This window comes from Micromonospora sp. WMMD737 (genome assembly GCF_049179055.1).
Lineage (GTDB): Bacteria > Actinomycetota > Actinomycetes > Mycobacteriales > Micromonosporaceae > Micromonospora > Micromonospora reichwaldensis.
Genome location: NZ_JBMHMH010000001.1, coordinates 3,375,172 through 3,490,514, shown reverse-complemented (window position 1 = coordinate 3,490,514; position 115,343 = coordinate 3,375,172). Strand labels below are relative to the sequence as shown.

Below are 115,343 nucleotides of genomic sequence, written 5' to 3'. Positions count from 1 at the left end.
AGAAGCTGATGACGGCTTGCCGTGCACTGCTGGGCGAACCGCCGTGGGTGCGACCGGCGCCGGGTTCCGCAACGCCACGTTGAGACCGAAGCCGATGTAGTGACATCGGCACGACCGGTCGCCTGACGGTGTCGGTCTCGCAGGTACGGCCCCCTGACGCCCGCGCGGCGGCAGATGAGAGCACCTGGACGTCACCGTGACGAAGTCTTCAGGATCTCGGTGGTTCGTCTTGGAAGCGCGCCGTACGCTGACCGCTGTCCTCGCCCAAGGTGCGCTGGCTCCGGATGACCGCACCCGCAATCGGAGAGGGTGGCAGCCCGTTCAAGCCGGGCCGAGTCCGGGGGTCGCTCAGCGCACCGGAGCGACCTCAAGCCCTCGTCGCGGCATGAGAGTGCACCGAGTGGGCCGCCGCGTCGACCGCGTCGACCGCGTCGCTTGATGGTTCCGGCTTCCGTGTGTGCTTCAGCAGGCCGACTGGCTCTGGCGGGCATAATGCCTGGGTGGAGTGGCCCTTGAGGGTGCGGACCCCGATGGTTGACGGTGACGTGGTGTTGCGCCCGTACAACGCTGAGCGGGACTCTCCAAACCTGTTCCGGGTGCTGGATGACCCGATCGTCTGGCTACACATCCCCGGAGGGGCCCCGGACTCAGCCGCCACGCTGGCTACCCGGTTTGCGAGGCGCCTGGCTGACGGCCTGCGTTCGACATGGGTCATCGAAGTCGCCGGTGACGTGGTAGGCACTAGCTCCTTCCTCCTCGACCCCGACGACGATGCCGGTGTGGAGATCGGGTCGACGTACCTGTCGCCACGACTGTGGGGTAGCGGCGTCAATCGCCGGACGAAGCGGTTGATGGCGTCTGCGGCGTTTGACGATGGCGCGGCATGGGTGCAGTTTCGCACCGATGAACGCAACCTACGCTCGGCTGCGGCCATCCTCAAGCTCGGCGCAGTAGAGCTTCTCGCTCGCGAAGACCGGTGGATCCGAACCGACGGCACGCGGCGAGTAAGCCGCTTCTTCAGGCTCTTTTCAGGCGTTTGACGCCTCCGCCATCCCGTCGTCTGACGAGAAGCCGGCGCTACTCATCGGCACGCCCTGATGCACCCGTGGGCTGGGGTACCTTGCGTGACGAGCGCTTCGCGGCAGTTGAGTGAGCCGGCGGTTCGTAAGGCCGATGCGTAGTATCCGCGCATGGAGCTTGCGGAGTTCGAGGCGCTGGCGGAACCACTTCGTCGAAAGTCGGCTGCGGAACAAGCCGAGTATGGGTGGGCACTTATCGAAGGCCATACCGCCACCCCGGAGGAAATTACGAGCGTCGAGCGGGAGATGGCGGTAGCTCTGCCGGACAAGTACAAGGCGTTCATGATGCGCTACGGCGGGGGCGCGTTCGGCTTCGTCGAGTTATTCCCGATTGTGCCGGTGCCCTCGTCGTGGGACGACCTCCATACCCTCAACGACCGGGAGTTTCCCGACCGCAGCTTCGTCGCGGTCGCCCCGGTCGGCACCGGCGACCACTGGGGCTTCCCGGTGAGCGACGGCCACTGCCACGAGCAGGTCTGGTTCCGCTTTCACGACGCCGGCGATGACGAGCTCGTCGCCCGGGACTTCCTTGAGTTCATTGCAAGCTACGGGCTCAAGGCCTGACGAGCCGGTGTGCGGCGATTGTCTCCGTACACCGTCGTCGGGTGGCGCGCGACCTGCGGTAGATCAAGCGCGTCTCTCGTCTCCTATGCTGGCGCTCGGCGTCGGCCGGGTGTCGTCATCTCAAATCGCGGCGGCCCAGACGAAGGCGAGAGACTGGGACGAGGACGTTGACCAGCTTGGCAAGGGCGAGTCAGGACGCATGCGCTGCGGCGCTTCACCGCTACGGATTCGCCGCCAAGCGCAGAGGTCTTCTGCTTCAGACGAGTGGTTCCAGAGCAACGTCGGGATGGCTGGGACTCAATCTCGCCACGTGGTCGCTACCTCAGGTCCTGCATATCAACCCCGTAGTCGGCATCAGGCACGACTCCCTAGAAGCCATCCTGGTTCCCACTGCCGGTTGGCCGGCACCCGTAGCGTCGGTCAGCAGGCCCCTGGGCTACTTGATGCCGCAGAACACCTTCGTCCAGTGGGACTTCTCCGCGACTGGCGATCTGGCGGCGGTAGCGGAGGACCTTGCTGATGCAGTCGCGACCTACGGCCAGCCCTTCATCGACCACTGGTCGGACTGGAACACGTTCTCCCGTGAGATCGCCAGCTCTGATCTCCTCCTTGACAACGTCCGCTTCGCCATGTTGCCGGCCGTAGCCGCAGTCAACGGCAACTACGAGCTTGCGGACCGGCTGATCCGACAGGAACTCGAACGCACGGCAGGCGAGCAGGACGCCTACTCGAATGGGTATCGCGACTTCGCCGAGAAGTTCCGCAGGGCTGTTTTGACGCACTGATCTCGGCAGTTCCGGGTGCGTGCCGGGGCGCCGTCCCGCTCACGTTTAGCGACGCGCGGATCGCCGCAGATGAGCGCATCTCCGCTTGATGCTGGGCGGTCACAGTTCTATGTGTCGTCGGCGCGTGAAATCGGACCCTGCTCAGGCGCGTGGGTGCCCGATCCGGGGTCCGATTTCACGCGTCGCCGAGTGCGCCGTGAGGTGCTGTTGATTCGAGTGGAGGTGAGAGACCTTCACCGCCTGCCCTGTCGCAGCAGGGAGGTGGAGCTGAGGGCAGCTCGACCCGGGCGACGCCTGAGCGCGGCCCAGCGGCAGTGAGGGCTCGTTCGCCGGTTGCGGTCAGGCTGACGGTTATCGCTCGCTGATGCGGGATCAGGACAACCAGTCGCAGGCTCAGCAGCAGGTTGATCATGTCGCGGACGGCTGTTTCTTTGACGCTGGCGTGCGTCGCCAGTGCATTGGTCAGTGTGCGAACCGTCCAGTGCCTCCCGGGCTGTTGCACGAGGATCTGATAGATCCGGTGCCGTGCCGAGGTTGGCCGCCTCAATGGGGTAGACATCACAGCGTTCCGAATCGTGTGATGAAAGCAGGGCGTGACGCGGATGCTGTGCCGTACTCGGGTCCGCCCATTTCTCTCAACTTCCGACGGAGCATGTCAGGGCATCGCTCGCGATTTGCACTGCTTCGCGGAGAGTCCGCAGGGTTGCCTCGGACATTGAGCCGGCCCTGAGACCGGCTGTTGTCATGATGTGGGCGAGAGCGTGCTCATGTGGCTCTTTGAGGTGCAGGGCGGTGCGGTGGCCGAGGACTTCCCGGGCGGCGTATCCGTCGGGTTCTTCGAGGACCTCAGTGGCCACGTGGCGCAGGAGTTGTTGAGCGGTGGCCTCGTCGTACTTGCTGGACAGCGTGGCGACCGTGAGGCCCCATCGGACGCGATAGACGGCGTAATCGGTGACGGGTCCCTGTGCGAGGAACTGCTCGACCATGGCGGACACTTCAGAGCCGGCTGTCGCGGGCGTTGCACACATCGTTGTCAGGCATGAGCCGACCTGTTGTTCCCATGGTTGGGTGATGGCGCTGTCATCGAGGATGACGCGGGCGGTGTCGGTGTCTCCGCGCAGGAGGTGAGCGATGATCGTGGCTTGTCGTCCTTCCATGAGGTGACCGCCGATGCCGTTGAGTGTGTGGGCGTGTGCGACGGCGTCGTCCCACCGGCCGGCGAGGGCGAGGATGCGGATGCCTTCGCTGAGGTGTTGCAGCCAGGTCCACTGGCGCAGCTTGCCGAGCTCGTCGCGCGTGCCGGTCAGGTTGGTCAGTGGCAGTGTCCGGCCGTCGACGACCAGGTTGGTGCCTGTGGTGACGGCCTGGTACATCGCCTGGAGCAGGTGCAGTGCGGGCTGGCCGTTGTCGGCGCGGATCTGTAGGCGGGCGAGGTTGAGGACGGGTTCGAGCAGGTAGCTGGCTTGCAGGGCGGTGAGGATGCCGCGTTGCCGGTAGATGTTGATGTGGTCCCAGCACCATTGGTAGGCGAGGTCCGGCAGGCCGCAGTCGCTGGCGATCAGCGCGGCTTTGTTCAGGGCGTGGGCCGCTTCGGCGATGCCGTTGTCGTTGTGCGTGGCAGCTATTTCGGCGAGTTCGGCGACTTCGGTGACGCGGTCGGTCAGGGCGGGGCATGCGGGTCGGGGTCGGCCGAGCAGTGGGAAACGGCGGACGGCGGCGCGGATGGTGGCGGGGTCGAGGGCGGTGTTCATGGTCAGCTCCGCGGCAGGAACGCTTCGAGTGCGGCGCGGGCGAGGATGCCTTGGGTGTGGGCGGGTAGCCCGAGTCGGTTCCAGTGGAAGATCACGACGTGGCTGGTGACGGCGCGGAGGCCGCGGTGGAGGGTGCCGGCTGCCGCGGCGGCGGCGAGTGCGCGTCCGGCGTCTGTGTGCGCGCGGTGCCATGGGGCGGCGAAGGGGACTACCCCGTCGGCTGCGAACAGGGCGTTGTCCGTGTCGGGTGCTACCGCGAGGAGGCCGCGTACGTTGGCGGTGAGCGCGTCGAGGTGGCTGTCGGTGATGTGGTCGATCGGGCGCATCTGGGCGACCCGGGCGAAGACGTCGCCGCGTTCGAACCAGTCGAGGCCGGCGGCATGCAAGAGGCCGCCGAGCAGGAGGAGGGACAGTTCGCGGCGGCCGAGGACTGGTTGTGGTTGGCGGAGGTAGGTGAGGACGCCGTGGCTGTCGGCGCAGAACAGGTCGTGCATGATGCGGATGCCGGCTGTGCCGCCGAAGGCGGCGGTTTCCGGTTCGTACAGGCTGGGCCACCACCTGGTGAGTTCGCCGGTGGTGGTGAGGTCGTCGAGGACGTGGTTCACGGCGTCGACGTGGGCGTGGGTGAAGCGCAGGCGCCAGCAGGGATGTTTGCGCAGGAACCACCACCCGCCGCAGGCGCCTCCGTTCGCAAGGTGGTCGAGGCGGGGGCCGAGTGAGGTGACCGCGGTCGTCTCTGCGGTGTTCCAGTCGGGAAACTCGACGCGTACTTGGTACCAGTGGCCGTCAGCGTGTTCGGCGTCGGCGAGGGCGGCGCGGCCGGCGCGGTGGTAGGTGTCGACGGCGTCGGCGAGGTCGGTGGGATCGATGGCTGCGGTCGCCGCGACTGTCTGCAGGGGGGTGCCGGCGAGGACGGTGAGCACGCTGGCGGCCAGTGGGGTGGTCAGGTGATCAGCAGGCATGTGTCCCATCCGGTGTGGGTGGTGCCGTGTCGTGCGGTTTCGGCGGCCAAGTGGATGCCGGCGTGGCCGGTCAGCAGCCCGGCATTACTGTCCTGGTCGTGGTGGTGGGCGGCTGTCTGTATGGCGGTGGCCAGGGCGGGTAGTTGGTGGTGGAGGGCGGGGTCCAAAGCGTCGGCGGTGGCGTGGTGGGCGGTGGCGTAGAGACCGGCGAGGCCGTGGCACAGGCCGAGGTCGGTGAGCCGGCTTCGGTGACGGTCGGTGAGGCAGTCGGCGAGGGCGTGTTCGGCGTCGGCGCGGCGGGCCGGGTCGTTCGTGGCGATCGCGGAGAGTTGGAGTGCGCGGGCGATGCCGGGGGTGCCGTAGCACCAGGACGGCCGGCCTGGTGTGGGCTGGCTGACGCGACCGGTGTGTAGGTCGTCGAGGGTGAGCCACTGCGGCCACCAACTGCCGCCGTCGACGTCGTGCTGGCGCCATCGGTCGAAGTGTTGGGTGAGCTGGTCGATGGCCTCCGCGTGGTGGTCCACGATGTGGCCGTGACGCATTGCGAGGGCCAGCAGGGCGAGGATGCCCGCCGCCCCGTGCGCCATACCGAGGTTGGCGTGCCCACCGGGTGTCGGCAGGGTCGGGTCGGGGTCGTGGGCGGCCCACCAGCCGGGCAGTAGGCGATTGTCCTGCTTACGCGGGCGCACCAGCACCGTCAGGTAGCGCAGCACGTCGGCGAAGGTGTCGCTGTGGGGCATGCGTTGCATCAGCAGTGCGCCGATGCCGGTGAGGCCGTAGAAGAGGTCGTATTCCCCGAGTGAGCCGGCGCCACCGTGCCGCAAACGGGCGGTGGCAGCGGTGAGGCGGCGGCGCGCCAGCCGTGCCACGTGTTCATCGAGGGTCGCCGCCGCGGTCTGGTAGCGATCGTCGGCCGCGGCGGCGCGGTGCAGGAGGAACGCGATGGCGGGGGTGCCGTAGTACAGGCCGGTGTGTTGGCCGCCGTCGAGCGGTCCGGTCGCCGCTGCCCGGATCTGCGCGTGCGCGTCTGCCCAGGATCCGGTGCCGGCGAGGGCCCGTTCGAGGTGCAGCAGAGCGATGCCTGCCGCTCCGGTGGCCAGCGACTGGCGGACGGCGTCCGGACCCTCCATCGTCGGCGTCCCGGCTTCGGCACTGGCGGTGGTGGTGGTCGCTGGCCTGTTCATTGCTGGGTGGTTCGGGCCAGGGCGCGCAGTGCGGCGGCGCGAGCCAGACGGTTGGTGCTCTGCTCGAAGGTGGGATCGACGCCGAGCGCACGGATGTGGTGGTCACGCAGCAGGGTCGGCAGGACACCGGACGGGTCACGCTGCGCGGCGAGAGCGTCGAAGTACCGACGCAGGGCGGTGCTGCGGGCCTGCCACGCGTCGACGACAGCCTTCCCGGCGGTGTGTGACTGTGGCTGCCGCCCGTCGACAGGTAGGTCGACCAGTCGTAGCGTTTGCTCGCACAGTGCACGGTCCAGCGGCCCGGTCTGCTGCGGCAGGCATTGGAGCAGGGCCTGATATCCCGAAGTCCCGTCGGTGGCGAACGCGGCGGCGAGCCGGGCCATGGACGCGGCAGCCAGCGCCTGCGCCGGCACGTTGAGGTCGGCGGCGGCTGCTATCTGGGCGATGACGCAGGTGGTATCGGCGCCGAACACGTCCTCGGCGGCGACGAGCGCCTCGTCGCAGCCGTAGCGGCCGGGATGGTCCTGGTACGGCACGAGCGACAACTGGCCGGGCAGACCACGGGCGGCGAGGTCAGCGGCGAACGCGGCCAAAGCTGCGATGACAGTCGGGTGGTGCTCGCGCCCGGTCAGCCGGAGCACGACGATGAGGTGCTGGTCGGCGTCCATGCGGACCAGGTCGCGCTGTCGCCGAATCCACCACCGGTACACCTCGCCGTGCAGCGTCGCGGTGAACGACGCGAGGTGCCGGATGATGTCGTCGAAACGCGCAGGGTTGCCGGCCAGCCGCGCCTGTACCACGCCCGCGCCGCCGGGCACCTGAAGCCGGCCGGGCGGCGCGAGGTACGGCAGCGGCCGGCGCGCAGGCGTGACGGCGAGCATCGGGATCAGCAGCTCCGCGGCACGGCCGATCCACCCGTGATCATCGGGCTGGGCGTCCTCCCGCAGCTCCACCCGTTCGGCCTGTGCCAGACGATGGCGCAGCAACGCACGGTCGAGCCGGTCATCGAGGTTCAACGGCTGGCGGAACTCGCCGTGACAGAGCACGACACGGGCGGGAACCCGCCAGTGCCGTCGCCACGCCTGCAGCGCGGAGTCCCAGCCGTGGCCGTCTCGCGACGGCAGATGATCGGAGGTGAGGAGCCATCGTGCGGCGGCGAGAATCGTGCGGCGATAGCGAACGCGCGGCAGGTACGGCAGCGTGCGGGCGGCACCGACGTCGAGGGGGCCGAACACTGCGATGCGCGCGTCGGCGACCTCGGCGAGGAAGCGTGCCAGCGGAGGGCTTTGCACGATGGTGTCGAGTGCGTGGGGAATGTGGGGGATGACTCGGCGGCCGGTGGATATCTGCACCAGGTACATCTGGTCGGCGTCGGCGGTGACGGCCAGGTCGTCGAGGCGGATCGGATTACCGGTGGGGTGTTCGGCGAGCGCGACGACGTCGGGCAGGAGCTGGGGGACCCGGGTGACGTTCTCGTTGTGCGGGCGACGCGGCGGAAACGACAGCTGCACCGCCACCGCGTCGCCGTACGGCGAGCCCGGCGCGCAGGCGGCCTGAAGCTGACTCTGCTGGTGGTCGTCGAAGAGGTGGATGAAGCGGCCGACCATACTCGTCGGCGCGCCCGGCGCCGCGGCGAAGCGGAGCCGGAAGTCTCCCCGGTCGAGGGCGTCGATCGATGCGGCGTGAACCGTCACGCCGAGCTCGATACGTGCCGGTGGTATCACGTCTGCCGGCTCGCCCACGGTTAACGCTTCGACATCCGCGTCGGTCAAGACGATCTCGTCGCGTCCGTCGAGCGCGGCCCGCTGCATAAGGGCAAGGAACGTCGCGTCGCGTTCGTTGACGCTGCGCCAGCTCGGGTGCGCGCGGGGTGCACCGAGGTAGCCGGTCGGGTAGCCGAGCCCGGAGTCGGCCAGCAGGTCTCGCACCGTCACGAGCGCTCCCTGGCCGTAGCGGGCCCGGAACCGGGACCGGTAGTCCTGCCAGGCGGTCGACCCGAACGGCTTGGTGCTGACCCGCAGCAGGACATGCGCCGCCTCGACCGCTTCCGTCAGCACCTGCTCGGGAATGCGGACCTGGGCGTCGAGGCGGGTGTCGACCGCCAGCGTGTGTTGGCTGGCGGCAACGACTCCGCGCATCCGCTGCGCGAGCGAGGCTCGGCGCGCGGTCGCCTGCCGTGGGTCGTCGTGGGTGTTGTGTTCCTCGATCAGGTGCCGCACCATCTCCAGGTCGCGCAGCACGGCGGCGATGTCGCCGAACTGCTCGCCGCCAGCGGCTGTCGCTGTCTCGATCACGTGAGTCAGACCGTCGACGGCCGTCATCGGCGGGCGCAGAGCGCTGATGAGAGCGCCCTGCCGCAACAGGTTGTCTAGGACGGTGGTGATCTGTTCGGGCCGGGCCGTGGGGAACCGCTCGGCCAACTCGGCGGCGAGATCGTCGTACCGGACGCCATCGGCGGCGCTGGCGAGTGCCGCTCTCACCGGCGCCGTGTAACGTACGGACGCGTCGCGCAGCGGGACCGCCTTGCCACCGCCCGGGTCGGCCCGGCGGGCGGTGATAAACCGGCCGTCACGAACAACACCGGTGTTGTCGGTAATCACTCGCAGGTGACGACGCAGCTGCGGGTGCTGCTCCAGCCGATCGATCACGGCCGCCAGCCACTCGCTGTCGACCCGCGCCACCGCACGGTGACGCCGTCCTACCTGCACACCGCTTGGTCCGGTGGTGGCGATCGTGACGCCGGCGAACAGACCGAACGGTGTCGCCCGCCGCTGCCAGCGCAGCAGGTAGCCGGCGACGGAGATGACGGCCCGCCGAACCACTTTGGCCGTCACCGTGTCGGGACCCGCGCTGACGCGGTCAAGCTGTTGCGCGAGGGCGGGGCTCGCCAGTGTGAGGGCATCACGGACGTCAGCACGAGCCCACGTCTTCATCAGCCACGGCAGGCCCTCGCCCAGCACAGCGGCGTCGCTGGCAAGGTCCAGCTGCGAAGGCACATCAAGATCGCCGGGATCCGTGGAGGCGCGCACCATGATCACACCGGCGCTACGGAAGATGGGCGGAGCTGGCACGAACGTCGTCCCCTCAACGAAGAAACCGCGCCGTCGGCGCCCAGGCGGGCGCCGACGGCATCGTCGGGATCAGGCGGCCTGGATCAGACCGGGTCGCAGGACTTGGTCGTGCAGGCGCTCGTGCTGCAGCTGCTGCCGCAACCGTCGCTCGTGCTGCACATCATGACCACCAGCGGGGTCGTGGACTCCACGACCCGCATGTCGAGCACGAAGTCGTCGTCGGTGGCGGCGGTAGGGACGTCCGTGCGATCGAGTTCCAGCAACGGGGCCATGTCTTCACGCTCCTCGGGTAGGTCGAACAGGGGTGGGGCGCACCCGGCCGAGGGCGGCTAGCTCGCCGCCGGCCAGGAGATCATGAGCAGGCCGTACGTCTTCGCCAACACCGCCACGTTGGCCGGCGCACTGCCGGCGTTGGTGCCGGACGGCCAGTAGGCGAACGTCGGTGCCGGCCTGCGATGGGCCAGCTGATACCAGGCCTGAATCTGTTCCGTCATCGCCGCCGCGGCGTCCTTACCGTGTGCCCCGAAGGCACGGGCCCCGAGCTCGGCACCCGCGTCACCCTCAGCCGGACGCCAGGCCAGGTAGGCAAACGAGTCACCGCGCACGACACCGAACGGAAACCAACGACGCTCGGCAGCCAGGTCGGTACCGTCGTCCGCCGCGAGCAGGCAGAAACCCGGCAGGAATCCGGCCAGCCACAGGTGAAGATCCGCGAAGGACTCGCTGTGTCCGACCGTGACTCCCGACCAGACCTCGCTGCGTTCGGTGTCCAGCACACCATCCAGCTGACGAACGTCGTCCGGGGCGCCGACGTCGAAGCGCAGGCTGACGAACCGACCCTGCCGGTCAGGTAGCCGGAAGATCCGCTCGGGCCGCGCACCATCGCCCTGCAGGGGCACGAACCCCGCCACCTCACTAGAGGTACTGATCAGATGGTCGCCGTCGCGGCGCAACGCGATCGTCCGGGTCACGCCGTTCATCCGCAGCGGCACCACGATCACCCCGTCCGAGGCGAGGTGCTCCAGCCAGGCCGGAGGAATGTCCCACACACCGACCGTGACCAGGATCCGGTCGAACACACCCTCACCGGGCACGCCGTGCACCGCGTCGGCCTGCACCACCCGTACCCGGTGCTCGTAGCCCGCCTCGCGTAACAGGACCTCGGCGCGGTCAGTGATGTCCGCGTCGATATCCACGCTAACGACGTGCCCGTCCACCCCCACGACCTCAGCCAGCAGTGCGGCGTTGTAACCACCCGAACCGATCTCCAGAACCCGCATCCCGGGCCCGACACCGGCTTGTTCGATCATGCGCGCCTGGATGTACGCGGCGCTGACCGAGGACAGGTGCACCCCGTGCTCATCCGTCTTGGTGATCACCGACTGATCGATGTCGTAGACGACCGCGAGTGGAGTGCCAGCAGGCACGAACGCATGCCGCGGCACCGCCCGGAACGCCGCCTCCACGACCGAGGAGGTGATCATGCCGTCAGCGATGAGCCGATCCACGAGGGCGTCTCGGATTCTGTCAACCTGATCCGAGGAACTCGGTACGTCAGCTGTGTGCGTCACTCGGCGCTCCAATCTCATGTTTCTCGTGCCGTCTGGTACTGGCAGTGCCAAGTGCAGGTACCGCGTCACGCAGGGCCGACGGAACCTGCCGTCTGCAGGCCGGTGGGGCACGAGCGGCCCACCTGCCGCATGAATCCCTACCGAGTACGCTTCACACGATCACTTATGGTGACCAGCGCGGGAATACCGACTTGCGGTCCGACTTTGCTGCAACCCATGTCCGCTTCCGTCCGTGACATCATGGAAGCGTGTGATCTAGACAGTCGCTGGCATAGTCGGTATGGCCGCAAGCTGGTCGAGGGGAGAGACAGTGCCTCGCCAACCGAACATCATGACCAGCCCGAACACTCGAACACCGTCTTCAGCGGTGCCCGGCGATGCCTCCCCTCGCCGACACGTCCTGGCCAGTGCATGTCCCGCAGCGAACAGGCCGACGCAGTCAACGCAGCGCTTGACGCGATCTACCGGGCCGCGACGGAGTCAGGTCGGCGCAGAGCCCGACGGGTCCAGGTAGCCACGATCGCTCAGCGGGGAGCCGTGCTTCGGCAGTGCTGTCAACTCGTCGTACCGAGAGTCCCTCGCGTCATCTTGGAGTGCCCTGCCGAACAGTGGATTGCTGCCCGGCCCGTCGGCCAAAAGAGCGACGGAAGCCTGGACATGATCGGCTCACTCCGCGACACTACGCGTCGTGTCGTCGTCGTTGCACAACGCCGCACCATCTGCACTTGGCTACCTGTACCAGTCACAGTGGCCGTTGCTTGAGCTGCTGCGGCGGTCCGAAGAGAGGCCGGACTGTGCTATCACCCTGGAGTTGCACGACGATGTCGCTTGGGAGCGAGACGGAACACCTACTGAGTTGTTACAGCTGAAGCATCACCTCCGTGCCGGCCGAGGGTTGGGTGACAAGGACGTCGACATATGGCGCACGCTCAGAGCGTGGATGGAAACCCAGGACGTCGGTGATCCGGAGGGCCCGACGCTGACCATGGTGACGACGCAGACCGCGGGACCGCACAGCGCCGCAGCGGCGCTACGACCGCTGGAACGAGACGTCACGCGGGCGCTGGCGTTGCTGGAGGCCGCGGCAGCGGATTCGACCGCCGAGGTGAGCGCTAGTTGGCGTCGCCAGTTCCTCGACCTTGACCCCGCAGTGCGCGCAGTCTTCGTCGCCCGTATCTATCTGCTGGATGCCGCACCTCTGATTCGCGATCTGGACGATGCGGTGCGTCGGGTCCTGCGCTGGGCGCTGCCACGCGGGCACGAAGACACCTTCATGGGGTTGCTGTGGTCGTGGTGGCACGCCAAGGTCGTCGACCTGCTGCAGGGGCGTCGACGACGGGTCAACGCCGTCGATGTCGCGGTGAAGATTGATGAGCTGCGTGACCAGTTCACTCGCGACAACCTTCCGACGCTGGTGCAGCCGGAGCACTTCGATCCTGCCGAAGAAGTGACCTACCTGGACCGGCGCTTCGTGCAGCAACTGCGCTGGGTCGGCACACCGGCACGGCTGATACAGAAGGCGATCATCGATTACTACCGGGCGTATGCGCAGACAGCTCGTTGGATCGATGACGACCTCATCGGCCTCGATGAGTTGGAAGCGTTTGAGGCACGGTTACGCGACGAGTGGGAACGCGAGTACGAGTGGATGGTGGCCGAGCTACCTGCCGACGCGGACGAGGATGCCAAGCGGCGGGCCGGGCTGCGGCTGCTGCGCGAGACTCTCGATCGCACCGGCATCCGGGTTCGCGACCGCTACGACGAGTCGTTCTTCTGCCGGGGCAAGCACCACGAACTCGCCGATGCGGGTCGGGTGGGTTGGCATCCCGAGTTCGCCGACAGGGTTGGGTCGTTGCTGCTGGCGGCCAGCCAGTGACAGCTTGGCAGGATCGACCGCAGGTGGCGGCGGCGTACCTCAACCCAGCGATGGTGGCGACTGTGTTGGCCGCTGCCGCAGCTGGTTACCGTACTGAACGGCAGCGGACGATGATTTGGCCCCTGGCGTTTGTCGTCGCACCTCTGGTACTGCACCGCAGCACCCGCCAGGCGTTGCCCCGCAGCACCACGACGCACCTCGCTTCGTGGGTGTCCCGCAACGCTCTGCTGCACACTGGCTTCGCGGCGCGGGCGCGGGCACTTACGCCGACGGTCCGGGAGGGCCTCCGGTTCGGGCTGCGCCATGGAGTCTTGACCGTTGAGGCTGGCGGGCTCAGCGGCGCGGTCGGGAAGAGCCGCGACCCTGAGCTTCGGCAACTGCTGCGCAGTGCACAACTAGTGGGCCGCTGGCTGGCCAAGGCTGACGAGCCCGGCACCGCCTTCGCGATTCTCGGTGTGGAGCCCTGACGACATGAATCTGCTAGCGATCGTGCTGTACAACCGAGCCGGTGACCGGCGCGTGGTCGACTTCCGGCCCGGTGAGCTGAATATCGTCACCGGCTGGTCGGCCACCGGCAAGAGTGCCTTGCTCGACATCACCGAGTTCTGCTTGGGCCGTGACACCGTCACCATGCCAGTTGGGCCGATTACCAACACCGTCTCGTGGTACGCGGTGCTTGTCCAGCTACCCACCACCCGCGCGTTCGTCGCCCGCCCAGCCCCACGGGCCGGTCGCGCCTCCACCCAACAAGCAATGCTGGAACTCGGCGCGGATCTGCAGCCGCTGGATCACGCCGACCTGATGGTCAACGTCGACTCCGACACCGTCCGCCAGCAGCTCGGCCGGCTTATCGGGATCGGCGAGAACCTGCACCTCCCCGAGGCCGGTGCCCTACGTGCCCCTCTGGAGGCCCACCTCGGCCACGCACTGCTCTTATGCCTGCAACGCCAGGGCGAAATTGGTAACCGCGACCTGCTGTTCCATCGGCAAGGCGACCGCGGGATCCACCAGGCGATCACCGACACACTGCCGTACTTCCTTGGCGCCGTGCCGGGCGACCAAGCCGCCAGGCGCCAGCAGTTGCAGACCGCTCGCCGCCAGCTTCGCCGCCTTGAGGCCGACCTGGCCGCTGCCGAGAGACTCAACCGCGACGTAGAGGTCGAGCTCCGAGCGTTGCTGAACGAAGCCCACGCCAAAGGGCTCATCGTCAGCACGGACGTCGACGGCCGTGACGCTGCCGTGGAAGCGCTGACACAGGCCCTCGGTACCCCCACCGTCGACCTAGCCATCGACCACAACAACGACACCCGACGCCGGGAACTCGAACAGCGCCGCGACAACCTGCGCCGACAGTTGCGGGTCATCGGCGAGCAACGCGCACTACTGGATGACCAAGCTCGTGGCGAGCGCGACTACCAGACAGCCGTCCGCGTCGGTGCCGGCCGGCTGCAAAGCCTGGAGTTAGTGCAACCCAACGGTCACGTCGACGCCGACATCTGCCCGATATGCGGCAACGGCCTGGGCGAGCCCGATCCCCAGATCAGCGAGTTGCAGCAGACCCTTGATGATCTTCGGAGCCAGCTCCGGGCCGTCGAGAGCGCCCAGCCGCGACGTGTAGCTGCCCTCCACGAACTCGAGCGCCACGCCGACAGCGTCCGCCAAGAGCTACGCGGAGCCGACGCTGCCCTGGCCGGAATCCGCGCCGCTGACGCCGCCCTCGATGCGGCCCGCAGCCGTGGAGAAGACCGAGCCTTCACCAAGGGACGCATCGACCTATACCTAACCCGCCTACGCCAAGCCGGAGATGAAAACACCCTCGACGATCTACGCACCCGCGTCGAAATAGCCCGTCGCAACGTCGACCGTCTAGCCGCCGACCTCGACCCCGACGAAGAACGTGAGCAGGTAACCTCACGGCTCGGCGTCGTCGGCGCCGACATGACCCGTTGGGCGGACCGACTTGAACTCGAGCACCGCGGCGGCAACATCCGTCTCGACCTGCACCGCCTCACGGTCGTCATCGACACCGACAGCGGGCCAGCACCGCTGTTTCGCATCGGCAGCGCCGAGAACTGGATCGGCTACCACCTCATCGCCCACCTCGCACTGCACCGCTACTTTGTTCGCCAGCGCCGACCGGTGCCCCACCTGCTCATGCTCGACCAGCCCACTCAGGCGTACTACCCGTCCGAGGTCGACCAGCACCGCGGCATCCCCAGCCGTGACGATGACCGTGCCGCCGTACGTCGCCTGTTCGAGTTCATGCGAGACGTCGCCAATGAGCTGGCACCCGACATGCAAATCATCGTGTGCGATCACGCTGACCTCCCCGAACCCTGGTTCCAGCGGGCCGTACGCCACAACTGGCGCGGCGATGCTCTGATCCCCGACGAGTGGATCGGAAGCAACTCCGACGCTCGCTGAAGCCTGGCGCCTGTCCGCGTACGTGAAATAGCGGGCTGGCTCCTCATACCAGAGCCGTCTTGCCAACGGCCCTGTCTCACAACGGTGGTTGCAGATGAAACAGTTTGACGAGGCGGAGACCAGCGAGCGCCGTCGAAATGCCCTCGGACGTCTGGTCGCACACGAGAACACTGCCAGCGACCTGCTTGCCTTCCTCTTCGAAATAGACCCGCGGCCCCTGCTGCGCCTACTGAACCTGCACGGTGGGCCCTACACCTGTCAGCGCGAGGTCCAAGCCGGCAAGGGAAAAGGCCGCCTTGACCTGGTCCTACGGCGGCAGGACAGCGGAAAGCCGGTCGCCGTGCTGGAGATGAAGGGCGCATCCGACGTTCACGGCGACCAACTCGACCGGTACAACGTATGGGCCGAGAACGTCGAGCCAACCGCCCCACGACGGTTCTACTGCACCCTCCACGGCGACGAAGCAACCCCGCCGGCACCGTGGCAGCCCTTGAGTCTGACCGCCCTCTTCGACGCCTGGCAGTCCTGCGATGACGCCCATGCCGCGTGGCTGGCACGCGAGATAGCCTCTGTTCTACGTACCTGGGACGCCGAGGCCGACGGTCTCATCGGGCAAGCCACCGGCTGGTATGTCCCAGACCTCGTAAGCCGGCGAACCGCCGCGGCCGTCAACGCCGACCTGCGGCGCGCCCACGATGCCAGCGGGGCCCGCGCCTCACGCACCAGCGGCGGCAACCCCATGTTCATGGCATGGCGCCGGCACCCCCGCGGATCCGGCGACGCCCGGATCGGCGTGGACGTACGCTGCGAAGGCCGTGGCGCTCCGCAGCGCCCGTGGCTGCTCCGCCCATGCGTGGAAGTCCTAGCCGACGGGCAGGCCGCACTCCTCGAAGCACATGATCTAGCCGTGAAGCTGCAGCCAGCGATGGTACTAACAGCCATCCGGGACGCGCTGAACGCGCAGGGGTGCAGTCCGGTTGCGGCGGCCCTGCACGCCAACCAGCACGATGGTCTGGCTTATCCCGCCGACCCCGGTGTTCTGGCCGACTGGCGCGCACGGATCACCAACGGTGATCAGCCACGCCGGCGGCACCCGGTCTTCTTCCACGACCGAGGTCTGCGGTTGGCTACCCAGATTCGTGTCCAGACCGCTGGTCTCACCCGCCACGATCTCGCGGCAATGACGACGGTTGCTCTCGATCACCTAGCAACACACGCGTTGCCCTGACGGCAGGGCCCCGGCAAAGTCGTGAGGGTGTCCGGCTTGATCCGCTTGGTGTAGACGCGCCCTTGCTGGTGGTAGCAGGGCGGGCATGACCCGTTCAGATGATCATCGAGGTTCTCTACGCCTTGTTGATCGTCCGAAGTGAGTCATGCCCGCCCTGCCATCATCGCTGATCTCGTCTGTGTCCAGCACACCGGATGTCACCGTGCCCGAGGCCGCTGCTGGACTGCCCGCAGCGCTGGCCGACCTGCCGGATCCCCGCGCCCGCCGCGGTGTCCGGCACCGGCTGGCAGTCGTGGTGACCGCGGCGGTCTGTGCCGTGGCGGCCGGCTACCGCTCCTACACCGCGATCGCCGAGTGGGTCGCCGACGTCCCGGCTGCGACCGCGCTCGCGCTGGGCATCGCCCCGGACCGGCGCCCGTCGGAGGCGATGATCCGCCGGTTGTTACAGGCCCTGGACCCGGACCTGCTCACCGCGGCCGTCAGCGGCTGGCTCGCCAGCCGGACCACAGCCACACCGTCAGCGGATAGGCGGGCGATCGCGGTCGACGGCAAGGCCCTGCGCGGCTCCCGCACCACCAGCACTGCGGCCCGGCACGTCCTGGCCGCCTGCGACCAGTCCACCGGAGTGGTACTGGCCAGCACCGACGTCGACGGCAAGACCAACGAGATCACCCGCTTCGCACCGCTACTGGACCAGATCGGCGACCTCCGCGACACCGTGATCACCGTCGACGCCCTGCACTGCCAACGCGACCACGTCGCCTACCTGGCCGAACGCGACGCCCACTGGATCCTCACCGTCAAAGGCAACCAGCCCAGCCTGCACGCCCAACTCGCCAGCCTGCCCTGGCGAGCCGTCCCGGATGCCACCCGCGACACCGACCGCGGCCACGGCCGCCGCGAGATCCGCACCTGCAAGATCCTGACGATCTCCACCGGGATCGAGTTCCCGCACGCCGCCCAGGCCCTGCAGATCCGCCGCCGCAGACGCCGCCTCGACCAGCCAAAACGCTTCACCACCGAGACCGTCTACGCCATCACCGACCTGCGCGTGCACCAAGCCAGCCCCGCCCAACTGGCCGGATGGATCCGTGGTCACTGGTCAATAGAGAACAAGGTCCACTGGGTGCGAGACGTCACCTACGACGAAGACCGATCCCAGATCCGCACCGGCAGCGGACCACAAGTCATGGCCGCCCTCCGCAACGCCGCCATCGGCGCACTCCGCACCGCCGGCATCACCAACATCGCCGCCGCGAACCGGCATCACGCCCGCGACAGCACCCGCCCGCTGGCACTACTCGGCATCACCTGACGACTTTGCCGGGGCCCTGGCCCTGACGGTGCCATCGCCGCTGCAGTTATCCAAGGCGTGCCCGAAGGGACTCGAACCCCTAACCTTCTGATCCGTAGGCGGGGGCGGTGACGACGAGGGCGAGGCAGCCGCTGGGGCACAGTAGCCGCGGGCACGCAGTAGTTGCCGCGCAGTACTAAGGTGTTTGGACTGGGTAATCATGGTCGACCGCCCTTAAGGCCGGCCACACTACTGATTCGTCGCTTTGGGAGGTTCGGGTGGGTAGGCGGCGCTGGATCAGGTCAGGCATTGCGTTCATGCTGCCAATCGCAGTTCTGCTCGTCGCCAACCTGTCAGGCTTCGCCATCAATATTCTCTCGTCCGGCGACAAGCAACTACCCAATGTCTTGGATTTCATTGTCCAAGAGCCGTTGATCTCTATTGCCGCATTGACGATCGCGGGTTCGCTCCTCGCTGTCGTCTCCGTGCGATCGCAGGGGCCGGCGATCGAAGGGCAGGGAGATCCACCACCACCTGCGATGCACGACCCGCCTGGATGGGTGGTGGGGCGGCCGAAAGAAGTGGAAGAGATTGTGCGGGGCCTTACTCGAAGCGATGGTCGCGCAGTTGGAATTACGACTGCGCTCCACGGAGCCGGAGGTTTCGGTAAGACCACTCTGGCCACGGTGGTTTGTTCGGACAGGCGAATAAAGAAACGGTTCAAGAATCGCATTTATCAAATAACATTAGGGCGTGACCTCCGCTCGTCAGAAGCAATCGCTGGACGAGTGAATGACGCCATTCATTTGATCACAGGTGAGAGAACAACTTATGCGGATCCGAGGCTTGCTGGACAACACCTCGGCAGGGCGTTAGATGCTCGCCCAAAGATGCTGCTTCTCATTGACGATGTCTGGAACGACGACCAGGTTGCTCCCTTCCTGGTAAACGGATCAAAGTGTGCACGACTGATCACCACACGCCTGCCAGCCGTTCTTCCGTCGCAGGCGATCGCCATCAGGGTCGACCAGATGTCTCCAGCGCAAGCTCGCCAGCTTCTGACATGGGAGCTTCCTCCTATGGAGCCAAGGACCTTGCGCGGGTTGCTGTCGGCAACCGGGCGCTGGCCGCTACTTCTTCGGTTGGTAAACCGTGTCCTCGCAGATGAGTTGACCCATCGTCGGGATCCATCGGAGGTCGCTGCCGAGGTTCTATGTCTCCTACAAGATGGCGGGCCTGCTCAGGTTGACCTTATTGCCAAGGATGTCGTGGAACTTGACCTGAACGTGCCTGAGCAGCGATCAAGAGCAGTGCGCGCGACGATCGAGGCGAGCACTAAACTCCTTACTAAAGATGGTGCTCGACGATTGGCAGAGTTGAGCATATTTGCCGAGGATGAAGTGATCCCGATTGAGGTCATTGGCAAATTGTGGGCCAGCACGGCAGGGCTCTCGGCACTTCAGACGCGATCACTATGTCGCCGTATGATGAACTTGGCACTTCTGAACGTGGCATCTCAAGGCGACGATGCGCTTTCCATGCACGATGTTGTGCGGGACTTCCTTCGTGCGGAGTTGGGTGCATCGGAGCTGCGCGCACTTAATGGTAAGTTCGTAGACGCAATTGCCGAAGGACTCCCCATCGTCAGCACGCCTGGTGAAGGCCCTGCGCAGACGCAGTGGTGGGATCTCAGTAATCGAGACCACTATTTGTGGGAGCACATAATTAGCCACTTGGTAGCAGCTAACCGCTCGTCAGACGCAGCTGCAATAGCCACTAACCTTCGGTGGGTTGGAGAACGGCTCATACGCTTTGGGCCAGCCGCGCCGTACAGTGACTTATCGCTAATAGATTCGAAGCATTTCTGGCCCGGCGCGGTCGCCCAGGCGTACGGCGGTGCTAGCCAACTTCGCGCAGATTTGGCTCGTGCGTCGCATCTCTTGCAACCTACTGAACCCCGAGAAGCGTTAGTCGACGTTCTCCACAGCAGACTCGGCGATAGCTCTGGCTGGAAAAAGCAAGTCCAATCTCTCCGACATGCTCTCGACCGACCTCGCCTCGTGAACGCATTGCCCCTGCCAGACCTCCCGCACCCGGCGATGCGACGGACACTTGTTGACCATGTTGGGGCCGTGTTGGGAGTGGTGACTTCGTCGGATGGCGACTGGTTTGTGACGGCTGGTGAAGATGGAAAGGTTCGCCTATGGGATAGCTCATCAGGTCAGGCGAAAGTTCTCTTCAACGGAGAGGCGCGCTCGATATCCACCGTTTCGGTAGCGGCTAGCGGCATGTGGATAGCTATTGCCGGATCAGATAGCGTGCAGCTGCGCGATGTGGAAGGTGGTCAACTTCTGGCACAACTTCGAGCACAGCCAGGGGCATTTAGGCTTGTCGCCTGTTCTCCTGATAGCCGATGGCTCCTGACGGCTGGGAGCCACCCGGAGGCACTCGTATGGGACGCCACGCAAGGGAGTCTTATCCACAAACTGTCAGGCCATGCTGCCACAGTTAGCGCAATAGCGGTCTCGCCCGACGGATCGTGGGTGGCAACAAGCAGTGGCTGTACGGCCCGCATTTGGAACGCTCAAGATGGAAGCCTCGTTACTACCCTGAGCGCCCACCGAGGCGAAGTCACCTGCTTAGCCTTCTCGGCCGACGGGAGGTTATTTGCGAGCGGTGGGCGGGCCGAGGCTGTCAAAGTTTGGCACACGCGGTCCTGGGAACCTCATCTCAGCCTCTCTCCGCACTCGGGCTGGGTAACGATGATCAGATTTGCCGCGGACGGAACCTGGATCGCGACTGCCGATCAGGAGCACGTGAGGCTGTGGGACCTTACAGAAGAAGGTAGGAAGGTTCCCTTAGAGAAGGCTGACAGTAGGGCGGTTGCCCTTCACTCGTCTTCTGACTCTCGCTTTCTGGCAGCAGCGGGACAGGATGCGGTGATACGGGTATGGGACACGCAGAAGCGGAACCTCTTAGCTAGCCTCCAGGGCCATTCAGACGACATAACAGCAGTTCGGTTTGCCCCCGATGCCACGTGGATGGTGTCGGCTAGCCGCGATGGCACTGTTCGCACCTGGGATATGGAAGCTGCCGAAGAACGAGCGCCAATCGCTGCTGAGGCGGGACTTGCGACCATCAGTCCCGCGCCAGAGGAGATGTGGGTTGTCACCACAGGTCAACATGGCGGCGCTCAAATTTGGAATACCTCCAGCGGCCGGAGCCTCGGCACCATCATCCACGAAAAGGAGTTACCAGGAGAGAGACTGCGACCGGCTAAACTTCGCCCGACGGGGCCCACCCGGGATGCGGTTGTGGTCAATGGCATGATTGCCACAATTGGGCGAGGGCAAATTGTGCGGTTATGGAACAAATCTACCCGCCTCCAAGCGGAGTTCAGTTTTAACAAGGACAGTAGCCCTGAAATCAGATCTCTGGCAGCAGACCCAAACGGTGTATGGCTCGCGGCGGTTGACTCTGAGCGAAGCCTCCGGGTCTGGGATATTAGCGCGGACCGATCTGCAGTGAAGAACCTCGATCAGGCTCTGGGTCTCAAGAGGACGACTGACGGCAAGATACTATTAGCTGTGGCTTCCTCCCGTCTTATCGTCAGTGACAGCAAAAACTCGCTCCAAGTCTGGGATCTGGTCGCTGAATCCATGCTTGAAAAAATCGACATACCAGGCCAACCTGACTCGATTTCAGTATCCTCAGATGCGGCGTGGGCGGCTACGACATACGGAACGGAGTCGGTTGGTCTGCACAAAATCGATCAGCCTTCGGCCGAGGTTACACTTCGCTGTGCTGGCCCGGTGACATCTACCTCTTTCTCGCCTACCGGTTCTTATCTTGCGGCCGTTACAAGCAAAGGGACGCTCGAAGTGTTTGCTACGGACAACGGGGCAAAGCGTGCTTTTATGAGAGTTGACGGAAGTCTTTCTTGTGCTGCGTGGCTTCCCCGATCTAGCGCAATTGCTGTCGGGGGTTTGCGAGGGCTCTACTTGTTCGAGTACCAGGACAACAAACTGCCTAGCAGTACGACGGCCATGAGCGAATGACGGGGCCGTGACTGCCGCATCTGAGAGAGCGTTTCGCATGTCTGTTAGTCGGGTGTGTTGAAGGTTCGGCGTTGTTGGCGGGTGGCGGGTCCGCCTCGGGTGAGATGGCTGAGCATGCCGGCGACGGCGGCCCAGCGGATCATGGCTTCGGAGGTGGCGGGGCGGGTTTCGTAGTCGCGGGCCAGCCGTCGGTGGGCGGTCAGCCAGGCCAGGGTCCTCTCCACCACCCAGCGGCGGCGGTGCACGACGAACCCTTGCTGGTCGGCGGGTTTCTGCACGATTTCCAGAGTGGTGCGCAGGATGTCGCGGGTCCATTCAACCAGACGGCCGGCGAACCCGGAGTCGGCGAACACGTGCCGGATCAGGTCGCCGCGTACGTGGCGAGTAGGGCTCCCTTCGCGCCGTCGCGGTCCTGCCAGGCGGCGGCCAGGATCCACACGGTGACCAGCAGGCCCAGTGTGTCGGTGACGATGAACCGCTTGCGGCCGTTGATCTTTTTCCCGCTGTCGTAGCCACGAGTGTCGTGGTGCACGGTGTCCGCGGCCTGCACGCTCTGGGAGTCGATGATCATCGCTTTCGGCACGGACTGCCGGTCGTGAGCCAGGCGGACATCTTCCCGCAGCTCGGTGAGGATCCGCTCGGTCACCCCCCGGTTCCACTGCGGCGACGGCAGCATCGGCTCGACGAACTTTACTCGGCATCGGTCAGGTCAGACGGATACCGCCGCACTTGATACATGTCCGTCTATCGAGTAGGTCCGGCCCATCGATCGCGCCCACTGTGCGAAACACCCGACCAACACATATCCCACACGCGCTCTAGCTGGTAGTGATTCCACTATTTCGCCGCGGCCCGAGCGGACCTCGCCGCCCGGTGGCACCGGCATTTTCACGCCCTTGTCTCGCCCGCCACCAGCAACCCTTGGTTCTCCACAAACGAGTAGATGGCTGCCGCATCCGCGCATCTGTAGCTGGCCCACTTATCCGGAGCCTTAACGGAAGTCGCAGTAGACGACCGTGGCATCGTCATGGATCTTTCCCCTTGGCCATCGAAGACCACGAGGGTCGCCATTTTCGGCATCACGGACCTTGTGCAGCAAGGCTGGGCAACCGGCGGTGCGCACCAACTCGGCCAGCTCGTCCCAGGTCATTAGTCCGAATCTGTCTGCAGGACGGCTGGCGCCGTCACTCAGGAGTAGAAGCGATTCGACTCGACTTCTATCTACCTCTCCGGTTAGCGCCTCAGATGCTGCCTGCGGATCTGCGGCAGCGACCCAGAATCCGCCTGGATGGTTCCGGTACGCACGAAGGGTCTCGACGTATGTACGACGGGCGTCATCGTGGGCGGCCGTGTCAGCGGGAACCGCATCCATGGCGCTGCGGTGGCGACGTCCAGTGTCCGCTTCCCGTCCATCACTGATGACATGTCGCTTGCCCAGTTCGTTGATGACGAGCACCGAGTCCGCCAGCACGAGGTATCGCAGGCGGGGCCCATCGATGTCGACCATGACGACGGTCGATGATGGGGTACCTGGGTGATTTAGGTCGCAAGTTTTGTTGTGAGCCGCAGCGACGTGGTCTATAGCGTCGGCTAGGACCTGCACGAGGCCCGACGAGTGTTGGTGCGCCAATCCGGCGATGAGTTCAGCGCCAAGTCGGCGTACATACCAGGCAACTCCGTGAATGCAGCCGCCATCGTCGACGCCAGACAGTCCAGCGCCGTCGAGCAGGACGACAGCGTTTCCGGTCGCTGCGGCGAAGTCTTCGTTCTGGTGGCCGGGGGCGGGTTCGGTTGCGATCGTTACGCGCATGGTGCTGGGGCTCCCTCATGCCAGTACACGGGAGTTAGTCGGTCTACGCGCACCGGTTCTCCTGTGTCTGGGGAAAATTGCGTGCCGACGAGCATCGAGAAGCAGTGCTCCGCTGTCTCCCGATGCAGCTCGTGGATTGTGGTAGTTATCAGATGGACGACGCCGAGAGAGCCTTGCGGATGTATGCCGGTGAATATTATGAGTGTTCCTTTGCCGTCGAGGCGGGGAAGGCGGCCGAGGTATGCGACGTCCCAATTCCTGGCGGGTGTTTCATCCAGGCCGGAACGATGCACAAGACCGGTCTCGTTGTCACGCAGGGTCCAGATTCCGCTCGGGGTCGGCTCGAACCGTATGCGTGGGTCTTGGTCGAGGATGGCGGCGGTCCGTCGAGACAGCCTAGGCCCGCAGATGACGACTAGGTTCCCTCGATTGAGATCGACCTCGCCGCCAATTGGAACGGTTTCGAATCGCGTGTCGAGCGCGAGCGTCTTGGCGAGATCGCCGAGACGTTGCGCGCCGACGACGTCCTCTAGAGCTACAACTGGCCGGGCGCGGACGGCCTCTTGCTTCAAGGGGGTGATTATGGTTACCGAGCCGTAGCCGAGGAGCGTAGAAGCCGAAAATTCGTTGATCCTGCTCTGGGGCGCGGCCAGCTGCGGCGCGCGCATGGCTGCACTCCAAGTCGTGCGTCGTGCAATGTACAAGCCGAGGTCGACGTCGTGCGTGACGCCCAAGACATGTCGCAGGGCGGCACGGCGCTCGGGGCTGGGCCAGCGATGTTCCCCACGTTCCAGCTTGCCTACCCAGCGGCGGTCGACGTAGTGGGCGCTGAGGTCTCGTTCGGGGTAGAGCTGCGAGAGGGCGGAGTTGATGAGATCAGCCAACTCGGCCCGAGACATGGGCTGCTCGGGTCGCCGTGGTGATGGAAGCCGTTCACGGGCCTCAGAGAGCAGCGTGTTGGGCGTGATGACGGTGTCGGGATGGCGGGCCACCTTGTACCTCCCTCCGAAGCCCGGTCCGGGGGCGCTTAGTTGAGATGTAGTTGTGGAACGTCGTGAAGGCCAGGGTTTGGTAGTCGACGCATGGCGGGTGAAGCGACCTCGATGATGAGCATTTCGGTGAGAAATTGGACGGTGGCGTCCAGTAGGTGGCTGGTGTGAGCGGTAGCGCTGTGTTCCTTGAGTCCTGCGGTGATGTGGATGTGCGGGAGGATCTTCTGGTTGGTGTCGTCCCAGGCGATGGTGCCGCCGCCGAGTGCTTCTACGTTGGTGAGGTCGACGTGGGTCCAGACGGGGGCGTCGGGATTGTCGAGGCGTTGACAGGTGCCGACGATCTTGGCGGTTGACAGGCCGGCGATGAACATCGGGATGTAGCCCTGTTTGATGTCGTGGGCGCGGCAGGCGTCGCCGAGGGCTGTGAAGAAGTCGTCGCCGTGATCGAAGACCACGCCAATCATGCGTCCTGGGGTGAGGTTGTGGCTACGCATGCGCTGCTGGGGCCTCCGGTCGATCGGCGGTCTGGAATGGGCTGGGCCAGGGCCACGAGGACGGTTCGGCGCGGTTGCCGGCGACGGCGAATGCGGTGGCGATCTCCTGCGGGTTGGTCTGTGCGGCGAGAAGGGCACGGAGCAGGATGCGGGCCTTGTAGGGGTGCAGCCAGCCGGCGGGGATGAGTCCGCGGGTGAGGAGGTCTCGTTCGGATCCGGGGAAGCCGTAGGTGTGGGTGAGTGTTGGGCCGGCCGGGGTGCGGGAGGTGAGGACGATCGGGATGTGCGCGGCGAGGGTGGTGAGCGGGTCGACGAGGGGTTCGGGTACGTGGCCGACTCCGAAGCCTGCAATGACGAGGCCGTCGCAGCGGTCGGCGATGGCGTTGAGGAGGGCCGGGTCGTCGTCGAGGCTGACCGTGTAGAGGCCGACGCGGGGGCGCTCGTCTTGGTGCGGGGTGGGGATGGTGAGTCGGTACGACACGTGGGTCAGTAGCTGCGCGGTGCCTTCCACCACGTAGCCGATGGGGCCGGTGTCCGGTGAGCGGAAGGTGCCGCCGTGGGTGGAGTGGGTCTTGGCGACCCGGCGGGCAGCGTGGATTTCGTCGGCGAGGACGACGAGGCAGCCCTGGTCGCGCGTGGTGGGGGAGGCGGCGGTCTGGATCGCGGCGAGGAGGTTGGCGGGTCCGTCCGCGCCGGCGAGGGTGGGGTTGCGCATCGCACCGGTGACGACCAGGGGTTCGGGGCGGTGGTGCAGCAGGTCGAGCAGGTAGGCGGTTTCCTCGATGGTGTCGGTGCCTTGGGTGACGACGACGCCGGTGGCGCCGGCGGCGAGTTCGCGGGTCGCCGCTGCAGCGAGCGCGGTGATGTCAGCGAAGGTGAGGGAGGCGCCGGGGCGGCGGCGGAAGTCGACCACCTTGATGTCGATTCCGGTCGTGGCCAGTCCGGGTACGGCGTCGACCAGGTCGCGAGCGGACAGAGTGGGGCTGACGCCGTCGCCGGTGCCGCTGGTCATGGCGATCGTGCCGCCAAGACCGAACACGACGACGTTCGGCACGAGTTCTGGCGGGGTCGGGGACACGATCGTTCCTTCCGGCGGTCGCGGCGGGTGCGGGAAGCCTATTACGGCATGGTGCCGATGAAGCGGCATGCCTGGTCGACGCCGTCGAGGGAGAGTAGTCGGCTGCGGGGCTCGGCGAGTCCGGCGAAACCGTATTGGCCGAGGTCGGCGCAGCGGCCTTGCAGCCAGTGCCAGTCGAGGCTCAGATGGTCGGCCAGGTGGCGGAGCCGTCCGCCGGGGGTGTCGCTAGCGGTCACGGAGTGAGCTAGCACGTCGCCGAGAGCGTCACGGTAGGTGGCGATGGTGTGGGAGTCGTCGGTGACATCGACGTGCCAGACGTCATCGGCGCGAATCCAGGTGGCCATGATTGCGCGTCTCTTGTCCATGACAAGGCCGGGCAGCGTGGTGTACTCCGGGTCATCGGTGACCGCGGTGTGGATTCCGACGGATTCCATCAATGCCATGGCGAGCAGCAGCAGGATCCGTTCGGACATCGAGGACGCGGCTACCGCGTGCGGGGGTAGGCAGAACATCCTCGTCATCGGTTGGGAGCTGCTTTGGAACCGTTCGGCGGTGTCGCGCAGGTAGCGCAGTTTGTGGCGGAACAGCAGCCACGTGCTGGCTTCCTCCCCGCGTTGCTCCCGGGTCCAGTAGACGGGCACGTCGGACAGGACATGGCTGTGGCGGCGGATGTGGTCGGCGCAGAACGCTGATCCCATCCACAGCCGCGACACTGATTCCAGGTCCTCGGCGATGTCGTGGCTGGCGGCGGACCGGGTCAGGTGTCTGTACGGCGACGCTGCGGCTCGGGCGGCGTCCAAACGGGCGTCGTCCAGCAGCAGCGACAGGTCGAGGTTCGTTACCGCCCATATGACGCCGGTGGTGATCGCGTCGAGCTGGTACGCGCGAGGGATGAGCAAGTGGGCGTCCCGACCGGCTTCGATCAGGTGCCGATCCGCCTGTCGAGAGTCGAGCGCGAACACACCAGGACGATCCAGTGTGTCTACGTGCCCCAAGATCAGCCGCCGCTGAACCGACCGGCGCCACCCCCGGTGCGCGCCGCAAGGGGGGATGGTGGCGAGGACGCGGCCGTCGTCGACCGCTGGGTATACCTCGACGTCGATGAGCGCTCCAGGGAAGTGCTGTCCTGTCGGGACGGGGATTGTTCGGTGCACGTCACCGCTGGACAGCGCAGGCGCGCAGTGTTCGAGCTGCAGCAGACTGCCTGCGGGAAGCAGGTCGGGATGTGAACCTGACTGGGCGACCTGTTGGCGGTCCACGGCGTCCGGTATTCCGCTGCTGGAGCGCCGAGGGCTGTAGAGGTCGAGATCGGCATCACTTGCGGCGTCAAGGGCGAGTCGTAGCGCGGCACGCCGCTCTTCGCTGGGCCATCGGCTCTCTCCGCGTTCCAGCTTGCCAACCCATCGGTGGTCAACATACTGGGCGGTGAGGTCGTGGCCCGGGTAGAGCCGATCGAGGGCGATGTTCACGGCGTCGGCCAGCTCTGTCCGGGACATGCGCTGTCCGGGTCGCCGCGGCGACGACAAGCCCGCGCGTCTCGTCGCGAGCTGTGCGTTCGGCGTGATCACCGTCTCCGGATGACGAGGCACCGACAGACCTTCCCCGTGAACTTCGTCGGACTGCAGCAGATGGGCGCCCTAGCCGGGCGTTCTCAGTCGAGGCCGGTGACGTCCCGCGACCCACTGCTGCCATCGTGGCGACAGGGTAACGCAGCGTCAGCGCGGGCTTGGGTGGGCGTCGCCGAGACCGCAAGGCCGGCCTCGGCCGCCACGTGCCAGGAGCGGTGCCATGGAACGCTGGGGCTCTCCTACTGCTCCCGCGCGGGCACAGACGAGAAGCCGCGTCCACACACGTCCTGCGTGAAAACGCGCCACTGCTTGGGACCGAATCGCAGCACCGGTCCGGCGCTGTCCTTCGAGTCGCGTACCAGGATCGATCCGAGGGTGCTGGCGACCTCGACGCAGTTGCCGTCGTCACTGCGACTGGACTTGCGCCAGACAACCTGATCATTGAACTGGGTGGTCATACCAAGGCTCCTTTGGTGGGTGCCAGACTCTCCGCCGCGGCGCGGAGGAGACGAATGCTCGATTCGGCAGACAGTGCTGCGGCCTTGAGCCGGCCGTGCAGGCTCACATAGGGGTCCAGCTCATCAGGATCGGTGTGAATCATGTCGCGGGTCAGGGTGTCGACCGCTACAGCTTGTGAGCCGTGCGCGTCGCGATAGCGGTAGATCGAGTACGCCGATCGTGGCGCGCTGTGTCCTCGGATCGAGGTGTCGGCCGGCAGCACCTGGACGACCACGGATGGATTGTTGGTGCACACGGCGACGACATGTCGAAGTTGCTCAGCGACGACCACGGGGTCAGCGGCGCGCCGTCGGATGGCGCTTTCATCGATGACGGCGGCGTATTGCGGCCCGCCGACGGCGAGCACCAGGCTCTGGCGGCGAGCGCGGGCGGCGACTGCGGCGGCAGGGTCGAACCTGTCGCCATGACGGCCGGGTTCGCTGCGTAGCCGGGCATTGGCGAACGCTGGTGTCTGCAGTAAGCCGGGGATCAGTGAAATGGCGTACTCGGTGATTGTCTCGGTGCCGCTTTCCAGATCGGCATAGGTGGCCTGCCGGATTCCCATCCGTTCTGCGTCCGCCACCCACCATCCACGCGCCCAACCGTCGGCGGCGGCGTCCACGATCGCGGCTCGTCGGTTCACACCTACCGCGAGGTAGTCACAGATTCCGCTGACGAGATCAATATCAGGGCCGAGACGTCCGTTCTCCAACGCACTGATCTGTTGCCGTGGAAATCCCAGCGCGCGGGCGATCGACTCGCCCGTCACGCCATGCTCCTCACGCAGTCGACGGATCTCGCGTCCGAGCCATCGTCGGCGGACATACGGACTAGAGCGATTCACCGGCAGCCTCCAGGGACCACGCACGCCCGGTCGACAGTGGAGCTGACCGGGTGCGCTCACTGTAACCCCATCAATCCCTTGGTGGTGACCGGGCCGGCGGGCGGTCCGCCACTGTTTACGCAGGCCATGCACTGGTCGAACCGCAAGTCGGTACGCGAAGTCGGACCGGAGGTAGGTATTCCCAGCGTCAACCTCTGGCGGGCATGATCTTTTTGGATGGCGATTGGTTCAGCTTGGCGCTCCACTGCTGATCGGTATTGACGGTCATTCAGACGGGCGGTGCCTGCGTGTTGCTATTGATGATTGCCATTCTGGTGAGTCTGGCTGTCGGCTGGATGGCCGGAATGGTTACGTATCGAGCTTCCCGACGGTGGTGTGGCCGGTGCGGTGGTTCTCTTCGCTGCGCTGCCTGCGAACCGGCCACGATGACGGCCACCTGATTCAACAATTTCAGCAGCAAGTTTGATCACCAGCAGAACCAGGGCAGAGGTGACGGGGTTGGAGAGCGCTGCGAGACGAGGAATCGTCGCGAGGACGCGTCCGTTGGCGGACCTTCCTGTTCGGCTCAAGGCAGCACTGATTGTCGTGCCGACGGTATTGGCCGCGGTGCTCTCGACAGGGTTCGGCCTCTGGGCATCTGTTCGGGAGGCTGGGGCTACGCGGCGCGCCGGGGACATGTTCATCGCGGGTGGAGCCGCTGGCGAGGTGACGCAGCGGCTTCAGGTCGAGCGGAACGCCGCGGTGGGCCTGCTGCTGCCCGGCTCGACGGTTACTCCAGCCGCTTTCGAGCGTGCGGTTCAGGACACGGATCGTGCGGTATCGCGGTTTCACGAGCAGCGTGACCGGCTTGATGACGTCCCGGAGTCCGTGCGACTGGTGTTGACCAGGGTGGACGCCGGCTTGGTGGACGTGGGGGCGCAGCGGCAGCGGGTGCGAGGCGATGGGCTGGTGTCGTTGTCGGCGGTGGCCTTCGGTTACCGCGGGGTAATCGCTGATCTTGATGACTTGCTGCCCGCGGTGGCGCAGAGCGGCGTTACTCCTCAGCTCGCTGACGAGATGCGCGCGGCGGTGGCGTTGTCGCGGGCTCGGGAGTCGGTGGGTCAGCAGCAGGTGGCGGTGTTGCAGGCGCTGGCGGCTAGGCGGTTGACCCCGGCGCTGCATGCCGAGATCGTGGCCGCGCGTTCTGCCCAGGACGAGGCGTTGCGTGAGTTTGACGCGTTGGCGCGGCCGTCGTGGCAGGCGCTGCTGGGTCGAACGCTGACTGGCCCGGACGTGCTGGCCGCCGTGCGGTTGGACGGGGCGGTGTCCGGCACGGGCGTGTATGAGCCGGTGCGGTTGGCGGGCGGTGCTGCTCAGTGGAGCCGGGTGATGACCACCCGGGCGGACCTGCTGGCCCAGGTGCAGTCGGCGGTGAACGGTGACATCGGGGCTGGCGCTGATGACCTGTGGATGGAGCAGGTTCGGTCTGCCGCGCTACAGGCCGCCGTGCTGATAGTGATGCTGGTCGTTGCTGTGGTCACCGCGGTGCGGGTGGCGCGGTCGCTGGTCGGCCAGTTGTCGTTGTTGGAACAGGGCGCGCGGCGGGTCGCGGACGTTGAGCTGCCGGGTCTGGTCCGGCGGTTGCGGGCGGCTTCGGATCCGGCGGCGGCGCAGCGGTTGGCCGAGGGTGCTGGTGGGGTGGCGGTGCCCGTCGTCGGTCGCGACGAGGTGGGACAGGTCGCTGACGCGTTCAACCTGGTGCTGCGTTCCGCAGTGGACGCGACGGTAGATCAGGCGCGGGGCCGTGCCCTGGTCAGTGCGATGATCACCTCGGTTGGGCGGCGGGTGCAAGCTCTGACGGAGCAGCTCCTAGGCAGCATTGATCTCCTTGAACGTGATGAGGAAGATCCGGATCGGCTGGGGATGGTGTTCGCCGCTGATCAGCAGGCGACTCGCCTGCGCCGCTTTGGGGCGAACCTGCTGATTGTCGCCGGTGGCGGTCCGGGTCAGTCGCAGCGGATGCCGGTTGAGTTGGGCGACCTGGTGAACGCGGCTTTGTCGGAGACCGAAGGTTTCGCCCGGATCAGTGTCGAGCGGCTGGTTGGGGTCGAGATCGACGCTCGCGCTGTCAACGCCGTCAAATCCATCCTGGCGGAGCTGCTGGACAACGCGACCCGGTTTTCCGCCAATCAGGTACGGGTGTCGGCAGCATGGTCCGGGCGCGACGTGCAGATCCTCGTGGTCGACTCCGGTCTCGGGCTGGGTGCGGAGCAGTTGAAGCGTGCCAACGCGTTGCTGGCGAGCCCGGAGGTGGAAGTCACGGTCACCGACCAGATGGGCCTGGTCGTGATCTCGCGCCTCGCCCGCGAGTTCGGGGTCCGCGTGCGCCTGAACATGACCAGACCGACTGGTATCACGGCCGAGGTGACCGTGCCGGCCGAGTACGTCACCCGAGTTCATGTGCGCGAGATTATGGTGCCCAGCCAGGTCCAGCGACGAGCCCGTCCCGAACTCGCGCCAGCACCCCAACCGGTTGCCCCGGTACAGCCTGTCGCCCCGGCGGTGCCCCGGACTGGCGACGGCTGGGCCGGTCCGACCCGGCCGTCCACGGCGGTGCCGGCGCCACCGCCGGACGCGACCATGGAATTGCCGCAGGTGCGCCGCGATCGGGCACCGCTGCTGTTGCCGGCTGGCGACTCCCGTCCGGCTGACACTCCGGTGTTCCGTGAGGTCGTGGCGCGCTCACCGTGGTTGTGGCCGCAGACCGACGACGCAGGCGGGTTTCGCACCGCAGCCGATGCGGGCTGGCAGGCGGCGGCGTCCACTGCCGAGCCGGCCACGGATGGGCGTACCGCGTCCGGTCTTCCTCGACGCCGCCCCCACGCACACGTGGTGCCCGGTGGGCTGCCGACGCAGCGCACCCGCGCCGAGCCTTCCGCACCGATCGATCCTGCGGCGATCAGAGCACAGGTCGCCGGAACGCTACGTGGCCTGCGGGCCGCGTCTGTCACCCCTCCCCTCGCGACAGGAGATCACTGATGGCCCCCACCACTACCGCCACACCCCGTAATCCGCAGCTATCGACTGTGCTGGACGGGTTGGCGCAGCAGATGCCGGCCGTGGCGCACGTCGTCGCGGTGTCTGCGGATGGGCTGCTGCTGGCCAGCACCTCCGGCCTGGAGATTGACCGGGGCGACCAGCTCGCCGCGATCGTGTCCGGTCTGGTCAGTCTGGCCCGCGGTGCCACCGATCTACTGCTGACCGGGGGTGTGCAGTTCCAACTGCTGATGATGGCCGACGGGATCCTCGTCGTGCAGCAGGTGCCCGACGGCACGTCGCTGGCCGCGCTGGCCCGCGTCGACTGCGACCCGTCGCTCGTCGCCTACCAGCTGGCGGCGCTCGCGGCACGCATCGGCGAGCAGGCAAGACCGGGACCACGCGTGGCGGGCTGACCCAGGTGCCGGTGGCGACGAGCATGGGCTTGGACCCGAGCGTGATTGACGGTCATGCCTCGACGGTCACGGTTCTGGTGACCGGCGGCCCGGGGACGGGCAAGACCTGCTTCCTGCGGGCCGCGAGCCACGGCCACGCGGTGCTGGCTGGCCAACCGGGCAGCGTGTGGGAGGCCGGCTCCGCCACCCTGCCCACCGGCGTCACCGTCGCCTTGCGTACCACCCCCGGGCAGCGGCGCTGGTGGTGGATGTGGGACCAGCTCGCCACAGGCGTCTTCGGGGCTGTGGTGCTGGTCGACTCCACTCGCCTGGCGGCCTCGTTTCCGGCGCTGGATTACCTCGACGCCCGTCGTCTGCCGTACCTGGTGGCGATCAACCGGCCCCTCGGTGGCTCGCGTAACCGCCGCGAGATCCGCGAGGCCCTGCGGGTCACCGCGCAGGTGCCAGTCCTGACCTGTGACGCCACTGAGCCCGCCTCCGTGTTGGCCGTCCTGCACCACCTCACCACCACCTCACCACCGCCGTACCCGCCACCCATGACCCGTCTTCCACGCCCCTTCCTTGCTGATCAGCGCACTCGCACGAAAGGACTCCGACTCCCGTGATCCCTCAAAACACCGCCCGCCGATCTCGGTGGCGCCTGGCTTTGGCCGCCGCCATCGCTGCCGTGCTCATCGCCGTCTCCGGATGCTCCGGGTCGAGCCTCGGCGGCTCGGACACCGCCGGTGGCGAGATCCGCATCGGCCTGATCGTGCCGAAGTCCGGCCCGTACAAGGCGATCGGCGACGATCAGGCGGCCGGGTGGCGGCTGGCCCTGGACAAGCTGGGCCGCAAACTCGGCGGCCGACCGGTCAAGGTGATCGAGGCCGACGAGGGCGACGGTAAAGCCACCGCACTCGCGTCGGCGCGCAAGCTCATCGAGCAGGACAAGGTCCTCGCCCTGGTCGGCGGCGGCACCGCGGACACGGTGCAGACCTTGTATCCGTTGTTGAAGGAGTCCGGGGTGCCGCTGATCGGCACCGGTGGTCGGCCCTCCACGGTCGCCGATCCGACGTATCTGTGGTCGACGTCGTGGCTGAGTCAGGAGACCGGTGCGTCGATCGCCGGCTACCTGCGGCAGAAGGTCGGCGACGGCCGGGTGTGGGTGATCGGCCCCGACTACATCGGCGGACGCGACCAGATCGGCGGGTTCGTCGACGCGTTCCGTAAGGCGGGCGGGAAGCTGGCCAACCCGGGCGGTGAGCCGACGTGGACGCCGTGGGCGCCGGCGCCGACGACCGAGTTCTCCCCGTACCTGACGAAGATCAAGAACTCTGGGGCGGCGGCGGTCTACACGTTCTACGCCGGCGCGTCCGCGATCGAGTTCGTCAAGCAGTACCGGCAGTACGGCGTCGATGTGCCGCTGTACGCCTCGGGATTCCTGACCGAGGGCGCTCCGCTCGCGGCTCTGGGGCAGCAGGCCAAGGGCGTCTACACCGCGCTGAACTACTCGACGACGCTGGACAACGCGGCCAACCGGGACTTCGTGCGCCGCTACATGGCGGCCAACGACGGCAAGCTGCCGAACCTTTTCCACGTCTGTTCCTGGGATGCGGCCTTCGTGCTGGACAAGGCCATCGCCGAAGCGCTCGCCCGCCCGGACGCCCCGGCGGCCACTCCCGCCGCCACGACGTCACCGGTTTCCGGTAGCCCTGTGGCGGCCAGCTCCGCCGCCCCGTCCACCGCAGCCGACGAGGCGGGCGGTGAGTTGACCTCGCGGTCGCTGCTGGCGGCGCTGTCGCGGGTCGGGTCGATCGACTCACCCCGGGGTGCCTGGCAGTTCGGGCCGACGAACCACACCCCTGTGCAGGCGTACTACCTGCGCGAGGTCGCCCAGGACGGGCAGGTGTGGGTCAACCGCACCGTGCAGACGCTCACCACCCTCGGCTCCTGATTCGGAAGGACAGACACGATGACGACGACCGCGGGCCAGCAGGCCGCCGGGTACATGTTCGACAACGCCACCGACGAAGCCAAGAATCAGCTTCGCCACCTCGGGGAGATCCTCGACGCCGGTACCCGCCGGATCCTGGTCGAGGCCGGTTTGGCGTCGGGCTGGAAGGTCACCGACGTCGGCGCCGGGGCGGGCACGCTGACCGCCTGGTTGTCCGACCAGGTCGCCCCGGGCGGGCACGTCACCGCCGTGGACCTCGATCCCCGCCACATCCCCACCGGCCCCAACATCACCGTGCGGGCTGGAGACATCCGGCACCTCAAGCTGGAGGGCTCGCAGCAGGCAGTCGTGGCACGGCTGGTGCTGATGCACCTACCCGAACGGGAGCAGGTCCTCGCCCACCTCGCCGAAGCCCTCGCTCCGGGTGGGGCGCTCGTGGTGGCCGACTGGGACTGCACCTGGCGGGACATGATCCGCCGCAGCCCCAGCCCTCGTGCCACCGAACTGCTCGAACAGTTCCAGACCGCTCTGCTCGCCTTCGGCGAGTCGCGTGGGGCAGACATGGGCTGGGCCAAACGCGCACCGGAGGCGATGCTGCGCGCCGGCCTGCACGACGTCGCCAGCCACATTGAGTCCCGGTCGTGGCGCGGCGGCACCGGCATCTGCCTGCTGCACCGCTCCAACTCCATCCAGCGCGAGGCCGAGTTGCTCGACGCCGGCATGACCCGCGAGGACCTGACCGAGCTGCGGGAGGTGCTGATGGACCCGGAGCTGGTGCTGTCGGGCTACCTCATGCACACCACCGTCGGCTACCGCACCACGCGGGCCTGACCGGCGAAACCACGAGAGGAAGGGGGAGTGCCGTGGGCTTGAGCGGGCTCGTCAACGCCTACACGATCACCGCGTTGGATGGTGTCGCGTACGGGTTGCTGCTGTTCACCATCTCAGCCGGCCTGACGTTGATCTTCGGCGTGGCCGGAGTCTTCTCCATGGCTCACGGCACCCTCTACCTCGCCGGTGCCTACCTCGCCTGGCACCTCGCCGACGGCGGCTGGACCGGGCTCGCCCTCGCCCTCGCCGCCGCCGTCCTGCTCGGCACCCTCGGGGGAGCGGGTCTCGCCGTGGCGGTGCGCCCGCTGACCGATCGGCCCCTCGATCAGGTACTGGCGACCCTCGGCATCGCCCACATCGCCGCCGACCAGTTCAGCACGATCTTCGGCGCCGAACCGCGCTCGGTCGACCCGCCCCGGGCGGTCGCCGGCTCGCTGAGCCTCGGCGCTTTCCAGTATCCGATCTACCGGCTGCTGTTCATCGCGGTCGGCCTCGCGGTGGTGGCGGCGCTGTTCTGGATCGTCGAGCGGTCCCGCGTCGGAGCGGTCGTGCGGGCGGTGGTCGCCGATGCGGGCATGGCCGCCGCCACCGGCCTGCGCACGAGCGCCGTCCGGACCGGGGTGTTGGTGGGTGGGGGAGTCCTTGCCGTGACCGCCGGGGTTCTCGGCGCGCCGGTCATCGGCCCCTCGCCGGGGGTGGACACCACCATCCTGGTCTACTCGCTGATCGTCTGCGTCGTCGGCGGACTCGGCAGCATCCGCGGCGCACTGCTCGCCGCCCTCGGCGTCGGGCAGATCCTCACCCTCGGCGTCGCCCTCGTCCCTGGGGCTGCCGCGTTCATCCTCGCCGCCGCGATGCTCGCCGCACTCACCATCCGCCAGCGCACCGCACTGCCGGGACGGCCCGCATGACCACCACCCTCACCTCCATCCCTGCCCCCGCGCCCCCTGGCACCTCGACCCGCCGGCCATTTGGTTTGCCGTCCTGGGCCATGCCGGCGATCGGGGCCCTGGGCCTGGCGGCGGCGGTGGGGCTGCCGTGGCTGGTCAACGCCTACTTGATCTCCCTTGCCGCCACCGCCCTGGTCATGGCCGTGCTCGCGATGAGTACCCAACTCCTGGCCGGGCTCGCCGGGCTCGCGCCGTTGGGACAGGCCGCCTACCTGACCGTCGGCGCCTACACCGCCGCGAGCATCGCGACGCTGACCAGCCTCGGCCCGGTCCACCTGCTCGCGGCTGCCGCGGCTGGGGCACTCATTGCCGCCGTCACCGGGTGCCTCGCCGTGCGGGCCCGGGGCACCACCTTCCTCATGGTCACCTTCGGTCTCGGCGAGCTCATCCACGCCGTCGCGAGCCAGTGGGCCCCCGGCGGCAGCGAAGGCGTCCACATCCCACCCGTCATCGCGCTGCCCGGCCTGACCGGAATGGTGCGGCCCGGCTGGGTGTACCTGTACGTGCTCGCCGGCACCCTACTTATCGGCGTCGTCGTCGCCATCCTCGTCCGGACCCGCTTCGCGCTGCTGCTGCGCGGCATCGCCGCCCACGAACCCCGCCTACAGGCGGCAGGGCACCACACCAGCCGACTCCTCCTAGCCGCCTACACCCTCGCCGGTGGGATCGCCGGCGCCGCCGGAGCCCTACTGATCGCGGTCACCCGGTACGTCTCACCCGCCGACGCGGCCATGGGCATCTCCGCCCTCGCCCTGGCCGCCGCGCTCATCGGCTCCGGCAGCATGACCGGCGCCTGCGCCGCCGCGATCCTCCTCGTCGCCGCCCGCGACTGGGTCGGCGGCCTGCTCGGCGGCCACGGCCCCACCCTTCTCGGCCTGGCATTCCTACTCCTGGCCTACCTGCCCCGGCACCGTCTCACCGGCCTCACCACCCGACTCCCCGGGAGGCGGACATGAGCATTCCACTGCTGCGTCTGGATGCTGTCAGCCGCTCCTACGGGGCCCGCCGCGCTGTCGACGAGGTCAGCGTCGACCTGCGGGCCGGGGCCCGGCACGCGCTCATCGGTCCCAACGGCGCCGGCAAGTCCACGCTGCTGCATCTCGTCGCCGGCACCCTGCGCCCCACTACGGGCCGCATCCACTACGCCGGCCACGACATCAGCCGCTGGCCTGCCCACCGTCGGGCCCGCGCCGGCATCGCCCGCACCTGGCAACACCCCGCCCTCGCCCGCCCACTCACCGCCGTGCAGAACGTGCTGCTTGCCGTCCCCGGACAGCGCCTCGCCGCGCTGCGCCCGCAGCCGCGCGCCGTGATGGCCGCTCACACGGCGCTGGCGCAGGTCGGCCTTACCGCGCACGCTGACCGGCCCGCCGGACAGCTCGCCTACGGCGACCAACGCCGCCTGGAGATCGCCGTCGCGCTCGCCGCCGGGCCCCGGCTGCTGCTGCTCGACGAACCCTCCGCCGGCCTGGCTACCGACGAGATCACCCGCCTCGCTGAGCTGATTCGCGCGCTGCCAGGTGACATCGCCGTGTTGCTGGTCGACCACAACCTCGACTTCGTTTCGGCGGTCGCCGACGCCGTCACCGTGCTGCACCATGGCCAGCACATCGCCACGGGCACCCCCACCATGATCCGCGAACACCCCGACGTACGCCGGGCCTACCTTGGCGCCGACGCTCCCACCGGCCCTGCCCCGGCCGCGGCCACTGCTGCGGCGGTAGGGACCTCGGTCCTGCGCGTACGCAGCCTGAGCGCCCGCTACACCGGGGCGCCGGTGCTCACCGACATCACCCTCGACGTGCGGGCCGGGCGGGTGACCGCAGTCGTCGGCCGCAACGGCGCCGGCAAGACCACCCTGATCAACACCATCGCCGGCCTACACCCCGCCGACCCTGGCACCGAACTCCTCCTGCACGGCCAGCCCCTGACCGGGTACGGCACCCGCGCCCGCGTCCGCGCCGGTCTCGGCATGGTCCCGCAAGGACGCCGCCTGTTCGCCGGACTCACCGTCGACGAACACCTCGCGCTACCCCGACCGCACCCCAACCGCCCCAGGACCATCGACGTCCGCCAGGTGCTCGACCTGTTCCCCGCGCTCGCGCAACGACGCCATCACCAACCCCACCAGCTCTCCGGCGGCGAGCAACAGATGCTCGCCCTGGCCCGCGCGCTCATCGCCGCTCCCGACGTGCTGCTGCTCGACGAGCCGTCCGAAGGACTCGCTCCCGCCGTCGTCGGCCAACTCGCGACGATCATCACCGGGCTCGCCGCCGAAGGCACCGCGGTCCTGCTCGCCGAGCAGAACCTCGCCCTGGCCTGCCAGGTCGCGCACGACATCACCGTCCTGGACCGGGCCCGCATCATTCGCCAACTCGCCACGGCCGACATCCGCGAGTACCCCACCAAGCTGCGCGACCTACTCACCGTCCCGACCACCACACCGACCCCGTCATGACCGCGACCCACGATCATCACCGAACCGGCGAGGCCACCCCCGTGCCTCGCCGCCGTCCACCCGGCGCGACGGCCCGGCCGCGCCGGGTGGACACCGCCGCCCGCACAGCACAACCCGTAGCGGACGGCGGCGGGTGGTTGGCGACGCTGGCCCGGACACCGTCGCCAACCACCCCACCCACCACCAACCACACGCTGGTGGCGTCGTGACCGACGACGACACCAACCTGTGGCTGCTCACCGACCTGACCACCTGTGTCACCTGCTGGCAGGCACTCCAGCCCTACGACGCCACCCCACGACGCCGTTTCTACGTCTGCTTCTGCTTCACCCTCTACGACGCCGAATACCTAGAAGCTCTCGTCGTCGGGCACGCCGCTGCCCACGACCGGCGTACCGCCACCGAACGACCCCTCATCACCTACTACCGGTGGCACCAGGCCACCCGGGCGGACATGCGCCAGTACCTCGTCCGCATGGTCGATGAGGTCCTCGTCCGCGCACCACACGCCGTTGACCTGCGCTGGCACTCCCACATACCCACCGCCACCGCGGCCTTCCAACCATGACCGGAAAGAAGTCCCACCCTCGCTGCCGCGCTGGACCGGCACGTCCCGGCGAAGACCACCTGAGCACCTGATGCCGCCGGCATCACCCACCACGCCGACACCGAAGGGAACACCATGACAACCACACTGCCGGCCCACCCCGGGTCGATACATCACCTGCTCAACCCGAGCATCCACAACGTCCTGGACCGACTCGACATCAGGACCAACCAGCGGGTACTGGAGATCGGCGCCGGTACCGGCGAGATCACCGCCCGCCTGGCACAGCTCGTCGGCCGCTACGGCGCCGTCACCGCCGTCGACACCGACACCAACCACCTGACCGGCACCCCCGTCATCGACGTCCAGCAGCGCGACCCGAACCGCGACCTCCTGCCCGGCCAGGCCGACAGCTACGACCACGTCGTTGCCCGCTGGCCGCACGGCACCCTGCGCGATCCCGCCGACGTGGTCGAGCAGATGATCGCCCGGCTGCGTCCGGGTGGCTGGCTCGTCCTCGCCGACATCACACCGAACGCGCCCCGGGTCTACCGCAGCCCCGACGATGAATCCCTCACCCTGATCTCCACCGTCATGCACCAGGTTCAACGCGCCGTCACCGGCTCGTACAGCGGAACCTGGACCGCCGCACCCGAAGCCCTGCTCCTGCAGCACGGCCTGGTGCAGCACTGCATCCACACCGGCACCGAGACCTGGACCGGAGGCGGCCCCGGATGTGGGCTGCTCGCCGACATCGTCACCCACCTGTATCCCAATCTGATCGGCATCAGGCACGCGGACGCGGACCGATTCGCCAGCCTCATGGCCGACCCCCGCGTACTCCTGGGCAGCTACGAACGCCGGGTCATCCACGCCCGCGAGCGCACCTAGGAGCGCGTGAACCATGACTTACCTAGCCATACCGGCACGCCGCCTCCTGGGCGCACTACTCGGCGGCAGCCTCGTCCTCGCGGCGCTCACCGCGTGCCAAAGCGACGGCACTGCCACTGCCGACCCAGGCGAGCTGGCCAAACAGTTGGCGCCGCCCGAGCTGATCAACGAGCCCGCCTACCCGAGGCTGCTGGCCGGCGGCGTCGTCGGCCTAGCCACCAGCCAGTACCTCGACCAGCAGCAACGCGCGACAATCCTGCGCGTCCTGGCGACGGTCCCCGGAATCACGTACCGGGGCGCGACGAGTGACCTCGCCGGCCGATCCGGACTGCTCTTCTGCGTCGTCGCCGCAGGATCCACCTCGACGTTGGTGATCGACCCGGCCACCGGCGAACTGCTCGCCGCTCAGGAGCGGCTCGACGGCGGGCGCCGGCCAGGGCTGTTCTCCCACATCCTGCTGCTGGAGCGAGGCCGTGCCGGCACCGACACCACCGCGGCACCACTGCGGAGTACGAGGTGAGGCATGACGTCCGGGCCGCCCGGTGGACGGAGCAGGATCGCGTCGCCGCGGTGATCGCCGAGGCCCTTCAGCCCACTCGTCTCGCCGAATGGCTGGTGCCCGACGAGGAACAGCGCGGACGAGTCCTGACCGACGTCACCAAAGTCTGGGTCGAACACGCCCTCTTCTTCGGTGACGTCTATGTCACCACCGACCTTGCCGCCGCCGCGGTCTGCTTCCACCGGCTAGGGCCAATTCCCCCACCACCCAAATACACCACCCGCCTCTTTGCCGCCGCCGGCCCGCACGCGGAGCGCTTTCTCACCTTGGACGACATCCTCGCCAGCAAGCATCCGACTCACGCCTACTACCACCTCGCGTGCCTCGCTGTACGACCCACAACCCAGAAGGCGGGCCGGGGCCGAGCGCTGCTAGCCCACCTGACCACCCGGGCCGACCGTCTCGAACTACCGTCGTGGACTGTCACCCTCCCAGCCGGGCAGCACCTCTTCGCCCAAGTCGGCTACCACACCACTCAGGCGACCGTGCAGACGAGCACCGGCATAGCCATGCGCCCGATGAGTCGCAACCCAAATCAGCGCAGCGGGAGTCCCTCATCAAGGGCCCGGCTCGCGGACACCCCGACTCCGCTGCCGTGACCAGCCCCGCCCTGAACACCGCGATGCGCAGGGCTACGCCCCGCGATGTCGCGGCCATCACGGTACTGCTGGCCGGTGCCCTGGACGCCGACCCCGTCGTGCGGTGGCTGCTGCCCGACTCGACGCAGCGCGTCACCGTCCTACACCGCCTGCTTGCCGTTGACGTCGACCATGCCGTCGAGACCGGGACCGTCGACGTGACGGTGAACCTGTCGGCGGTCGCGGTGTGGCGCCTCCACGACCCGGACGCCTCTGCCTGGCCGCTCGGCGATTATCACCTGGCCACCTTCGCCGGCACCGCGGCCCGCCGATTTAGGCAGCTGACCTCGGTCGTCGACGGCTACCGGTCCTGGGCGCCGCATCACTGGCTGTCATGGTTGGCCGTGCACCCCGCCTACCGCCGGCAGGGCCTCGTCAGCGAGCTACTACGACGGCAGCTCGCCGTTGTTGACGGCTCCGGATGGCCGGTCTACACCGTGGTCACCACCGAGGCGGTCCGCGACCTGCTGCGCAGGCAGGGCTACCACGCCGCCCTGCCGCTGGCCCTACCCGACGGACCGAAACTCTGGCCGCTGAGCAGGGAAGCCCGACCGGTACATCCCGCAGCCTCTCTCCTGCCTGACCGCCGAAGCCCGAGCCGTCCGCCACGATCCGAGGGCCCTTGATGCCCCAGAACATGACCCGGCGCCCGACCGCGTGGACCCCCGCCTTCGTCGCGGACGTGGTAGCCGACGTCCTTGGCAGCGGCGAGAGCGCCGGCCTCTACCGAGCCGCCACACTGGCGGCGCAGATCCACCGGATCCCGGCAGCCACCGTATGGCGGTGGGTGGCCAGCGCTACCGGGATCGAAACGGTGTCACTGCCGCCAGGGTTGGTCGTCTGCCGACTGTGCGCGCATCCGATGGTGCTCGTCGATCTGCCTGAGCAAGAGCCGTGCTACACCTGCCGCTCGGCCTGCCCACGCCGACCGCTGCCCGCCGCGCAGCTCAGCACTCTGATCGCCGAGGCCATGCTGCAACGCGTCCCCCACCTCGTTCCCCGCGGTCGGACCCACGACGCCGCCCTCTACGCACCCGGCATCATCCGCCGCATCACCGTCGGCGCGACGCCCACCGACCTGTACATCACCTGGCATCCCGCACCACGACGGCTATACCGACCCGACCTGACCACACGCCAGCGGCTCGACCTCGCCCGCCAGCGAATGGACGCCGGCGACGTGACTGACGCACTCGGACTACTGGAGACCGGCCTCCTTCAGGTCGATCCCCGCCGTGCCGGCGCCACCGCAAGTGACGAGACGACCGCCACCGCCGCCGTCCTTTACGCGCAACTTCTCCTCACCACCCACCATGCTTCTACCGCTATCACCTGGGCCGCCTACGGCCACCGTTCCCTGCGCAACCTCCTTGGTAAGCGTCAGCCGGCCACGTGCCACGCGCTGAAAGTCCTCGCCTCCGCCCACCGCCACGCCGGTTACACCTCCCAAGCCGCCGACCTGTACGCCGAGCTCGCCACCCACCTTCACCACATGCTGGGCCCTCGGGCGCTTCCCACCATCGCGGCTTACGCCACCCACGCACTACTGCTGTTCGACAGCGGCGACTGCTTTACCGCACGGCAATTGCTCGCAGACACCCTCGCCAACCACAAAGCTCAGCGACCCGGCCACCCTGACGGGCCTCGGATGCAACACGAACTCGACCGCATGCGCCGCCACTGCGTCACCAACAAGCACCGACACGCCATCAACGCCGATGCCTAACGCCCATTGGCTCCTATCCGCCAGTCCGATAGGGGAGTGTGGATCTAACGGTGTTTCCGGCCTGACCCATCGGGCGTTGTGCCTGGTGAGGAGGGTGCCGTGATGACCGCGACACTGAACGACCAGACCGGACGTAGGAAGCGGCCTGAGCCGTCGGCGGAGGCGAAGGCTGCCGCCGAGCTAGTCCGGGCCGCGAAGGAACAAGGGTTGTCGTTGACTGGCCCGGACGGGCTGCTCAAGCAGTTGACCAAGACGGTCCTGGAGACTGCGCTGAACGAGGAGATGACCGATCACCTCGGCTACGAAAAACACGACCAGGCCAGCGCCGGTTCAGGCAACATCCGCAACGGGACCCGGTCGAAGACGGTCCTGACCGACGCCAACGGCCCGGTGCAGATCGACGTGCCGCGGGACCGGGCTGGAACGTTCGAGCCGCAGATCGTCCGCAAGCGGCAGCGGCGCCTGTCCGGGGTCGACGAGGTCGTGTTGTCGCTGTATGCCAAGGGCCTCACGACCGGGGAGATCTCGGCGCATTTCGCCGAGATCTACGGGGCTTCGGTGTCGAAGGAGACGATCTCGCGGATCACCGACAAGGTGATCGAGGAGATGGTCGACTGGTCGCACCGGCCCCTGGATGAGATCTACGCGGCGGTGTTCATCGACGCGATCGTGGTGAAGGTTCGCGACGGGCAGGTCATGAACCGGCCGTTCTACGCGGCGATCGGCGTCACCCTCGACGGCGACAAGGACATCCTCGGGCTGTGGGCCGGCTCGGGTGGTGAGGGTGCGAAGTTCTGGATGAGTGTGCTGACCGACCTGCGCAACCGAGGTGTCAAGGACGTGTTCTTCCTCGTCTGCGACGGGTTGAAGGGCCTGCCCGAGGTGGTCACGAACGTGTGGCCCCAGACGGTGGTGCAGACCTGCGTGATCCACCTGATCCGCAACACGTTCCGGCTCACGTCCCGCAAATACTGGGACGAGATCAAGCGGGACATCAAACCGATCTACACCGCCGTCAACGCGCAGGCGGCCAGGGCCGCGTTCGACGACCTGGCCGACAAGTGGCGCAGCCGGTATCCGGCGGTGATCCGCCTGTGGGACAACGCCTGGGCAGAGTTCATCCCGTTCCTCGACTACGACCTCGAGATCCGCACCGTCATCTGCTCCACCAACGCGATCGAGTCGCTCAACGCCCGCTACCGGCGGGCCGTGAAGGCCCGCGGCCACTTCCCCAACGAGCAGGCCGCGTTGAAGTGTCTGTACCTCGTGACCCGGTCCCTGGACCCCACCGGAACAGGCAGGACCCGATGGACGATGCGCTGGAAACCCGCGTTGAACGCCTTCGCCATCACCTTCAGCGACCGCTTCCCCACCGCTGAAACCTACTAACCAAGATCGCCGGAAACACCGTTACCGAGACGCCCCCGTCCGATAGCGGCGAGGCGCACCCACTTGGCGGAGACGGCCGCTGTGTCGCGCATGGTGCCCGTCGGTGCCGAAACGACCTGGCGAAATCCGCTACTTCACGCTCCCCCTCATTCGCCAGCGGCGGGTGCCGCAGTGCGCGAGTAGTGACCAAAAAGACGGCTTGATGTTGATTAAGGACCATCTGATCACTTAAGTTCCCGCTGATCTCGATACAAGTTGGGAGGTGTCGCCATGCGCAAGGGCGTTGAGTGGGGCTGAAGGGTTCGGAGTGGACTGCTACTGTGGACGACTCGCATGAGGGCTGGGTTCATGATCACGGGGGTCTGATTGATGCCGAACCAGCGTGGAAAATGGGCGCTGGTCACATTGACATGCATGGTTGTCATTATGGCAGTCGCGTGCCTCGCGTGGGCGGTGACCCGCGCGGGGCGACCGTCGTCTTACTATTTGATTTATCCGATCATGGGGGCGGCGTTGATGGCGGTGGGTGCGATGTGTTCGGCACCACTGCCGCAAAGAATGCCGATCCGAATTACTTTGACGCCAACAGCGTCGCTGGTGTGTGCCGCAGCGCTACCAGTGCCGTGGGTGATCTTGTGTGCGGCGGTCGGCGTGGTGGTAGCGCGGATCGTGACGCGGTACCCCCGGGCATCAGGTCTGCACAAGGCGGTCCACAACACCGGCATGGACATCGTTGCTGCTACGGCGGCAGCGCTGGTCATATACCTCTTCGGTGTGCGTCCAGGATTCGCCGAGGCCGAGACGGACGCGAACGGGCTCCTTCAGCTTGGGGCAGGGCTCCTAGTGGCAGCGGTCGCGGTGTTTGCCATCCAGGAGCTGATCACGGGCACCGCAGTGATGTTGGCGACCAGTAGGCCTTTTGCGCTAGTGATGCGAAACCTGTGGCGAACCCGTCTGATAGTCGCGGTCGGTGAGATCGTCACCGCCGGCGTGTTCGCGGTCGTCATCGGCGTCGACAAGCGGGCGTTGATAGCCCTGCCTGCGGCGATGCTCGTTCTGCACCTTGCCGTGACGTACCGGCTGCGCATCCGTGAGGAGCGGCGCGCATGGGAGCACCTAGCAGCGTTGACCGACGCGCTCTCGGCCCGTGACCTCGACACTGTCCTGCACACCGCCGCAGCCGGAGCGGTCGGATTGTTCGGAGTTCGGGCAGCGGACATCGAGGTTTCTGGCGGTGAGCGGCTGGTGCGCGCCGACAGCGAGACGGGGGAGGCAGGTGTGGTCTACGACGGCCCTGCGGCCGAAGCCCCGGATTTGGCCGACGATCGAGCGGTGGTGCGGCATGAGATCAGCCGCGACGCGACCGGTTCGCAGGGCGTGGTGCGGCTGTACCTGACGGGCCGGCGTGACGTGTTGTCGGTGCGCGAGCGGTCAACGTTGCAGGCTTTCGCGGCGAACCTGTCGACGAGCTTGGACAGCGTCCACGCCTATGGGCTGCTAGCGCAGGATGCGCGTCGGCACGAGTTGGCAGCTACCCAGGACCCCGACACCCGCCTGCCGAATCGGGCGGCGTTGCTGTCTTGCGTGGCGGCAATTGCGACCGCGGCGTGCCACGTGGTTGTCGTTCGCCTAGAAAATTACCAGTTCCTGGCTGACGCGATCGGCAGGGAACGCGCCCTGGCTCTGCTGAACGAACTCGCGGGTCGACTGTCTTACGCGGCCCGCGACTCGGCGTCCGCCGTCGGTCGCGTCGGCGACGCGGAGTTCGCACTGGTCATGTGGAACTTGTCGAAGGACACCGCCTATCAGCGGGCATGCTGGGCGGTGGCCCTGCTCCGTCGACCGGTCGTAAACGAACAGGGCGGGTTGAGCGTGCGGGCAAGCGCCGGGATGACCTCGGGCCCGCCGACTCAGGCGCACCATCTGCTCGATGCCGCGGAGCGGGTGATGTGGCGAGCGATCCGCGCAGGCCAGGACCGGCTAGTCGCCTACCAAGCCGCCCCCGTGCCTGCCGCCTCACTGACCCGAGAGTTGTTGGACGCACGGATGGCGATTTCGTGCGAGCCAGTCGTGGACCTCAACACCGGTCACATCGTGATGGTGCAGTCGATGCCGCGTTTCCTCTACTCCAGGCACGACGTGTTCGCCGCCGACGAGGACATCTACCAACTCATCGACGACGAGAACGGCTTGCAGGACCTCGCGCGCAAGGTGATCGCACGCTCGTTGTCGGCGGCGACCACCTGGCGCGAGGCCCTGCCTCGGGCTGCGTTGATCGTGCCGGTACCGGCACGTGCACTGACGCCCAAGTTCACTGAATCTCTGCGCGAAATGCTGAGCGGCTCCGGCGTTGCCGCGTCATCACTGGTCTTGGAGGTAGCGGAACCACACGCACTGCGTGACCGCGACATCGTTGAGCAGCTTCGGCACTACGGGATACGGCTCCTGCTAGGCAACTACGGCAGCATCGAGGGCAGCATCGAGGCCCTTAACGCCGTCACCTGGAGCTACCTACGCCTGCACCCGGCTTATGCATTGGACGCGGGCTGGCGCCCGGCCCGCTCCGTGACCCGGGCGGCGGTCGACCTCTCCATCGATCTTGACCTCGCAGTCATCGCACCGGGAATCGCCAACGAGAACGAGCGAGAAGAGTTGGCCATTCTCGGCTGTGCGCTGGGCAGCGGCTCACTGTTCGGCGGCGAGATGTTCCCCAGCCAGCTCAGAAACCACGCGCAGCTTTGGCAACCACAGGCTCTACCCGGACGGGCGAGAGTTCTGCGCCTGCACCGCTTCGGATGACCGGTCGCGCCGGACGATGCCCTCGGGCAACGGTGACACGGGCAGCATCTGCGCAAGAGACGGACGAAGTAGATCACTGCGCGCGCTGGCAGACGCGACCACCGGCACCCAGCGAGCAACCTCGGCGGCCACAACGGGCGAATCGAGCCACGCGCACGAAATGCGAGCGAGACGCCGGGTCTCCCCACGCACATCGAACACATCGACAGACGGTGTCGTGTCGAGCGGGTCCTCGACGACAGGCAACGCAGCTTGGCGCCGTCGCAACGCCACGGCGAGCATGGCGGCGTCCGCGACCGCTTCGACGAGTGCGGGGTCCAGTCGGTATCGGTGCGCCCGCCGTCGCGCGCTGGCATGCACCTGCCTACTGCACCACGGACGCAGCAGCCGAAGCGCGTCATGGACCTCGATGACTCGACGGTGGCGGTGACGGCTACCGCCGACCTCCACCGGAACCTGCACGCCCGTGGTCGTACTGACGATCGTCGCGTCAGGCATACCGGCACGCAGCTTGATCCACAACTGGTTGACACGCCAATCCGCGCGGCGGTCCGCCCACCACGCCGAGGGCCGCCAAGACGGCACCCGTGCCAGCGAGTCGCCTCGACGGCGGCCGGACTTGGCAGCGGCACGCGTCATCTGCTGGTACAGAAGGTCAGCGGCGAGCTCCGCTTCGGCCTCCAGGGCGGGGTCGATGGTGGAGTGCATAGCGTCGCCGTCATGGCCAAGCACCAGATGTGCGACCTCGTGCAGGACGGTTTGTGCCCGCGCAAGCGTCGGTAGGCTCGCGTCGACAAGGATGTAATCGGCGCGGTCCAGCGGAACAAGTACCCCGGAGGGGACCTCCGCTTCGAACTCGAATGGCTCGTCGCGGATGCGTACGGGCCGACCTCGTTGACGTCCGATGGCCTCGCACCAGGCATCCACCGTGTAAGGCTCAGGCGGCGGCGGCATCTTCGCTCTGCGCAGACGCCGCCGTAGACGCGCACGAGCCCAGAGCACCACAGCCTCCCGAAACTACGAGCAGTAGTGATCGAAAGGTCAGAGTGTAGCGCCCAAAGGGCCACCTGGGGGTATCCGATCATCGTGTCCCGCTAGAGCAGACGAAGTCGGCTACGCTCCCTCCTGGTCGAACGGCGCCCAGTGCGAACGCCGCGCCAAAGTGTCGTAGGTGCATGGCACACTCCAGGCATGTCGATCGGGTCGCCTTGCCTCCGCTGCGGAGCTCGGGATGCAGCGCGCACCCTACCTGCGGTGCACGCCACAGGGGCACGCATGGCGCGCACGTCCACCATGACCATGGTCGGGGGCATGCTTGCCGCTCGCAGCCGCAGCGTCACCGTGTCGTCGAGCCTGCTGGCGACGCAACTGCGTCCTCCGGTACGGCAGCGCTCCGCCTCATGGCTAGCCGCAGCGGCAGCAGGCTGCGCGGCGCTGTCCCTCTTTACTCTTTACGGGCTGCTGGCCGCGCCGGCGATCTCTACGCAAGACACCTCGGCGGCGCTGTTCATGGTGGCGGTCTTTATCGTGGCAGCCGCCTTGCTATCAGTCGTCGCGGCTGCTCGCTGGCTACGCACGCGGCAGTCGAGTGTGAGGACGGCGCGAGCGTTCAGTGTGTGGCGCGAAGGCACATGGTGCACCAGCTGCCACTACGTGACCTTGGCAGTTCCGGGCACCGGCCGTTCGACCCTGGTGAGCGCCGATAACGCCCACCGAGCAATTCACAGCCTCGCCAGCATCAGCGCCTCGACCCTGTAGCCGGCTGACGGTATCCAAGCTCAGGATGTCGGCCCAAGAGGTCGCATGGAGGCGGAAGTCAGCGGGTGCCTCGTCGACGATCGAGGGGCATGGTGCCGACGAATCACCGAGGTGGTTTCTGCACAAGGTGCCGACACACCCGCTTCAAGGTGGCGCCCGTCACTGAGTCGGTTCGCCCCTGAACGATGACGATCCGACTGTTGACGGGACTGCTCTCGCCATGATCCGGGCGAGGGCGCGCGCAGGAGACGGTCAATCATCTCTTGGGCTCCCCGGGGGAGTCGAAATCGAAGCTCAGCACTCTTCCAGTTTCGCCGTCACCGGCGCGGGCGACGACCTTCCGGCGGGTCTGCTGAACGAGCCATACGTCGCGACGCGCGAGGCGCCCCCACAGGCCATTCCACCACCGTCGAGCCACCACATCCACGATGAGATCGTACGCATGTTCGAGCAGGTGTCGAGGAGGCTACGGGGGGGGGGGGGGGGGGGGGGGGGAGTCGGCCTATTCGCAGCGGTCCTCAGCCCCCGGCCGTGCGCCTCGCAGCAGTCGGGCTGGTGCCGATAGATCCGCAGCTCGCGGCCCTGCCGCTCGGCCCGCTCCGGCGTTGCCTCGTACAAACACGCACGCCACAAGGTGCTCGGCCCGACGGCAGGCACCACCTGGCCGTCGCCTGGTCCGCCGCGCAGCAACACCTCCATGCCTCGACGCTACGCAGCCTGCCCTGCCAGCGGCTACAGATTGCGCTAAGCATGTACTGGCATCTGGTGGTGATCGGGACGCAGGGCCTTGGCGCGCCGAACTCGGCGACCCGGACGTCTACGACATGGCCGCGGCGCCGTCACTGATGCGGGGAGCAGTAGCTTCCCTACCTGAAGATCGATAACATCGATCCGCCATCGGCGGGTAACCACACCGCTAGGGGCAGACAAGCGGGGCCGTCGAAGTAGCAGCTATCCCGTAGGCTGCGAGATCCACAAGTGACTGGACCTCCGACGGGAGACAGTGATGAGCAGCCCGCCGACGAGTACATCGAGCCACGACCAAGGCCGTGCGACCGTCGCTCGGATATACGACTACCTTCTCGGTGGCAAGCAGAACTTTGAAGCCGACCGCGAAGCCGCGCGGCGGCTCCTGCAAGCCATACCCGACTCGGCGGACATCGCACGCTCCAACCGGCTCTTCATGCAGCGGGCGGTCCGCACCCTCGCCGAGGACGGCATCAAGCAGTTCCTCGATCTCGGTTCCGGTATCCCCACACAGGGCAACGTGCACGAGATCGCGCAAGCGATCGATCCCAGCATCCGCGTGCTGTACCTGGATATTGATCCCGTCGCGGTCGTCGTCTCCAACCAGATCCTTAGGGACAACCCCACCTGCCGTGCCATCGAGGGCGATTTCACCCGCCCCGATCTGATCCTCGACGCGCTCGCCGACGGCGATCTCGCCAGCGTTATCGACCTCGATCAGCCGACGGCAGTGCTGTACTGCTCCGTGCTGCAGCAGGTCCCCGACGATCGTATCGATGCCGTCGTCACCCCGATCCGCGAGCGGCTTGCCCCCGGTAGCGCGATGGTCATGTCCCACATCAGCGCCGTCGTGGCCGATCGCTATGACAACACGACCGTGTCCGAGGGCAAGGCCGTCTTCCGCGCCCGCGCCGCCACCGAGATCACCCTGCGCACCAACGCACAACTCACCGCTCTCTTCGGCGATCTAACGCTGATCGAACCGGGCCTGGTGCCGCTCAACGAATGGCGCCCCGAACTCGGCGAGCCGGACCCCTACGCCGACCGCCCCACGCCTTCGCCGATGCGGGGAGCCGTCGCCATCGATCTCTGATCGTGGCGGCGAGAGGCACAGGTCCCTTTGATCATCCGATAGCCGGCCCTGGCCACCGCCGGTGCCCGTACCCGCGCCCGGTCTGATCAACCTGCCTACCGGCGAGCGGACACCTGTTTCCTCCGCGGCTCGGTTGCGGCGCGCGGTGGCGTCGCGTGAGAGACCGCGTTCGGTGCCGAGGTGCAGTTTCTCTCCTCTACCCCACTGCGCGCCACCGGCCGATGGTGCGGGGCCGTCGGTCCGCGCCGTAGCCGAGGCAGCAGCGGCGCGGACCGGCGGCCCCGGTCGTTCATCGCTAGTGGTCAGCCTGGCAGGGCCACCTGTGCCGGGGCCGACCGGTGGGTGATGGTGCCGTCGCCGAGCTGCCTCAAAGGAGTTGTCGCTCAAGCATCACAGGCTGCCATCGGTGCGTGGTCTACATGCTCGCGCGTCTGTTCGTTATGAGAAGACGCTGGCGTCCGGTCAGCAACGCGAGCTGGTCAAGCTTGCGGAAGTAAGTCATCCCGCCATCGGCTCGGTGTTCAACGGCGATCGTTAGGCCGACCTCCGGATCCTTCCAAACCTGGAGTCGTCCTCGGAGTCGAGCAGGGTTGCGCCGTGGCGCCCGGTTTCCGAGCAGGACGAATCGCACTCGAAAGGTGCATCCTTCGATCGTGCGGCTGGTGAGCGCTCCTTCCCTGCTCAGGTGTTGTGCGAGCGTGTCGCAGCAGGGCAGTAAATGTGGCTAGGGGTAGCTGAAACTGTGGACATTTAGCTCGGGGCTGTGCTGAATTTGCTGCGTTAACGGTGCGGTCCCGATGACTGGGGAGCGGGTCTGCGTCAAAACATGCCCGGTTGATTAGCGTGGGCAACTACCCTACATCCCCAGGAATAGGTGGATCCTGTGAGCCTGCCCGCCTTGTCTGCCCTTAATCAATACCGTGACCGCCGCAAGGCGTACCCGTTCTTTGTGCGGCGTCGCACAGCGGCGGCGATGGCCTTTCTTGTCGCCCTGGTGTTGGCGGCAATGGGCTGTACTGAAAAATCCGGAGATCGAGACGCTTCGGGCACGACCACGGCGACCACCGCCTCCGACACCGTTGGCACTACGAGGACGACTGAGGCAACGACGCCCAAAGCAGGCGCGTCGACCGGAGTGCCGTATCACCCGGTAGACGCGCTGTGCTCGAAAGTGGCCCTCACGCCGATCGCCGAGATCGTCGGTCCGGTAGGAACCCAACAGAACGACTCCCGCTCGGCCGGCAGCACCGTCAGCACAGCCTGCACTGCCACGGTGGGCCGCCTACCCGACGGCATCGTGGTGACTACACGCGCCGACATCGGGGCACCCGGCTCCGGAAAACTCATGTATGAGGGCCTGCGCCAGGCCCAGCAGCCTGATGGCCCGAGCACGGACGTCATCGGCCTTGGGTCCGCCGCCTACGCCTACGCAGACCGGGCCAGTGGCTTCACCATCTGCGCCTATGACGCGAATCTCTACCTGACTGTCACCGCCGCACCGCTGCGTCCCGGGACGGTCCTGCGCGGCGACCTGCCCGCCCGAGTGCGCGCCGTAGCGGCCTCCACGCTCACCGCCCTGCGCACCTGACCTGCATGCGCCGCCAGCACGCCTCGACCGACGCGAATCGCCACCCGGGCAGTTGCCCGAACGCCCTTGGAGACTTCCATGCCTACGTCCCCTCTGCCCGCTGTGCTGCCGGGAACCGGTGACACCGACTATGCCCGCTACATGCGCACCGAAGACCTGCTGTCCCTGCAACGAGGGCCGGGGGAGTGGGTTCACGCCGACGAGCTGCTGTTCCAGATCGTGCACCAGAGCACCGAGCTGTGGCTGAAACTCACCCGCTCCCACCTCTTGCGGGCCCTGGCGCACCTCGACGCCGACCGGCCGTCCGCAGCCGAATTGCTGCTGCATCGCGCCGCGGAAGCGCTGCGCCTGATCACCGAGCAGCTCCACATGCTGCGGTCTCTTCCGCCGGCCCGGTTCGCCGTCATCCGCACTGCACTGGGCAACGGCTCCGGCTTCGAGTCTCCCGGGTGGTCGCTTCTGCGTTCAGCGACCACTGAGCTGGACATCGCGTTCGCCCGCCTGCTGTCATCGCTGGACCTCACCGCCGTCGACGTGTACCGGGGCGAGGCGTCGGACCCGCTGTACCGGCTCGCCGAAGCGCTCGTGGGGCTGGACGAGCGGATCGCCTTGTGGCGCACCGAGCACTACACCGTCGCCACCCGCATCATCGGCCACGGCGTGCTCGGCACCCGCCACACCCCGGTCGACAGCCTGACCAAACTCATCGCCCACCGCCGCTTCCCGGCGCTCTGGGACGCCCGCACCGTCCTCACCCAAGAAGCCACACAGCCGGTCTGCCCCGAGCAGGTGCAGCCGTGACCGCCACGACCGAAACCCTGCCCTCGCTGCTACGGCCCAAGCTGCGTCTGCCCTATGGCAGCGCTCACGTGGCGGCGTGCAGCATCGCGCCACGCACCGTCGACGTCGACGAGGCCATCGCGCGGATGCTCGATGACCTGTCCCGCCCAGGCTTCTGGCAGGCATGCGAACAGCAGGTCACCGAAGCCCGCATCTTGTTCGCGCGGCTCATCGGCGCCGACGTCGAGCAGATCGCTGTCCTGCCCAACGCCAGCGTCGCCGCCCACCAGGCGGCAGCCGGCCGTCGCTGGCGCCGACGCAGCGACATCCTGACCAGCCACGCCGAGTTCCCCGGAATCGCCCACACCTGGCTGGCCCAACCCGGCGCGCGAGTTCGGTGGTGCGGCACCCTCGCGACGGTCCGCACCGGCGACTACCTGTCGCACATCACCCCGCGCACCGCCCTGGTTTCGGTGCCCGCCGTCACCTACCGAGACTCCCGGCGCCTCGACGTGGCCCGTATCGCCGACGCCGCCCACGCCGCCGGCGCCGCCGTGTTCGTCGACGCCTACCAGGCCGCCGGCGTGATGCCCCTCGACGTCAACGCCCTGCACTGCGACTACCTCGTCACCGGCACCGGCAAATACCTGCTCGGGCTCCCCGGGCTGGCCTTCCTCTACGTCCGCAACCCCGACGGACCACGACCAACCCTCACCGGCTGGCTCGGCCGCGCCAACCCCCACGCTTACCAAGCCACCGTCCTGGATTTCCCACCACACGCCCGCCGCTACGAGACCGGCACACCCGCCGTCGCCGCCGTCTACGCCGCCGTAGCCGGCCTGTCCATGGTGCACAGCCTCGACCTGCGGCAGGTGCGCCGCCACACCCAACGCATGGTCTTCGGACTGGCGACACGCCTGGCCACCCAAGGCGAGATTGTCCGCTTGGCCGCCGACGTCGACACGCAAGGCGCGCACTTGGCGCTCGTCGAGCCACACGCGGAGGCCATGGCGGCCTGGCTCGGACACCGCGGCGTTATCGCCGCGCCCCGCTCCGGCGTGCTGCGCCTGGCCGCGCACGCCTACACCACCACCGACGACCTCGACGCCATATCCGAGGCAGTCGCCTCCTACCGCTGCCGCAGCCGTACCCGCCGAGGAGCAGCCCGATGAACCTAGCGCCCCTACAGCGATGGCTAGCCCAGCGACGACCCACCACACGTCGCTTCCCGTACGACTGCGTCGTGGACGCCTACCAGCACCACGGCAAGCAATGTGTGCCCGAGACGTGGACCACGCTGCTGCAAGCTGCCCGCGAACGTGTGCCGCAGGTCTCTGGGCCGCACCGTCAACTGAGTACCTTCCTAAACATCGCCCTCGACAAAGCCGACGACCGGTACGACTACCGCAGCTACCTCGCCCTGCCCCTGCTGCCGATACCTGACCCGGAACGGGACACCGAACGAGCAGACCGGCTGCTAGCCCGCCGCGACCGCCTCCACCTCCTGCTCCTATCCGACCTCATCGCCTTCGAGATACACGCCCTCGACACCACGAAGGCACCGCTGCCACAGCTGCGCCCCGACCCCCTACTGGTGCGCAAACGCCTCCGACACGCCACTCGCTCCGCAGCCCCGGCCCTGCGCCGCCTCAGCTTCGACCTTCACGCCGTCGGCGACCCGGTGACGCTCGCCCGACGACTGATCGCCATGACTTCCATCGACCGCAGCAGCGACGAACGGCTGACAATGCGCACGACAATGCTGCCCGTCTCGACCGTGCACGACGAATACCTGTTCATCCGGGTCCTACAAACGTTCGAGCTGACCTTCGGGCTCTTGGCCGTCGACCTCACCGCAGTCACCACCGCCGTAGCCGAAGCGCGCCTGCCCGCAGCCGGCACCCGGCTCACCCTCGCCGCCACACTCTTGCGTGAGACCGCACCACTGTGGTCCCTGCTGGCGACCATGCAACCGAGGGCCTTTCACACCTTCCGCACCCACACTGACGGCGCCAGCGCGATCCAGTCCCGCGCCTACAAACTGGTCGAATCGCTGTGCCGGGCACCCAGCCATCAGCGTCTCGATTCGGCTGCGTACCTGTCCGTACCCGATGTTCGCGCCCGCCTTATCGACGGACAACTGAGCGTCGACAACGCCCTCGACATCATTCGCGCCGACCATCACGTGCTCGCTGAGATGCCTGTCCTTGCTGATGGACTACGACACTTCGCTGCCGCCGTCCATCAGTGGCGCCGCACCCATTACAGCCTTGCGATCCGAATGCTCGGCACTGATCAGCCGGGCACTGGTGACACACCCGGAACCCCCTACCTGTTACACGGTCGCGACCAGCCAGTATTTTCACACAGCAGCAAAGCGAGCGGCCGCGAAGAGGGCACCATGTAGGATCTCGATCAATCCTAGGACGATCTGGCGGATTAGAGCGATATCACGGCTCTGGTAAGCGGCAACTGTGGAACGCGTCCAGTCTCTTGGCGTTGTTACCAATGTCGTGACGGCCGGAGCCGCCCTCGGTATCGGTCGAACAAAAGCTTACGAGTTGGCTAAGATGAACGAGTTTCCAGTGCGAATTCTGAAGTTCGGACGCCGCTACCTGGTGCCGGTCGCTGACCTCATCGATCTGCTGTTGGGAGAGACGGTGTCGAACCACGCGGAAACGAGCCGAGCCAGCCCGTGGAGTGCGGGGGCAGAAACGGGGATCCGGAGCGGGGCTACCGCGACGAAGTGAGCTCGCGTCATCAAAATCGTCGTCGGCCTTCGCCGCTGGCTGCCACATGGACGATCATGGAAATTCTGTGCAATAGGATGGGGTGGACGGGGATGCGGACGATCACAGATGCTACGCATATGGAATTCGTGAAGGCAATCGGCGCACTGACCGCGCGACTCGCCGCTGGCAACGACGACCTTGCCGCCTCCGGTGCCATCTACCTGGCTGTCGCGGCATGGAAACACCAAGCCGGCGAGGACACCGCGTGGGACCGGTTCGGTCTGGAGGTCCTCGACGTACGGAGCAGGTTCTATACCCACTACGACGTCGTCGTTGACACAACCGTCCCCACTGCCGCCAACACTCACATCAGAAACGCCGTGAGGGAGCTCGTCGCTCAACTCGCGCGTTACCACGATCAGCGAGCCCTCGACGCCGACCGCACGCTGTCTGAGCGACTCGACCACGATGCCGCCGCCCAGAAACTGCGCCGTGCGGTCGCAGCCCTGGCATGACGGTCGGCTTCTGGCTTGAGGAGGCGCAGCGGGCGCTGCGGGCCGCAACTTCGGCGGTGACTGGTCGCCGCGCCTCTGACGCTGGCGAGATCAACGCCTTGGTGCATGCCCGAGCGGACGTGTATCACCAGATGGCCAGGATCACCGAACTACTGGTCGGGGGTCGGCCAGTAACGGAGGAAGCCAACAAAGCGACTGCAACGCTGATCCTCGGGCGGCGCGGGCAGAACCTGACCCGCCTCTACGTCGGCCTGCGCGCCGCCGCAAGGAAGGACGAACATCTTCCGCCGGCACCCGCTATCACTGCCGGCCCGGCGCGGTCTCTTCGCCGTGCTGCTGATGCTCTTGGCATCATCGGCGACATCATCGCCGGGCACGTCCCGTTCAAGCGGCGCCCTGGGACGCCCGAGGGGAGGGCGATCCGCGCCGGAGGCGGTGTCCAAGGAACACTCGCGGATGTTGCACGGCTTACTATCGAGGCCGTCCGACTCGATAGCCGGCTTCCGCCCTGGCTAAACCGGGGCGGGCCCTTGGCGCACACATACCGGTCGGCTGCGGAGGCAGCCGAATGGACGAGCAACAGCCGACTGGGCCTCGCCGCCGCGCAGCTCGTAGCAACCGCGAAGTTCGAGCCCGGCCTGCGCGACCTTGATACCGCCCGGTCGCCCCTACACCCAGCGCCGACGGTCGACACCGTCGAAACGGCGATTACCGCAATCCGGGCCGCCCGGATGTGGCTCTGGCTCCACCCCGCCCAAGTCACCGGCGTGCACCTGCAAACCGGTACCCAACTGGGCCTAGCCGTGCATATCCTCACCGCGAGAGGAAAACCCGACATGATCGGCGGCTGGCGACAAGCTGCAATCGCCGCTGCCGACCTACAAGCCACCCCCGCAAGCGGCCCCGCCCAGAACGCCGCCGCCGAAATCAGCGAAGCGCTGCGGTGGGCCCGCTCGATGCTGGTCATCACCGCTCAGGAAGATGCCCGCCGGCAGGCGAGAAACCCAGAACGGCTCGTCAGCGAGATGCGGCTCATGGCCGCGACCCTGCACCGAGGACTGCGCGCCGCCGTACGGCACTGCAACCTGTTCGTCCGAGCAGACGCCATCCTTCACCGTCCCGCCGGCTCGTTGGTCTACCGCACCGTCCCCCGCTGGCGTCCCGCAACCAGCAACGATGACTTGGTGCGCGATCTGAGCGGCGCGCTGTGGCAGACAGTTGGCCAGAACGACCATGGCGACGGGACGCTCATGATCGCTCGGTTGCTCGCCACACCGCCCCACCCGCACCCAGTGAGCCGGACAACCGCTGTTACCGCACCGAGTCGGAACTCGAACCAGGCGTCTGACGATCCCGCAGGCCCAGACTGGCGCCACACAGGCAACGGTCACCTATCCAAACAAGCAACGCAGCCCTCTACCCGGGTCGCAAGAAGCGAGGCCGTCGAAGACAGCGAGAAGCTGATGTCCGGCGGCATCTCGATCGACTGACAATACTGCCCGTGAACGCATTTCGTCCGGCTGGTCATCGCGATGTCTGTCCTGCGGCTTCCACCGCCGCCCGACGACGTGCCCGGGTCGACTGGCCCTCGGCCGGCGGTGTTTCGATTTCCCTTGCAGGTTTCTTTACTTGCAGCCCAGCCCGGCGCGCGTTGAGCCCCATCCCTGTATCCATGGTGACGAGCTGGACCTTCTTGCCGGCAAGGGTCTCTACTGCCGCAGCTCGGTCGATGATCTCTACGTCCGGGTCCGGGTGCGGTTGGTGGGCAGGGTCGTCGTAGAACACCCGCAGCTCGACTGCGCCGCGCGGTATCTCTCCGCGCGCGGCCACTGCATCCCAATCGCTGTCCTTGGCCCGGATCGGTACCGTGGCGTACGGGTTGACCAGCAGCTTGTCGACGACGGCTAGCGTCACCGAGGCGCGATAGCGGGTTTTCTGGTTCCCTGATTCCTTGAGCCGGTCGAACTCCCGAATCACCACCTCGGGAAGCACGATCAGGACATCCTCGAAGCCGACGCCGAGTTCCTCGGCGCACGGGATGCTCGCGATAACCGCGGTGGGGTCGTCGTCCTGGGTCCACGCGGGATGGGACAGGAACACGCTGCTGTCCACCACCGCCAACTCCTTGCGGGCAGCGGCGCTCCACGTGTGGATTTGCTCTTGGAGGGTCTCGAAGGCCGAGGTGAGAACGGCTTGGCGTTCAGACATCTCAGCTTCGAGAAGTTGACGACCCTGCGGCGTCCCCATGAGCACCGGATCGATGAGCCGGTAGAAGCCGGGCGTGAACAGCAGCTTGTCCAGGTCGGAGCGAGCGATCTGACCGCGCAGCATTCGGCCGACGTCCAGCACCCACCACACCTAGGCGTCCTGCTGGCCGTGATTGTTGCCAATCATCACGGCGGCGGAGCGGAGAAGTTCCACGACGCGATCACGGTCGACGCCAGGGGTCAGAGTGACGAGCATGGCGGAATCCTGCCAGGGCCGCCCAGCCACCGGGATCCCCGAATCGGCGGTGTCATACCCGTCCGGTAGATGGTTGCCTTGTCGTTCCGGAGACAGGAGAAGACATGAATGGTTTTGTTGATCGCCTTGTAGCGGCGGTCGGCGAGGACCGGCGCGATGCGGGGATCGCGTTCAGCGGGGTGTATCAGCCGGTGGGTGGGCAGGGCGGGAAGATCATGCCGCCGACGTTTCCTATTCCTGATCATGAGGTGCGGGCTGCCCAGCGTGAAGGGCGGCTGCCGAGGCCGTACCTGTTCGAGAGGCGCCTTGTCGATGGGGAGCAGCAGGACACGGTGGTGGTGGACCAGGTTCCGTCGCAGGCGAACCGGGTCGAAGAGGCGCTGCTGACCGCCCGGGATGGTGGTCGGGTTGATCTGCCGTTGTTCGAGATGGTGATGAAGGACGAGGGTGTGCGGCTGACGTCGCTGAACTTTCCGCACCGTTACGCGGACGCGTACCTGCGCGACAGCGAGGTCGCTGGGGTTCGCTTCGACCGCAGTGAGATCGGGAAGGCGTTGCGTTCGGCGACTGCCGGAGACGTGCGGCCGTTGTATCGGCGGGAGCCGTACTCGTTGCTGTTCGGCGCGTGGGACTCGCACCGTAAGGGTCGGTGGCCGAAGTTCGCCCGGATCTACACGTCGTCGATGTTCGGCGTCGAGTATGTGCAGGGGGACCGGCGGGCTGGCCGGTACGACCCGACGAACCTGACCGGCGCCATCGACGACAAGGGCAAAGCCGAGAGTGACTGGCGTTTCCTGCCGGAGGGAACGAAGGCCAAGGGCGGCAAGCTGAGCGAGATCGGTCATGGGCACATCGCCCCGAACCCAGCCCACGGTGGGGTGTCGGTGCGTGAAGTCCGCCGGACGGGTTGGATCTCCTTGGCCGGGCTGGAGCGGCTGCGGTTCGGTGACGCCTCGGCGGAGGCGGCGACGTTGGCGCGGGCGACGTTGGCCGCGTTGGCGCTGGCAGGGGACCGGTTGACGTTCGGTCGGCCGTCGCTGTGGCTGCGTTCCGGGTGTGACCTGACTCGGATGAACGAGACGGTCTTCTTCGAGCGTGACGGCGGTGAGCGGGAGCCGGTCGAGGTGAGCGCGGCCGAGGCGATAGCCGCTTTCGTGACGTTGCGCGACCGGGCTGCGGCGGCGGGCGTGGCCATGGAGGGCGACGTGGTGCCGATCGCGCCGACGCGGCAGCTCGCTGACGCGATCCGCTTCGCGATCACGTCGTCGGTGAGGGATGGGGAGTAGCCGGGTGGCACTGAGCATCACCGTGCGGCTGCGTGAGGGCCGCTATGACGCCGCGGAGGACGCGGCCAGGGTGGAGTGGCCGCCGCACCCGGCGCGACTGTTCTGCGCACTGGTTGCCTCAGCTGAGCACGACGCCGTGGCGGACGCCCGCGCGTACGCCGCTGACGATGCAGCGTTGCGCTGGTTGGAGACGGCCGGCCCACCGCTGGTGTTGGCGGTGCCGCCCAACCTGGTCGATACGTCAGTACGCAGCGGGTACGTGGTGACGAACGCGACCGAGGCGAAGTCCGGCAGCACCACCTGGCCGGGACGGACCAACCGGGCCAGCGCCCGCGTCGGGGCGCTGCCGAGCGACGAGCACGTTGCCTACGTGTGGCCGGATGCCCAGGCCGACGACGGGGTTCTGTGGCGGCTGGCCAAGCTCGCCCGCCGGGTGCCGTACTTCGGCCGGTCCACCTCGTCTGCCGAGGTCGCCGTCCTCGACGAGGTGGTTGCCGCGCGGGAGTCGTGGGTGACCTATCGGCCGACGCGCCTCGGCACACCGGGGGCCGTGTCGCTGCGGGTGCCGTACCCGGGCTACACGGATCAACTCCGCGCCGCGTACGCCGAGGGGCAGCGGTCCTGGGAGGTGGCCCAGTCGATCGAGTACACGTGCGGCGCCAATACGACGCCGCCGACACCGGAGGCGCAAGCGGCGACCGGCCCCTACCAGGAGCTACTGATCTGGCCCGCGCAGCGCGGCGGCGTGCCGGTGCGCGGGGACCGGCTGCTGACGGTCACCGACATCCTGCGCCGTGCGGTGATCGACCGGATCGCCGACCCGGTGCCGCCACAGGCGAGCGGACACGGCGCCGACGACCTGCCGCATTTGGCCTACCTGCCGCTGTTGGACGTCGGTCACCGGCACGCTGACGGACGCCTGCTCGGGGTAGCGGTCGCGTTGCCCGAGATGGCACGCCACGATCGTCTCGCCGTGCTGCGTGGCCTGCTCGGCTCGGACGGTGAGGACCCGATCCGGGTCCTGCGCGGTGGCCCCGACGGCATCGTGCGGTTGGGTGACCCGGCGGAGCCGCCGCCGACGTGGGGGCTGCGGCCTGACCGCTGGACCGGTCAGGCCGACGGCACCCGATGCTGGGTGTCGGTGTCGCCGGTGATGCTGGACCGCTATCCCGGGCGCCGTGACCCGTCGGGGATGCTCGCCGACGTGTTCGTCAGGGCCGGCTATCCGCGTCCGGAGTCGGCGACCGTGCTGGAAGCCCCGCTGGTGCAGGGCGCGGTGCGGGCACCCCGGCGGGGCAGCATTCCAGCGAACCGTCCCATCCGGCCCTTCGTGCACTGCCGGGTGGAGTTCCCTGTCCCTGTGCGCGGGCCGGTGCTGGCGGGCGCGTTGCGCTACCTCGGTTGCGGCATGTTCGTCCCGGAGGTGCCCCGTGGCAGCCGCTGACCACACGCTCACACCCGACGACTTCGCGAGCTTCGTCAACGAAGTCCACGGGGATCCGACGCCTGGCAGCCGCTCCCGTCAGCCGTTCCCGTGGCAGCAGGCACTGCTGGACCGCATCCTCGCTGAGGGACGCTGGCCCGACGTCATCGACGTGCCCACAGGACTGGGTAAGACGTCCGTGCTCGACGTGTCCGTCTTCGTCGCCGCCCTGCGACCGGACCTGGCGAAACGCCGCACGTTCTTCGTGGTCGACCGGCGTCTCGTCGTCGACGAAGCACACGAACACGCCGTCAGGCTCCGCCGAGCCTTGCAGACAGCCACCACCCCGATCTGCGCGAGCGTGGCACGGGCGCTGCGAGCCGAGAGCGACCAGGACGGCGACGTCCTCACGGTGACCCGGATGCGCGGCGGGGTCACCTGGGACCGGATCTGGCTGGAGCGCCCCGACCGGTACGCGATCGTCACCGGCACCGTCGACCAGGTCGGCAGTCGCCTGCTCTTCCGCGGCTACGGCGTCACCGAGTACGGCCGCAGCATCGACGCGGCCCTCGTCGGAACCGACAGCCTCATCGTGGTCGACGAGGCCCACCTCGCGGAGGCGTTCCGTGCCACCGTCACCGCCGCACTCGACCTCGACGCGTGGCCGCTAGGGATGAAACCGGCCCTGGTCACCATGTCCGCGACCACACCCGACGACACCGGCCGCCAGCTCATCGTCCACAGCATCACCGACCGCGACCGCAACCACCCCGTCGCCGGCGGCCGGCTCGCCGCCCCGAAACGCCTGCGCCTGGTCGAGGTGCCGACCAACCCCAAGAAGGCCAGCGCCGACGTGCCGCGGGCGTTGGCCGACCTGACGCTGCGCCTGACTCCAGACGGCGTCGTGGCGGTGGTGGTCAACACCGTCTCCCGAGCCCGCGCCGTCTTCGAACTCCTCAACGGCCAGGTCGAAGCAATCCTGCTGACCGGCCGCAGCCGGGCAATCGACCGGGAACTGCTCCTCGCCAGCTACTACGACCGGATCCGCGTCGGCCGCAACTACGACGACCGCCGCCCCTTCGTCATTGTCGCGACCCAGACCATCGAAGTCGGTGCGAACATCGACTTAGACGCACTGGTCACCGAGTCAGCATCGCTGCCGGCACTGATCCAACGCCTCGGACGGCTCAACCGACTGGGGCTCCGCGACACCGCGACCCCCGCCTGGGTCGTGCACGACAGCAGCACCACCGACGAGGACCCCGTCTACGGACAGGCAAGACTGGCCACCTGGCGGTGGCTGACCGACCACGCGCCCGCCGGCACGCTCAAAAACCTCGACGCGGCGGCGAACGGACTACCAGGTTCACCCGCCGCCCTGCGTGCCCTGGCTGCCACCGCACCAGCCGAGGCGAGCATCGCGCGCCCCGTACACGTACCCGTGCTCCTACCACCGACGCTCGACGCGTGGACCCGCACCTCACCCACCCCGCACCCCGACCCGCCGATCGCCCCCTACCTGCACGGCATCACCGACGAAGTACCACCGGTCACCATCGCCTGGCGGACCGGCCTACCACTGGACGCACCCGAACGATGGGCAGTCGTCACCGACTTCGCCCCGATCGCCAGCACCGAAACCATCGACGTTCCGGGGCGAGAGGTACGCCGCTGGCTGCTGCATTACGACGACCCGGAACCCGTCGCCGACATCGACATCCCCGAACCCGCCGCAGACGACCCGCCCTCGACACCACTCGACCACCACGGGCGCGAGCGGGCACCCCGCTCCTGCGACAACCGCGGGCGCCCACAGGTCCTGCGCTACCGCCGCCACGGCGAACCCGAAATCATCCCGGCGCACCGCATCCAACCCGGCGACACCATCGTCGTACCGGTCGAGTACGGCGGCTGCGACCGCTACGGCTGGCACCCCGACAGCGACGCTCCCGCCGTCGACGTCGCGGACCTGGCCGCACGCAAACGCGGCCCGAGCCTGCGGATCGGACCCCATCTACGACACCTCGCCGCCTACCTCGTCGCCGCGACTCCCACCACGGGCACCGCGCTCGACCAGCCCACCACGTCCGGCGCCGACCGTGAACTGCAAGACGCCATCAACGCCCTGCTGCACGTCGTACGCCACGACCCCGAGGCCGACCAGCCACACGTCTACCAGGACCGCCTGAAGACACTCCTCGCCGCCCTAACCAGCGGCAACCCACTCGGGCAGGTCGTAGAGACACTGCTCGGCCAGCCCAGCCAACCGACCCGCCAGCGGCGACGCCTACCGCTGACAGTGACACCCACCCGCCAGATCGACCCCCTGACCGGCGCCGTCTGGACACCCGAGTTCCCCATCCTGCTGTCCGCGGCACGCCCACGGCAGGCCGACGACGAATCGGAGACCGGCAGCTCCAGCACCGCCTACCCCGGCAAACGCATCGGCCTCGACCCACACCAGAAAGCGGTAGCCGCACGCGCCGCACACATGGCCCACAACCTCGGCCTCAACCTACAGCTCATCGCCAGCGTCCGGGCCGCAGGACGGTGGCACGACGAAGGCAAACGAGACATCCGCTTCCAGACCATGCTCTTCGCCGGCCGACGAGCCGCCGCCGAACTGGCACCCGAACCCCTGGCCAAGTCCGGCATCGACCCCGCCAACAAGACCGAAGCACGCCGAGCCCGCGACGCCGCCAAATACCCGCCAAAGATGAGACACGAGGCCCTGTCCGCCAGGATCGCCGCGCTCCACCTCACCGCCCAACCCCAAGACGTCGACACCGCGCTCGTGCTGCACCTCATCGCCAGTCACCACGGACGCAGCCGCTGCCTGCTCCCACCAGTCCTCGACCCAGACCCAGTCAAGGTCACCGTGCCCGGCCTACCAACCCTCACCACCGAGGACACCGTCGACTGGCAATCACCAGCCCGCTTCCACCACCTCAACCACACCTACGGCCGCTGGGGACTCGCCCTACTCGAAACCATCGTGCGACTCGCCGACATCTGGTGCTCCGCACGAGACGAGGAAACCCACGAATGACCCATACAGTCGAACTACCGGCACTCGACGGACGCGACATCCTCGGCTTCCTCGCCGCACTCGGCGTCGTACGACTCCTGCACGACGAAGCCAACCTCGACGTACGACTGTCCTACGACGAGACCACCGCCCACGCCCTACTACACAGCCCTCTCGCCACCACAGAAGCCGTCGTAGACGCGCTGGTCGCAATCATCGACACGATCCCACCCGACGCGGTGATCCCCGGCATACCCGCAAGCTTCCCCCTCGCCAAGGTCGGCACCACACCCGACCCGATGCGTATGCCCCGCGACCGGCTCCCCGCCCTCGTAGGTGACCTCACCAGCACACACACTGAGCCGGGGCTACGCCGGTGGATAGCCACACTGATAACAGACCTGACCGCCGACGCAAAGGGCAGAGCGACACTCACCCCCTACACCGCACCAGCCGGACAGCAAAGCCTGCGATCCTTCTTCACCAAGCCACTACAAGAAATCCGAAAAGCCCCGACCCAGCTCATCCAGCAAGCACTGACCAACTGGCGACGCGTGGACGGCTACACCGGCGAATACCTCGACCACCGAGTACTCCGCAGCGCCGCCGACCACCCCAGCGGCCAATCGACCGAAGCCGGCATACCCGGAGCCACCTGGCTCGCCATCATGGCCCTACCCCTGCTGCGACTCACCGGCACCAACAACCTGACCCAAGCCACACTCTGGCACCACCTACCCCGCCAGCGGCAACCCATCATGACCTGGCCACTATGGCGACAACCACTCGACCCTCACGCGATAACAGCCCTACTGGAACACCCCGAACTCCACCCACAAACCAGCCCCACCAACGACATCACCATCAACCCAAGCTTCTGGCCCCCGCTCGGTGTCTTCACCGTCGCCGCAGCCAAACGCCAACCCATCGAAGGCCGTAAGTCAGCCGGAGTCCTCGCGCCGGCCCAGATCCGCGCCGTCACGCACCGCTGAACCACCTCACGACTACGGTCCACACCATCACGCAGCAATATGCGACGTAAATTGATAACTAAAGAAGTTTGCCCTACTTGTCGCCCCTGCTCCGAACCCTCAGTGCGGAGGTCTCAAGCGCTAGGTTCCGAACCATGAAACTCAACCAAAAGGCTCAACTCGGACATGATGGCGAGTGTTAGTCTGAGCGCTCCGTGAGTACGCGCAGCTAGATTGCCCTTGCGTCGCTCGTCTGCGGGCGACCCTCATTGCGACACGGTCCACTGCTGGGTGACGCCGGCGGTGTTGTTGCTTGCGTCGCTCGTCTGCGGGCGACCCTCATTGCGACGCCTGCGGTACGCCGATGGAAGCTCAGAGATGCACGACTTGCGTCGCTCGTCTGCGGGCGGCCCTCATTGCGACATCCGGGCGTCGTCGCCGATGCCCAGGGCGTCCTCACCTTGCGTCGCTCGTCTGCGGGCGACCCTCATTGCGACACCGGGCACGCCACCGTGGCGTACCTGCCCAAGCCTGGCTTGCGTCGCTCGTCTGCGGGCGACCCTCATTGCGACTCGGCGTTCACCCAGGGCACCCCCATCAAGATGCCCGACTTGCGTCGCTCGTCTGCGGGCGACCCTCATTGCGACTCGCCCTGGCAGTCGTTCGTCGCTGAGGCGTGGCCGTACTTGCGTCGCTCGTCTGCGGGCGACCCTCATTGCGACACCTTCGAGGGTCGCGTCCCGCCGCACGAGCTGCGGCCTTGCGTCGCTCGTCTGCGGGCGACCCTCATTGCGACCTATGGACTTTCGTCCACTGCGCGTATAGACTGCCCGCCTTGCGTCGCTCGTCTGCGGGTGACCCTCATTGCGACGGCACGACGTCGCCGGGCGGGTTCGCCGACTGCACGCTTGCGTCGCTCGTCTGCGGGCGACCCTCATTGCGACGGAAGTGGCGGCGGGCCGGTCGTCCACGCCTCGCGGGGCTTGCGTCGCTCGTCTGCGGGCGACCCTCATTGCGACCCCGTGACCAGGCTGGCGGTCACGTAGTCGCCTGGCCTTGCGTCGCCCGTCTGCGGGCGACCCTCATTGCGACGCTCGGCACGTCGACGCCGTACGCGACGGCGAACCCGGCCTTGCGTCGCTCGTCTGCGGGCGGCCCTCATTGCGACGCCTCCGTGCCGGTCGAGCACAGAAGCGCGCGATCGGCCTTGCGTCGCTCGTCTGCGGGCGACCCTAATTGCGACGGCAGGTTGGGCTTCGCGATCTGAAGCTCGCCCGTGGTCTTGCGTCGCTCGTCAGCGGGCGACCCTTATTGCGACTCTATGCGCATGACGGCCTGACGGCTCCGACCGATGGCCCTGCGTCGCTCGTCAGCGGGCGACCCCCATTGCGACGATGGAGCCGAGTCGGACTGCACCGAGCAGATGTTGGGCTTGCGCGTTCGTCCACGGGCGACCCTCATTGCGACATCCAGTAGGCATCAGGGAGGGTTTCAGTAAGGTTGACTCGCGTCGCTTGTCTGCGGGCGACCCTCATTGCGACTGGGGCTACTGGCGGCTGGAGCGTGTCGCCATCGCGTTGCGTCGTTCGTCCGCGGGCGACGCCCATTGTGACCCGCGCGGCGGCCCGAACGCACTGTTCCCGTGGTCGTCCTGCGTCGCTCCCACAGTGGGCGACCCTTATTGCGACAAGGTCGGCGCGCAGTCGGTCGATGGCGAGCCGTGGGTGCCTGCGTCGCTCGTTTGCGAGTGACCCTCATTGCAGCATTTGGCCACCAGGGAATCAGCAGAACCGGGTTGGAGGGGCTGGTTGGGATCACATGTTCTTCATGAAGGGCCTCAACTGTAGCTACCTGTAGCCACAAGCCCGGAATTATTGTTGACGTTGCTGCCTTGTGTGTGTTTAACTCGCTAGAACGCTCATCAAGTGCACTTCACATCCCAGGAAGTGTGCTGACGGGGCGGGGTGGGGGTGTGCGATGACAGCCGCGACTGGTGGTCCTTGGACTGCCGAAGCCGTCCGCGCTCTTGGTCTTACGACGGATGTCGAGACGGCCGGAGCGATCTTGGGAATTGGTCGTAGCAGGGCGTACACCCTCGCAAAAAGTGGACAATTTCCTGTGAGGGTGCTCCGGGTGGGGCGAAGGTATGTCGTGCCGGTTCCGGCAATCCTTGAGTTGCTCGGAATAGATGCTGGCCTTTGAGGGTGACTGCCCGATGCGTGGCGCACCGACTGGGCGGTGCGCCATGCGCCAGGAGTCAACGGTGTTGGCAGCGTTGACGTCGGGATGCATTCGCGTGAGCGTCTCAACTTCGCTGCTGGGCGGCTTGGTGAGAATTGGATGGTCACAGTTCTATTCGCCGGGAATCGACGGCAGGATATAAGCCTTCTCAGCTACCTGGCGTCATCGCACAACTACCCTTTCGCCAATGACCGGGAGAAACGGTACCGTATTAGGTGCCGTTTCTCCTCGTCGCACTTAAGGAGTAATTTTGCGAGGATCAGTATTTCGTCGGTGCGCCTGCCGAAACACCCAGACTGGCAAACAGTACGGGCAATCGTGCCCGAAGCTCAGCCAGCGCCGACACGGCACCTGGGGTGTGCGGCAGGAGCTCCCGCCCAGTGCCAGCGACGAACGCCGTACGTTCCGCCGCTCCGGCTACTCGTCAGCATCCGAGGCGCAGGCGGACCTGGACACCCTTCGCTCGCTCCTGGCCGTGCCTGACAGCGATGACGTCGACGGTCGCCAGCGAATCGGGGACCTGCTAGAGCAGGTGGCGGCCAAGCGCGAGCCGTTTCCAGACCTGGAGGAGGTTCGCCGGAAGTTCCGACGTGGCCACTCCCTGGCGACTCAAGTAACCGTCGGTGAATGGCTCGACACCTGGATTGCTGGCCGGAAGATCCGTAACAGCACGATCGCCCGCTACAAAAGAGATATCCGGCTCCACCTCAGCCCGCACCTCGGCGCCATCCGCCTTGACAGGCTGCGCGTGCCACACCTAACCCAGATGTTCGACGCGATCGTTGAACGGAACATCGAGATTGGGGAGGCTAACGCCCTGCGGCGGGCGGCAATCGAGGAACTGAAGACGCTCAAGGGGCGGGAGCGCCGCCGCATCGCTCGTGCTGCCATCGCCGAGATGCCGCCTTTCCGTCGCCCGGTCGGACCGACCACCCGCCGGCACATCCGTGCAACGCTACGCGCTGCCCTCAATGATGCGATCGCGCAAGAGTTGATCTCATTCAACCCGGCCGCGCACGTAGAACTCGATCCGGTGCGGCGGCCCAAGGCCCGCGTTTGGACCGAAGAGCGAGTTGAGCAGTGGAAAGTTACTGGGGAACGGCCATCGCCGGTCATGGTGTGGACGCCCCTCCAAACCGGAGCCTTCCTCGACGCGATCGCTGGCGATGATCTGTACGCCCTCTTCCACCTGATCGCCTACCGAGGGCTGCGCCGGGGCGAGGCGTGCGGACTGAGGCCCGAAGACCTGGATCTGAAGGGGCGATCGCTGACGGTAGCTACCCAACTCGTGGACATCAGCGGAGAAATCGAGGAGAACGAGCCCAAGAGTGAAGCGGGAAACCGGATCATCGCCCTCGACGCTGACACCGTCGCTGTCATCAAGCGACACATCAAGCGACAGCGGAAAGTTCGGGAGGAGGCCGGCTCGTTGTGGGTCGACAGCGGCCGACTCTTCACCCGGCCCGATGGGCAATGGGTGGAACCGACGTGGCTGTCCGACTACTTCGAACGGCTGGTGAGACGCGTCGATCTTCCGCCGATTCGCCTGCACGACCTGCGGCACGGAGCAGCCACGATGGCACTCATGGCCGGTGCCGACAAGAAGGTGGTCCAGGCGCTGCTTGGGCACGCCTCCTACTCGTTGACGGCGGACACGTACACGTCTGTCCTGCCGGAGCTTGCTATGGAGGCAGCCGAGGCTACGGCCCGGCTTGTTCCTCGTCGGGCCACTAAGGGCACCTCCGGGCTCACCTCGGGCTCACATGGGGCCGATCCATCGAAGGATGATGCTAAGAAAGATCGCAAGAAGGGCAAGAAGCAGCAGGTCAAGCCTGCTGTGTGAGGTGCGCCCGGCAGGATTCGAACCTGCGGCCTTGGGATTAGAAGTCCCCTGCTCTATCCGCTGAGCTACGGGCGCGCGCGTGCGTGTCGCGCGAGAAGGGTACCGCCGTCCACCGGGTGACCGGTGGAACGGGTGGTCGCGTCTCACGTCGCACAAGAGGGTCGCATGCGACTCCGGTGCCGGTCACCCCTGTTCCGGCGCCCGCGCGGCCCGGGACGGTCGGGTCGTACCCTCGGCTGGTGCTGCTTGACCCGGAGACCGAGAACGACGTCGCGTACGAGTTGTGCCAACTCCTCGGCCGCGCGATCCTGCCCATCCGCCGGACCGACGCCGGGGCGGAGGACGGCGACCGGGGCGAGGGCACCGCGTTCCTCTTCACCGGGCAGGGGCGCGAGTACCTGCTGACCGCCGATGCGCTCACCCGGTCCGGGGCGGGTGAGATCGGGCTGCGGGCGAGCGTGACCGAGCCGGCCGGGGTGGCCGCCGATGCCGTGGCCCTGCCCGACCTCGCCGACGGGTGGCGGCACCACGAGGACGTCGGCGTCGCCGTCCTGCCTACCGGCGGCCTGCACGAGTACGCCGCCGGGGAGGGCTGGCGGTGGCGTACCCAGCAGGTGCCGGATCCGATCGCGGCCGATCGGGACGCGATCGCCCGGATCGGCGTGGAGCCGGGTTCCGCCGTGGTGCTCGCCCACGGCGTCGGCGCGGGCGGCGTCCGGCCGATGGAGGTGGCGATCGAGCGGGTGGCGCGCGTGGGCGGCGCCGTCCGGCTCATGGCGGAGCTGCCGACCGGCTACGTGGGGGCGCCGGTGTTCGGCGTGCAGGCCGGCGGCGGCGACGGCGAGGTGGGGCTGTGCTGCCTGGGCCTGGTGCTGCCGGCCCGCGACGGCGGCCACCCGCTCGCCACCTTCGACCGCATCCGGGCGGCCGTCGACGCGGCGTGAGGCCGGCGACGCGCGGCGGGTGGGCGACCTGTGCTCAGCGGCCCTGCGTGGGGGCACCAGCCGGGTCGGCGTCGTCCGCCGGCAGCCGGCTCGCCGGTGGGCGCTCCCCGGTGCGGACCGTCGGCCCGGCGTCGAAGAACGCGTCGGCCCAGCGTCCGACCTCCTGGAAGACCTTCTCCCGTACGGCGGTGCCGGAGAGCGTGAGGTCGTGCATCCCGCCGTCGAAGCGCGCCACGGTGACGTGCCGGCCGAGGCGGGGCGCCCAGCGGACCATGTGCTCGACGTCCAGGACGGCGTCGGCGAGGGCCGCCGACTCGTGCCACTTCTTTCCCCTGAACGAGCGGGTCGAGCAGGCGAGCAGCACCGGCACCTGGATGTCCAGGCCGGCGCGGAGCTGCCGCTGGGCGCTGCGGATGGCGTTCAGCCAGCCGGCCCGGACGGGGAACCCGGCCAGCGGCTTCCAGGTCAGGTCGTAGTTCCACTCGCCGTGGTGCTCCGCGTGGATGCTCTCGCTGTAGACCGTGCCCAGCCCGAACGGCAGCACCCGGCGGGGCGCCCGGCGGCCCAGCCGGCTCACGGCGGCGGCGAGCGGTCGGCGCACCAGCCAGGGGGCGTTGATGTCGAAGAAGGGGCTGTTCAGGAAGAGCCCGTCGATGATCCCGGCGTCGCGGCGGGCGTGCGCCCACAGCGGCAGGACCAGCCCGCCGGTGGAGTGGCCCATCGCGAGCAGCGTGTCGTGCCCGTCGTCCTCGCGGATGATGCGCGCGGCGGCGTCCAGCTCGGGGAAGTAGTCGCTGAGGTCGCGGCAGAAGTTCGGCGTCTGGTGGGGCCGCAGGCTGCGTCCGTACTTGCGCAGGTCGAGGGCGTAGAAGTCCCAGCCCCGCTCGGCGAAGAAGTCACCGAGGTGGCCCTGGAAGAAGTAGTCGGTGAAGCCGTGCACGTAGAGCACGGCCCGCCCCGTCGGGCGGTCGGCCCGGCGACGGACCAGGGTGGCGACCACCGGTCCCTCGTCGTCGGTGCCCAGGTCGATCGTCTGCCGCTCGTACGGCGGGCCCAGCACGTCCGGTTCCACGACCGCGACGGTACGCCGGGAAGCTACCGGACGGTAGCCCCGGGTGCCGCCCGGCCCCGCCCGCCCGCACCCGGCGGACGGGGCCTCGGCGTACGCGTCAGACGGTCTCGGCCTCGGCGCGGGCCGGGTCGGTGTCGGGCTCGACCTCGGCGACCGGCGGGGGCACGTCGCGCAGGTGCTTGTTGTGCCGCGGCTCCTGCTTCGTCTTCGAGTCGTTGAGCCGCCGCCGCAGGTCGTCCCGGACGTCGTTGAGCGCGGCGTGCAGGTCCTCCTCGGCGGAGGTGGTGACGATCTTCTGGCGACCGGCGATCCAGCACTCCAGGGTGACCTTCTGGCCCCTGGCCTCCCGGTCCTTGACCGACACCTCCAGCTCGGTGGCGTCGGCGTGGAACCCGGCCAGCCGGGAGTCGAGCGTGGCGAACTGCTCCGCGATCCAGTTCCGGTCGCCCTGGGAGAACCCCGCGCCGACCCGCAGGCACTCCGCCACGGTGGCCGGGTTGGCGACGGCGCTCATCGCCGCACCTCGCCGGAGACGATGGCGGCTGCGGTGCTGGTCATCTTCATGATCGCTGACCTCTCGTTCGTCGTGCTGTCGGCGGTGCGGTTGATCGAATCCATACCCCGCCGGGCTCCGTCCGGAACGTGACATGTCGCCCCGCCCGTGGCGGTGCCGGAAACGTGGCCCCGCCTCCCGATCATCGAGCCGGTCGGGCGGGCTCCCCAGGGTCGCCCGGCCTTAGCACACCGGGACCTTGATCAGGTCTTTGTCCACAGGCAGTCCGGTCGTCCACAGGCCGGGGCGGGGTGCTGGCGGCGCCCGCGCCGAGGGCCCAGGCTCGGCACCGAGTCGACTCGCGATGGCAAGCCCGATCTCCCCCTGGAGGGACGATGTTCGACACCTACGTCACGATCGTGGGCAACGTGCTGACCGCGCCGGAGTGGCGGCGCACCACCCAGAGCAACACCCTGGTGGCCAACTTCAAGGTCGCCTCGACCGCCCGCCGGCTCGACCGCGACAGCGGGCGCTGGGTCGACGGCAACAGCCTGCGCGTCCGGGTCAACTGCTGGCGCAAGCTCGCCGAGGGGGTGGCCGCCTCGGTGATGGTCGGCGACCCGGTGGTGGTCTGCGGCCGGCTCTACACCCGCGACTGGACGGACGACGCCGGCAACCACCGCTCGCTCTACGAGCTGGAGGCGGTCGCCGTCGGCCACGACCTGTCGCGGGGCCGTGGTCGGTTCCAGCGCAACCGGCCGACGATGACGACCAGCACCGTCGAGGACACCGAGGCCGAGCACCGGGTGCACGGCGAGGCGACCGAGCCGGTGCCCGACGAGGAGGCCCCGGTCCTGCCGGACCGCCGTCCGCTCGACGACGACTTCGAGCCCGACTTCGGCACGTACCCCGCCGGCCGCGGCCTGCCGGCCGACTCCGCCGTCGACGGCTCGCTCGACCCCTTCGACGACCCGGCGGACGGCCCCCACGGCGGGGAGCCCGACGGGCCGGAGCCGGAGGCCGACGGCCCGGCGCCGGTGACCGACCCGCCGGAGGACGCCCCGGATGCCCGGGGTGGTCGGGGCGACGTGGCCGTGGGGGAGTCGGGCCCGTCGTCCGAGGAGGCCGAGGCGGGCGTCGCGCCGGCCGGCCGGGGCCGCCGGGGCCGGGGGCGGGTGCCGCAGCCCGCGTGAGCACCGGTCGCGGGCGGCACGAACGGGGGCGGGATGGCGTCGGCAGCACGGCGTCACCCCGCGTGCCGCCCGGCGACGCGCGGGTCACCCCGCCGGCGGCACGGGTCGCGGACGTGCCGGAGGGCGGCCGGGTGCTCGGCTAGGCTGGCCGGCCGGAGGTGGTGACGGGTGCGACAGGCGACGCCGGTGGCGACCGCGGCGGGACTGGTCGCGGGGTACGCCCTCGACGCGCTCCTCGGAGACCCCCGCCGGTACCACCCCGTGGCCGGCTTCGGTCGCGCCGCCGGGGCGCTGGAGCGGCGGACGTACCGCCCGGACCGGCTTGCCGGAACGGCGTTCACCGCGCTGGCGGTCGGCGCGCCGGTGCTGCTCGGCGTGGCGGCCACGGTCGCCACCCGGCGCCGGCCGGTGGCCCGCGCCGTCCTGGTCGCCGCCGGCACCTGGACGGTGCTGGGCGGGCGTACGCTGCGGCACGAGGCCACCGTCATGGGGCGTGCGCTGCGCGCCGGGGACCTCCCGGCGGCCCGGCAGCGGCTCGGCCACCTCTGCGGCCGGGACCCGTCCGCGCTCGACGAGCCCGAGCTGGCCCGCGCCACCGTGGAGTCGCTCGCCGAGAACACCTCGGACGCGGTCGTCGCTCCGCTGCTGTGGGGTGCCGTCGCGGGGCTGCCCGGCCTGCTCGGGTACCGCGCGGCCAACACCCTCGACGCGATGGTGGGCCACCGCTCGCCGCGGTACGCCCGGTTCGGCACCCCCGCCGCCCGCCTCGACGACCTGCTCAATCTGGTGCCCGCGCGGCTGACCGGCCTGCTCACCGTCGCGGTCGCGCCGACCGCGCACGGCGACCGGGAGCGGGCGTGGCGCGTGTGGCGCCGGGACCGCAACGACCACCCCAGCCCGAACGCCGGGCAGTGCGAGGCGGCGATGGCCGGCGCCCTCGGCGTACGGCTGGGCGGGCGCAACGTCTACTTCGGGCGCTCCGAGGTGCGCCCGTTCCTCGGCGACGGCCCCCGACCGGAGGCGCGGCACCTCAAGCGGGCCGCCCGGATCTCGGGTGCGGTCGGGCTGGCCGCGCTCGGGCTGGCCGCCACGTACCCGCTGACCCTCGGCCGGCTGGTGGGCGCCGTCGGCCGCCAGGTCGCGCAGCGGAGCGTCGCCGCCGGGCGGGAGGGGCGCCGGTGAGCGGTGGCCTGCTGGTCGCCGGCACCACCTCCGACGCCGGCAAGAGCGTGCTCACCGCCGGCATCTGCCGCTGGCTGCACCGCCGGGGCGTGAAGGTGGCGCCGTTCAAGGCGCAGAACATGTCCAACAACTCCGCCGTCGTCGTCGGCCCGGACGGCCGGGGCGGCGAGATCGGGCGGGCGCAGGCGATGCAGGCCGCCGCCTGCGGTCTCGCCCCCGACCTGCGGTTCAACCCGGTGCTGCTCAAGCCCGGCAGCGACCTGGCCAGTCAGGTGGTGCTGCTCGGCGAGGCCGTCGACACGGTCACCGCGGGCAACTTCCGCGAGCTGCGTCCCCGGCTCGCCGAGACCGCGTACGCGGCGCTCGCCGAGCTGCGGTCCGCGTACGACGTGGTGATCTGCGAGGGCGCCGGCAGCCCCGCGGAGATCAACCTGCGGGCCGGCGACTACGTGAACATGGGCCTGGCACGGCAGGCCGGCCTGCCCACGATCGTGATCGGCGACATCGACCGGGGCGGGGTCTTCGCCTCGATGTTCGGCACCCTCGCCCTGCTGGACCCGGCCGACCAGGCGCTGATCGCCGGCTTCGTGATCAACAAGTTCCGGGGCGACCTCGGGCTCCTCCGGCCGGGGCTGGACATGCTGCGCCAGGTCACCGGCCGGCCGACGTACGGGGTGCTGCCCTGGGCGCTCGACCTCTGGCTCGACGCGGAGGACTCGCTCGCGTACGGCCGGGTGCTCGGCCGACCGGCGGCCCCGCGCGGCACCGACTGGCTGGACGTGGCCGTGGTCCGGCTGCCCCGGATCAGCAACGCCACCGACGTCGAGGCGCTCGCCACCGAGCCGGGCGTGCGGGTCCGGCTGACCGTCGAGCCGGCCGAACTGGCCGCCGCCGACCTCGTCGTGCTGCCCGGCTCGAAGTCGACCGTGGCCGACCTGGCCTGGCTGCGGCAGACCGGCCTGGCCGACGCCGTCCTGGCGCACGCGGCGGCCGGCAAGCCGCTGCTCGGCATCTGCGGCGGCTTCCAGATGCTGGCCCGGGCGATCCACGACCCGGTGGAGAGCCGGCAGGGCAGCGTACCGGGGCTGGGCCTGCTGCCGATCGAGGTCACCTTCGACCCGCGCAAGACCGTCCGGCAGTCGACCGGCACCGTCGGCGGGGAGGTCCCGGTCCACGGCTACGAGATCCACCACGGGTACGTCTCACACGCCGACCCGGCCCTGACCCCGCTGCTGACCTGCGCGGACGGCAGCGGCGAGGGGGCCGTGGTCGGCGCCGTGCACGGCACCCACTGGCACGGTGCCTTCGAGTCCGACGGGTTCCGCCGCCGGTTCCTGACCGAGGTGGCCCGGCTCGCCAGCCGGAGAGGCTTCACGGTGGCACCCGACACCGCCTTCGCCGCCGCCCGCGAGCGCTCCCTGGACCTGCTCGGCGACCTGGTCGAGGAGCACCTCGACACCGACGCCCTCTGGCGCCTCGTCGAGTCCGGCCCGCCCGCCGGCGTCCCCTTCATCCCACCCGGAGCCCCGAAGCTCCCCTGACACCCGCGACCCGCCCCAACCGAACCATGGACGGAACGGTGGCGCGCAGGCCCTCGGTCAGGGGCGGATGTCGGCGGGGCGGTCGGACATGGGCAGCCCCGCCTCGCGCCAGGCCTGCACGCCGCCGATCATGTCGGTCGCGAGGTGCAGCCCGAGCGCCCGCAGGCTCGCGACCGCGAGGCTGGAGCTGTAGCCCTGGCGGCACACCACCACGATCCGCTGGTCGTACGCCGTGGCCTCCGGGATCCGCCACGCGCTGGCCGGGTCGAGCCGCCACTCCAGCACCGTCCGGTCGATCACGATGGCGCCGGGCAGGTCGCCCTGCTCCTGCCGCTGCGTGTCGGTGCGGGTGTCGATCAGTAACGCCCCGGTACGGACCGCCTCGACGGTCTGGTGCGGGGTCAGCCGGCGTACCCCGGCGCGGGCCTGTTCCAGGAGGGCGTCGACGCCCGGACTCATCACGCTGTGGGACACCAGCAGATCATCCCGCCCCGTCGCGGAGTCCGCCCGCCGAACGCCCCGCCGCACCCGACGAACGCTCGTTCGGGCGACCCCCGATCGGAGCGTCCCGCGCGATCCGCCGACGCTGGAGCCTCCCGCCACCGCAGGCCCGCTCTGTGGCGGGGGGACCGGCCTGGTTACCGTCGGGCACGTGGCGGTGGCGGTGGTCGAGGCGTACGACCGGCTGGCCCGGCGGGTGCTCGCCGGGCCGGCGCGGTTGGGGCGGACCCGGCTGGTGGCGGTGGACGGGCCGAGCGGCGCGGGCAAGAGCGCGTTCGCGGCGCGGCTCGCGGACGCCCTCGCCGCCCTGCCCGGCGGCAGCCCGCCGCCGGTGGTGCACACCGACGACCTGCTCGACGGCTGGGACGACCAGCTCACCTTCTGGCCCCGGCTGGAGGAGTGGGTGCTCGGGCCACTGCGCGCCGGTCGGCCGGGGGCGTACCGCCGGTTCAGCTGGGTCCGGCGGGCCTTCCTGCCGCGCCCGGTGCCGGTCCCGGTCGCGCCCGTGCTCCTCGTCGAGGGGGTGAGCGCGGCGCGGGCCGCCGCCACCGCGGACCTGACCCTGGCCGTCTTCGTCACCGCCCCGGCGCCGCTGCGGCTGGCCCGGGCGATCGAGCGCGACGGCCCGGAGATCCTGCCGGAGCTGCGTCGCTGGCACCTCGGGGAGCGGTTGCACTTCGCCGCCGACGGCACCGAGGCGCGCGCGGACCTGGTGGTCGACGGCGCCCCGGGCCTGCCGCACGACGCCGACCGCTACTACGTGCGCCGCCGCTGAGCGGTCGGGCCGGCCGGGACCGAACCGTCACTCCGACCTCGGGCGGGATGGGGCGGTCGGTAAGGCCGGCATACGATGCCGGTCATGACCACACCCCTCATGTCCGAGTCCGAGGTCCGGGCCGCCGTCGAGCGGGAGCTGCCCGGCGTCCGCGCCGACCTGGAACGCCTCGTCCGCATTCCCGGCATCGCGTTCGAGGGCTTCGACCACTCGCACGTGGAGCGTTCCGCCGAGGCGGTGGCCGAGCTGGTGCGCGGCTGCGGCCTCGACGTCAAGATCGTGCGCTCCGGCGGCCAGCCGGCCGTGATCGGGCGGAAGGCGGCCCCGCCCGGGGCGCCGACGGTGCTGCTCTACGCCCACCACGACGTGCAGCCGGTCGGCGACCTGACGCTGTGGGAGTCGGACCCGTTCGAGCCGGTGGAGCGCGACGGCCGGCTCTACGGCCGGGGCGCCGCCGACGACAAGGCCGGCATCATGGCGCACGTGGCGGCGCTGCGCGCGTACGGTGACGCGCTGCCGGTCGGCGTGGTGCTCTTCGTCGAGGGCGAGGAGGAGTACGGCTCCGACTCGTTGGAGCGGCTGCTCGCCGAGCACCGCGACGAGATCGCCTCGGACGTCATCGTGATCGCCGACTCCACCAACTGGGACATCGGCGTACCGGCGCTGACCACGTCCCTGCGCGGCATCGTCAACTGCTTCGTGGAGGTGCGCACCCTCGACCACGCCGTGCACAGCGGCGTCTACGGCGGCCCCGTGCCGGACGCGCTGACCGCCCTGGCGCGGCTGCTGGCCACCCTGCACACCGAGGCCGGGGACGTGGCCGTCGACGGGCTGGTCGCCCGGGAGGGCGCGAGCGTCGACTACCCGGAGGACCGGTTCCGCGCCGAGGCGGGGCTGGCCGAGGGCGTCAGCCTCATCGGCACCGGACGGATCACCGAGCGGCTCTGGACCAAGCCGGCCCTCGCGGTGCTCGGCATCGACGCCCCGTCCACCGCCGAGGCGCCGAACGCCCTGGTGCCGGCGGCCAAGGCCAAGCTGAGCGTACGGCTGGCGCCGGGCGACGACCCGAAGCGGGCGTACGCGGCCCTGCGCGCCCACCTGGAGAAGCACGCCCCGTGGGGCGCGCGGGTGAGCGTCACCTTCGAGCACGACGGCGCGCCGTGCGTCATCGACGCGTCCGGGCCGATGTTCGACGCGGCCCGCTCGGCGTTCCGGACCGCCTGGGACGGCACCGACCCGGTGGACCTCGGCATCGGCGGTTCGATCCCGTTCATCGCCACCTTCCAGGAGATGTTCCCGCGCGCGGCGATCCTGGTGACCGGCGTGGAGGACCCGCAGGCCCGGGCGCACGGCCCGAACGAGAGCCTGCACCTCGGGGAGTTCGCCCGGGTCTGCCTGGCCGAGGCGCTGCTGCTGAAGAAGGTCGCCGAGGCGGGCGTCGACGGGCGTTAGGTGTCGGAACCGTAACTTCCGGGTGGATGTGGGAGTTTGCGGTGTGTCGCCGGTCGGGTTGTTATAGCCTCTCGAACATGCGTACGAATGAGGTGATGGGCCGGCTCGAGGCCGCCGTCAGCGCCCTGGGGGACGTCGACGTCTCCGCGTGGTCCGAGGACACGCTCAAGGAACAGCTCGGCGACCTGTCCGCCGCGCTTGTCGCTCTCGACACGGTGCTCTCCCGGGTCGCCGAGGAGATCCGCGCCCGCGGCCTGCGCATCGAGGAACCCGTCTCGGCCTGACCCGCCACCCGGTGGGCGGAGTTTTCCGGCGCCCGGGCACGGCAATGCCCGGGTCGTGTCGGGGGTGGCTGGCAGGATGGAGCCGTGCGGTTCCTCGACCTGGCAGCCACCTCCGCCGCCGTCGGCGCCACCCGGGCCCGGCGGACCAAGGTGGAACTGCTCGCCGCCGCGTTGCGGGCGCTCGACCCGTCCGAGGTCCCGGCGGGCGCCGGCTGGCTGGCCGGCGAGCTGCGCCAGCGGCAGACCGGGGTCGGCTGGGCGAGCCTGCGTGACCTGCCGCCGCCGGCCGCCGAGCCGACCCTGACCGTGGCCGCCGTCGACGCGGCCATCGACGAGATCGCGTCCGTGCACGGGCCGGGTTCCCAGGCCCGCCGCCGGGCGCTGCTGGGCGCGCTCTACTCCGCCGCCACCGCCGAGGAGCAGCGGCTGCTGACCGGCCTGTTCAGCGGTGAGCTGCGCCAGGGCGCGCAGGCGGGGCTGCTCGCCGACGCGGTGGCCCGGGCGGCCGGCGTGCCGCTCGTCGCCGTACGCCGGGCGCTGCTGCTGGCCGGCGACCTGCGCGCGGTCGCGGTCGCCGCGCTCGACGGGGGCGCGGCGGCGCTGGGCGCCTTCGGCCTCCAGGTCGGCCGCCCGCTCGCGCCGATGCTGGCCCAGAGCGCGCCCTCGGTGGACGAGGCGCTCGCGGCCACGGGCACCCCCGCCGTGGTCGACGTCAAGCTCGACGGCATCCGGATCCAGGTGCACCGCTCCGGCGACGACATCGCCGTGTTCACCCGCAGCCTGGACGACATCACCGCCCGGGTGCCGGAGGTGGTCGCCGCCGTGCGGGCGCTGCCCGCCCGCGAGCTGGTGCTCGACGGGGAGGCGATCGGGCTCGACGAGACGGGCCGCCCGCTGCCCTTCCAGCAGACGTCGAGCCGGGCGGCGCGGCGCACCACGCCGAGCAGCACCGGCGCCGCCCCGGTCGCTCCCGCCGTGGCCGCCGCCGGGGCGACGGGCGCGACCGTGCTGACGCCGTACTTCTTCGACCTGCTGCACCTCGACGGCGACGACCTCATCGACCTGCCCGGCCGGGAACGCTGGGCCGCGCTCGACGCCGCGGTCGACGCCTCGCTCGTCGTCGGCCGGGTGGAGGTCGACGGCCCGGAGCGGGCCGGCGAGGCGTTCGCCGCCGCCATCGACGCCGGCCAGGAGGGGGTGGTGGTGAAGGCGCCCGACGCCCCCTACGACGCCGGCCGGCGAGGATCCGCCTGGGTGAAGGTGAAGCCCCGGCACACCCTCGACCTGGTGGTGATCGCGGTCGAGTGGGGCAGCGGCCGGCGGGAGGGCTGGCTGTCCAACCTGCACCTCGGCGCCCGCGACCCGCGCACCGGCGACTTCGTCATGCTCGGCAAGACGTTCAAGGGCCTCACCGACGAGCTGCTGCGCTGGCAGACCGAGCGCTTCCTCGCCCTCGCCGTCGAGCACGGCGACTGGGAGGTGCGGGTCCGCCCCGAGCAGGTGGTCGAGATCGCCTTCGACGGGGTGCAGACCAGCTCCCGCTACCCGGGCGGGATGGCGCTGCGCTTCGCCCGGGTGGTGCGCTACCGCGACGACAAGACGGCGGCGGAGGCCGACACCATCGACGCCGTACGCGCCATCCACGCCGGCCGCGTCACCGGCTGAGGGGGGCTGGCGGGGCGGGTCAGGCGGCGCCCTGCGGCGCGGGCTCGGCGGCCCGGTCGACGGGCTGTCGCGGTCCCACGCCCGCCAGCCGACGGGCCTCCCGGCGGGCCACCCAGCCGTAGCCGAACAGGGTCATCGCGGCGAAGATCCACCACTGCACGACGTAGCCGAAGTTCTGCCAGTTGTTGTTGTATCCGACCGGCACGTCCTTGAACGCGGGGTCGGGCGCCGGGGTCTGCTCGTCGAGCAGCAGGTACGCGCCGTGCACGGGGTAGGGCAGCTCCCGGGCCAGCCGGGGCACGCCGATCCGCCGGGTCTCCAACTTGCCGTCACGCCGGGTCACGGCGACCGAGCCGCTCTCGCTCAGGTGCACCCGCCCCGTCACGGTGACCTCGCCGGGCGGGAGGGCCGGCACCTCCGGCTGGACGGTCGCGTCGCCGCCCCGGGCCGGCGGGATCCAGCCCTGGTCCACCAGCACGGCCGTGCCGTCGGCCAGCACGAGCGGGGTGACCACCTCGAAGCCGACCGTGCGGTCCACCGAGCGGCCCCGGACCAGGACCACGTTCGCCGGGTCGTAGCGGCCGGTCACGGTGACCTTGGTCCAGGCCTTCTCCGCGGCGGGGGCGGGGCCGGCCGTGCCGTTGCCGCCCGTCGGGGCGGGCAGCACGTCCCGCAGCGGCACCGGGGCCATCCGCAGGCCGGCGTCGATCCGCTCGTTGGCCTCCGTGCGGCCGTGGTAGCGGTCCAGCTGCCAGTTGCCGAGCAGCACCATCACCGCCGAGGCGACCAGGGTCAGTGCGAGAATGCCCAGCCAGCGCGGCGTCAGCAGGAACCGGTACACGCCCACGAGGCTACCCCTGTGACCGGAGGCACTCGCTTCGACAGCCCCCATCGCGGCCCCGGGCGGGGTGCCGGCGACTCCGCCCGGCGACGTCCGACACCGCCGGCGGGCCCGTTCGGCGGCGACCGCGCGGCGGCCGCTTCGGCTATCGTCACGCGGGCGGACCGCGCGGTCGGCCCGCCGCAGGTCCCCCCGCCGCCCCGCAAGGGAGTCGATGATGACCGTCGTGCCGCGCCTGGTGCTCAGCGCGCCGTCCTCCGGCCACGGCAAGAGCGCGCTGGCGATCGGGCTGCTCGCCGCGTTCGCCGACCGGGGCGTCGACGTCGCCGGATTCAAGGTCGGCCCCGACCGCGTGGACGCCGCGTACCTCGGGCTGGCCGCCGGCCGCCCCGGTCGGATCCTCGATCCCCGGCTGGTCGGCGCCGACCGGATCGCCCCCCTCGTCGGCCACGGCGCGGCCGGCGCCGGGCTTGCCGTGGTGCAGGGCAGCATGGGCCTGTACGACAGTCTCGCCGGCCGCCCGGAGAGCGAGTCGACGGCCGCCGTGGCCACCGCGCTGCTCAGCCCGGTCGTGCTGGTGGTCGACGTCGCGGCGACGGGGCAGTCGGTGGCCGCCCTGGTGCACGGCTTCCGGTCGTACGACGAGCAGCTCTGGCTCGGCGGGGTGATCCTCAACCGGGTGGCGTCCTCCCGGCACGAGAAGCTGCTGCGCGCGGCGCTGGACGACATCGGCGTGCCCGTCTACGGCGCGCTGCGCCGCCAGGACCTGCCGTCCGTGCTGCCCGCCCGCCGCTACGGGGCGGTGCCCGCGCTCGCCCGCACCGACGAGGCCACCCGAGCGGTCCGCCGCCTCGGCGAGGCGGTCGCCGCCACCGTCGAGCTGGACCGGCTGCTGGCCCTGGCCCGCTCCGCGCCGCCCCTGCCCGCGCCGCCCTGGACGCCGCAGCCCGGGCGGGAGGACGGCGGGCCGCGCCCGGTCGTCGCGGTCGCCGGTACGCCGGGCGGCAGCTACAGCGATCCCGAGACCGTCGAGCTGCTCCGGGCGGCCGGCGCCGAGGTGGTGACGGTCGACCCGCTGCACGACGAGGCGCTGCCCGCCGGCACCGGCGCGCTTGTCGTCGGCGGCGGGCTGCCCGAGTCGTACGCCGAGCTGCTCTCCGCCAACCGCCGGCTCTGCATCGCGGTCGCCGAGCTGGCCCGCACCGGGCGGCCGGTCGTCGCCGAGGGGGCCGGCCTGCTCTGGCTGGCCCGGGAACTGGACGGGCTGCCCATGTGCGGCGTACTCGACGCGGTGGGGACGCGCCGCGACGGCCTGGTGGTGGGCTACCGGCAGGCGACCGCGTTGACCGACAGCCTCATGGGGCCGGCGGGCACGGTGGTGGCGGGGCACAAGGAGCACCGCGGCGTGCTCACCCCGCGCGCCGGGGCACGGCCTGCGTGGAGTTGGGACGGCGGGGCGCCCGAGGGCTTCGTCTGGCGGGGCGTGCACGCCTCGCAGCTCACCCTGCACTGGGCGGCGTACCCGCAGCTGGCGGCCCGCCTCGTGGACGCGGCGGTGGCGGCGGCGGCCGACCCCGAGACCGCCCGGCCCGACGGGGTGCCCGCGTGATCGGTCAGGTGGCGGTCCGCCGCTTCCCGGTGCTGACCGTCTCCACGCCCCGCACCGAGGTACGCGCGCTGACCGGGGCCGACGCGGCGGCGGCCGACGAGGTCTTCGCCGACCGGCAGACCCGGCGGTGGCTGCCGCTGGCCGACACCTCCGGTCAGATCGACGGGCTGGCCTGGTGCACCGACCTGGCGCGGCAGCGGCGCGACAGCGGCGACGGCGACCACTACGCGGTGGTACGCCGGGAGGACGACCTGGTGGTGGGCTGCCTGTGGACGCGGCGCACCGACTGGGGCGCCCGGTGCACCGAGGTCTCCTACGCGATGGCGGCGCACGCGCGGGGCTTCGGCCTGGCGGCCGAGGCGGTCGACGCGCTCGCCATCGCGCTGATCCTCGAACACGGCTTCCAGCGCGTCGAGCTGCGGGTCGCTCCCGGCAACCTGGCCTCCCGCCGGGTCGCCGAGAAGGCCGGGTTCAGCTACGAGGGCCTGCTGCGCAACGCCGGCTTCGTCCGGGGCGGCCGGGTCGACCTGGAGGTCTGGTCCCTCGTCTCCGCCGACCTGCGCTGACCCGCCCCCGGCCCCCGGCGGCGCCGCGACCGGGCGGGGGCCGCGCGGCCCGGCTCAGCCGACGATGCGGTCCGACGGTGGGGTGAACTGGCGGGTGGGCTGGCCCTTGAGGCCGTCGCGGAGGGTCTGCGCCACCGCCTTGATCGGGATCTGCGACTGGCCGTCGCCTACCGCGTTGAACGGGTTGTCCGGGTCGGAGATGAAGCTCGCCGCCGCCAGCTCCGGGGTGTAGCCGACGAACCAGGCCGACCGGGTGCTGTCGGTGGTGCCCGTCTTGCCGGCCACCGGGCGGCCGACGGTGCCCCGCACGCTGTCCGCGGTCGACCAGCCGCCGCAGCTCCCGCGGGCCGGGGTGTCGCCGGTCGGGCAGCGGGCGGCGTCGGTGGCGGCGCGGGCGGCGTCGGCGTCCACCACCTGCCGGCAGCGCGGCTTGGCGACCTCGCGTTCGATCCCGGAGGCGGTCTTCCAGGTGGTCGGCGTGCCGTCCCGGTTGTAGATCGCCTGCACCGGGATCGCCTCGCAGTAGCGGCCGTCCGCGGCGATCGCGGCGTACGCGTTGGCCATCTCCAGTGGCGTGGCGTCGGAGACGCCGAGGGTGAACGCGCCCCACTGTTTCGCCTTGGCCGGGGAGGCGTGCTCCCGGTCGACGTCGGTGCGCCAACGCAGCCCGAGCTGCTCGGCCAAGCGGACCGCCTTGTCGGCGCCGACCTGTTCCTCCAGCCACACGAAGTACGTGTTCACCGACTTGCCGAAGCCGGACCACATGGTCTGGTTGCCGCTCATCGCGCCGCTGGCGTTGGACGGCGACCAACCGTCGTAGACCTCGGAGCGGTACCGGTGCGGTGCGTTGAACGAGGTGGACAGCGGCATGCCCGCGTCGAGCGCGGCCAGCATGGGGAACATCTTGAACGTCGACCCGGCCTGGTAGCCCGCCAGGTCGCCGCCGCCGAGCAGGGGCGCCACGGTGTTCGGGTAGTTCGCCTTGACCTTCGGCCCGGCCTCGGGGTTGGAGCTCTGCCCGTTCTCGCTCAGGTCCAGCGAGTACGTCCGGTTCACCGCCATGGCCTTGACCCGCCCGGTGCCGGGCTCGGAGACCACGATGCCGTTGGCGAAGGGGCTGCCGGTGTTCTCCTTGGTGCCGACGTTCTGCTCCGCCGCCGCCTGGATCTTGGGGTCGAGGCTGAGCACGATCCGGTAGCCGCCCCGACGCAGCTTGTCCAACCGCTCCAGCCGGTTCTCGCCGAACGCGGGCTGCGTGCTCCACCAGTTCTTCAGGTAGTCGCAGGCGAAGCCCCAGCTGTTCCACTTCTCGGGCACGGAGGCGCAGTCGTTCGGCGGGTACGTCAGCTTCAGCCGGATCGGCTCGGTCTTCGCCTGCGTGACGGCGTCCGGCGAGAGGTAGCCGAGCTGGGCCATCCGGTCGAGCACGTAGTTGCGCCGGCCGGTGGCGTCCTTCTGGTCGGAGCTGGCCGGGTCGTACTCGGACGGGGACTTGACCAGGCCGGCGAGGGTGGCCGCCTCGACGGGGCTGAGGTCCCTGGGGGCCTTGGAGAAGAAGATCTCGCTGGCCGCGTAGATGCCGTACGCGCGGTGCCCGAAGTACGCGGAGTTGAGGTAGCGCTCCAGGATGTCGTCCTTGCTGAGTTCCTTCTCCAGGTCCATCGCCATCCGCATCTCGCGGACCTTGCGCAGGCTGGTCTGCTGGGTGGCCTCCTGCACCTCCTTCGGCGTCTTCGCGCTGTCCCGCAGCGCCATCCGCACGTACTGCATGGTGAGCGTGGAGGCGCCCTGGGAGACGCCGCTGGAGCGGGCGTTGGCTACGAAGGCGCGGGCGACGCCCTTCGGGTCGACGCCCCGGTGCTGGTAGAAGCGGTTGTCCTCGGCGGCGACGATCGCCTGCTGCATGTTCGGGGAGATGTCGGCCAGCTTCGTGTACTGCCGGTACTCCTCGTAGAACATCGTCAGCACCGTCTTGCCGTCCGGCGCGTAGACGTACGACGTCTCGGCCGGCAGCGCGGTGGTGAGGATCTGGGTCTTGTGTTCCATGGCGTGCGCCGTGACCTTGGCGCCGAGGCCGGTGGCGGCGGCCACGGGGTACGCCACGGCGGCGACCACGATCCCGGCGATCAGTCCGGCGCGGAGGAGGGGAACGAGACGACCAGCGGCAGCAAGGGGTCGATTGCTCACACGCTCAAGTTATGACATTTCCGATTCGTACCTGAGAAATATTCATAAACGCCCGCGTGGTGACGCGGCCCACGCCGGGATCCGCTGTCCCGCGCGGCACCTTCCCGGCAGGATCGCGAACATGCGTGGTCAGCCGACCGGGACCCTCCCCGAACCCGACCTCACCCACCACGGCGACGCCGAGGTGGGGCCGGGACTCGTCGACCTCGCCGTCAACGTGCGGCGCGACGCGATGCCCGACTGGCTGGCCGACCCGATCACCGCCGCGCTCGGCGACCTCGCCGCGTACCCCGACCCGGGGCCGGCGCGCGCCGCCGTCGCGGCCCGGCACGGCCGCCCGCCGGCCGAGGTGCTGCTGACCGCCGGCGCGGCCGAGGGCTTCGTGCTGCTCGCCCGGGCGCTGGCCGGCGTACGCCGACCGGTGGTGGTGCACCCGCAGTTCACCGAGCCCGAGGCGGCGTTGCGCGCCGCCGGGCACCAGGTCGAGCGGGTGCTGCTCGACGCCGACGACGACTTCCGGCTCGACCCGGCCCGGGTGCCCGCCGACGCCGACCTCGTGATGATCGGCAACCCGACCAACCCGACGTCGGTGCTGCACCCCGCCGGCGACCTGGCCGCCCTGGCCCGACCCGGCCGGGTGCTGGTCGTCGACGAGGCGTTCGCCGACACCACCGTCGCCCCCGGCGTGACCGGCGAACCGGAGTCGCTGGCCGCGAGGCGGGACCTGCCCGGCCTGCTGGTGGTCCGCAGCCTCACCAAGACCTGGGGCCTGGCCGGCCTGCGCATCGGCTACCTGCTCGGCGAGGCGGACCTGCTGGCGCGGCTGGCCGCCGCCCAGCCGCTCTGGGCCGTCTCCACCCCTGCCCTGGCCGCCGCGTCGGCCTGCGCCACGCCCGTCGCGATCGAGGCCGAGCGCGCCATCGCCGCCCGGCTCGCCGCCGACCGCGACCACCTGGTCGCCCGCCTGTCGGCCCTGCCCGGCGTACGCGTCGCCGGCCGCCCGGCCAGCGCGTTCGTGCTGGTGCACGTCCCCGGGGCCGCCGACGTGCGGGTCGCCCTGCGGCAGCGCGGCTGGGCGGTACGCCGGGGCGACACGTTCCCCGGCCTCGGCCCGGACTGGCTACGCATCGCCGTGCGCGACACGGCCACCACCGACGCGTTCACCGAGGTACTGGCGGAGATCCTGGAGGCATGATGCTGGAGACCACGATCGCGGCGATCCGGCCGCCGGACGAGTCGGCGATGGCCGCCGCGCGCGAGTTGCAGGGGCGGCTGACCAAGCCCGCCGGCTCGCTCGGCGCCCTGGAGGAACTCTCCGTACGCCTGGCCGGCCTGGCCGGGCACTGCCCGCCGCCGCTGCCGGAGCCGGCCGCCGTCGCGATCTTCGCCGGTGACCACGGCGTGCACGCCCAGGGGGTGACGCCCTGGCCGCGGGAGGTCACCGCGCAGATGATCGGCAACTTCCTGGCCGGCGGCGCGGTGGTCAACGCGTTCGCCCGGCAGGCCGGCGCCTCGGTCACCGTGGTCGACGTCGGCGTGGCCACCCCGCTCCCGGCCACCGGCACCCCGGCGGGTGCCCCGCTCGCCGACGCCCCGGCGGGTGCCCCGCTCGCCGACGCCCCGGGGGGTGCCTCGGCCGCCGATGGCGCGCCGGCCGTTCCGCTCACCCGCTCCCCGGCGGAGAGCCTGCCGGCCCGCGACGCGCCCCGGCTGGTGGCGGCGAACGTCCGCCCCGGCACCCGGGACCTGGCGGTGACCGCCGCGCTCACCCGCGACGAGGCCCGCGCGGCCGTCGAGACCGGCATCCGGGTGGCCGACGAGCTGATCGACGCGGGCGCCGGCATCCTGCTCACCGGGGACATGGGCATCGGCAACACCACGCCGGCCGCCGCCCTGATCGCCGCGTTCACCGGCATCGACCCGGCGGAGACGACGGGTCGGGGCACCGGGGTCGACGACCCGACGTACGCCCGCAAGGTCGACGTGGTGCGGGCCGCGCTGCGCCGGCACGACCCTGACCCCGCCGACCCGCTGGGCGTGCTGGCCGCCGTCGGCGGGCTGGAGCACGCCGCGCTGGCCGGGCTGATCCTGGGCGCCGCCGCCCGCCGCACGCCGGTGCTGCTGGACGGGGTGATCGCGGTCGCCGCTGCCCTCGCTGCGGCGGCCCTGGCGCCGCACGCCGTGGCTGCCATGGTGGCCGGGCACCGCTCCGCCGAGCCGGGAGCCACGGTCGCGCTGCGCCGGCTGGGCCTGGAGCCGCTGATCGACCTCGGGCTGCGCCTCGGCGAGGGCACCGGCGCGCTGCTCGCGCTGCCGGTGGTCACCGGCGCGGTCCGGGTGCTGCACGAGGTGGCCACGTTCGACTCGGCGGGGGTGGCCGAGAAGTGAGCGACCGGAGCGAGCCAACCGACCGGCCCGCAGGCGTGTCGCGTTCCGCCGCTGCCACCGGCGTGCAGGGCGGGGCGGCGGCGTGAGCGGCAACCCGTACCCGCTCGGCCTGCGGCTCGCCGGCCGCCGGGTGGTCGTGGTGGGCGGGGGAGCGGTGGCCACCCGGCGGGTGCCGGCCCTGCTCGACGCCGGCGCGCACGTCTTCCTCGTCGCGCCCGAGCTGACCCCGGCGCTGCGCGCGCACGTGGACGCCGGACGGCTGCACTGGGCGCCGCGCCGGTTCGCCCCCGACGACCTGGACGGCGCGTGGCTGGTCCAGGTCGCGGTCGACGACCCGCTCGCCGCCGCGTCGGTCAGCGCCGCCGCCGCCGAGCGGCGCATCTTCTGCGTACGCGCCGACGACCGCGCCGCCGCCACCGCCTGGACGCCGGCGGTGACCCGGCACGGGCCGGTGACCGTGGCGGTGCTCGGCGGAGGCGACCCGCGCCGGGCGATGGCCGTCCGCGACGCCGTCCGCGCCCTCCTGGATGCAAAGAAGGGCCCCTTGTTGACGCCTGCGGTGGAGGAAGGGTCCCTTCCTTATCCGCAGGGTGGGCGGGTTGCGTTGGTGGGGGCCGGTCCGGGGGACCCGGAGCTGATCACCGTCAAGGGCTGGCGGCTGCTCACCGAGGCGGACGTGGTGGTCGCCGACCGGCTCGTCCCGGGGCTGCTCCTCGACGAGCTGCGCCCCGACGTCGAACTCGTGGACGCCTCCAAGATCCCGTACGGGCCGTCCCGGGGCCAGGAGGAGATCAACCGGATCCTCGTGGACCGCGCCCTGGCCGGGAAGTTCGTGGTACGGCTCAAGGGCGGCGACCCGTACGTCTTCGGCCGGGGCGGCGAGGAGCTGCTGGCCTGTGCGGCGGCCGGCGTGCCGGTGACCGTGGTGCCCGGCGTGACCAGCTCGATCGCGGCTCCGGCCGCGGCGGGCGTCCCGGTCACCCACCGGGGGGTGGCCCACGAGTTCACCGTGGTCTCCGGGCACGTCGCACCCGACTCGCCGGCCTCCCTGGTCCGGTGGGAGGCGCTGGCCGGGCTGCGCGGCACGCTGGTCGTGCTCATGGGGCTGAAGAACCTCACGGCGATCACCGCGACGCTGATCGCGCACGGCAAGCCGGCGGAGACACCGGCCGCCGTGGTGCAGGAGGCGACGACCGGGGCGCAGCGGGCGCTCCGCTCCACGCTCGGCGCGGTGGCCGCCGACGTGGCGGCCGCCGGGCTGCGCCCGCCCGCGGTGGTGGTGCTGGGGGATGTGGTCGACGCCCTCGCCGACGGGGCTGGTGTTGAGGGATTTCCGGGGAGCCCGCTCGCTCCGGGCGGTCAGGCTTGATCCCTCCGCGAGCGGGCTGCCCGGAAATCCCCGGTGGGCGTTGCCCGTAAGGCGGCTCGGGTTCGACCGGGTTGGGGTCTGATCCCGTGGGCCCAGCGACGGCGGCCGGAGACTCTGGGGAGTCTCCGGCCGCCGTTTTCGCTGGTCAGGTCACTGCTTGAGCATGTTGTCCAGCAGCAGGGCGCAGCGGATCAGGCCGAGGTGGCTGTAGGCCTGCGGGTGGTTGCCCAGCCCGCGCTCGGCCATCGGGTCGTACTGCTCGGGCAGCAGGCCGGTCGGGCCGGCGGTGTCCACCATCTGCGAGAACAGCTCCTCGGCGTCGGTACGCCGCCCGGTGCGCAGGTACGCCTCGATGAGCCACGCCGTGCAGATGTGGAAGCCGCCCTCCCGCCCGGGCAGGCCGTCGTCCCAGTGGTAGCGGTAGACGACCGGGCCGCTGCGCAGGTCCGCCTCGATCCGCAGGACGGTGGAGAGGAAGCGCGGGTCGTCGCCGGGGAGCAGGCCGGAGAGCCCGATCCACAGCGACGAGGCGTCCATCTCCTCGTCCCCGTACGCCACGCTGTAGGCCTCGACGGTCTCGTGCCAGCCGTACTCCAGCACGTTGGCGCCGATGCGGTCGCGCAGCTCCACCCACTCCGGCCGGTCCTCGCCGCCGTGCTGGCGCATGACGTGCAGCGCCCGGTCGACGGTCATCCAGCACATCACCTTCGAGAAGATGTGGTGCCGAGGGGGGAGGCGGGCCTCCCAGATGCCGTGGTCGGGCTCGTGCCAGCGGCGGCGGACCGCCTCGACCATGTTGTCGAGCACCCGCCACTCGTCCTCGCGGACGGAGCCGCGGGCGTCGGCCACGGCCGCGATCAGGTCCGCGATCGGGCCGAAGACGTCGAGCTGGAGCTGGTGGTTGGCGAGGTTGCCGACCCGGACGGGCCGGGAGCCGGCGTAACCGGGCAGGGTGTCGATGACCGCCTCGGCGCCCAGCTCGTAGCCGTCCACCGTGTAGAGCGGGTGCAGCCGCTCCGGGTGCCCGCCGGTGCGCTCGATGCACCCGTCGACCCAGCGCAGCAGCGCCTCGGCCTCCTCGATCGAGCCCAGGTCGACCAGGGACCGCGCGGTCATCGCCGCGTCCCGCAGCCAGCAGTAGCGGTAGTCCCAGTTGCGGACGCCGCCCAGCTCCTCCGGCAGCGAGGTGGTCGCGGCGGCCAGGATCGAGCCGGTGGCCTCGTGACAGAGCCCGCGCAGGGTCAGCGCGCTGCGGACCACCAGGTCCCGGGCGGTGCTCGGCAGCCGCAGGGTGGCCACCCAGTCCTTCCAGGGCTGCTCGGCCAGGGCCTGCCGCTCGTGGACCGGCAGCCGGTGGTGTTCCAGGCTGTGCGTGCCGAAGCGTAGCTCCAGCACGACCTGCCCACCGGAGGCGGAGAGGTCGACGACCGCCTTGGCCGTCTCGTAGCCACCGTCGTTGGTGACCTGCCACTCGACCCCGGGCGAGTAGAGCGCGACGGGCTCGTTGGAGCCGAGCACCAGCAGGCCGTCGCCGACCGGCTGCAACTGCACCGCGACCTGGCCGAACTCGGGCCGGGGCGCGAACTCCAGCCGGGCCCGGCCGGAGCCGGTGAGCACCCGGACCATCGTCGAGTCGCCGGTCACGACGGCCGGGCCGTCCGGCGTGGTCTCCCGGGCCGGCTTGTCGAGCCAGTCGGTGACGGTCAGGCCCGACCAGCGGGTCTCGACGGTCATCGTCCCCGAGCGGTAGCGCTGCCCGAGCGGGATGCCCCCGCGTTCCGGGGCCACGCTGAAGTGCCCGGCGGGGCTGCCGCCGACCAGGTCGGCGAAGATCGCCGCCGAGTCCGGCTTGGGGTGGCAGAGCCAGGTGACCTTGGCCTCGGGGGTGAGCAGGGCCACGGTCCGCCCGTTTGCCAGCATCGAGTGCCGCTCGATGGGGACCGCGCGCTCGCCGAAGAGCCAGTGCCGACGGGTCTCCAGCAGCAGGCCGAGGGCGCGGGCGGCCTCGATCGGCTCGGCGACCCGGTAGCCGGCCCGGGTGTCGCCGGGGCCGATCTTGATGCCGACGTCCGGGCCGTGCAGGTTGCCGAACGCGTTCTCGTCGGTGACGTCGTCGCCGATGAAGAGCACCGCGCTGGCCGAGAGCTGGGTGCGCAGCTGGTCGACGGCCGTGCCCTTGTGCGTGGCGACCACCGACAGCTCGATGACCTCCTTGCCCTGGGTGACCGTGACGTCGTCCCAGGTGGCGGGGCCGCTGCGGACCGCCTCGACGGCGGCAGCCGCGATCTCGGGCGCCACCCCGCGGGTGTGCACCGCGACGCTCGCCGGCTTGCGCTCCAGCCGGATGCCCGGGTGGGCCGAGGCGATCTCGCGCAGGGCGTCGCGCAGCCGGGTGCGGACCGCGATCAGCTCGGGGGAGAGCCGCTCGACGAAGCCGATGTCGAACTCGGAGCCGTGGCTGCCGACGAGGTGGACCTCGCTGGGCAGCCGGGAGAGGGCGGCCAGGTCGCGCAGGGCCCGCCCGGAGACCACCGCCACGGTGGTCTGGGGCAGGGCGGCCAGCGCCCGGACCGCCGCCACCGACTCCGGCAGCGGTACGGCCTTGCTCGGGTCCTCCACGATCGGCGCCAGGGTGCCGTCGTAGTCGCAGGCGATCAGAAGCTGGGGCACCCGGGCGATGCGGCCGATGGCCGCCCGCAGTTCCGGGTCCATCGTGCCGGCCGCCGGGGTGATGATCTCGCTGGCGGCGTTCACTCGTCCTCCGGTTGAGGCACACCGAGCTCGGTGAGGAAGGACTTCGCCCAGTGCCCCACGTCGTGGGTGCGAAGATGGCGTTGCATTGTCCGCATTCTGCGGCGTGCCTCCGGCTTCTCGACGTGCACGGCCCTCAGCAGGGCGTCCTTGACCGCGTCAGGGTCGTGCGGGTTACACAGGAACGCCTGACGCAGCTCGGTGGCGGCGCCGGCGAACTCGCTGAGCACGAGTGCACCGCCCTGGTCGGCGCGCGATGCGACGTACTCCTTGGCTACCAGGTTCATTCCGTCTCGCAGCGGGGTCACCATCATCACGTCGGCGGCGGCGTACATCGCGGCGAGTTCAGTGCGACTGTACGACTGATGCAGATAATGCACCGCCGGCACGCCGACCCTGCCGAATTCGCCATTAATCCGGCCGACCTCGCGCTCCACCTTCACGCGTAGTGCCTGGTAGTGCTCCACGCGCTCACGGCTGGGCGTGGCGACCTGCACCATGACCGCGTCGGGAACTGTCAACTTTCCGTCAGCCAGCAGTTCGCGGAAGGCCTTGAGCCGCAACTCGATGCCCTTGGTGTAGTCGAGCCGGTCGACGCCCAGGATGATCGTCTTCGGGTTGCCGAGCTCCTCGCGGATCTCCTTCGCCCGGGCCTGGATCGCCGGGTCGGCGGCCAGCCGCTCCATCTCCTTCGTGTCGATGGAGATCGGGAAGGCGCCGGCCTTCACCTGGCGCCCGTCGACCTGGATCATCTGCCCCTCGTAGCGCAGCCCGAGCAGGTGCCGGGCCAGCCGGACGAAGTTCTGCGCGGCGAGGCGCTGCTGGAACCCGACCAGGTCGGCGCCGAGCAGGCCGCGCAGGATCTCGGTGCGGAACGGCATCTGCATGAACAGCTCGATGGGCGGGAACGGGATGTGCAGGAAGAAGCCGATCCGCAGGTCGGGCCGCAGCTCGCGGAGCATCGCCGGGACGAGCTGGAGCTGGTAGTCCTGCACCCAGACCGTCGCCCCCTCGGCCGCGACCTCGGCCGCGGCCTCCGCGAAGCGGGCGTTGACCAGGCGGTACGCCTCACGCCAGCGGCGCTTGTAGGCGGGCGTCTCCACCGCGTCGTGGTAGAGCGGCCAGATCGTCGCGTTGGACTGGCCCTCGTAGTAGCGCTCCAGCTCCTCCGCGCTCAGCGGCACCGGGTGCAGCCGGATGCCCTCCAGGTCGAAGGGCTCGGGGGCGGCGCCGGTGCCGCCGGCCCAGCCGACCCAGGTGCCCTGGTGCTCGGCGAGGACGGGATGCAGTGCGGTCACCAGCCCTCCGGGGCTGCGACGCCACTGCCGTCCTTCGGGGGTGCTCACCTCGTCGACGGGTAGCCGGTTCGCCACTACGACAAAGGAGCTGCGGACGGTCACGTTCGGCCACCTCCGGGTGCTGACGGGTCAACCGCGAATGAGCGTACTGAGCGTAGCTGCGGCTTCTGGGGCCCCGTGCCGGAGTCACCTACCCTTCCCACGATGGTCCAACCCTTGGCGTGATCTTGTCGATACCCCTGCTCGGAAGCAGGGGTGGCGGGACGCGTCCGGGGCGTCGGGGGCGGGGTGATGTGGGCGCGACGCCGCGTACCTGTCAGGATTGACGATGGCGTGCGTGCGGCCGGGCCACCGGCCGGCGGCGGCGGGCGGAGGTCGGAGCCCGCGCCCGCGCCCGCCGAACCCAGTCGCAACCTACGGAGGTAGCCCGCACCGTGGCCCAGTACATCTACGTCCTGGAAAAGGCGCGCAAGGCGCACGGCGACAAGGTCGTGCTCGACAACGTGACGCTGAGCTTCCTCCCGGGGGCCAAGATCGGTGTGGTCGGCCCCAACGGCGCCGGCAAGTCCAGCCTCCTCAAGATCATGGCAGGCCTGGACCGGCCGAGCAACGGCGAGGCCCGGCTGATGCCCGGCTACACCGTCGGCCTGCTCGCCCAGGAGCCCCCGCTCAACGACGCCAAGACCGTGCTCGGCAACGTCGAGGAGGCGGTCGCCGAGACCAAGGCCAAGCTGGAGCGGTTCAACAAGATCGCCGAGCAGATGGCCACCGACTACTCCGACGAGCTGATGGAGGAGATGGGCAAGCTCCAGGAGGAGCTCGACCACGCCGACGCGTGGGACATCGACTCCAAGCTCGAACTGGCCATGGACGCGCTGCGCTGCCCGCCGCCGGACGCCGACGTCACCCAGCTCTCCGGGGGCGAGCGGCGCCGGGTGGCGCTGTGCAAGCTGCTGCTGGAGGCCCCCGACCTGCTGCTGCTCGACGAGCCCACCAACCACCTGGACGCGGAGAGCGTCTCCTGGCTGGAGCAGCACCTGGCCAAGTACGCGGGCACCGTCATGGCGATCACCCACGACCGGTACTTCCTGGACAACGTGGCCGGCTGGATCCTGGAGCTGGACCGCGGCCGGGCCGTCGGCTACGAGGGCAACTACTCCACCTACCTGGAGAAGAAGGCCGCCCGGCTGGCCGTCGAGGGCCGCCGCGACGCCAAGATGAAGAAGCGCCTCACCGAGGAGCTGGAGTGGGTCCGCTCCAACGCCAAGGCGCGGCAGACCAAGTCCAAGGCCCGCCTCGACCGCTACGAGGAGATGGCCACCGAGGCGGAGAAGACCCGCAAGCTGGACTTCGAGGAGATCCAGATCCCGCCGGGCCCGCGCCTGGGCAACACGGTGATCGAGGCGCACGGCCTGACCAAGGGCTTCGGCGACCGGGTGCTCATCGACAACCTGTCCTTCTCGCTGCCCCGCAACGGCATCGTCGGCATCATCGGCCCGAACGGCGTCGGCAAGACCACCCTGTTCAAGACCATCGTCGGGCTGGAGCAGCCGACGAGCGGCGACGTCCGGGTCGGCGAGACGGTCTCGCTGTCGTACGTCGACCAGAACCGGCAGGGTCTGGCCGGCGACAAGACGGTCTGGGAGGTCGTCTCCGACGGGCTCGACCACCTGATGGTCGGCAAGGTCGAGATGCCGTCGCGGGCGTACATCGCCGCGTTCGGGTTCAAGGGGCCGGACCAGCAGAAGCCGACCAAGGTGCTCTCCGGCGGCGAGCGCAACCGGCTCAACCTCGCGCTGACGCTGAAGATCGGCGGCAACGTGATCCTGCTCGACGAGCCGACCAACGACCTGGACGTGGAGACCCTCTCCAGCCTGGAGAACGCGCTGCTGGAGTTTCCCGGCTGCGCCGTGGTCATCTCCCACGACCGGATGTTCCTCGACCGGGTCGCCACGCACATCCTGGCCTGGGAGGGCGACGACGAGAACCCGGCCAAGTGGTTCTGGTTCGAGGGCAACTTCGAGGCGTACGAGAAGAACAAGGTCGACCGGCTCGGCGCGGAGGCGGCCCGTCCGCACCGGGTGACCTACCGCAAGCTGACCCGCGACTGAGCGCGCGGACCGCAGCCGATCATGAGCGACCGCTTCGTCTACCACTGCACCCTGCGGTGGTCCGACCTGGACGCGTACGGCCACATCAACAACTCGCGCTTCCTCACCCTCTACGAGGAGGCGCGGGTGGCGTTGATGTTCGCCGGCGGCCGGGCGTGGGGGGTGGGCTCGTTCGCCGACGGCGTCGTGATCAGTCGGCACGAGATCGACTACCTGCGCCCGGTCGAGTACGCCCTCGGCCGGGCCACCGCCGAGGCCGCCCCCACCGTGCGCATCGAGCTGTGGGTGGAGGAGATCCGGGGCGCGTCGTTCACCGTCGCCTACGAGCTCTTCGACGGCGAGGTGCTGGCCAGCCGGGCCCGTTCGGTGCTGGTGCCGTTCGATCTGACCCGGCAGCGGCCCCGACGGATCACCCCGGAGGAGCGGACGTTCCTGCTCACGTACGCGCCGCAGGGCGGGGTGGCGTGACGACGGCCGGCGGGCCCGTCGCCCCGGCGGGGACCGGTGGCGGCGGGACGGTCGCCGGCGGGCACGGGATCGCCGACGCGGCCGACGCGGGGGCCTTCCTGGCCCGTCTCGTCCGGTTGGACGGCGACGCGCCGGTCCGGCTCAGGTCGGCCGGCGCGACGGGCCGTACGGCCCTCTGGGGGCGTCTGCCGTGGGGCGTGCTGGTCGTCCGCACGGTGGCCGGCGACGGCCCCGGCGACGCCACGGTCCCGGCCCGCGAGTTGCTGGCCGAGCTGGCGGCGGGCGGCGCGGCCCTGCCGACGCGGCGGGACGAGCGGTGGCGGTGGCCGCTGCCGCCCGCGGCGAGCCGCCGGGTGGAGACGCTGCCGGGCGTGGAGCTGCGGCGGATCGCGGCGGCGGCGGCGGGAGCCCTGCGGGACGCCAGCACCCACGGCGTCGGCGGGCGCGCGGTGGGCCAGCGGGCGCTGCGGGACGCGCTGCTCGACCACGTGCCCGTGGTGGTCACCCCGGAGGACCCGCCGGGCGAGCCGGTCGAGGTGACCCAGCGGATGGTCCAGGGGTTGGTCCGGATGGGCTTCCTGGGAGCCGCCGAGGGGTCGGCCGGGACGGTGGGCGGGGACGACGTCCAGGTGCGAACGGTTGGCCGATGGGTCGGCCTGGTGGGACCGTACGGAGCGACATGGTCGCAGAAGGCCACCGAACTTGCCGTGCGGCCCCTCTGAATTCATCCGTTCGGCTGACCCTCGGTCATTCTTCTGTCCTGGGGCTGTCGTTGGGGGGGTGCTTCAACCCGGCTGTCCGGGTACCGTCCATCCTCGGATCCAACGCACCGTAGGCGAGTGGATCCGCTGGGGAGTGAGGTGCGCGAGCGATGCCGTGGTGGTCATGGCGCCCCGGTCCCGCCAACGGCGGCGGCGACCCGGAAAGGCGGAGCGGGGTCACAGTGGAGAGCACCGTCCGGGTCGGACCACCGACCCCCCGTCAGCCGGGAGACGACTGCCCGCCGACGGAGCGAGCCGTGATCGCGGACATGCCCGCCACGGTCGAGCCGGTCACCCTGCGCCGGGTCTGCGACGCACTCGACATGCTCGACGTGCGCTACCTGGCCGACGGCGACGGCAACCTGCTGGCCATGTGGGAGCGGCACGCCGTGCTGGTCACACTGGAGGGTCCGGAGGACGAGATCCTGGTGATGCGGGCCCGTCCACACGCGACGGTGCCGCCGGACTGGGCCGACCGCGCCTACCGCGTGGTCAACGAGTGGAACCACACCCGCCGCTTCTGCAAGGCCTACATCGGCGACCCGACCGAGCGTGGCCAGTTGCCGATCTACGCGGAGTTGCAGGTGCCGTTCGGTGCCGGAGCGCACGACGCGCTGCTGGTCGAGATGCTCGACTGCGGCGCGGCGGTCGCCACCAGCTTCGTGGACTGGCTGCACGACGAGGGCGCCCTGCTCTGAAGCGCCGGACGCCCGCCGGGCGATCCGGCGCCCGGGCGAACGGCGACGGGCCGCCCGGCACCCGAGGGACGGCCCGGTCAGGCCGACCGGGTCAGGCCGGCCCCGCCGGGTCCTCCATCGCGTTGACCATGAAGTAGGCGGCCCGCTCCAGGTAGTCCCACAGCGCGGTGGCGATCTCCGGCGGCAGGTCGAGCCGGTCCACGGCGCGGCGCATGTGCAGCAGCCACGCGTCCCGCTCGGCGGCGCCGATGCGGTAGGGCGCGTGGCGCATCCGCAGCCGCGGGTGCCCCCGTTGCGCCGAGTACGTGTTGGGACCGCCCCAGTACTGCATGAGGAACAGGGTCAACCGGTCCGCGGCCGGGCCCAGGTCCTCCTCCGGATACATGGGGCGCAGCAGCGGGTCGTCGGCGACCCCGGCGTAGAACTCGTCCACCAGCTTGCGGAATGTGGGCTCGCCGCCGACCGCTTCGAAGAGGGTCATCGACGCACCGGGACGGTCGGACTCACCTGCGGCATTCACCGTTCCATCCTGCCAGGTGCCACGTCGGGCGAGCGGGGGGTGCCGGCTGTGGACCGGGTCACCGCGTGCCGCCGCCGTCCCGCCTCGCCGGGGTGACCGCCCAACGGGCCGCCGGCCCGCCGGACCGCTCCTCCGCGGGTCGCCCCGGCGCGCCCGCCGGGCCGGCTGCCTGCCGGGGGGCCGCTCCGCCCGCCTGCTGGGCCGCCTCGATCGCCGCGTCGATCGTCGACCGGCTCGGCCAGCGCAGGGCGGCGAGCGTCATCAGCAGCACCCCGACGGCGCTCCACACCCCGACCACGAGCGGGATGGAGTATCGCTCGGCCAGCAACCCGGTGACCAGGACGGCCATGCCCTGGATGACCTGGACGCCGGTCGCCATCACGCCGAAGGCGCGGGCCCGGAAGCCGTCGGGCAGCGCCCGGACGAAGAGCCCGTTGGCCACCGGCAGCATGCCGGCGACGGCGAACCCGCAGGCCGCGGCGAGCAGCGCCACCACCAGGGGCGGCGGATCGAGCAGGGCGGGCACCAGGGCCAGCGGGGAGAGCACCGCCAACGGCCGCATCAGGCTCAGCCGGCGGTCCGGCCCGAACGCCCGGCTGACGACGAGGCCGCCGAGGATGAAGCCGACGGGGTTCGCCGCCATGATGATCGCCTGCGCGGCGCCGGCGTCCAGCTGGCCGGCGTGCTCGCTCGCCCAGGCGGCGGCGAGGCCCTCCGGCACCACGGAGAAGAGCATGGCGGCGAAGACCAGCACGGCGATGGCCCGCAGCACCGGGGTGCCGAACACGATCTGGAAGCCCTGCGCGGTCTCCCGCAGCAGGTGGCTGCGGTGCGCGGCGGTCATCGCCGTCGGCCGGTCGGCCACGCCGAAGCGGACGAGCGCGGCCGACAGGGCGAACGTCGCCGCGTTGACCAGGAGTGCGGTGGTCGGGTTGAAGGCGGCGATGGCCGCGCCCGCCAGGTAGCCGACGACCTGGGCGGCCTGCCCGACGCTGCTGATCATCGAGAGCCCGACCACCAGGCGGTCCCCGGTGAGGACCAGGGGGATCAGCGCCGACTTGGCGGCCTGGCTCGGTGGGTTGGCCAGCGTGGTGGCGAAGAGCAGGGCCAGGATCATCGGGACGGGCACGCCGGGGATGGCGATGCACACCATCAGCACCATCCGGACGAGGTCGCAGATCACCATGACCTGCCGGTAGCGGTGCCGCTCCGCGAGGGTGGCGAGCAGGGGGCCGCCGACCAGCCAGGGCAGGTAGCTCACCGCGAAGGCGGCGGCCGAGAGCGCGACGGACCGGGTCTCCTCGTAGACCAGCAGGGTGACCGCGGCCTTGGCGATGTAGTCGCCGATCCAGGAGAGCGCGCTGGCCGTGAAGATGGCGCCGTATTCGCGGTTGGCGAACACCTCGCGGAAGGTTGCCGGCCCTTCCGGGGATGGTCGCTCGTCAGGCACCGTCGCCTCCATCGTTCCCCTGAGCAGGCCACTCGTGATGGACGGCCCGGGAACCGTCGTCAGATCCACGGATCAGCGAGGACGTGATCACGCTCCGGGGGAGCGCGTTGCACCGGATTTTGCCCGATCGTCCGACGAGTGGCTAGGGCGAAGGGGTTGATCGTCGCATCTCCGACTGAACGAACGGACGATACCCGAGGGGCCACCCGGCTCGCGACCCCCGCCGCCCGGCGTTCTGGGAGCCTCAGGTGGCGCCGCCCTGACCGGTCTCGCCGGGGGTGGAGACCGGCATGCCGGGGTAGAACCGGGCGGCGGCGATCTTCGCGGTGATGCCGGAGTTCTCCAGCGCCTCGGCGAGCCGGCGACGCAGCTCCCGGCCGACGGCGAACTGCCCGTCCGCGGTCGTCTTGACCACCGTACGGATCACCGCGCCGTCGACGGTCATCTGCTCGACGCCCAGCACCTCCGGCGCCTCGACGATCTCCGGCGCCAGGTCGGGGTCGATCGCCACCGAGGCGGCGGCGGTACGCAGCACGGCAGTGGCCTCCTCCGTGCCGGCGAAGCCGATCGGCAGGTCGACCACCACCAGGGCCCATCCCTGGCTCTTGTTGCCCACCCGGACGATCTCGCCGTTGCGGATGTACCAGAGCACGCCCCGCCCGTCGCGGACGGTGGTGACCCGCAGCCCGACCGACTCCACCACGCCGGTCGCCTCGCCGAGGTCCACGGTGTCGCCGACGCCGTACTGGTCCTCGATCAGCATGAACAGGCCGGCGATCAGGTCCTTGACCAGGCTCTGCGCGCCGAAGCCGAGGGCCACGCCCGCGATGCCGGCGCTGGCCAGCAGCGGGGCCAGGTCGAAGCTGAACTCCTTGAGGACCATCAGCAGCGCGATGCCGAAGATGAATGCGGTGCTCAGGCTGCGCAGCACCGAACCGATCGCCTCGGCCCGCTGCCGGCGCCGCTCGGGAACGAACTCGCCGGGCTCGACGGCGGCGGTGGGGATCCGCTCGCGCAGCGGACGCAGCATGGTCGGCACGCCCGCGTCGGTGGTGGTGCGCACCAGCCGGCGGATCGTGCGATGCACCAGCCACCGGGCGGCGACCGCCAGCAGCAGGATCATCACGATCCGCAGCGGCTTGAGCAGGATCCAGTAGCTGCCCTCGGCGAACCACACCGAGCCGGTCATGTCGTAGACGCTCTTGCACAGGGCGTCGTCCAGGCAGGTCGGCGACGGAGCCGGGTCCGGCGCCTCGACGGCGGGCAGGGCGAGCGGCGTCAGGCTGGCAGCGGTCACGCTGTCTTCGTACCGCACCCGGCGGGGCCCCGACCCCCCGACCCTCCGCGTCGTGACCCGGCCCCCGGGTGGCGCGTGCCGCCCGGGTGCGGTCGCACCGGTCAGGTCGCGCCCTTGAAGTACGAGGTGACGGCGCAACTATCATGATCAAATGACAGCTTCCACCTTCGTCTTCGTGCCCGGTGCCGGCAGCAACTCGTTCACCTGGGCGCCCATGCAGCGGGAGCTGGCCCTGCGCGGGCACCGCTCGCTGGCCGTCGACCTGCCCGGGCACGGCTTCGGCGCGACGTTCCCGGCGGCGTACCAGGCCCCGCAGGACCTCGCCGCCCTGGCGACCGCGCCGAGCGCGATGGCCGGCATCGGCCACGCCGACAACGTGGCGCACGTCCTGGACGTCGTGCGGCGGGCACGCGAGCACGGACCGGTCGTCCTGGTCGGCCACAGCCGGGGCGGGCTCACCCTGACCGGGGTCGCCAACGCCGCCCCGGAGCTGCTGGACCGGCTGGTCTACATCTCGGCGTGGTGCTGCGCCGCCGACACCCCGGCCGGCTACCAGGCCTCGGCGGAGAACGCGTCGAGCGCCCTGAACGGCGTCGGCGGCCTGCTCGCCGCGAACCCGATGGAGCTCGGCGCGCTGCGGTTCAACTGGCGTACCGCCGACCCCGCGCTGCTCGCCACCCTCCGGGAGGCGGTCCTGGCCGACGGCACCGACGACGAGTTCCACGGCTACCTGAACACCCTGGAGCCGGACGAGAGCCTGGACGCCGGCGAGGAGCGGGCCGACCCGCAGACCTGGGGCCGCGTCCCCCGCACCTACCTGCGGCTCACCGCCGACCGGTCGATGCCGATCGCGCTCCAGGACCGGTTCATCGCCGACGCCGACGCGCTCACCCCCGACAACCCGTTCGACGTGTGGTCCCTCGACGTCAGCCACGCCGCGGTGCTCGTCCGTCCCGGGGAGACCGCGGCGCTGCTCTCCTCCCTGGCCCGGGTCTGACGGAGCGGCGGGCCGATCGACGCCCGGCGCGGCCGACGATGCGCGCGGGAGGTCGCAACCGGCGGTGCCGAATTGATCAAGTCATCGTGACCGCGTTCATCGGCTTCAATGCGTAAACATGATCATCCGGGCCCGTAATGCGGCGCGTGGAAATGGGCGGCGGGTGCCGGGTGGCGAGCGGCGCCGGAGAGGTCCGCCCCTGCTCAGGGGCGGATCTGCCCGTTTCCGGGTGATGCCTGGCCGGCTTCCGACATTAGTGCGTGCAATCCGGGAGCCGATCAGGGACGATGGGCGCACGGACGTCGGTGATCCGGCCGGCGTCGGCCGTGGTGGGCGACTGCGCCCGTTTCCGGTCGGCGGTGGCGAGCAGGGGGGCCGCTGAACCGGGAGGGTGAACGCGATGCCTGACATACGACCCACGGTGGGCTCCGGTGCGCTGGTCCTCAACGCCACCTACGAGCCGCTGTGCGTCGTGTCGGTGCGCCGCGCCGCCATTCTCGTGCTCTCCGCCAAGGCGGTCTGCGTCGCCGACGGCGACGGCATCCTGCACAGCGCCCGCGACGCGCTGCCGGTGCCGTCGGTCGTCCGCCTCACCCGCTTCGTACGCGTGCCCTACCGCACCCACGTCGGGCTCTCCCGCCGCGCCATCTTCGCCCGGGACGGCTGGCGGTGCGCCTACTGCCGGGGCCCCGCCGAGACCATCGACCACGTCTTCCCGCGCAGCCGGGGCGGCCGGCACGCCTGGGAGAACGTCGTCGCGGCCTGCGCCCGGTGCAACCACACCAAGGGCGACAAGACGCCGGCCGAGCTGGGCTGGCGGCTGCACGCGCTGCCGGCGGCCCCGAAGGGCACCGCCTGGCGGGTGCTCGGCCACCGGGCGCCGGACCCCCGCTGGTCCGACTGGCTCGACCTGCGCGAGCCCGAAGGCCGCCTGAGCCGGGAGCCCGAGGCCGCCTGACCCGTCGCCCGCACGCGGCGCGCGGGCGGGCAGGTCACGTCGTGCGCGCCCGGACCAGGGACGCGAAGACCACCACGTTGTCGGCGTACCCGGTCTGCCCGCCCACCCAGCGCCCGCCGCAGGTGATCAGGCGCAGCCGGGGGCGGTCGAAGTCGCCGAAGACCTCGTCGACAGGCAGCCGGTCCTTGTCGAAGCGCTCGACGGAGTCCACCTCGAAGACGGCCACCGAGCGGTCCTGCCGGGCGACCTCGATCCGGTCGCCGTCGTTCAGGTCCCGCAGCCTGTGGAAGACCGCCGGCCCGCTGGTCGTGTCGACGTGCCCGACGATCACCGCCGGGCCGTACTGCCCGGGGGTCGGGCCCTGGTCGTACCAGCCGGCCTCCTGGGCGCGGGCGGCGTCCGGCACCGCGATGCTGCCGTCCGGGGCGATGCCGACGCCGTGCACGGGCGCCCGGACGTCGATCGGGCCGATGGCGATGCCGACGGGCCGGCTGGCGGGCAGCACCGGGAACTCCTTCGGCGCGGGCCGCAGCCCCGCGAGGAACCGCTCCGGCAGCACGCTCACGCCGGCGATCCGCTCCACGCCGAGCATCGTGACGATCAGCGCCATCAACGTCCCGATCACCAGCACCGGCAGGCCCGGCCCCCGCCCCGGGGCCAGCCGGCGGCCGGCCGGGATCCGGCGGTACCGGGGCCGGGCGGGCAGCGGACCGGCGGCCGGGTCGGTCGTGGCGACGCTCGCCGACACCGCCTCCCCGGCCACCCGGCGCAGCCGGCGGGCGGTCGCGGCCGCCGCCCGGCGGGACGCCCGCAGCGCCCGCCGGGTGGTCGCCCGGACCCGGCCCGGATCCGATCGCCTGGTACGCCTCAGGGAGCCGGCCATGGCGACGGCGGGTCAGGAACCGGACCCGGTCCGGCGGCGGTTGCCGAAGAAGCCGAAGCCCACGGCCAGGGCCACGACCGCGAGGCCACCGATCATCAGCATCGAGCCGGTGCCCGAGGCGCCGGCGGTGCCGCCACCCCCGGTGGCCGGGCCCTTGCTCGGCTGCTCCATGTTCAGCACCGTGAGCGTGGTGGTCGCGGTCTTGCCGTTGTCGCACCGCAGGTCCACCGGGTAGTCGCCGGGCTCCTTGCTGCCCGGGATGGTCACCTGGCCGGTCAGGAAGCCGTTGTCCGGCCGCAGCATCACCCGCCCGAAGGCGTCGGAGTGCACGTCGGCCTGGCGGTTGTTGGCGTTGTCGCAACCGGCCCGGATGCTGACCCGGGTGCCGGCCTGCGCGCTGTTGGGCACCACCTCGACGAATGTGTTCTCACCCGCCCAGGCGGGTGCGAGAGTCGTCAGGACGAAGGCCCCGACCAGCCCCAAGACGGTCAGAGCGCGGGTCAGGGCACGTTGGAACGCTGTGAGCACCGGCATGATCCCCCCTTCCGGTGACGATCACCGGAATCCTCCCCGGGCAACAGGGGCCTGCTTTCCCGCTGGCCGGGGGGCAAACCCGGGGCGGGTCAGCGCTGCCGGTCGGCGGGGGGCAGCGGGGTGACGGGCTGCCATTCCAGCGGGGTGGAGAGCACCATCGTGCTGGACGGCTGGCCGTACGGGGCGAGCCGGTCGATGACGCCCTCGAAGTCGCCGATCGACCCGGCGGCCACCTTGAGCATGCTGCACGCGTCGCCGGTGATCCGGTGGATCTCCAGGATCTCGGGCCAGCCCGCCACGTCGGGGTCGTGCAGGATGCACCGCGCCCCGTAACAGGACATCCGGATCAACGCGACCACGGTGCGGCCGGCCCGGGTCAGGTCGACGTGGGCGTGGTAGCCGGTGATCACCCCGGACTCCTCCAGCCGGCGCACCCGCTCGGCGACGGCCGGCGGCGACAGGTGCACCCGTCGGGAGAGTTCGCTGAAGGAGAGACGTGCGTCGGCCTGCAGTTCCTTCAGCAGCGCCCAGTCCATGTCGTCCATGAGGCGACCTTACTTTCTCGAAGCCGAATCCGGCTCATGCCTTCTGCGTCGCAGGTCAGACGGGGTGAGCGCCGTTGATCCGGCATTCCATCCGGGGGTTCCGCCGAGAGATCATGTCGACATCCCGAAAACGGCCGACCGTCGGCCGTCCCGGGTGACGGAGCAGAGGGAGGCCACGGGTGGAGCAGACGGACGTGCGCGTACCCGCCAAGGCGGCGGTGCGCCCGGTGACCCCGCGGCAGCGCGCGGCCCGCGCCGCCCGCAACGGCGGCGAACCGACGCTGGAGTTCGCCGAGCGGGTGCCGTACGACGCGTACGTGCACGCCAGCACGCTGCACCAGTTGCAGCAGCCGCTGAGCGACGACCCCGGCGAGATGTCCTTCCTGATGGTCAGCCAGATCATGGAGCTGTACTTCAAGCTGACCTGCCACGAGCTGCGCGAGACGCAGCGGCTGTTGCGGGCCGACCGGGTGTGGGACGCGCTGGCCCCGCTGCGCCGCGCCGCGCTGCACCTGGAGGGGCTGAACGCCGCCTGGAACGGGCTGCGCTGGATGACCCCGGCCGACTTCAACCGGTTCCGCAACCTGCTGGGCGAGGGCTCCGGCTTCCAGTCGGCGATGTACCGCCACCTGGAGTTCCTGCTCGGCCTCCGCGACGAGACGCTGATCCGGCCGTTCCGGCGGCAGACCGACGTCCACGCCGAGCTGCGCGCCACCCTGGCGGCGCCGAGCCTCTGGGACGACGTGGTCGCCCTGCTGGCCCGCCACGGCCACGACCTGCCGGCCGACCTGCTCGACCGGGACGTCAACGCCGAGCACCAGCCGCACGCCGCCGTGGAGGCCGCCTGGGTGCGGATCTACGCCGAGCCCGGGCCGGAGAACCACCTGCGGATGCTGGGCGAGGCGCTGACCGAGGTGGCCGAGCAGTTCGGCGACTGGCGGCAGCACCACGTCAAGGCGGTGCAGCGCACAATGGGCGCCAAGGTGGGCAGCGGCGGCTCCGCCGGACTGGCGTGGTTGCAGCGGAGCATGGCCCGGGTGGTCTTCCCCGAGCTGTGGTCGGCCCGGACAGCGATGTGACCCGAGAGCGAGACGACCCCATGACCACCCCCGCATCCGATCCGTCCGGTTTCGCCGCCGGTGAGGCCGAGGCGCGCCGCCTCGACGCCGCCGATCCCGGGCACCGCCACCTGTTCCACGTACCGCCGGCCGACGGCGGCCGGTACCCCGAGGCCGCCTACCTGGCCGGCAACTCCCTCGGCCTGCAACCCCGGGCCACCCGCGACGAGCTCACCGCCGACCTGGACGCGTGGAGCCGCCTCGGCGTCGAGGGACACCTGGAGGGCGAGCGGCCCTGGCTGCCGTACCACGAGCTGCTGACGGCGCCGGCCGCGCGACTGGTCGGCGCCGCCCCGGCGGAGGTCGTGGTGATGAACTCCCTGACGGTCAACCTGCACCTGCTGATGGTCAGCTTCTACCGGCCGGCCGGGGCGCGCACGCGGATCGTCATCGAGGACAGCACCTTCCCCTCGGACAGCTACGCCGTGCGCAGCCAGGCCCGCTTCCACGGCCTCGACCCGGACACCACGGTCGTCAGGCTGCGCCCGCGCGCCGGCGAGGACACCCTGCGCACCGAGGACGTGACCGCCTACCTGGCCGCCGAGGGCGACACGGTGGCGCTGGTGCTGCTCGGCGGGGTCAACTACCTCACCGGCGAGCTGATGGACATCCCGGCCATCACCGCCGCCGGCCGCGCGGCGGGGGCCGTGGTCGGCTGGGACCTGGCGCACGCCGCCGGCAACGTCCCGCTCGCCCTGCACGACTGGGACGTCGACTTCGCCGCCTGGTGCTCCTACAAGTACCTGAACTCCGGCCCCGGCGCGCTGGCCGGCGTCTTCGTGCACGAGCGGCACCTCGGCGACCCCGACCTGCCCCGCTTCGAGGGCTGGTGGAGCACCGAGGCGGCCACCCGGTTCGAGATGACCCCGGTCTCCCGGCCGCCGGCCACCGTCGAGGCGTGGCAGATCTCCAACCCGCCGATCTTCGCGATGGGCCCGGTGCGTACCTCGCTGGAGCTCTTCGACTCCGTCGGGATGCCCGCGCTGCGCGAGCGCAGCCTACGGCTCACCGGCTACCTGGCTCAGTTGCTGGACGAGGTGACCGCGAACCGTCCGCTGACCGTGGTCACCCCGCGCGAGCCGGAGCGGCGCGGCTGCCAGCTCTCGGTGCGCATCGACGCGGGCAGCGCGGCCGGGCTGGCCAAGCGGCTGCGGCACGAGCACGGCGTGATCGCCGACGCCCGGGAGCCGGACATCATCCGGTTCGCCCCGGTGCCGCTCTATTCCACGTTCCACGACTGCTGGCGGGTCGCCGACGCGCTGGCCGCCACGGTGGAGGTGCACTCATGATCGAGGAACGCAACGAGATCGCGGTCGTCGGCGCGGGCCTCGCCGGCTGCCTGCTGGCCTGCTTCCTGGCCCGGCGCGGCTACCCGGTGGCGCTCTACGAGCGGCGGCCCGACCCGCGCACCGGCACGGTGGAGCGGGGACGCTCCATCAACCTGGCGCTCTCCGAGCGGGGCCTGGACGCGCTGCGCCGGATCGGCCTCGACGAGCAGGTGCTGGCGGACGGGCTGCCGATGCGCGGCCGGATGATCCACCCCGTCGACGGCGAGGCGCAGTTCCAGTCGTACAGCGCCGCCGGCGACCGGGCGATCAACTCGATCAGCCGGGGTGCGCTGAACAACGCCCTGCTCGACGCGGCCACCAGCCTGCCCGGGGTGCGGGTCGCCTTCGACCACCGGCTCGTCGGGCTCGACCCGACCAGCGGCGAGATGACCTTCGAGACCCCGCAGGGCACGGTCGCGGCCACCGCGTCGGTCGTCCTCGGCGCCGACGGCGCCGGCTCCGCGGTGCGCGGGCAGCTGCTGGCGTACGGGCTGCTGACCGAGAGCGTGGACTTCCTCGACTACGGCTACAAGGAGCTGACGATCCCGCCGCTGGGCGGGGACTTCGCCCTCGACCCGGAGGCGCTGCACATCTGGCCGCGCGGCACCTCGATGATGATCGCGCTGCCGAACCCGGACCGCTCGTTCACCTGCACGCTCTTCTGGCCCACCCACGGCACCGCCAGCTTCGCCTCGCTGGGCAGCCCGGCGGCCATCGAGCGGCACTTCGCCGAGCACTACCCGGACCTGCCGCCGCTCGCCCCGGGCCTCGTCGACGACTACCAGCACAACCCCGTGGGCGTGCTCGGCACTGTCCGCTGCACCCCCTGGCAGGCGTACGGGAAGGTCGGCCTGCTCGGCGACGCGGCGCACGCCATCGTCCCGTTCTACGGCCAGGGCGCGAACTGCGCCTTCGAGGACGTCGTCGAGCTGGACCGCTGCCTGGACGAGTGCGCCGACGACTGGTCCGAGGCGCTGCCGCTGTTCCAGCAGCGGCGACAGGCCAACGCCGAGGCCATCGCGCAGATGGCGCTGGCGAACTTCGTGGAGATGCGGGACAAGGTCGCCTCGCCGCTGTTCCAGGCCGGCCGGAAGGTCGAGCACGCGCTGGAGCGGGTGCTGCCGGGCCGGTACGTCTCCCGCTACGAGCTGGTGTCCTTCTCGACCACCCCGTACGCGGAGGTGCGTCGCCGGGTCCGCCGGCAGCACCGCCTGCTCGGGGCGGTGGCCGCCGGGGCCGTGGCGCTGCTGGCCGGCGCGGTCGGCCTCACGATCAGCCGAGGGAGGCGTCGATGACCGTGACCTGGGATCCGCGGCTGATGGCCGGGACGGCGCCCGACGGCCCGCCGCTCCTGCGCAATTTCGTCGGTGGCGAGTTCGTCGATGTGGGGCGGCGGTTCACGAAGCGCAGTCCGGTCACCGGTGAGCCGGTCTTCGAGGTGGCCGAGGCGGATCGGGCGTGTGTGGACGACGCTGTCGTCGCGGCGCGGGCGGCGTTGCGGGGGCCGTGGGGTCGGATGGGGGAGCGGGAGCGGGCGGAGGTGTTGCGTCGGGTCGCCGTCGAGTTGGAGCGTCGTTTCGACGATCTGGTGACCGCCGAGGTCGCGGATACCGGCAAGTCGATTTCGCAGGCGCGCACGTTGGACATTCCGCGTGGTGCGGCGAACTTCCGCGCCTTCGCGGAGATCGTGGCGACCGCGCCGACGGAGTCGTTCACGACGGTCACCCCGACCGGCGGCCGGGCGTTGAACTATGCGGTGCGTAAGCCGGTGGGTGTGGTGGCGGTGATCGTGCCGTGGAACCTGCCGCTGCTGCTGCTCACCTGGAAGGTGGCTCCGGCGCTGGCCTGCGGTAATGCCGTGATCGTGAAGCCGAGTGAGGAGACGCCGGCGTCGGCGACGTTGTTGGCGGAGGTGATGGCCGCCGCGGGGGTGCCGGAGGGTGTGTTCAACCTGGTGCACGGCTTCGGTCCGGATTCGGCCGGCGAGTTCCTGACCCGGCATCCGGGCGTCGACGCGATCACGTTCACGGGTGAGTCGTCGACCGGGAGCGCCATCATGCGGGCGGCTGCCGATGGGGTGCGGCCGGTGTCGTTCGAGTTGGGTGGCAAGAACGCCGGTCTGGTCTTCGCGGACGCGGATCTGGACGCGGCGGTGGCCGGCTCGGTGCGGTCCAGCTTCACCAACGGCGGTCAGGTGTGTCTGTGTACGGAGCGGGTCTATGTGCAGCGGCCGGTGTTCGAGGAGTTCACGGCGCGGTTGGCGCAGCGGGCTGCCGGGCTGTCGTTCGGGTGGCCGGCGGACGAGGCGACGGTGAACATGCCGTTGATCTCGCACCAGCACCGGGACAAGGTGCTCGGCTACTACGACCTGGCCCGGCGCGAGGGTGCGCAGGTGCTGACCGGGGGTGGGGTGCCGGCCTTCGGCGACGCCCGTGACGGTGGCGCGTATGTGCAGCCGACGGTGTTGACGGGGTTGGGTGCGGATGCGCGGACCAATCGCGAGGAAATCTTCGGCCCGGTGGTGCATGTGGCGCCGTTCGACGACGAGGATGAGGCGTTCGCGTTGGCGAACGGCACGGAGTACGGGCTGGCGGCGGCGGTGTGGACCCGGGATGTGGGTCGGGCGCACCGGGCCGGTATGGGGTTGGACGCGGGGATCGTGTGGGTGAACACGTGGTTCCTGCGGGATCTGCGGACGCCGTTCGGTGGGGTGAAGGCGTCGGGGATCGGGCGTGAGGGTGGCGTGCACTCCCTCGACTTCTATTCCGAGCTGACCAACGTCTGCGTGGACCTGACATGAGCGCGCAGCCAATCAGGCGCAGTGCCGTGGAGCCCGCTGGCGGCGGCGAGCGGAGTGGGGAGCCGACATGAGCGTTGATTACGAGGCGGCGGCGCAGGAACTGGTCGACGCGCGGGAGAACGGCAAGCCGTGTGCGCCGCTGCGCGGGCGGCTGCTGCCGGAGGGCGATGTCACGTCGGCGTACCTGGTGCAGCAGCTTCAGGTGCGGCAGTGGTTGCAGCGCGGCCACCGGCGGGTCGGTGCGAAGGTCGGGTTGACGTCTCGGGCGGTGCAGGAGAGCTTCGGTGTCTTCCAGCCCGACTTCGGGGTGCTGACCGATGACATGGCGGTGCCCGACGGGGCCGAGGTTGCGATGGGCCGGCTGCTCCAACCGCGGGTGGAGGCGGAGGTCGCGTTCGTGCTGGGTGCGGATCTGCCGGACGAGCGGATCACCGGCGCGGACGTGATCCGGGCGGTCGATCACCTGTTGCCGGCGATCGAGATCGTGGATTCGCGGGTGGCGGGGTGGGACATCTCGATCGTGGACACGGTGGCGGACAACGCCTCCAGCGGCCTGTTCGTGCTCGGCACCACGCCGCGCCGGCTCGCCGACGTGGACCTGCGGCTGTGCGGGATGGTCCTCGAGCAGGCCGGTGAGCCGGTGTCGGTCGGCGCGGGCGCCGCCTGTCTCGGCAATCCGTTGCACGCGGTGCAGTGGTTGGCGCAGACCCTCGCACGTTCCGGTGATCCGTTGCGTGCGGGGGATGTGGTGCTGTCCGGGGCGCTCGGTCCGATGGTGCCGGTGACGCCCGGCGCGGCGTACGAGGCGCGCATCTCGGGGCTGGGCTCTGTCCGCACGTGCTTCTCCAAGGAGGCGTCGTGACCACCGGCGTGGCGGTGATCGGGTCGGGCAACATCGGCACCGATTTGATGATCAAGGTGCTGCGGTTGTCGGAGTCGCTGCGGATGGTGGCGATGGTGGGCATCGACCCCGATTCCGACGGGTTGGCGCGGGCCCGGCGGTTGGGTGTGGCGACGACCGCTGAGGGTGTCGACGGCCTTGTGGCGATGCCGGAGTTCGCGGATGTGGAGTTGGTGTTCGATGCCACGTCGGCGGGCGCGCACCGGCGTAACGACGCGGTGCTGGCGGCGCACGGTCGGCTGGTGGTGGATCTGACGCCGGCGGCGATTGGTCCGTACGTGGTGCCGCCGGTGAACCTGGACGAGCACCTGGGCGAGCGCAACGTGAACATGGTGACGTGTGGTGGGCAGGCGACGGTGCCGATCGTCGCGGCCGTCGGTCGGGTGACGCCGGTGGCGTATGGGGAGATCGTGGCGTCGATCGCGTCGCGCTCGGCGGGGCCGGGGACGCGGGCGAACATTGACGAGTTCACGGAGACGACGGCGCGGGCGATCGAGGTGGTTGGTGGCGCGCAGCGTGGTAAGGCGATCATCGTGTTGAATCCGGCGGATCCGCCGTTGTTGATGCGCGACACGGTGTACTGCCTGTGTGAGGACGCCGACGCGGATCGGGCGGCGATCGCCGCATCGGTGGGACAGATGGTGGCGGCGGTGCAGGAGTACGTGCCGGGCTACCGCCTGAAGCAGGACGTGCAGTTCGACCGGGTGGATGCGTATGTGCCGTCGTTGGGTCGGCGTCTGCGCGGGTTGCAGGTGTCGGTGTTCTTGGAGGTTTCCGGCGCGGGCCATTATCTGCCGGCGTACGCGGGGAACCTGGACATCATGACGTCGGCGGCGCTGCGCACGGCGGAGCGGCTGGTGGCGGTGCGTTCCGAGGCTGCTTCGGGGGTGCTGTCGTGACTGATCTGTACATCCAGGACGTGACGTTGCGCGACGGCATGCACGCCGTGGCCCACCGCTACACGGTCGAGCAGGTCCGCACCATCGCCGCCGCGCTCGATGCCGCCGGGGTGGCGGCGATCGAGGTCGCCCACGGCGACGGTCTCGCGGGGTCGAGTGTGAACTACGGCCATGGTGCGGCCAGTGACGCCGACTGGATTTCGGCGGCGGCCGAGGTGATGACGAACGCGAAGCTGACCACGCTGCTGCTGCCGGGGATCGGCACCATCGCGGATTTGAAGGCGGCGAAGGCGCTCGGGGTGACGAGTGTGCGGATCGCGACGCACTGCACGGAGGCCGATATTTCGGCGCAGCACATCGCGTGGGCGCGGGAGAACGGCATGGACGTGTCCGGGTTCCTGATGATGTCGCACATGAACAACCCGGCCGGCCTCGCCAAGCAGGCGAAGTTGATGGAGTCGTACGGGGCGCACTGCGTCTACGTCACCGACTCCGGCGGCCGACTGCTCATGTCCGACGTGGCGCAGCGCGTGGACGCGTACCGGCAGGTGTTGGCGGCGGACACGCAGATCGGTATCCACGCCCACCACAACCTGTCCCTCGGCGTCGCCAACAGCGTCGTCGCCGTGGAGCACGGGCGCATCCTCGGCGACGCCGCCGCAAACGCTCAGGCGAGCCATGGGCGCACGGTCCGCGTCGACGCGTCCCTGGCGGGGCAGGGTGCGGGGGCGGGTAACGCGCCGTTGGAGGTGTTCGTCGCCGTCGCGGAGTTACACGGGTGGGAGCACGGTTGTGACGTGTTCGCGCTGATGGACGCCGCCGACGACATCGTGCGTCCGCTGCAGGACCGGCCCGTGCAGGTCGACCGGGAAACCCTCTCCCTCGGCTACGCCGGGGTGTATTCGAGCTTCCTGCGGCACGCCGAACGGGCCTCGGACAAGTACGGGGTCGACGTGCGCTCGATCCTGGTCGAGTTGGGCCGCCGCCGCATGGTCGGCGGGCAGGAAGACATGATCGTGGACGTGGCACTGGACCTCGCCGGCAAGGAGACATCATGATCGGGCCGGACACCGCCGGTATCGCCGAGCGCCTCGGTGCGGCTGCGGACACCGCCACCGCCATCCCGCAGCTTGCTGCGGAGACGGGGCTCGACGTGGATGCCGCGTACGCGGTGCAGACCGCGTTGATCCAGCGTCGCCTCGACCGCGGCGAGCGGCTGATCGGGTTGAAGATGGGCCTGACCAGCAAGGCGAAGATGGCGCAGGTCGGCGTGGACGAGGTCATCTGGGGCCGCCTCACCGACACCATGCGCATCCCCGACGGCGGCACCCTCGACCCCACCAGGTTCATCCACCCCCGCGTCGAACCCGAAGTGGCGTTCCTGCTCGACCGGCTGCCCGAACCGGGCGAGCCGGTCGGGGACTTCACCGACGCCGTACGCGCCGTCGCCCCGGCCATCGAGGTGATCGACTCCCGCTACGCCAACTTCACGTTCTCCCTGCCGGATGTGATCGCCGACAACACCTCCGCCGCCGCCTTCACCATCGGCCCCTGGTCCCCGGTCCCGGACGGCCTCGACAACCTGGGTGTGCTGCTGGAGATCGACGGACGGGTCGCGCAGGTCGGCTCCACCGCCGCGATCCTCGGCGACCCCCGCCGCGCCCTCGACGAAGGCATCCGCCTCGCCGGCCGCCACGGCGTACGCCTACGCGAAGGCTGGGTGTTCCTCGCCGGCGCCGCCACCGCCGCCGTGCCCCTCAAACCCGGCGCCCACGTCCGCGCCGTCGTCGAACACCTCGGCACCACCTCCCTGCGAGCCACCACATGACCGCGAACCAGGGCACGACCGCGAACCAGGGCACGCCAGCAGGCAACGGCACGGGCGCACAGGCGCACGTCGTCGCCGGCAAGGCCGTACCCCGAGGCGCGTTCCCGCACGTGAAGGTCGCCGGCGGGTTCGTCTTCGTCTCCGGCACCTCCAGCCGCCGCCCCGACAACACCTTCGCCGGGGTGCAGGTCGACGAGCTGGGCACCACGAACCTGGACATCCGCGCGCAGACCAGGGCCGTCATCGACAACATCGCCGATCTGCTGAAGACGGTCGGCGCCGACCTGAGCGACCTCGTCCAGGTCACCACCTACCTCGTCAACATGAACGACTTCGGCGGCTACAACCAGGTCTGGGCCGAGTACTTCGACGCCACCGGCCCCACCCGCACCACCGTCGCCGTGCACCAACTACCCCACCCGCACCTGCTCATCGAGATCCAGGCAGTGGCCCTTCTTCCGTCAGGAGGTCAGTCGTGAGTGAGATCGCGGAGCCATTCAGCTTCCCCGGTTGGATCGCGGAGAACCAGCACCTGCTCAAGCCGCCGGTCGGCAACAAGGAGATGTTCCCGGGCGGGGACGACTTCATCGTGATGGTGGTGGGCGGGCCCAACCAGCGCACCGACTTCCACGTAGACCCGTACGAGGAGTTCTTCTACCAGGTCAAGGGCAACATGCACGTCAACCTGGTGACCCCGGAGGGGCCGCGTACGGTGCACGTGCGCGAGGGTCAGATGTGGATGCTGCCGCGCAACACCCCGCACTCGCCGCAGCGGCCCGAGGCCGGCTCGATCGGCGTGGTCGTGGAGCGGGTCCGCGAGGAGGGCACGCTGGAGAAGTTCCAGTGGTACTGCGCCGAGTGCGGGCACAAGGTGCACGAGGTGGAGTTGCAGGTCCGCGACATCGCCGCCGACCTGCCCCCGGTGTTCCAGGCGTTCTACGCCGACGAGGCCGCCCGCACCTGCGGGAACTGCGGCGCGCTGCACCCGGGCAAGGGCTGATGCCTGCCGGGTCCGGGCCGGCGCGGCCCCCGGTGGTCGACGTGCACACGCACGTCGTACCGAAGGGGTGGCCGGACCTCGGCGCGGCGTGCGGCGGGTCCGGCTGGCCCTGGCTGCGGGTCGACTCCGAGCGGGCGGCCATGATCATGGTGGGGGAGACGGAGTTCCGCCCGGTCGGGGCGGAGTGCTGGGACGCCCCGACCCGCCTCGGCGACATGGACGCCGACGGCGTGGACGTGCAGGTCGTGTCGCCCACGCCGGTCTTCTTCAGCTACGACCGGCCCGCCGACCAGGCGGTGAAGGTGGCCCGGATCTTCAACGACCGCACCCTGGAGGTCACCGCCGCCGGTGGCGACCGGCTGGTGCCGTTCTGCCAGGTGCCGTT

General features: G+C 69.7%; 99 protein-coding genes, 1 tRNA gene, 2 pseudogenes and 1 CRISPR repeat array (2 of these 103 only partly in view). Of the genes and pseudogenes, 70 read left to right on the top strand and 32 right to left on the bottom strand.

What is annotated here, in order from left to right; translation table 11 throughout:
- The 4 genes from ACN27A_RS14895 to ACN27A_RS14880 form a co-directional block, all read left to right on the top strand.
- On the top strand, positions 1 to 83 hold the end of the coding sequence (locus ACN27A_RS14895) for a hypothetical protein (RefSeq protein WP_421453694.1). It extends 328 nt beyond the left edge of the window; the window shows 83 of its 411 coding nt (coding positions 329–411); its start codon lies beyond the left edge, outside the window; it ends in the stop codon at positions 81 to 83.
- Positions 84 to 530: 447 nt separating this feature from the next.
- On the top strand, positions 531 to 1,040 hold the full coding sequence (locus ACN27A_RS14890) for a GNAT family N-acetyltransferase (RefSeq protein WP_421453691.1): 510 nt from the start codon (positions 531 to 533) through the stop codon (positions 1,038 to 1,040).
- 150 nt (positions 1,041 to 1,190) lie between these two features.
- Positions 1,191 to 1,643: an SMI1/KNR4 family protein gene (locus ACN27A_RS14885; RefSeq protein WP_357580550.1), complete on the top strand. Its 453-nt coding sequence runs from the start codon at positions 1,191 to 1,193 to the stop codon at positions 1,641 to 1,643.
- A 443-nt stretch (positions 1,644 to 2,086) separates the two neighbouring features.
- Positions 2,087 to 2,428: a hypothetical protein gene (locus ACN27A_RS14880; RefSeq protein ID WP_421453688.1), complete on the top strand. Its 342-nt coding sequence runs from the start codon at positions 2,087 to 2,089 to the stop codon at positions 2,426 to 2,428.
- A gap of 635 nt (positions 2,429 to 3,063) precedes the next feature.
- Here ACN27A_RS14880 and ACN27A_RS14875 read toward each other — a convergent pair.
- The 6 genes from ACN27A_RS14875 to fxlM form a co-directional block, all read right to left on the bottom strand.
- Positions 3,064 to 4,179, bottom strand: a complete 1,116-nt coding sequence (locus ACN27A_RS14875; protein WP_421453685.1) for a hypothetical protein — start codon at positions 4,177 to 4,179, stop codon at positions 3,064 to 3,066.
- A 2-nt stretch (positions 4,180 to 4,181) separates the two neighbouring features.
- Entirely contained in the window at positions 4,182 to 5,141 is a 960-nt protein-coding gene (locus ACN27A_RS14870) for a thiopeptide-type bacteriocin biosynthesis protein (RefSeq protein WP_421453683.1), read from the bottom strand.
- Positions 5,123 to 6,325 (bottom strand): lanthionine synthetase C family protein, encoded by a 1,203-nt coding sequence (locus ACN27A_RS14865; protein ID WP_421453680.1) that lies wholly within the window; start codon positions 6,323 to 6,325, stop codon positions 5,123 to 5,125. The genes ACN27A_RS14870 and ACN27A_RS14865 overlap by 19 nt, the downstream gene beginning before the upstream one ends.
- Positions 6,322 to 9,357 carry a lantibiotic dehydratase gene (locus ACN27A_RS14860; RefSeq protein ID WP_421458472.1) on the bottom strand — a complete coding sequence of 1,012 codons (3,036 nt, stop codon included), beginning with the start codon at positions 9,355 to 9,357 and terminating at the stop codon, positions 6,322 to 6,324. The genes ACN27A_RS14865 and ACN27A_RS14860 overlap by 4 nt, the downstream gene beginning before the upstream one ends.
- Positions 9,358 to 9,479: 122 nt before the next feature.
- Entirely contained in the window at positions 9,480 to 9,668 is a 189-nt protein-coding gene (locus tag ACN27A_RS14855) for an FxLD family lanthipeptide (RefSeq protein ID WP_421453678.1), read from the bottom strand.
- Positions 9,669 to 9,725: 57 nt separating this feature from the next.
- Positions 9,726 to 10,985, bottom strand: a complete 1,260-nt coding sequence (fxlM, locus tag ACN27A_RS14850; RefSeq protein WP_421453675.1) for a methyltransferase, FxLD system — start codon at positions 10,983 to 10,985, stop codon at positions 9,726 to 9,728.
- A 670-nt stretch (positions 10,986 to 11,655) separates the two neighbouring features.
- Here fxlM and ACN27A_RS14845 point away from each other — a divergent pair.
- The 6 genes from ACN27A_RS14845 to ACN27A_RS14820 all read left to right on the top strand — a co-directional run bounded on the left by ACN27A_RS14845 (position 11,656) and on the right by ACN27A_RS14820 (position 21,847).
- Entirely contained in the window at positions 11,656 to 12,843 is a 1,188-nt protein-coding gene (locus tag ACN27A_RS14845) for an ABC-three component system protein (RefSeq protein WP_421453672.1), read from the top strand.
- A complete protein-coding gene (locus ACN27A_RS14840; RefSeq protein ID WP_421453670.1) occupies positions 12,840 to 13,310 on the top strand; it encodes a three component ABC system middle component in 471 nt (156 codons plus the stop codon). Before ACN27A_RS14845 ends, ACN27A_RS14840 begins: the two co-directional genes overlap by 4 nt.
- Positions 13,311 to 13,314: 4 nt before the next feature.
- A complete protein-coding gene (locus ACN27A_RS14835) occupies positions 13,315 to 15,267 on the top strand; it encodes a DUF3732 domain-containing protein (protein ID WP_421453667.1) in 1,953 nt (650 codons plus the stop codon).
- A gap of 94 nt (positions 15,268 to 15,361) precedes the next feature.
- Complete coding sequence (locus ACN27A_RS14830; protein WP_421453664.1) at positions 15,362 to 16,495, top strand: hypothetical protein; 1,134 nt, start codon at positions 15,362 to 15,364, stop codon at positions 16,493 to 16,495.
- Between the two features lie 178 nt (positions 16,496 to 16,673).
- The gene (locus tag ACN27A_RS14825) at positions 16,674 to 17,810 is read left to right on the top strand and encodes an ISAs1 family transposase (RefSeq protein WP_421453662.1); all 1,137 of its coding nucleotides are present in this window, start codon (positions 16,674 to 16,676) and stop codon (positions 17,808 to 17,810) included.
- Between the two features lie 296 nt (positions 17,811 to 18,106).
- Positions 18,107 to 21,847 (top strand): NB-ARC domain-containing protein, encoded by a 3,741-nt coding sequence (locus ACN27A_RS14820; RefSeq protein ID WP_421453659.1) that lies wholly within the window; start codon positions 18,107 to 18,109, stop codon positions 21,845 to 21,847.
- A gap of 44 nt (positions 21,848 to 21,891) precedes the next feature.
- Here ACN27A_RS14820 and ACN27A_RS14815 read toward each other — a convergent pair whose 3' ends face one another.
- From ACN27A_RS14815 to ACN27A_RS14775, 9 genes are all read right to left on the bottom strand, one after another.
- Positions 21,892 to 22,200 (bottom strand): transposase, encoded by a 309-nt coding sequence (locus ACN27A_RS14815; protein WP_421453656.1) that lies wholly within the window; start codon positions 22,198 to 22,200, stop codon positions 21,892 to 21,894.
- An 8-nt stretch (positions 22,201 to 22,208) separates the two neighbouring features.
- Positions 22,209 to 22,493, bottom strand: coding sequence for a transposase (locus ACN27A_RS14810; protein ID WP_421453653.1), 285 nt, complete (start codon positions 22,491 to 22,493; stop codon positions 22,209 to 22,211).
- A gap of 345 nt (positions 22,494 to 22,838) precedes the next feature.
- On the bottom strand, positions 22,839 to 23,657 hold the full coding sequence (locus ACN27A_RS14805) for a hypothetical protein (RefSeq protein ID WP_421453651.1): 819 nt from the start codon (positions 23,655 to 23,657) through the stop codon (positions 22,839 to 22,841).
- A complete protein-coding gene (locus ACN27A_RS14800; RefSeq protein ID WP_421453648.1) occupies positions 23,648 to 24,649 on the bottom strand; it encodes a helix-turn-helix domain-containing protein in 1,002 nt (333 codons plus the stop codon). The genes ACN27A_RS14805 and ACN27A_RS14800 overlap by 10 nt, the downstream gene beginning before the upstream one ends.
- A 35-nt stretch (positions 24,650 to 24,684) precedes the next feature.
- Positions 24,685 to 25,143 carry a PPC domain-containing DNA-binding protein gene (locus tag ACN27A_RS14795; protein ID WP_421453645.1) on the bottom strand — a complete coding sequence of 153 codons (459 nt, stop codon included), beginning with the start codon at positions 25,141 to 25,143 and terminating at the stop codon, positions 24,685 to 24,687.
- Positions 25,136 to 26,221, bottom strand: a complete 1,086-nt coding sequence (locus ACN27A_RS14790; protein ID WP_421453642.1) for an asparaginase — start codon at positions 26,219 to 26,221, stop codon at positions 25,136 to 25,138. The genes ACN27A_RS14795 and ACN27A_RS14790 overlap by 8 nt, the downstream gene beginning before the upstream one ends.
- Positions 26,222 to 26,262: 41 nt before the next feature.
- Entirely contained in the window at positions 26,263 to 27,789 is a 1,527-nt protein-coding gene (locus tag ACN27A_RS14785; RefSeq protein WP_421453639.1) for an XRE family transcriptional regulator, read from the bottom strand.
- A 239-nt stretch (positions 27,790 to 28,028) separates the two neighbouring features.
- Positions 28,029 to 28,247 (bottom strand): DUF397 domain-containing protein, encoded by a 219-nt coding sequence (locus ACN27A_RS14780; RefSeq protein WP_151454188.1) that lies wholly within the window; start codon positions 28,245 to 28,247, stop codon positions 28,029 to 28,031.
- Positions 28,244 to 29,131, bottom strand: coding sequence for a helix-turn-helix domain-containing protein (locus ACN27A_RS14775; protein WP_421453637.1), 888 nt, complete (start codon positions 29,129 to 29,131; stop codon positions 28,244 to 28,246). The genes ACN27A_RS14780 and ACN27A_RS14775 overlap by 4 nt, the downstream gene beginning before the upstream one ends.
- Before the next feature lie 498 nt (positions 29,132 to 29,629).
- Here ACN27A_RS14775 and ACN27A_RS14770 point away from each other — a divergent pair, with 498 nt between their 5' ends.
- From ACN27A_RS14770 to ACN27A_RS14695, 16 genes are all read left to right on the top strand, one after another.
- Positions 29,630 to 32,149, top strand: coding sequence for a nitrate- and nitrite sensing domain-containing protein (locus tag ACN27A_RS14770; protein ID WP_421458471.1), 2,520 nt, complete (start codon positions 29,630 to 29,632; stop codon positions 32,147 to 32,149).
- Positions 32,149 to 32,562: a roadblock/LC7 domain-containing protein gene (locus tag ACN27A_RS14765; RefSeq protein ID WP_421453634.1), complete on the top strand. Its 414-nt coding sequence runs from the start codon at positions 32,149 to 32,151 to the stop codon at positions 32,560 to 32,562. The genes ACN27A_RS14770 and ACN27A_RS14765 overlap by 1 nt, the downstream gene beginning before the upstream one ends.
- Positions 32,563 to 32,573: 11 nt before the next feature.
- Positions 32,574 to 33,167 (top strand): hypothetical protein, encoded by a 594-nt coding sequence (locus ACN27A_RS14760; protein ID WP_421453631.1) that lies wholly within the window; start codon positions 32,574 to 32,576, stop codon positions 33,165 to 33,167.
- Positions 33,164 to 34,495 (top strand): ABC transporter substrate-binding protein, encoded by a 1,332-nt coding sequence (locus ACN27A_RS14755; RefSeq protein ID WP_421453629.1) that lies wholly within the window; start codon positions 33,164 to 33,166, stop codon positions 34,493 to 34,495. The genes ACN27A_RS14760 and ACN27A_RS14755 overlap by 4 nt, the downstream gene beginning before the upstream one ends.
- 18 nt (positions 34,496 to 34,513) lie before the next feature.
- Complete coding sequence (locus ACN27A_RS14750; RefSeq protein WP_421453627.1) at positions 34,514 to 35,326, top strand: class I SAM-dependent methyltransferase; 813 nt, start codon at positions 34,514 to 34,516, stop codon at positions 35,324 to 35,326.
- Between the two features lie 32 nt (positions 35,327 to 35,358).
- Positions 35,359 to 36,237, top strand: coding sequence for a branched-chain amino acid ABC transporter permease (locus ACN27A_RS14745; protein WP_421453624.1), 879 nt, complete (start codon positions 35,359 to 35,361; stop codon positions 36,235 to 36,237).
- A gap of 80 nt (positions 36,238 to 36,317) precedes the next feature.
- Positions 36,318 to 37,232, top strand: coding sequence for a branched-chain amino acid ABC transporter permease (locus tag ACN27A_RS14740; RefSeq protein WP_421453621.1), 915 nt, complete (start codon positions 36,318 to 36,320; stop codon positions 37,230 to 37,232).
- The gene (locus ACN27A_RS14735) at positions 37,229 to 38,734 is read left to right on the top strand and encodes an ATP-binding cassette domain-containing protein (RefSeq protein ID WP_421453619.1); all 1,506 of its coding nucleotides are present in this window, start codon (positions 37,229 to 37,231) and stop codon (positions 38,732 to 38,734) included. Before ACN27A_RS14740 ends, ACN27A_RS14735 begins: the two co-directional genes overlap by 4 nt.
- Positions 38,735 to 38,939: 205 nt before the next feature.
- Positions 38,940 to 39,302 (top strand): hypothetical protein, encoded by a 363-nt coding sequence (locus ACN27A_RS14730; RefSeq protein ID WP_421453616.1) that lies wholly within the window; start codon positions 38,940 to 38,942, stop codon positions 39,300 to 39,302.
- Between the two features lie 114 nt (positions 39,303 to 39,416).
- Positions 39,417 to 40,172, top strand: a complete 756-nt coding sequence (locus ACN27A_RS14725) for a class I SAM-dependent methyltransferase (RefSeq protein ID WP_421453615.1) — start codon at positions 39,417 to 39,419, stop codon at positions 40,170 to 40,172.
- Between the two features lie 13 nt (positions 40,173 to 40,185).
- Positions 40,186 to 40,692, top strand: a complete 507-nt coding sequence (locus ACN27A_RS14720; RefSeq protein WP_421453613.1) for a hypothetical protein — start codon at positions 40,186 to 40,188, stop codon at positions 40,690 to 40,692.
- A complete protein-coding gene (locus ACN27A_RS14715) occupies positions 40,689 to 41,330 on the top strand; it encodes a GNAT family N-acetyltransferase (protein ID WP_421453610.1) in 642 nt (213 codons plus the stop codon). Before ACN27A_RS14720 ends, ACN27A_RS14715 begins: the two co-directional genes overlap by 4 nt.
- Positions 41,327 to 41,995: a GNAT family N-acetyltransferase gene (locus ACN27A_RS14710; RefSeq protein ID WP_421453607.1), complete on the top strand. Its 669-nt coding sequence runs from the start codon at positions 41,327 to 41,329 to the stop codon at positions 41,993 to 41,995. Before ACN27A_RS14715 ends, ACN27A_RS14710 begins: the two co-directional genes overlap by 4 nt.
- Complete coding sequence (locus ACN27A_RS14705; protein ID WP_421453604.1) at positions 41,995 to 43,095, top strand: hypothetical protein; 1,101 nt, start codon at positions 41,995 to 41,997, stop codon at positions 43,093 to 43,095. The genes ACN27A_RS14710 and ACN27A_RS14705 overlap by 1 nt, the downstream gene beginning before the upstream one ends.
- Positions 43,096 to 43,197: 102 nt before the next feature.
- Positions 43,198 to 44,484, top strand: coding sequence for an IS256 family transposase (locus tag ACN27A_RS14700; RefSeq protein WP_421453601.1), 1,287 nt, complete (start codon positions 43,198 to 43,200; stop codon positions 44,482 to 44,484).
- 369 nt (positions 44,485 to 44,853) lie between these two features.
- On the top strand, positions 44,854 to 47,283 hold the full coding sequence (locus ACN27A_RS14695) for an EAL domain-containing protein (RefSeq protein WP_421453598.1): 2,430 nt from the start codon (positions 44,854 to 44,856) through the stop codon (positions 47,281 to 47,283).
- Here the strand turns inward: ACN27A_RS14695 and ACN27A_RS14690 are convergent.
- Complete coding sequence (locus tag ACN27A_RS14690) at positions 47,239 to 48,210, bottom strand: DUF6545 domain-containing protein (RefSeq protein WP_421453595.1); 972 nt, start codon at positions 48,208 to 48,210, stop codon at positions 47,239 to 47,241. The two genes, ACN27A_RS14695 and ACN27A_RS14690, sit on opposite strands and share 45 nt — an antisense overlap.
- Positions 48,211 to 48,558: 348 nt before the next feature.
- Here ACN27A_RS14690 and ACN27A_RS14685 point away from each other — a divergent pair, with 348 nt between their 5' ends.
- On the top strand, positions 48,559 to 49,041 hold the full coding sequence (locus ACN27A_RS14685; RefSeq protein ID WP_421453592.1) for a hypothetical protein: 483 nt from the start codon (positions 48,559 to 48,561) through the stop codon (positions 49,039 to 49,041).
- Between the two features lie 502 nt (positions 49,042 to 49,543).
- Here ACN27A_RS14685 and ACN27A_RS14680 read toward each other — a convergent pair.
- A pseudogene (locus ACN27A_RS14680) lies at positions 49,544 to 49,740 on the bottom strand (hypothetical protein).
- A 307-nt stretch (positions 49,741 to 50,047) separates the two neighbouring features.
- Between ACN27A_RS14680 and ACN27A_RS14675 the strand changes: the two are divergent.
- The 8 genes from ACN27A_RS14675 to ACN27A_RS14640 all read left to right on the top strand — a co-directional run bounded on the left by ACN27A_RS14675 (position 50,048) and on the right by ACN27A_RS14640 (position 57,986).
- Positions 50,048 to 50,881, top strand: coding sequence for an SAM-dependent methyltransferase (locus tag ACN27A_RS14675; protein WP_421453590.1), 834 nt, complete (start codon positions 50,048 to 50,050; stop codon positions 50,879 to 50,881).
- Positions 50,882 to 51,764: 883 nt separating this feature from the next.
- Positions 51,765 to 52,469 (top strand): hypothetical protein, encoded by a 705-nt coding sequence (locus ACN27A_RS14670; RefSeq protein ID WP_421453587.1) that lies wholly within the window; start codon positions 51,765 to 51,767, stop codon positions 52,467 to 52,469.
- A 78-nt stretch (positions 52,470 to 52,547) separates the two neighbouring features.
- Positions 52,548 to 53,270 (top strand): tryptophan 2,3-dioxygenase family protein, encoded by a 723-nt coding sequence (locus tag ACN27A_RS14665; protein WP_421453585.1) that lies wholly within the window; start codon positions 52,548 to 52,550, stop codon positions 53,268 to 53,270.
- Complete coding sequence (locus ACN27A_RS14660; protein WP_421453583.1) at positions 53,267 to 54,421, top strand: aminotransferase class V-fold PLP-dependent enzyme; 1,155 nt, start codon at positions 53,267 to 53,269, stop codon at positions 54,419 to 54,421. Before ACN27A_RS14665 ends, ACN27A_RS14660 begins: the two co-directional genes overlap by 4 nt.
- Positions 54,422 to 54,492: 71 nt before the next feature.
- Positions 54,493 to 55,656 (top strand): tryptophan 2,3-dioxygenase family protein, encoded by a 1,164-nt coding sequence (locus ACN27A_RS14655; protein ID WP_421453580.1) that lies wholly within the window; start codon positions 54,493 to 54,495, stop codon positions 55,654 to 55,656.
- A gap of 67 nt (positions 55,657 to 55,723) precedes the next feature.
- Positions 55,724 to 55,999, top strand: coding sequence for a hypothetical protein (locus tag ACN27A_RS14650; RefSeq protein ID WP_421453579.1), 276 nt, complete (start codon positions 55,724 to 55,726; stop codon positions 55,997 to 55,999).
- A gap of 119 nt (positions 56,000 to 56,118) precedes the next feature.
- Positions 56,119 to 56,496: a hypothetical protein gene (locus ACN27A_RS14645; protein ID WP_421453576.1), complete on the top strand. Its 378-nt coding sequence runs from the start codon at positions 56,119 to 56,121 to the stop codon at positions 56,494 to 56,496.
- On the top strand, positions 56,493 to 57,986 hold the full coding sequence (locus tag ACN27A_RS14640; protein WP_421453573.1) for a hypothetical protein: 1,494 nt from the start codon (positions 56,493 to 56,495) through the stop codon (positions 57,984 to 57,986). Before ACN27A_RS14645 ends, ACN27A_RS14640 begins: the two co-directional genes overlap by 4 nt.
- 34 nt (positions 57,987 to 58,020) lie before the next feature.
- Here the strand turns inward: ACN27A_RS14640 and ACN27A_RS14635 are convergent, their stop codons facing one another.
- Entirely contained in the window at positions 58,021 to 58,845 is an 825-nt protein-coding gene (locus tag ACN27A_RS14635; protein WP_421453571.1) for a PIN domain-containing protein, read from the bottom strand.
- Between the two features lie 218 nt (positions 58,846 to 59,063).
- Here ACN27A_RS14635 and cas7g point away from each other — a divergent pair, with 218 nt between their 5' ends.
- The 5 genes from cas7g to ACN27A_RS14610 all read left to right on the top strand — a co-directional run bounded on the left by cas7g (position 59,064) and on the right by ACN27A_RS14610 (position 69,751).
- Positions 59,064 to 60,245, top strand: coding sequence for a type I-G CRISPR-associated RAMP protein Csb1/Cas7g (cas7g, locus tag ACN27A_RS14630; protein WP_421453568.1), 1,182 nt, complete (start codon positions 59,064 to 59,066; stop codon positions 60,243 to 60,245).
- A 4-nt stretch (positions 60,246 to 60,249) separates the two neighbouring features.
- Positions 60,250 to 61,689 (top strand): type I-G CRISPR-associated protein Csb2, encoded by a 1,440-nt coding sequence (csb2, locus tag ACN27A_RS14625; protein WP_421453565.1) that lies wholly within the window; start codon positions 60,250 to 60,252, stop codon positions 61,687 to 61,689.
- On the top strand, positions 61,676 to 64,717 hold the full coding sequence (gene cas3g, locus ACN27A_RS14620) for a type I-G CRISPR-associated helicase/endonuclease Cas3g (protein ID WP_421453563.1): 3,042 nt from the start codon (positions 61,676 to 61,678) through the stop codon (positions 64,715 to 64,717). Before csb2 ends, cas3g begins: the two co-directional genes overlap by 14 nt.
- Positions 64,714 to 65,688: a type I-G CRISPR-associated protein, Cas3-extension family gene (locus tag ACN27A_RS14615; protein ID WP_421453561.1), complete on the top strand. Its 975-nt coding sequence runs from the start codon at positions 64,714 to 64,716 to the stop codon at positions 65,686 to 65,688. Before cas3g ends, ACN27A_RS14615 begins: the two co-directional genes overlap by 4 nt.
- A 218-nt stretch (positions 65,689 to 65,906) precedes the next feature.
- Positions 65,907 to 67,060: a CRISPR direct-repeat array (repeat unit 37 nt; unit sequence CTTGCGTCGCTCGTCTGCGGGCGACCCTCATTGCGAC).
- 1,323 nt (positions 67,061 to 68,383) lie between these two features.
- Positions 68,384 to 69,751 carry a tyrosine-type recombinase/integrase gene (locus ACN27A_RS14610; RefSeq protein WP_421453558.1) on the top strand — a complete coding sequence of 456 codons (1,368 nt, stop codon included), beginning with the start codon at positions 68,384 to 68,386 and terminating at the stop codon, positions 69,749 to 69,751.
- A 2-nt stretch (positions 69,752 to 69,753) separates the two neighbouring features.
- Here ACN27A_RS14610 and ACN27A_RS14605 read toward each other — a convergent pair.
- Positions 69,754 to 69,826, bottom strand: a tRNA-Arg gene (locus tag ACN27A_RS14605).
- A gap of 164 nt (positions 69,827 to 69,990) precedes the next feature.
- Between ACN27A_RS14605 and ACN27A_RS14600 the strand changes: the two genes are divergently transcribed.
- On the top strand, positions 69,991 to 70,695 hold the full coding sequence (locus ACN27A_RS14600; protein ID WP_421453556.1) for a hypothetical protein: 705 nt from the start codon (positions 69,991 to 69,993) through the stop codon (positions 70,693 to 70,695).
- Positions 70,696 to 70,729: 34 nt separating this feature from the next.
- Here ACN27A_RS14600 and ACN27A_RS14595 read toward each other — a convergent pair whose 3' ends face one another.
- Complete coding sequence (locus tag ACN27A_RS14595; RefSeq protein WP_421453553.1) at positions 70,730 to 71,767, bottom strand: alpha/beta hydrolase; 1,038 nt, start codon at positions 71,765 to 71,767, stop codon at positions 70,730 to 70,732.
- 97 nt (positions 71,768 to 71,864) lie between these two features.
- A complete protein-coding gene (locus tag ACN27A_RS14590) occupies positions 71,865 to 72,281 on the bottom strand; it encodes an HPF/RaiA family ribosome-associated protein (RefSeq protein ID WP_132239353.1) in 417 nt (138 codons plus the stop codon).
- A gap of 374 nt (positions 72,282 to 72,655) precedes the next feature.
- Here ACN27A_RS14590 and ssb point away from each other — a divergent pair, with 374 nt between their 5' ends.
- From ssb to ACN27A_RS14575, 3 genes are all read left to right on the top strand, one after another.
- Positions 72,656 to 73,453 (top strand): single-stranded DNA-binding protein, encoded by a 798-nt coding sequence (gene ssb, locus ACN27A_RS14585; RefSeq protein ID WP_421453550.1) that lies wholly within the window; start codon positions 72,656 to 72,658, stop codon positions 73,451 to 73,453.
- Between the two features lie 168 nt (positions 73,454 to 73,621).
- On the top strand, positions 73,622 to 74,635 hold the full coding sequence (locus ACN27A_RS14580) for a cobalamin biosynthesis protein (protein ID WP_421453547.1): 1,014 nt from the start codon (positions 73,622 to 73,624) through the stop codon (positions 74,633 to 74,635).
- Entirely contained in the window at positions 74,632 to 76,176 is a 1,545-nt protein-coding gene (locus ACN27A_RS14575; protein WP_421453544.1) for a cobyric acid synthase, read from the top strand. The genes ACN27A_RS14580 and ACN27A_RS14575 overlap by 4 nt, the downstream gene beginning before the upstream one ends.
- A gap of 57 nt (positions 76,177 to 76,233) precedes the next feature.
- On the opposite strand, the gene ACN27A_RS14570 is transcribed toward ACN27A_RS14575, so the two are convergent.
- Complete coding sequence (locus ACN27A_RS14570; RefSeq protein WP_151456079.1) at positions 76,234 to 76,635, bottom strand: rhodanese-like domain-containing protein; 402 nt, start codon at positions 76,633 to 76,635, stop codon at positions 76,234 to 76,236.
- Positions 76,636 to 76,828: 193 nt separating this feature from the next.
- On the opposite strand from ACN27A_RS14570, the pseudogene ACN27A_RS14565 reads away from it, so the two are divergent.
- The 4 genes and pseudogenes from ACN27A_RS14565 to ACN27A_RS14550 form a co-directional block, all read left to right on the top strand.
- Positions 76,829 to 77,562: pseudogene (locus ACN27A_RS14565) on the top strand (hypothetical protein); the annotation flags it as partial.
- Positions 77,552 to 78,904, top strand: coding sequence for a dipeptidase (locus ACN27A_RS14560; protein ID WP_421458470.1), 1,353 nt, complete (start codon positions 77,552 to 77,554; stop codon positions 78,902 to 78,904). The pseudogene ACN27A_RS14565 and the gene ACN27A_RS14560, both read left to right, overlap by 11 nt.
- 77 nt (positions 78,905 to 78,981) lie before the next feature.
- Positions 78,982 to 79,188, top strand: a complete 207-nt coding sequence (locus ACN27A_RS14555) for a hypothetical protein (RefSeq protein ID WP_121399432.1) — start codon at positions 78,982 to 78,984, stop codon at positions 79,186 to 79,188.
- Positions 79,189 to 79,272: 84 nt separating this feature from the next.
- Positions 79,273 to 80,853 carry an ATP-dependent DNA ligase gene (locus tag ACN27A_RS14550; RefSeq protein WP_421453541.1) on the top strand — a complete coding sequence of 527 codons (1,581 nt, stop codon included), beginning with the start codon at positions 79,273 to 79,275 and terminating at the stop codon, positions 80,851 to 80,853.
- A 19-nt stretch (positions 80,854 to 80,872) separates the two neighbouring features.
- On the opposite strand, the gene ACN27A_RS14545 is transcribed toward ACN27A_RS14550, so the two are convergent.
- The gene (locus ACN27A_RS14545) at positions 80,873 to 81,700 is read right to left on the bottom strand and encodes an SURF1 family protein (RefSeq protein ID WP_421453539.1); all 828 of its coding nucleotides are present in this window, start codon (positions 81,698 to 81,700) and stop codon (positions 80,873 to 80,875) included.
- 211 nt (positions 81,701 to 81,911) lie between these two features.
- On the opposite strand from ACN27A_RS14545, the gene ACN27A_RS14540 reads away from it, so the two are divergent.
- Complete coding sequence (locus tag ACN27A_RS14540) at positions 81,912 to 83,303, top strand: cobyrinate a,c-diamide synthase (protein WP_421453536.1); 1,392 nt, start codon at positions 81,912 to 81,914, stop codon at positions 83,301 to 83,303.
- Positions 83,300 to 83,869 (top strand): GNAT family N-acetyltransferase, encoded by a 570-nt coding sequence (locus ACN27A_RS14535; protein ID WP_421453533.1) that lies wholly within the window; start codon positions 83,300 to 83,302, stop codon positions 83,867 to 83,869. Before ACN27A_RS14540 ends, ACN27A_RS14535 begins: the two co-directional genes overlap by 4 nt.
- A gap of 54 nt (positions 83,870 to 83,923) precedes the next feature.
- Here ACN27A_RS14535 and ACN27A_RS14530 read toward each other — a convergent pair whose 3' ends face one another.
- Positions 83,924 to 86,056: a transglycosylase domain-containing protein gene (locus tag ACN27A_RS14530; RefSeq protein ID WP_421453530.1), complete on the bottom strand. Its 2,133-nt coding sequence runs from the start codon at positions 86,054 to 86,056 to the stop codon at positions 83,924 to 83,926.
- Between the two features lie 121 nt (positions 86,057 to 86,177).
- Here ACN27A_RS14530 and cobC point away from each other — a divergent pair, with 121 nt between their 5' ends.
- The 3 genes from cobC (at position 86,178) to cobA (ending at position 89,813) form a co-directional block, all read left to right on the top strand.
- Positions 86,178 to 87,251, top strand: coding sequence for an Rv2231c family pyridoxal phosphate-dependent protein CobC (gene cobC, locus ACN27A_RS14525; protein WP_421453529.1), 1,074 nt, complete (start codon positions 86,178 to 86,180; stop codon positions 87,249 to 87,251).
- Entirely contained in the window at positions 87,251 to 88,444 is a 1,194-nt protein-coding gene (locus tag ACN27A_RS14520) for a nicotinate-nucleotide--dimethylbenzimidazole phosphoribosyltransferase (RefSeq protein ID WP_421458469.1), read from the top strand. Before cobC ends, ACN27A_RS14520 begins: the two co-directional genes overlap by 1 nt.
- A gap of 82 nt (positions 88,445 to 88,526) precedes the next feature.
- Positions 88,527 to 89,813 (top strand): uroporphyrinogen-III C-methyltransferase, encoded by a 1,287-nt coding sequence (gene cobA, locus ACN27A_RS14515; RefSeq protein WP_421453526.1) that lies wholly within the window; start codon positions 88,527 to 88,529, stop codon positions 89,811 to 89,813.
- Between the two features lie 150 nt (positions 89,814 to 89,963).
- Here cobA and otsB read toward each other — a convergent pair whose 3' ends face one another.
- Together otsB and ACN27A_RS14505 are read right to left on the bottom strand one after the other, a co-directional pair.
- Entirely contained in the window at positions 89,964 to 92,525 is a 2,562-nt protein-coding gene (otsB, locus tag ACN27A_RS14510) for a trehalose-phosphatase (RefSeq protein ID WP_421458468.1), read from the bottom strand.
- A 38-nt stretch (positions 92,526 to 92,563) separates the two neighbouring features.
- Positions 92,564 to 93,964 carry an alpha,alpha-trehalose-phosphate synthase (UDP-forming) gene (locus ACN27A_RS14505; protein WP_421453523.1) on the bottom strand — a complete coding sequence of 467 codons (1,401 nt, stop codon included), beginning with the start codon at positions 93,962 to 93,964 and terminating at the stop codon, positions 92,564 to 92,566.
- 332 nt (positions 93,965 to 94,296) lie between these two features.
- On the opposite strand from ACN27A_RS14505, the gene ettA reads away from it, so the two are divergent.
- From ettA to ACN27A_RS14485, 4 genes are all read left to right on the top strand, one after another.
- On the top strand, positions 94,297 to 95,973 hold the full coding sequence (gene ettA, locus ACN27A_RS14500; protein WP_121399423.1) for an energy-dependent translational throttle protein EttA: 1,677 nt from the start codon (positions 94,297 to 94,299) through the stop codon (positions 95,971 to 95,973).
- Positions 95,974 to 95,994: 21 nt separating this feature from the next.
- Positions 95,995 to 96,441 (top strand): acyl-CoA thioesterase, encoded by a 447-nt coding sequence (locus tag ACN27A_RS14495; protein WP_151457130.1) that lies wholly within the window; start codon positions 95,995 to 95,997, stop codon positions 96,439 to 96,441.
- Positions 96,438 to 97,163 (top strand): hypothetical protein, encoded by a 726-nt coding sequence (locus ACN27A_RS14490; RefSeq protein ID WP_421453519.1) that lies wholly within the window; start codon positions 96,438 to 96,440, stop codon positions 97,161 to 97,163. The genes ACN27A_RS14495 and ACN27A_RS14490 overlap by 4 nt, the downstream gene beginning before the upstream one ends.
- 149 nt (positions 97,164 to 97,312) lie before the next feature.
- Complete coding sequence (locus ACN27A_RS14485; RefSeq protein WP_088998782.1) at positions 97,313 to 97,900, top strand: YbjN domain-containing protein; 588 nt, start codon at positions 97,313 to 97,315, stop codon at positions 97,898 to 97,900.
- Positions 97,901 to 97,991: 91 nt separating this feature from the next.
- Here the strand turns inward: ACN27A_RS14485 and ACN27A_RS14480 are convergent, their stop codons facing one another.
- From ACN27A_RS14480 to ACN27A_RS14470, 3 genes are all read right to left on the bottom strand, one after another.
- The gene (locus ACN27A_RS14480) at positions 97,992 to 98,381 is read right to left on the bottom strand and encodes a globin (RefSeq protein ID WP_192581484.1); all 390 of its coding nucleotides are present in this window, start codon (positions 98,379 to 98,381) and stop codon (positions 97,992 to 97,994) included.
- 97 nt (positions 98,382 to 98,478) lie between these two features.
- Positions 98,479 to 99,882 (bottom strand): MFS transporter, encoded by a 1,404-nt coding sequence (locus ACN27A_RS14475; RefSeq protein ID WP_421453515.1) that lies wholly within the window; start codon positions 99,880 to 99,882, stop codon positions 98,479 to 98,481.
- 232 nt (positions 99,883 to 100,114) lie between these two features.
- Positions 100,115 to 101,167, bottom strand: a complete 1,053-nt coding sequence (locus ACN27A_RS14470; protein WP_421453512.1) for a mechanosensitive ion channel family protein — start codon at positions 101,165 to 101,167, stop codon at positions 100,115 to 100,117.
- Between the two features lie 151 nt (positions 101,168 to 101,318).
- Between ACN27A_RS14470 and ACN27A_RS14465 the strand changes: the two genes are divergently transcribed.
- Both ACN27A_RS14465 and ACN27A_RS14460 read left to right on the top strand, forming a co-directional pair.
- Positions 101,319 to 102,164 carry an alpha/beta fold hydrolase gene (locus ACN27A_RS14465; RefSeq protein WP_421453509.1) on the top strand — a complete coding sequence of 282 codons (846 nt, stop codon included), beginning with the start codon at positions 101,319 to 101,321 and terminating at the stop codon, positions 102,162 to 102,164.
- A gap of 400 nt (positions 102,165 to 102,564) precedes the next feature.
- Entirely contained in the window at positions 102,565 to 103,122 is a 558-nt protein-coding gene (locus ACN27A_RS14460) for an HNH endonuclease (RefSeq protein ID WP_132239323.1), read from the top strand.
- Positions 103,123 to 103,156: 34 nt separating this feature from the next.
- On the opposite strand, the gene ACN27A_RS14455 is transcribed toward ACN27A_RS14460, so the two are convergent.
- The 3 genes from ACN27A_RS14455 to ACN27A_RS14445 all read right to left on the bottom strand — a co-directional run bounded on the left by ACN27A_RS14455 (position 103,157) and on the right by ACN27A_RS14445 (position 105,084).
- A complete protein-coding gene (locus ACN27A_RS14455; RefSeq protein ID WP_421453506.1) occupies positions 103,157 to 104,005 on the bottom strand; it encodes a class F sortase in 849 nt (282 codons plus the stop codon).
- 12 nt (positions 104,006 to 104,017) lie between these two features.
- Complete coding sequence (locus ACN27A_RS14450) at positions 104,018 to 104,539, bottom strand: hypothetical protein (RefSeq protein ID WP_132239319.1); 522 nt, start codon at positions 104,537 to 104,539, stop codon at positions 104,018 to 104,020.
- Positions 104,540 to 104,628: 89 nt separating this feature from the next.
- Positions 104,629 to 105,084 carry an Lrp/AsnC family transcriptional regulator gene (locus ACN27A_RS14445; RefSeq protein WP_132239317.1) on the bottom strand — a complete coding sequence of 152 codons (456 nt, stop codon included), beginning with the start codon at positions 105,082 to 105,084 and terminating at the stop codon, positions 104,629 to 104,631.
- Positions 105,085 to 105,263: 179 nt separating this feature from the next.
- Here ACN27A_RS14445 and ACN27A_RS14440 point away from each other — a divergent pair, with 179 nt between their 5' ends.
- The 11 genes from ACN27A_RS14440 to ACN27A_RS14390 all read left to right on the top strand — a co-directional run.
- Entirely contained in the window at positions 105,264 to 106,163 is a 900-nt protein-coding gene (locus tag ACN27A_RS14440) for a tryptophan 2,3-dioxygenase (protein ID WP_357578352.1), read from the top strand.
- 20 nt (positions 106,164 to 106,183) lie between these two features.
- Positions 106,184 to 107,491 (top strand): kynureninase, encoded by a 1,308-nt coding sequence (kynU, locus tag ACN27A_RS14435; protein ID WP_421453504.1) that lies wholly within the window; start codon positions 106,184 to 106,186, stop codon positions 107,489 to 107,491.
- Positions 107,488 to 108,825, top strand: coding sequence for an FAD-dependent oxidoreductase (locus ACN27A_RS14430; protein WP_421453501.1), 1,338 nt, complete (start codon positions 107,488 to 107,490; stop codon positions 108,823 to 108,825). Before kynU ends, ACN27A_RS14430 begins: the two co-directional genes overlap by 4 nt.
- 23 nt (positions 108,826 to 108,848) lie before the next feature.
- A complete protein-coding gene (locus ACN27A_RS14425) occupies positions 108,849 to 110,330 on the top strand; it encodes a 2-hydroxymuconic semialdehyde dehydrogenase (protein ID WP_421458467.1) in 1,482 nt (493 codons plus the stop codon).
- 67 nt (positions 110,331 to 110,397) lie between these two features.
- Positions 110,398 to 111,192, top strand: a complete 795-nt coding sequence (locus tag ACN27A_RS14420) for a 2-keto-4-pentenoate hydratase (protein WP_421453498.1) — start codon at positions 110,398 to 110,400, stop codon at positions 111,190 to 111,192.
- Complete coding sequence (locus ACN27A_RS14415; RefSeq protein ID WP_421453495.1) at positions 111,189 to 112,130, top strand: acetaldehyde dehydrogenase (acetylating); 942 nt, start codon at positions 111,189 to 111,191, stop codon at positions 112,128 to 112,130. The genes ACN27A_RS14420 and ACN27A_RS14415 overlap by 4 nt, the downstream gene beginning before the upstream one ends.
- Positions 112,127 to 113,188 (top strand): 4-hydroxy-2-oxovalerate aldolase, encoded by a 1,062-nt coding sequence (dmpG, locus tag ACN27A_RS14410; protein WP_421453493.1) that lies wholly within the window; start codon positions 112,127 to 112,129, stop codon positions 113,186 to 113,188. Before ACN27A_RS14415 ends, dmpG begins: the two co-directional genes overlap by 4 nt.
- Complete coding sequence (locus tag ACN27A_RS14405) at positions 113,185 to 113,958, top strand: 2-keto-4-pentenoate hydratase (protein ID WP_421453490.1); 774 nt, start codon at positions 113,185 to 113,187, stop codon at positions 113,956 to 113,958. Before dmpG ends, ACN27A_RS14405 begins: the two co-directional genes overlap by 4 nt.
- Positions 113,955 to 114,437 carry a RidA family protein gene (locus tag ACN27A_RS14400; RefSeq protein ID WP_421453488.1) on the top strand — a complete coding sequence of 161 codons (483 nt, stop codon included), beginning with the start codon at positions 113,955 to 113,957 and terminating at the stop codon, positions 114,435 to 114,437. Before ACN27A_RS14405 ends, ACN27A_RS14400 begins: the two co-directional genes overlap by 4 nt.
- Complete coding sequence (locus tag ACN27A_RS14395) at positions 114,434 to 114,958, top strand: 3-hydroxyanthranilate 3,4-dioxygenase (protein ID WP_421453486.1); 525 nt, start codon at positions 114,434 to 114,436, stop codon at positions 114,956 to 114,958. Before ACN27A_RS14400 ends, ACN27A_RS14395 begins: the two co-directional genes overlap by 4 nt.
- Positions 114,958 to 115,343: the 5' end (the start) of an amidohydrolase family protein gene (locus tag ACN27A_RS14390; RefSeq protein WP_421453484.1), read on the top strand. Its footprint extends 643 nt past the window's final position; 386 of the gene's 1,029 nt are visible here — the first part of the coding sequence; it begins with the start codon at positions 114,958 to 114,960; the stop codon falls past the right edge of the window. The genes ACN27A_RS14395 and ACN27A_RS14390 overlap by 1 nt, the downstream gene beginning before the upstream one ends.

Coding starts and splice junctions, on each gene's coding strand:
- ACN27A_RS14890 (WP_421453691.1), top strand. CDS start 531: ATGGTTGACGGTGACGTGGTGTTGCGCCCGTACAACGCTGAGCGGGAC.
- ACN27A_RS14885 (WP_357580550.1), top strand. CDS start 1,191: ATGGAGCTTGCGGAGTTCGAGGCGCTGGCGGAACCACTTCGTCGAAAG.
- ACN27A_RS14880 (WP_421453688.1), top strand. CDS start 2,087: ATGCCGCAGAACACCTTCGTCCAGTGGGACTTCTCCGCGACTGGCGAT.
- ACN27A_RS14875 (WP_421453685.1), bottom strand. CDS start 4,179: ATGAACACCGCCCTCGACCCCGCCACCATCCGCGCCGCCGTCCGCCGT.
- ACN27A_RS14870 (WP_421453683.1), bottom strand. CDS start 5,141: ATGCCTGCTGATCACCTGACCACCCCACTGGCCGCCAGCGTGCTCACC.
- ACN27A_RS14865 (WP_421453680.1), bottom strand. CDS start 6,325: ATGAACAGGCCAGCGACCACCACCACCGCCAGTGCCGAAGCCGGGACG.
- ACN27A_RS14860 (WP_421458472.1), bottom strand. CDS start 9,357: ATGGTGCGCGCCTCCACGGATCCCGGCGATCTTGATGTGCCTTCGCAG.
- ACN27A_RS14855 (WP_421453678.1), bottom strand. CDS start 9,668: ATGGCCCCGTTGCTGGAACTCGATCGCACGGACGTCCCTACCGCCGCC.
- fxlM (WP_421453675.1), bottom strand. CDS start 10,985: ATGAGATTGGAGCGCCGAGTGACGCACACAGCTGACGTACCGAGTTCC.
- ACN27A_RS14835 (WP_421453667.1), top strand. CDS start 13,315: ATGAATCTGCTAGCGATCGTGCTGTACAACCGAGCCGGTGACCGGCGC.
- ACN27A_RS14830 (WP_421453664.1), top strand. CDS start 15,362: ATGAAACAGTTTGACGAGGCGGAGACCAGCGAGCGCCGTCGAAATGCC.
- ACN27A_RS14820 (WP_421453659.1), top strand. CDS start 18,107: ATGCTGCCAATCGCAGTTCTGCTCGTCGCCAACCTGTCAGGCTTCGCC.
- ACN27A_RS14805 (WP_421453651.1), bottom strand. CDS start 23,657: ATGCGCGTAACGATCGCAACCGAACCCGCCCCCGGCCACCAGAACGAA.
- ACN27A_RS14795 (WP_421453645.1), bottom strand. CDS start 25,143: ATGCGTAGCCACAACCTCACCCCAGGACGCATGATTGGCGTGGTCTTC.
- ACN27A_RS14780 (WP_151454188.1), bottom strand. CDS start 28,247: ATGACCACCCAGTTCAATGATCAGGTTGTCTGGCGCAAGTCCAGTCGC.
- ACN27A_RS14765 (WP_421453634.1), top strand. CDS start 32,149: ATGGCCCCCACCACTACCGCCACACCCCGTAATCCGCAGCTATCGACT.
- ACN27A_RS14750 (WP_421453627.1), top strand. CDS start 34,514: ATGACGACGACCGCGGGCCAGCAGGCCGCCGGGTACATGTTCGACAAC.
- ACN27A_RS14740 (WP_421453621.1), top strand. CDS start 36,318: ATGCCGGCGATCGGGGCCCTGGGCCTGGCGGCGGCGGTGGGGCTGCCG.
- ACN27A_RS14735 (WP_421453619.1), top strand. CDS start 37,229: ATGAGCATTCCACTGCTGCGTCTGGATGCTGTCAGCCGCTCCTACGGG.
- ACN27A_RS14725 (WP_421453615.1), top strand. CDS start 39,417: ATGACAACCACACTGCCGGCCCACCCCGGGTCGATACATCACCTGCTC.
- ACN27A_RS14720 (WP_421453613.1), top strand. CDS start 40,186: ATGACTTACCTAGCCATACCGGCACGCCGCCTCCTGGGCGCACTACTC.
- ACN27A_RS14705 (WP_421453604.1), top strand. CDS start 41,995: ATGCCCCAGAACATGACCCGGCGCCCGACCGCGTGGACCCCCGCCTTC.
- ACN27A_RS14700 (WP_421453601.1), top strand. CDS start 43,198: ATGACCGCGACACTGAACGACCAGACCGGACGTAGGAAGCGGCCTGAG.
- ACN27A_RS14695 (WP_421453598.1), top strand. CDS start 44,854: ATGCCGAACCAGCGTGGAAAATGGGCGCTGGTCACATTGACATGCATG.
- ACN27A_RS14685 (WP_421453592.1), top strand. CDS start 48,559: ATGGCGCGCACGTCCACCATGACCATGGTCGGGGGCATGCTTGCCGCT.
- ACN27A_RS14675 (WP_421453590.1), top strand. CDS start 50,048: ATGAGCAGCCCGCCGACGAGTACATCGAGCCACGACCAAGGCCGTGCG.
- ACN27A_RS14665 (WP_421453585.1), top strand. CDS start 52,548: ATGCCTACGTCCCCTCTGCCCGCTGTGCTGCCGGGAACCGGTGACACC.
- ACN27A_RS14645 (WP_421453576.1), top strand. CDS start 56,119: ATGGAATTCGTGAAGGCAATCGGCGCACTGACCGCGCGACTCGCCGCT.
- ACN27A_RS14640 (WP_421453573.1), top strand. CDS start 56,493: ATGACGGTCGGCTTCTGGCTTGAGGAGGCGCAGCGGGCGCTGCGGGCC.
- cas7g (WP_421453568.1), top strand. CDS start 59,064: ATGAATGGTTTTGTTGATCGCCTTGTAGCGGCGGTCGGCGAGGACCGG.
- ACN27A_RS14615 (WP_421453561.1), top strand. CDS start 64,714: ATGACCCATACAGTCGAACTACCGGCACTCGACGGACGCGACATCCTC.
- ACN27A_RS14590 (WP_132239353.1), bottom strand. CDS start 72,281: ATGAGCGCCGTCGCCAACCCGGCCACCGTGGCGGAGTGCCTGCGGGTC.
- ssb (WP_421453550.1), top strand. CDS start 72,656: ATGTTCGACACCTACGTCACGATCGTGGGCAACGTGCTGACCGCGCCG.
- ACN27A_RS14570 (WP_151456079.1), bottom strand. CDS start 76,635: ATGAGTCCGGGCGTCGACGCCCTCCTGGAACAGGCCCGCGCCGGGGTA.
- ACN27A_RS14560 (WP_421458470.1), top strand. CDS start 77,552: ATGTCCGAGTCCGAGGTCCGGGCCGCCGTCGAGCGGGAGCTGCCCGGC.
- ACN27A_RS14555 (WP_121399432.1), top strand. CDS start 78,982: ATGCGTACGAATGAGGTGATGGGCCGGCTCGAGGCCGCCGTCAGCGCC.
- ACN27A_RS14540 (WP_421453536.1), top strand. CDS start 81,912: ATGACCGTCGTGCCGCGCCTGGTGCTCAGCGCGCCGTCCTCCGGCCAC.
- cobC (WP_421453529.1), top strand. CDS start 86,178: ATGCGTGGTCAGCCGACCGGGACCCTCCCCGAACCCGACCTCACCCAC.
- ACN27A_RS14520 (WP_421458469.1), top strand. CDS start 87,251: ATGCTGGAGACCACGATCGCGGCGATCCGGCCGCCGGACGAGTCGGCG.
- otsB (WP_421458468.1), bottom strand. CDS start 92,525: ATGGACCCGGAACTGCGGGCGGCCATCGGCCGCATCGCCCGGGTGCCC.
- ACN27A_RS14495 (WP_151457130.1), top strand. CDS start 95,995: ATGAGCGACCGCTTCGTCTACCACTGCACCCTGCGGTGGTCCGACCTG.
- ACN27A_RS14485 (WP_088998782.1), top strand. CDS start 97,313: ATGCCGTGGTGGTCATGGCGCCCCGGTCCCGCCAACGGCGGCGGCGAC.
- ACN27A_RS14480 (WP_192581484.1), bottom strand. CDS start 98,381: ATGACCCTCTTCGAAGCGGTCGGCGGCGAGCCCACATTCCGCAAGCTG.
- ACN27A_RS14475 (WP_421453515.1), bottom strand. CDS start 99,882: ATGGAGGCGACGGTGCCTGACGAGCGACCATCCCCGGAAGGGCCGGCA.
- ACN27A_RS14465 (WP_421453509.1), top strand. CDS start 101,319: ATGACAGCTTCCACCTTCGTCTTCGTGCCCGGTGCCGGCAGCAACTCG.
- ACN27A_RS14460 (WP_132239323.1), top strand. CDS start 102,565: ATGCCTGACATACGACCCACGGTGGGCTCCGGTGCGCTGGTCCTCAAC.
- ACN27A_RS14455 (WP_421453506.1), bottom strand. CDS start 104,005: ATGGCCGGCTCCCTGAGGCGTACCAGGCGATCGGATCCGGGCCGGGTC.
- ACN27A_RS14450 (WP_132239319.1), bottom strand. CDS start 104,539: ATGCCGGTGCTCACAGCGTTCCAACGTGCCCTGACCCGCGCTCTGACC.
- ACN27A_RS14445 (WP_132239317.1), bottom strand. CDS start 105,084: ATGGACGACATGGACTGGGCGCTGCTGAAGGAACTGCAGGCCGACGCA.
- kynU (WP_421453504.1), top strand. CDS start 106,184: ATGACCACCCCCGCATCCGATCCGTCCGGTTTCGCCGCCGGTGAGGCC.
- ACN27A_RS14430 (WP_421453501.1), top strand. CDS start 107,488: ATGATCGAGGAACGCAACGAGATCGCGGTCGTCGGCGCGGGCCTCGCC.
- ACN27A_RS14425 (WP_421458467.1), top strand. CDS start 108,849: ATGGCCGGGACGGCGCCCGACGGCCCGCCGCTCCTGCGCAATTTCGTC.
- ACN27A_RS14420 (WP_421453498.1), top strand. CDS start 110,398: ATGAGCGTTGATTACGAGGCGGCGGCGCAGGAACTGGTCGACGCGCGG.
- ACN27A_RS14405 (WP_421453490.1), top strand. CDS start 113,185: ATGATCGGGCCGGACACCGCCGGTATCGCCGAGCGCCTCGGTGCGGCT.
- ACN27A_RS14400 (WP_421453488.1), top strand. CDS start 113,955: ATGACCGCGAACCAGGGCACGACCGCGAACCAGGGCACGCCAGCAGGC.